Here is a 112,461-nt window from a genome sequence, read left to right on the forward strand (position 1 = left end):
GCTGCCCGGCACCGACCTGGAACCCGACCGCAAGCGCTTCCTGGACGCCCACCTGGTGGCCGCCGAGACGATCGCGCGCAAGCTCGCCGGGGTGCGCGTCGGCTTCGTGGAGGAGGTGCGGGCGTACTTCCAGGTCGACGTCCGCCCCGGCCACCCCGACACCTACCGCCGCGCGCACGCGGGCCTGGACGAGCTGCTGCCCGGCACCGGCACGCTGGCCGAGCGGCTCGCCGACCACCGCGCGGCCGACGAGGTGCCGCCGCGCCGCCTCAAGGCCACCGTGCACGCCCTGTCGAGCGCTCTGCGCGACCGCGTGCGGCAGCGGTTCGAGCTGCCCCCGAACGAGGTGGTGGAGTACGAGGTCGTCGTCGACAAGCCGTGGAGCGGCTTCAACTACTACATGGGCGGCTTCCGGTCGCGGGTGGCGATCAACGCCGACCTCGGCCACCGGATGTCCAACCTGCCGCACCTGGTCGCGCACGAGTCCTACCCCGGCCACCACACCGAGCACTGCCGCAAGGAGGTGGGCCTGGTCGGCAAGCGCGGGCACGCCGAGCAGGCGTTGTTCCTGATCAACACGCCGCAGTGCCTGATGGCCGAGGGCATGGCCGAGCTGGGCCTGCACGCCGCGGTCGGCCCCGGCTGGGGCCGCTGGGCCGAGGAGATCATGGCCGACCTGGGCCTGCGGATGGACGGCGAGCTGGCCGAGCGGGTGGAGAGCGCGCTGTCCGGACTGCTCACCGTGCGTCAGGACGCCGCCCTCATGCTGCACGACCGGCGTGCCCATCCGGATGACGTGGTGGACTTCCTGTGCCGGTGGCTGCTGGTCCCCGAACGCCGTGCCCGCCACATGCTGCGCTTCCTCGGTGACCCTCTGTGGCGGGCGTACACCACGACGTACGTGGAGGGCGTGCGCCTGGTCCGCGCCTGGCTCGACCTGCGTGCGCCCGCGGACACGTTGGGTGACCGGTATTTGAGACTTCTTGACGAACCACTGGTGCCGGCGGCGTTGGCGGAGGAGGTCGCGGCCGGGGTGCCCTGGCTCAACCGCGACCCTGGGTGACCGACCGCCCCACATCCGGCCGCACCGGCTCTGAGCTGCGTGGACGAGGTGGCGTTGCGCCGATGTGACGGCCGTGCGTCGCCCACCGGCACCCCATGTCGCCATCTTTCGCCCGTTTTGCGGCGAAGTGACGAATTGACGAATCACCTGTGTGGCTGCCTGCATAAGAGGGACCGGCGGAGGTAACTTCCGGTTGGCGGGACGCGTCCACTGCGGACCGCGCAGGGAGGCCCTGATCGTGGCTGTCGTCGTATCGCCGGTGCCGCCGGCGGTGATGAGCGCGAGGGGGCCGGCACCCGGCCCTCGTGGCCGGCACGCCTGAGCTAGCGAGGCGGTCCGGTCGATCGGGGTGGTGCCTGGCCCAGCGAGGAGCGGACGCGGGTGCCGCGTTCGTGAGGGAGTTGCCGTGAACGCACGACGACCCGCGAGCCGTTCCTCAGGCTCATCGCGCAGCACTTCCCGGCGCCGTGGCGCGCCGACGACCAACACGTACGTGGTGGACACGTCCGTGCTCCTCTCAGACCCCCTGGCCACCACGCGGTTCGCCGAGCACGAGGTCGTGCTGCCGCTCGTGGTGATCAGCGAGCTGGAGGGCAAGCGGCACCACCCGGAACTCGGTTGGTTCGCCCGGGAGGCGCTGCGCCTGCTCGACGACCTGCGACTGCGGCACGGCCGGCTGGACCACCCGGTCCCGACCGGCGCGGACGGCGGCACGCTGCGCGTGGAGCTCAACCACTCCGACCCGGAGGTGCTGCCCGCGGGTTTCCGCACGGACTCCAACGACGCCCGGATACTGGCCTGCGCGCTCAACCTCGCGGCCGAGGGCAACAACGTCACGCTGGTCACCAAGGACATGCCGCTGCGGGTCAAGGCGGGCGCCGTCGGCCTGGCCGCCGAGGAGTACCGGGCCCACGACGTCACGCTGTCGGGGTATTCCGGGATGTCCGACGTGGACGTCGACCAGTCCGTGGTGGACGCGCTGTACCGCGACACCGTGATCGACCCGGCGCTGTTCGACCTGCCGCACGTCGCCGAGCTGCCGTGCCACAGCGGGTTGCGGCTGCTGGCGGGCACGTCGAGCGCGCTGGGCCGGGTCACGGCGGACAAGCAGCTGCGGCTGGTGCGCGGCGACCGGGAGGCGTTCGGCCTGCACGGCCGGTCGGCCGAGCAGCGCGTGGCGCTGGACCTGCTGCTCGACACCGAGGTCGGCATCGTCTCGCTGGGCGGACGGGCCGGCACCGGCAAGTCGGCGCTCGCGCTGTGCGCGGGCCTGGAGGCGGTCATGGAACGCCGCCAGCACCGCAAGGTCGTCGTGTTCCGCCCGCTGTACGCGGTCGGCGGGCAGGAGCTGGGCTACCTGCCCGGCTCCGAGAGCGAGAAGATGCAGCCGTGGGCGCAGGCGGTGTTCGACACGCTCGGCGCGCTGGTCAGCCAGGACGTGGTCGAGGAGATCATGGACCGCGGCATGCTGGAGGTCATGCCGCTGACCCACATCCGCGGCCGGTCGCTGCACGACTCGTTCGTGATCGTGGACGAGGCGCAGTCGTTGGAGCGCAACGTGCTGCTCACCGTGCTGTCGCGGTTGGGTGCCAACTCGCGGGTGGTGCTCACGCACGACGTGGCGCAGCGTGACAACCTGCGCGTGGGGCGGCACGACGGGGTGGCGGCCGTCATCGAGAAGCTGAAGGGCCACCCGCTGTTCGCGCACGTGACGTTGACCCGGTCGGAGCGTTCGCCGATCGCCGCGCTGGTCACCGAGATGCTGGAGGACTACGCCTCCTGACGATCCGTCCTCGGAGGGGCCTGCCCGGTCGCGCTGGTCGGGCGGGCCCCTCCCGGGATTTTGTCTACGATCTGCATTATCCAGGCCAGGATCCCCGCGGCGACCAGCACGAACAGGGCGTTGCGCAGTGCGGTGCCGAAGCCGATGGCGGTCACGTCCAGGAACGGGTACGGGTACCAGCCCGTGAGCGCGCCGTGGACGAATGTATACAGGATCCAGAATACCGGCCAGATCAGCAGCGCCTTGGCGACCGTCGCCCGGTCGACGCGCGGCCGCGGGCCGAACAGCAGCCAGCCGAGCACGGCCAGCACCGGCGACAGCTGGTGGAAGCCCAGGTTCACCCACCAGGACACCCCGACGTGGTGCACGAGCGGGGCAAGTACGAGGGCGAACACGATGCCGGTGATCGTGATGCCGAGCAGCGCGTCCAGCCGCGCCACCCGCCAACCGCGGCCGTCCCGGGCCGGGTCCACCGCCAACGTGACGGCCACGAAGAGCACGAAAAGGTTGCTCTGGATCGTGAAGTAGCTGAACAACCGGATGAGCCGCACACCGAGCGTCACCTGAACCTCGGCGTGACCCGAGTTGACGTCCGCCCCACCGGCGAACAGCAGCACCAGTTGGGTGATCAGCGACGCGGCGATCACGGCCGCCAGCACGCCGTGCCACACCCGCGAGCCGGTGTGCCAGGCGGTGGACCGGAGTGCGGTGCTCATCGCCCGATCATCGGGCCGCCGCCCGGGTCCTGCTAGTCGAGCGCCCGCCGCAGGAAACCGCGCATGCCCAGCGCGCCGAACCCCAGCACCGACCCGACGAGCACCACGAAGCACACCCACAGCGGGATGTGCTCGACGTCCGGCACCAGCACGGCGCGCATGCCCTCGCTGACGTAGGTGAGCGGGTTCAGCGCGCACAGCACCTGGAACCACCGCAGGCCGTCCAACGCCGGCCACGGGAACTGCGCCGAGCCGGTGAACAGCAGCGGGGTCAGGATCACCGCGAACATCACGGTGATGTGCCGCGCCGACACCGACGTGCCGATGACCATGCCCACCGCCGCACCCGCCAGCGAACCCAGGACGATCACCACGAGCGCCGTCGGCAGCCCGGCCGCGGGCCAGCTCACGTCCAGCATGACGAACCCGATCGGGACCATCAGCAGCGCGGCGAGCAACCCGCGCAACGCGCCGAACACCATCTTCTCCACCGCGACCAGCGGGATCGGGATGGGCGCCAGCAGGCGGTCCTCGATCTCGCGCGTCCACGAGAAGTCCAGCACCAGCGGCAACGTGGTGTTCTGCAACGCGCCCAGGAACCCGTTCATCGCCACGATGCCGGGCAGCAGCACGGCGGCGAAGTCGTCCTGCACGAACCCGATGTCGCCGAGCACCTTGGCGAAGATGAACAGGATGAAGAACGGCTGGATGATCACCTGCGCGAGGAAGCTCGGCAGCTCGCGGCCGGTCACGAAGACGTCCCGCCACAGGATCGCGTTGAACGTGCGCAGCGACGTCATCGCAGCTCCCTGCCCGTCAGGTGGATGAACACGTCTTCCAGGCTCGGCGTGCCGATGGACAGGTCGGTGACCGGTGCGCCGAGCCGTTCGAGGGTCCGCAGCACCTCCGGCAGCGCCACGGCGGGCGCGACGTCGGTGTAGAGGCGGAACGTGCCCTGCACGTGCTCCACCCGTTGCACGCCGTCGACCTTGTTCAAGCTTTCGGTCACCGAGGCGGTCGACTCGGGTGCGGCGCCGTTCAGGCTGACGCTGACGCTGAGCGTGGTGCTGCCGGGCAGGGTCCTGGTGAGCTCGGTGGGCGTGTCGAGCGCGAGCAGCCGGCCGTGGTCGACGATGCCGACCCGGTCGCACAGCTTGTGCGCCTCGTCCATGTCGTGCGTGGTGAGCACGACCGTGACGCCGTCGGCGTGCAGGGCGGCGACGCGGTCGTGCACGAACAGCCGTGCCTGCGGGTCCAGGCCCGTCGACGGCTCGTCGAGGAACAGCACCTTCGGCCGGTGCATCAGGGCGCGGGCGATCATCAGCCGTTGCGCCTGGCCACCGGACAGCGTGTCCACCAGGGCCTTGGCGTGGTCCTCCAGGCCCATCCGCGCCAGGACCTCGTCGGCCGCCCGCTGCCGCTCGGCGCGGCCGACGCCGTGGTAGGCGGCGTGGAACAGCAGGTTCTGCCGCACGTTCAGCGCGCGGTCGAGGTTGTTGCGCTGGGGGACGACGGCGAGCAGCCGCCGTGCCCGCTGGGAGTCGGCGACCACGTCGACGCCTTCCACCAGGGCCGTGCCGGACGTCGGCCGGACCCTGGTGGTCAGCACACCAACGGTGGTCGTCTTGCCCGCGCCGTTCGGGCCGAGCAGGCCGAACACCTCACCTCGGCGGACCGTGAAGCCCAGCCCGTCAACGGCCGGTTTCCGGCCGCTCTTGTAGACCTTCACCAGGTCCGTCACCACTACGGCTTCGTCCACCCGTCGAGCCTAGTGACGGGTGGCGGTCACCAGCCCGACGGCAGCGGGCGGCCCTCGGCGAACCCGGCGGCGCTCTGGACGCCGACGGTGGCCTTGGCGTGGAACTCCTCCATGGTCTGCGCGCCCGCGTAGGTGCAGGCACTGCGGACGCCCGCGGTGATGGCGTCGATCAGGTCCTCGACGCCGGGGCTGCCGGGGTCCAGGCGCATGCGCGAGGTGGAGATGCCCTCCTCGAACAGGCCCTTCTTCGCCCGGTCGAAGGCGTTGTCGGTGCGGGTGCGCGCGGAGACGGCCCGCTTCGACGCCATGCCGAACGACTCCTTGTAGAGCCGGCCCTGCTCGTCGCGCTGGAGGTCGCCGGGCGACTCGTAGGTGCCGGCGAACCAGGAGCCGATCATCACGCTGGACGCGCCGGCGGCGAGGGCGAGGGCGACGTCGCGCGGGTGGCGGACGCCGCCGTCGGCCCAGACGTGCCTGCCGAGCCTGCGGGCCTCCGCGGCGCACTCGGCGACGGCGGAGAACTGCGGGCGGCCGACGCCGGTCATCATCCGGGTGGTGCACATCGCGCCCGGGCCGACGCCGACCTTGACGATGTCCGCGCCGGCTTCGACCAGGTCGCGGACGCCTTCGGCGGTGACCACGTTGCCGGCGACGACCGGGACGGTCGGGCGGGCCTCGCGGACGGCCTTGAGGGCGGCGAGCATCTTCTCCTGGTGGCCGTGGGCGGTGTCGACGACCAGGGTGTCGACGCCGGCTTGGAGGAGTTGCTCGGCCTTGGCGGTGACGTCGCCGTTCACGCCGATGGCGGCGGCGACGCGAAGCTTGTTCGCGTTGTCGAGGGCGGGTTGGTAGACGCCGGCACGCAGCGCGCCCAGGCTGGTCATGACGCCGCGCAGCCGGCCGTCGGCGTCGACGCCCAGCGCGACCCGCTGGGTGCCGCCGTGCAGCCGGTCGAAGACGTCACGCGGAAGGGTGTCCAACGGAAGGGTCACGATGCGCTCGTCGGCGACGTCGTGCAACCGGGTGAACCGGTCGACGCCGGCGCACGCCGCCTCGTCCACGACACCCGTCGGCCGACCGTCGTCGTCGATCACGACAACCGCCCCGTGCGCCCGCTTGTGCAGGAGGTTGACCGCGTCGGCGACCGAGTCGCCGGGGTGCAGCGTCAGCGGGGTGTCCCACACGGTGTGCCGTGCCTTCACCCACTGGACGATCTCCGCGACCGCTTCGGGCGCCACGTCCTGCGGGAGCACCACCAGCCCGCCGCGGCGCGCCACGGTTTCCGCCATCCGCCGTCCCGCCACCGCGGTCATGTTCGCGACCACGATCGGGATCGTCGCCCCCGTTCCGTCGGAGGTCGACAAGTCGACGCCGAACCTCGAATCGACGGCCGATCGGCCGGGCACGAGGAAGACGTCGTCGTAGGTCAGGTCGTAGCTGGGCCGATGCCCTTCGATGAACCGCACGAGACCTTGACGATACCCGCGTCGAGGCCGATTCGCCCTGGTTGTGCGCACCAAGGGGGTGGATCGGTACGGGTCTGTGGTTGTGGGTTCCTCCAAAGCCGCACTCGTGCGGCTCCAGCGCCCTCACCGGCTCCCGTGCAGGCGCCCCTCACGGTCCCGGGCGCATCGTGTCGTTGCCCCGCGTCGGCGTCCGCATCACCGCTCCGCTCGTGTCCGGTCCGGGCGGCTGGGTGGTTGGCGGCACGGGCCGGGTTGGTCGGGGTTCCTCTTCGTTTCAACCGAGGTGCGGTAACAGCGTTTCCGTACATTTTCCGGCGATGTTCACTCGATCGTGTCTCCCGAACCGCCCTCGTGCTTCGGGAGGAGGGCGCGGACGGCGTCGATCGTGTCCGCTTCGCCCGCGTCCTTGTCCGGTCGGTACCGGAGCACCCGGGCGAACCGGAGCGCCACGCCGCCCGGGTACCTGGGGCTCACCTGGACACCGTCCAACTCGATCTCGATCACCATCTCCGGTCTGACCATCACCGCCCAGTCCGTCTTCTCCGTCGCGATCGCCATCAACTCACGCGTCTGCCAAGCCAGCAACTCGTCGGTCAGCCCCTTGAACGTCTTGCCGACCATGATCGGCGGCCCGCCGTCCGGGTCCCGCGCACCCAGGTGCAGGTTCGACAGCAGCCCCTTCCTCCTCCCGCTGCCCCACTCGACACCCAGCACCACCAGGTCGAGCGTGTGCACCGGCTTCACCTTCTGCCACGCCCGCCCCCGCCGCCCGGCCGCGTACACCGATTCGAGCGACTTCACCATCACGCCCTCGTGCCCGGCGGCCAGCGCCTCGTCCAGCACCCGCGCCGCCTCGTCCTCCGCCGGCGACACCGCCCCCGGGATCACGTGCCGCCCCGCCACCCGGCGCAACGCCTCCAGCCGCGCCCGCAACGGCTCGTCCAGCAGGTCGACCCCGTCCAGGTGCAGGCAGTCGAAGAAGAACGGGCTGAGCAGCAGCTCCCGCACGTCCTGCGCCCCGAACCGGCTCATCGTCTCCTGGAACGGCCGGGGCTTGCCGTCGTCGGTCAACGCCAGCGTCTCGCCGTCCAGCACCACCGACGTGCACGGCAGCGCGCGCACCAGCTCCACCAGCTCCGGCACGGTGCCGGTGATCTCGCGCAACGTCCGCGTGAAGACCCGCACCGCGTCACCCGACCGGTGCACCTGGATCCGCGCACCGTCGAGCTTGTGCTCCACCACGCACGACCCCAGCTCGGCCAACGCCTCGGGCAACGACTCCGCCGGCGACGCGAGCATCGGCCGCACCGGCCGCCCGACCTCCAGCCGGAACGCCTCCAACGCCGCCGCACCGCTCATCGCGGCCACGGCCGTCTCCGGCAGCTTCCCCGACAGCATGAACGCCCGCCGCACCACCTCGCCGGGCACGTCGGCCGCCCGCGCGATCGCGTCCAACATCACCCCTTCGAGTGCACCTTGGCGCAGTTCACCGGTCAGCAGCCGGCGCAGGAAGTCCTGCTCGGCGGCCGTCGCCCGGCCGAACAGGTCGGTCAGCAACGCCGCCCGCCGCGCCGTCGAACCCTTGCCGCCGATCGTGGCGAACTCGCCCAGCGCCTCGTCCACATCGGACACGGTGAGCGAAGGGGCCGCGGCCGGCGTCACGGCCAGGTCGAACACGGTGCGCCAACCTGCCCCGATGCGCCCCTGGCTGGGCACGCCGACCAGGAACGACACCACCGCGGGCGTGCTCATCCGGCGGACCAGCTCGGCCAGGGCGGCGACCTTGGCCAGGCGGGACCGCGTCGCGCCCACGGCGGCGGACGTCTCGACGACTTCGGTGAACAACACGCGACCATGGTGCACCCCACCCCCGACAAAAACCGGCTCAGCCAAGAACCGGGCTCAGTCGAGAAGCGGCCCGAACCGGACCGGTCACGCCGCCGCGCGCAGCTCCCGGACCGCCTCCCGGAGCCGGTCGGGCGTCAACGCCGCGTACCCGAGGACCAGCCCGGGGAACGTCGGCGTGCGCGCGTACTGAGCCAACGCGGGTGCGTTGACGCCACGCCGGGCCAGCCGCTCCTGCAACGCCACGTCGTCCGTCCCGGCCGGCAGCCGCACGACCACGTGCAACCCGGCCGCCACCCCGATCGGCTCCCACGCCGGCAGCACGGCCCGCAGCTCGTCCAGCAGCGCGTCCCGCCGCGCCCGGTACAGCTGACGGGTGCGCCGCAGGTGCCGGTCGTACCCGCCGGTGCCGAGCAGCCGGGCGAACGCGGCCTGGTGCAACGTCCCGGTGCCCAGGTCGTCCAAGCGCTTGCGGTCCACCACGACGTCGCGCAGCGCGGGCGGCAGCACCAGCCACCCCAGCCGCAGTGCGGGCGCGAGCACCTTGCTCGCGCTGCCCTGGTACACCACGCGCGTCGGGTCCAGCGCCTGCATCGCGCCCAGTGCGGGCCGGTCGTAGCGGTGTTCGGCGTCGTAGTCGTCCTCCACGACCACGCCGTCGCACGCGCGCGCCCAGTCCAACAGGGCACGACGGCGTTCCGGGTGCAGCACGACGCCCAACGGGAACTGGTGCGCCGCCGTGACGAAGACCGCGCGGCAGTCCGTTGTGGACAGCAGGTCGACGCGGAGCCCGTTGTCGTCGACCGGGATCGGCCGGATCTCCAGCCCGTGCGACGCGAGCATCTCCGCGCCGCCGAAGTGGCTCGGCTCCTCCACCGCCACGCTGCGGTGCCCGGCCGCCTGCAACACCCGGCCCAGCAACGAGATCCCCTCCGCCGCGCCGTTGGTCACGACCACTTCGGACGGTCGTGCCGCCACCGCACGCACCCGGCCGAGGTAGTCGGCGAGCTCCCGGCGCAACGGGCCGAAACCGGCCGGGTCCGGGTAGCCGAGGTCGTCCGTGGACAGGTCCGCCAACGCCGACTTCTGCGCCTGCAACCACTCGTCGCGCGGGAAGGCGCTCAACGCGGGCACGCCGGGTTTCAGGTCGTACCGGAACCTCGGCGCGGGCTCCGGTTCGGCGGCGACCGCGCCCGGCCACGTGCAGGCGGCCGTGACTGTGGTGCCCGAGCCGCGCCGTGCGGTCAGGTAGCCCTCGCCGATGAGCTGCGCGTAGGCGGCGGTGACGGTGCCGCGGGCGACGCCGAGTTGGGTCGCCAGGTCGCGGCTGGACGGCAGGCGGGTGCCCGGCGCGAGCCGCCCGTCCCGCACCGCGCGGCGCAGTTCGGACTCCACCGCGCGCCGTCCGTTCGAGGTGGGGAGGAGGAGCTCCCGGTAAGTGGTCCAGTTGGTCGGCATCGAAGTGGAGCTTAATCCTGGACCACTCGTCGGCGAGGGTTCTGCACCATGAGAACCAGCAGAGCCGCCATCGCGGCGGGCGCGACGTCGTCGGTGATCGTGGGCGCGTCCGTGCCGGTGACGGGCATGCTCCAGGCGTACCCGCTGCTCACGGGGCAGGCGATGCGGTACGCGTTGGGCGGGGTGGCGTTGCTCGGGTGGGTGTTCCTGCGCGGTGGGCGGCTGCCGGTGCCGGGGCGGCGGGACTGGCCCGCGCTGCTGGCGCTGGTGGCGACCGGGATGCTCGGGTTCAACGCGTGCGTGCTGTACGCGCAGCGGTACGCCGAGCCGGGGTTCGTCGCGGCCGTGCTCGGGGCGAGCCCGCTGGTGTTGGCGCTGGTGGCGCCACTGTTGGCGGGGCGGAAGCCGGCCGTGGCGGCGGTGGTGGGCGCGGTGGCCGTGGTCGGCGGGGTGGTGGTGCTGTCCGGCGGTGGGTCGTGGCACGGGCCGGGGTTGCTGCTGGCGTTGCTGACGATGGCGGGGGAGGCGTCGTTCACGCTGTTCGCGGTGGGTGTGGTGCGGCGGTTGGGCGGGTTGGCGGTGGCGACGTGGTGCTGCCTGATCGCGGCCGCGGCCGGTGGGGTGTTGGGCACGGTGTTCGGCGGGTGGCAGGTGCCGACGGTGCGCGAGGGGGTGGCCCTGGTGGTGCTGGGGGTCGTGCTGACGGCGGTGGCGTTCGGGCTCTGGTACTTCGCGGTGGCGCAGCTGGGCGCCGATCGGGCCGGGGTGTTGATCGGGTTGATGCCGGTGGCGGGGCTCGTGGCTTCGGTGGCGCTGGGCGCGCAGGCGTTGACCGCGGTGGCGTTGGTGGGGGCGGCTGCGGTGGCCGTCGGGTGCGTGATCGGGCTGCGGGGGCGGACGGCCGACGACGTCGACCGCCCGCCCCGGCACGACCCGCCCCGGCACGACCCGAACGCCCAGCTCGCGCGTTCTGAGCGTTGAACTCGGGTGTTCTGAACGTAGGACACGCGTGACGCGAACGTAGGACACGCGCGGTCTGGAGGTAGGACTCTCGGTGGGGGAGGGGGTTAGTGGTTGCCGTTGGCCATGCGGAGGACGTCGAGGGCCTGGTCCAGGTCGGCTTCGGAGAGCTTGGTGGGGACGTGGCCGCGTTCCAGGACGACCTCGCGGATGGTCTTGCGCTCGCGGAGGGACTGCTTGGCGATGGAGGCGGCCTCCTCGTAACCCAGGTAGCGGTTGAGGGGGGTCACGATGGACGGCGACGACTCGGCGTACTCGCGCATCTGATCGACCTGCGGTTCGGCGCCGGTGAGGACCTTGTCGGCCAGCAGGCGGGCCACGGCGGCGAGCAGGCGCGCGGACTCCAGGACGTTGCGGGCGATCACCGGCAGCATCACGTTGAGCTGGAAGTTGCCCTGCGAGCCGGCGAACGCCACCGCCGCGTCGTTGCCGATGACCTGCGCGACCACCATCATCGTGGCCTCGGAGATCACCGGGTTCACCTTGCCCGGCATGATCGACGAGCCCGGCTGGAGGTCCGGCAGCGCCAGCTCGCCGAGCCCGGTCCGGGGGCCGGAACCCAGCCAGCGCAGGTCGTTCGCGATCTTGTAGAGGCCCACGGCGGTGGCGCGCAGCTGGCCGGAGATCTCCACCACGCCGTCCTGCGTGGCCTGCGCCTCGAAGTGGTCGCGGGCCTCGGTCAGCGGCAGGCCGGTGACCGAGGCGAGTTCGGCCGACACGGCCGCGCCGAAGCCCGCGGGCGCGTTCAGGCCGCTGCCCACGGCCGTGCCGCCGATCGGCAGCTCGGCCAAGCGGGGCAGCGACGAGGTCAGGCGCTCGATCCCGTAGCGGACCTGGGTGGCCCACGCGCCCGCTTCCTGGCCCAGGGTGATCGGCACGGCGTCCATCAGGTGCGTGCGGCCGGACTTCACCAGCGACGTCCAGTCGGCGGCCCGGGCGTCCAGCACCGAGGCCAGGTGCTCCAGGGCCGGGACGACGTCGCGCGCCACCGCCTCCGTCGCCGCGACCCGCAGCGTGGTCGGGAACGTGTCGTTGGACGACTGCGAGGCGTTGACGTGGTCGTTCGGGTGCACCTCGCGACCGAGCGCGCGGCTCGCCAGGGTGGCGATCACCTCGTTGGCGTTCATGTTCGACGACGTGCCGGACCCGGTCTGGAACACGTCCACCGGGAAGTGCTCGTCGTGCTCGCCCGCCGCGACGGCGTCGGCGGCCGCCGCGATGGCCGCGGCGACTTCGGGTTCCAGTACCCCCAGCCGCTCGTTCACCCGGGCGGTGGCGGCCTTGAGCAGGCCGAGCGCCCGGATCTGCGCGCGCTCCAGACCGCGTCCGGAGATCGGGAAGTTCTCCACCGCGCGCTGCGTCTGCGCACGCCACAGCGCGTCGACCGGGACCTTGACCTCGCCCATGGTGTCGTGTTCGACGCGGTACTCCTGTTCACCCATACCACCGAGTTTGGACCGCCTGCCCCGGGTCGGCCCGAGAAGGGTGGGAAGAGTGGGCTGGAACACCTATGGTCGGGGGTATGGAGCTTGAGGTCGACCTGCTGATCGTCGGTGCGGGCCCCACGGGTCTGTTCGCGGCGTACTACGCGGGCTTCCGGGACCTGTCCGTCGCGCTGGTCGACGCGCTGCCCGAGGCGGGTGGCCAGATCACCGCGATGTACCCGGAGAAGATGATCTTCGACGTGGCCGGGTTCCCGGCGGTCCGCGGTCGCGAGCTGGTGACCGCGCTCGTGCGGCAGGCGGACCAGTGGAAGCCGACGTACCTGCTCGGCAGGCAGGCCCGCACGATGTCCGATGTGGACGGTCGGCTGGAGGTCGGGCTCGCCGACGGCGGCGTGGTGCGGGCCGGCGCGGTGCTGATCACGGCGGGCATCGGCGAGTTCCGGCCCCGTCCGCTGCCCGCGGGCGACGGCTGGCTGGACCGCGGCGTGGTGCACTTCGTGCCCAAGCTCAACGTGCACACCGGCCAGGACGTGGTGGTCGTCGGCGGCGGCGACTCGGCGTTCGACTGGGCGCTCGCGCTGCACCCGATCGCGGCCAGCGTCACCGTGGTGCACCGCCGTGCGACGTTCCGCGCCCACCCGCCGACCGTGCGGCAGGTCCGCGAGCTCGGTGTGGAGATCATCACCGACGCGGAGGTGCTCGCCCTGCGCGGCGACCCGGACCTGGCCGAGGTGGAGCTGGGCCTGAAGGGCGGCGACCGCAAGGTGCTGCCCGCGCAGGCCGTGGTCGCGGCCCTGGGCTTCACCGCCGACCTCGGGCCGATCGAGTCGTGGGGCCTGGAGCTCGATCACCGGGCGGTGGTGGTGGACACCACCATGCGCACCGCCCGGGACCGCGTCTACGCCGCGGGTGACGTCGCCCAGTACCCCGGCAAGGTGAAGCTGATCGCCACCGGGTTCGGCGAGGCCGCCACCGCGGTGAACAACATCGCCGTGCTGCTCAACCCGGAGGCCCACCTGTTCCCGGGCCATTCGAGCAACGCGGGCTGAACGAAAACCCTCAAGGCACTACCTGGACCTGCTCGCCCGGGAACAGGTTGTCGTAGAACACCAGCGACTCCTGCGGGCCCAGGCGCACGCAGCCGTGCGACTGGGTGTTGGTGTCACCCTGGTGGAACGCGATGCCGTTCGTGGTGAAGTACACCGCGTTCGGCATCGGTCCGTTGTAGGGCACGCTCCAGTCGTCCTTCACCTTGCGCAGCACGGGGTACGTGCCGACCGGTGTCTGGTAGCCCGGCATCCCGTGGGACACCCGGACGGGGCCGTAGCTGGCGTTGCCGTTGTAGATGAGCCACGCCTGGTTGGTGGACAACTGCACGCACGCGCCGTTCTGCACGGAGCACGGCGTGCCGGTCGAAGCGGAGGCGGGGGTCGCGAGGCCGAAGGTCAGGGCCGCCGCGGCCAGTGCCGTCGTGCCGAGCATCTTCCTCATCGCTATCACTCCTCGGCACTTCGGTTACCCCGTCCGAGTCGTTCGAACACTTTCAGTTAAGCGGCGACCTGGACCTGGTCGCCCACCTGGAGGGTGTCGAAGTACCGCGACGCCGCTTCGGGTGACAGGTGGATGCAGCCGTGCGACTCCTCGGTGAGGCTGCCCTGGTGGAACGCGATGCCGTTGCTGACGAAGTACGTGGAGAACGGCATCGGCCCGTTGTAGGGGATGCTCCAGTCGTCCCGCACCTTCCACAGCACCGGGAAGTAACCGACGGGCGTCTCGTAGCCGGGCTGGCCGGACGTGATCGGCACCGGGCCGTAGCTGACCTTGCCGCCGCTGATCAGCCACGACTGGTTGGTGGACAGGCTGACGCACGCGCCGTCGGTGATGTCGCACGGCGTGCCGGGCACCGTCATCGGCGGGGGCGGTGGCGCGGGCTGCGGGTCCGGCGTCTTCGTGGTCTCCGTCGTCGGCGCGGGCGTCGGAGACGGTGCCGGTTCCGGAGATGGGGCCGGTGCCGACGGTTCCGACGACGGTGCGGCGGAGGAAGAAGACGGCGAGGAAGACGGAGGAGAAGAAGACGGGGACGTGGCCGGGCCGGAGGCCTCGGACGTCCCGCAAGCCGTTGCCAGGAAAGCGATTACCACCAGTGCTGCTCTGCGCATCGCGCACCCCCCAGGGATCGTGCTGTGTACTGATCCTGGAGACGCCGTCCCGAGCTCCTCGGTTGCCGGCCGGTTGATAACGAATGGGGAAGGGCCGCCCCTCCGGCAGGAGGGACGGCCCTTCGGACGCGAGGACGAGCGGTCTGGACCGGACGGGTCTAGACCGCGCCCGCGTACTGGCTGATCCACGAGCGGAACGCCGGCACGTCCATGTAGATCGACGGGCCGGTGGCGCAGGTGGAGCTGTTGTTGCCCGCGCGGCTCGTGGCGCCGACCAGCTGCCACACCCCGTTCACGGACTTGACCTGCGGGCCGCCCGAGTCGCCGTAGCAGGCGCCCGAGTTGCCGTTGGGGTTGTTCGTGCAGATCTCGACCGAGCCGTAGATGCCCAGGCAGCGGCTGTCCGCCACGATCGACGTGTTCAGCTCCTGCAGGGTGATCGGCGCGCCGCAGCCACCGCGCGGGGCGCAGGTCTGGCCCCAACCGATGATGCGGGTCGCCGTGCCGGCCGCACCGGACGTCGACGCCACCGCGATCGGCGTCTGGCCCACCGAGGTGGCCAGGCGCACCAGCGCGATGTCGTACGACGAGTGGGTGATCACCTGGGCGCCGGACGCGACCGTGCCGCCGCTGGTGCGGTTGGTCGTGCCGATGCGGGCCCGGATGGAGGACGCCGACCGGCCCTGCACGCAGTGCTTGGCCGTGACGACCCAGTTGGCCTTGATCAGCGAGCCGCCGCAGAAGTGGCTACCCGTGGTGCTCTGCAGGGAGACCATCCACGAGTAGGTCTGCGTGGCGTTGCCGCCGCCCACGATGAACGGGGTGACGCCGCCGTCGGTCGCCGGGGCCGCCGCCGCCCCGGCCGCCGAGGCGAGTGCCGCGCCGACCGCCACCGCGAACGCGGTGAACAGGGTACGAACCTTCATCGCTTCCTCTCCGTCCCCGGCGCAGGGTGCTCGGGGACGGATCGGAAACTAGGGATCGGCGCGGGGTGATCACCACAGCCGATCGGCCGGTAACGCTCGGTTCACAGTTGACAGCGTTCGGTAGGACTACGGCAGCGGCGGGAGCGCGTCCTCGCCCGTGACCGGGATGTCGAAGTCGACCGACGAGTACTCGCGCAGCTTGGTGAGCCGGTGGAAGCCGTCGATCATCCGCACCGTGCCTGACTTCGACCGCATCACGATCGACTGGGTGGTGCAGCCGCCAGCCCGGTAGTGCACGCCGCGCACCAGGTCGCCGTCGGTGACGCCGGTCGCGCAGAAGAACACGTTGTCGCCGCGCACCAGGTCGTCGGTCAGCAGCACCCGGTCCAGGTCGTGGCCCGCGTCCAGCGCCTTCCGCCGCTCGTCGTCGTCCTTGGGCCACAGCTTGGCCTGGATCGCGCCGCCCATGCACTTCAGCGCCGCCGCGGCGATGATGCCCTCGGGCGTGCCGCCGATGCCGACCAGCAGGTCGATGCCGGTGTTGGGCCGGGCCGCCGAGATCGCGCCCGCCACGTCGCCGTCGGAGATGAAGTGGATCCGGGCGCCTGCCGCGCGCACGTCGCGCACCAGCGACTCGTGCCGCGGCCGGTCCAGGATGCACACCGTCACGTCGGAGACGTCACTGTGCTTGGCCTTCGCGATCCGGCGGATGTTCTCCGCGATCGGCGCGGTGATGTCGATGACGTCGGCCGCCTCCGGCCCGGTGGCGAGCTTCTCCATGTAGAACACGGCGGACGGGTCGAACATCGCGCCCCGTTCGGCCACCGCGAGCACCGCCAGCGCGTTCGGCATGCCCTTGGCCATCAGCGTGGTGCCGTCGATCGGGTCGACCGCCACGTCGCACTCGGGGCCGTTGCCGTCACCGACCTCCTCGCCGTTGAACAGCATGGGCGCCTCGTCCTTCTCGCCCTCGCCGATCACCACCACGCCGCGCATGGACACGGTGCCGATCAGCTTGCGCATGGCGTCCACCGCCGCGCCGTCGCCGCCGTTCTTGTCGCCGCGGCCCACCCAGCGCCCGGCGGCCATCGCGGCCGCCTCGGTCACCCGGACGAGTTCCAGCGCGAGGTTCCGGTCGGGTGCCTCGCGACGGCGCTCGGACGGGCTGCTGCCTGTGACCATGACGTTTCCTCCTGCGAAGACTACCGGCCGGTAAAGGCAATCCTCGCACGTCGTCACGCCTCGGCCACGTCCTCCTCGGTCACACTGAGTGCTTGATCGATCCGTTCCCGGGCCCCCGCGAGCTGCCGTTCGCAGGTCTTCGCCAGGGCCTCGCCGCGTTCCCACAGCGCCAGCGACTCCTCCAGCGACAGGCCGCCCGCCTCCAGCCTGCGGACCACCTCCACCAGCTCGTCCCTGGCCTGCTCGTAGCCCGGCTCACTCACGTGGACAACTTCCCCAATCGGTTCTGGACGTGCACCACGACGGTCGCGACCGCCTGGTCGTAGCCGATGAACGCCTCGGCGAACTCCGCGCCGTCACCCTCGCGCACCGCGTCGTCGATGCGGTGCTCGGCGTCGGCGACCCGCCTGCGGTGCACCGACCCGTGGCCGAGCCACCACCGCGTCCCGGCGTACCCGCAGGTCGCCTCGGACAGGTCGTGCAGCCGGTTGATCAACGTCTGCCTGCCCGACGTGCAGCCGGCGACCAGTGACAGCCAGCAGTCGGCGGCGGCCCGGTCGGCCGACTCGGCGCGGTCGCGCACGGTGACGGCGCCCTCGTCGTCGGCCGCGCCCGCGGCGGCCACCGTCAAGGGCAGGAACGTGGGCTCACGTGCCGGGTTGGGCACCACCGCCTCCTCTCTCCGCCTCATCGCCGCCCTCGGCGGCGGTGGTGACGACCGCGTGCACGGCGCCGTCGGCCACGCGCACCCTCAGCTGGGTGCCCGCGGGAGCTTGGGAGGTCGACCGGAGGACCCCGTCGACCCCGTCGGGGGTGACGAGTTGGACCACCGCGTACCCCCGGGCCAGCGTGGCGGCAGGCCCGAGGGTCGTCAAGCGCGCCGTGGTCGCGACCAGTCCCGCGGTCTCCGAGTCGAGCCGGTTGCGCACCGCCCGCCGGGCGCGCTCGCGCAGCCGGTCCACGTCCTCCGCGCGCCGGTCCAGCGGACCGTGCGGGTCGGACAGCGCGGGTCGTGTCCGCAGCGCCGCGAGCAGCTTGCGCTCCCGGTCCACCCAGCCGTGCAGGGCGCGTCGACTGCGGTCGCGCAGCTGGCGGATCCGCTCGCCCTCCTCCGCGACGTCGGGGACCACCCGCTTGCCCGCGTCGGTGGGCGTGGAGCAGCGCAGGTCGGCCACGTGGTCCACCAGCGGGGTGTCCGGCTCGTGCCCGATCGCGGACAGCACCGGCGTGCGGCACTGGGACACCGCCCGGCACAGCGCCTCGTCGGAGAACGGCAGCAGGTCCTCCACGCTGCCGCCGCCGCGGGCCAGCACGATGACGTCCACCTCGGGGTCGCGGTCCAGGGTCGACAGTGCGGTGAGGATCTGCGGCACCGCCAACGCCCCTTGCACCGCGACGTTGACCACCCGGAACCGGGCGCCCGGCCAGCGGGCGTGCGCGTTGGTCAGCACGTCCCGCTCGGCGGCCGACGCGCGGCCCGTGATCAGGCCGATCTTGTTCGGCAGGAACGGCGGCTTGCGCTTGCGGCGCGGGTCGAATAGGCCCTCGGCGCCCAGCAGCTTGCGCAGCCGCTCGATCCGGGCCAGCAGCTCGCCGATGCCGACCTGGCGGATCTCGTCCACGCGCAGGCTCAGCGTGCCGCGGTTGGGGAAGAAGTTGGGCTTGCCGTGCACCACCACCCGGCTGCCCTCGGTCAGCTGGAGCTCGCGCACCAGGCCGACGGGCGCGGTCAGCTGCATCGACATGTCCACCGACGGGTCGCGCAGGGTGAGGAACGCCGTCGCCGTGCCCGGGCGCGCGCTGAGCTGGGTGACCTGGCCCTCGACCCACACGTCGCCGAGCCGGTTGATCCAGTCGAAGATCTTGCGCGCGACCGTCCGCACCGGCCACGGGTTCTCGGGGCTGGACTTCTCCTCTGTCACTGCGTCTTGAGGTTCGCGATGCGGCGGGTGAGCATGCCGGTGAACTCGGGCCGGTCCGCGTGCGTGCGCTCGTGCGCCAGCAATTGCTCCAGGTCCTGCGCCGTCAAAGTCCGCAGGCGGGCCCTCAGCTGCGCCAGCGACAGTTCGTCGTAGTTCGGCAGCACGGCGGGCGACGCGGCGGCCAGCGCCTGCTCCTCCTCCGCCCACGGGTCGTCGGCCGGCGAATCGTCGGCCGACGGGTCGTCGACCGTCGGTACCGCTGCCGTCGGGACCGCGGCCTCCGGCTCGTCCTCGTCGAACGTCGCCCACTCGGGTTCCTGCTCCACCGGGCGCAGCACGGACAGCACGTCGTCGCCCTTGATTGCGAGTTCCGTCACCCGCTGCTGGACCCGCATGGACAGCTGGAGGGCCTCACTGACCACGGTGACCGGGAGGCCCGCGAGTTGCCCCGGGAGCTTCCGGGCCTGCTCGACGGCGGTGGCCGCCAGTCCCGCGGCGAGGCGGACGGTCAGGGGCAGTGGCTTCATGCCCTACAGCCTGCCGCAGTCGGCGGTCGGATGCCTACATCCGGCACGCCGTACCCTGGAGGCCATGGACAAGCGAGTGCTCCTGGCCAAGCCGCGTGGCTACTGCGCCGGCGTGGACCGTGCCGTCGTGACCGTGGAGAAGGCGCTGGAGCAGTACGGCGCCCCGGTCTACGTGCGCAAGGAGATCGTCCACAACAAGCACGTCGTGGAGACGCTGTCCCGGCGCGGCGCGATCTTCGTGGACGAGACCGACGAGGTGCCCGAGGGCGCGCTCGTGGTCTTCTCGGCGCACGGCGTGTCGCCCGCGGTGCACGAGGAGGCGGCGTCGCGGCAGCTGCGCACGATCGACGCCACCTGCCCGCTGGTGACCAAGGTCCACAACGAGGCCAAGCGGTTCGCCCGCGAGGACTACGACATCCTCCTGATCGGCCACGAAGGACACGAGGAGGTCGAGGGCACGTACGGCGAGGCGCCCTCGCACATCCAGCTCGTGGACACCGCCGAGGACGTCGACAAGGTCGTGGTGCGCGATCCGTCCAAGGTGGTCTGGCTGTCGCAGACCACGCTGTCGGTGGACGAGACGATGGTGCGGGTGCGGCAGTTGCAGGACCGGTTCCCGGATCTCCAGGAGCCGCCGTCGGACGACATCTGCTACGCCACGTCCAACCGGCAGACCGCGGTGAAGACGATGGCGCCGGAGTGCGACCTGGTGCTGGTGGTCGGGTCGAAGAACTCGTCGAACTCGGTGCGGCTGGTCGAGGTGGCGTTGCAGGCGGGCGCGCGGGCGTCGTACCTGGTCGACTACGCCCGCGAGGTCGACCCGGCGTGGCTGGAGGGCGTGTCGACGGTCGGCGTGACCTCGGGCGCGTCGGTGCCGGACATCCTGGTGATGGAGCTGCTGGAGTTCCTGGCCGAGCACGGCTACGGCGACGTCGAGGAGATCACCACGGCGAACGAGAAGATCGCCTTCGCCCTGCCGCGCGAGCTGCGCAAGGACATGGTCCGCTGACCTGACCTGACCTGACCTGACCTGACCCGACCTGACCCGAGCCGCCACAGCGCCGGGTCGTGGGGTGCCCGTGCTGCCGAAGCGCCCACGCCCGTGCTCCGGGGCGTGGGCGCTTCGCCGTTCTCAGCCCAGGTCGTAGCGGTGGTCCGGCGGGCTCGGCGGCCACGCCACGGAGCTGTCCTTGTACCAGATCGGGGTGCACTCGCCCCGCTGCGCGCACGCCTTCGCCCGGTCACGCCACCCGGCCATGGCCAGCAGCCCCGCCTTGTCGCCGCGCCACAGCACGTCGTTCCAGCTGGAGACGTCGTCCACGGTCCGCTGGCCCATGAGCGCGTGCTCGCCCTGGTACTCCGAGTTGTAGTGGTTGAGCCCCAGCTGGTGGCCGAGCTCGTGCATGACCTTCATCCCGATCTGGTGTCGGGCCTCCCGGTCGCCGGCCACGCTGCGCTCGACGATGCGGTCCCACGTTGACAGGTGCGCGAAGCTGATGTTGCCGCCGGTGTAGACCAGGCCGCGCCGGTCGAGTCGCGTGCCGGGGTAGGCCATCCCGACCACGCCGGTCAGCTGGGTGTCGAACGTGATGCTGATCTGGTTCGCCGGGCGCGGCGTGGTCAGGTAGGGCTCCTGGTCGTAGTCGAGGTATTCCAGGCGCCCGCCGACCCACTTGTTGGTCTCCAGCACGATGGTCGACATGACGTCGTCGAAACCCTCCAACCAGCGTTCCTCCTGTTGCAGGCGCGGGTCGTTCTCGGGCAGGCCGCGGCGGTTCTTGTAGAGCTTGACCGTGTAGTGGTCCATCAGTTCGTAGTAGGCCGGGTTGGCCAGGCCGCGCATCCGGGTGAGGTTGAACCCGTACGGGTTCTCCAGGCCGCCCGAATCGCCGGGCTGCGGGTCGACCAGCATCATGGCCGGCTGGTAGGGCGTGCGCCCGAGGGCCGGGTCGTACGGGGGTGCGTCGGCCGAGGCGGGTGTGGCCACCACCGCCGTCGCCAGCGCCGCGACGACGGCGGCGACACCGGGACGTGCTCGACCGGGAAATGCGCGCATGGCTGTTCTCCACTCATGACAAGAATGGTCCGGGAATAGGCGGGGAAATGGTCCGGCCGGTGGGTTCCCGGTCGGGTCACTTCGACTTTCGGGACGAACCTTCCGGGTGTTAGCGCGCAATCCGGTCGGTTTTTATTCCATTTCATCGGGCCTGTCGTGGTCGCGGCGGAGGCCTCCGCCGCGATGGTGCCACGGCGGTATGACACTTCGGCTCCTGCGGGGCGCTGAGCTGCGCTGACGGCGTAAGCGGTTGGCGACCGGGTGAAGTTCGCGTTTGCTGGAACGATGAGCACCGTGCTGATCGGGGTGGAGAACGTGGCCACCCCCAAGTGGGCCCGTCGCCGCGGTGGGACCTCCGTGAGCCTCGGCAAGGCCCTCAAGAGCCTGCCGTCGGCGGTCTCGATGGTGGTCCGGCTCGCCTGGCGCACCTCACCCCGGCTCACCCTGCTGGCGGGCGTCGTGCACGTGCTGTCCGGCGCCGTCACCGCGTTCGGGCTGCTCGCCACCGCCGACGTGTTCGCCGCGTTGCTGCGGGACGGCCCCACGCCGCAGCGCGTGGTGGAAGCGCTGCCCGCGCTGGCGGTGGTGGTCGGCTCGCTGGTGGTGCGCGCGTTGCTCGACACGGCGGTCGCGGCGGTCGAGAGCTCGCTGCGGCCCCGCGTCACGCGTGAGGCCAACGACGAGGTGACGGCGGTGCTGGTGCGCGCCTCGCTGCTCGCGTTCGAGGACGCCGACTTCCGCGAGCTGGCCCGTCAGGGCGGCCGGCGCGGCGTCCGCTCCCTGGAGAGCAGCCTGCGGTACCTGGCGGACCTGGTGTCCGGCGGCATCTCGCTGATCGCGGCGGTGGTCACGGTCGGGCTGCTCAACCCGTGGCTGGCGCCCGCGCTGCTGCTGGCCGCGTTCGCGAACGCCTGGGCGTCGGCGCGGGCGTCCAAGCTGCGCTACGAGCACTTCCTAGACTCGGTCACCCGCAACACCCGCAAGGGCGTGGTCGAGGAGGTCGCGACCGACCGGGACTTCGCGCTGGAACGGCACGCGCTGACGTTGCAGGAACGCCTGCTCGCCGAGCACCGGCGCATCGCGGACAGCCTCGTGGCCGACGAGATCCGGATGGCGCACCGGACGAACCTGGTGCGGCTGACCGGGCGCGCGTTGGCCGGCGTCGGCACCGCGATCGCCTACGTCGTGCTGGGCGTGCTGCTGCACACCGGCGGCATGGAGCTGGCGTTGGCGGGCACGGCGGTGCTGGCCATGCGCACCGGGTTCTCGTCGCTGGCGAGCACCACCCGCGCGGTCAACTCGCTGTACGAGGACTCGTTCTACATCGACTTCTACCGCAAGCTGCTGGTCGAGGGCGCGGAACGGGCGCAGGGCAGCTCACCGGTGCTCGCTCCGGCCGACCCGTCGCGGATCACGCTGACCGACGTGTCGTTCACCTACCCCGGTGGGCAGACGCCCGCGTTGCGCGAGGTGAACCTGACCGTGGAGAAGGGCGAGGTCGTCGCGCTGGTGGGGGAGAACGGGTCGGGCAAGACGACCCTGGGCAAGGTGCTGACCGGCTTGTTCCCGGCGTCGTCGGGGACGGTCGCGTGGGACGACGTCGACCTGGCGACGGCCGACCCGCACTCGGTGCACTCGTCGATCGCGGTGATCGCGCAGGACCCGGCGCAGTGGCCGATGACCGCGCGGCACAACGTGACGGTCGGCCGGCTGGAGCGCGAGGACGAGCAGGCGTGGCGGGAGGCGGTGGCGAAGTCCGGCGCGGACGAGGTGCTGGCCACCCTCCCGGCCGGGCCGGACACCGTGCTGTCGCGGCAGTTCAACGACGGCCAGGACCTGTCCGGCGGGCAGTGGCAGCGGATGGGCATCGCGCGCGGCATGTACCGGGACGCGTCGGTGCTGGTGGCCGACGAGCCGACGGCCGCGCTGGACGCCAAGGCCGAGGCGCGCGTCTTCGAGGGCCTGCGGGAGGCGACCGCGCGGCGCACCACGATCCTGGTCACGCACCGGCTGGCGAACATCCGCAACGCCGACCGGATCGTCGTGCTCGACCAGGGCCGGATCATCGAGCAGGGCACGCACGAGGAGCTGATGGCGTTGCGCGGGCACTACTTCGAGCTGTTCGAGCTCCAGGCCGCCGCGTACCGGGGCGGGCTGCTCGCGTCCTAGCGCGGCGCGGTGATCATCACCGGGTTGCCGTCCGGGTCGGCCACGAACGCGATCCGCTCGCCCCACGGCGTGTCGTTCGGGCGCTGGAGCACGGGGTGGCCGCGGCGTTCCAGGTCGGCCACGGCCGCGTCCACGTCGTCGTGGTAGACGCACAGCTCGAACCGGTGGCCGGTGGCCGGGCGCTGGGGCGCGCCGTGCACGCCCCTGCCGTCCGGCGCGACCTGGCCGAGCCCGAGCTTCGACCCGTCACCCAGTTCGGCGGCCACGTACAGCGGGTCGCCGTCGGCGGGGAAGCGGTAGGTCACGGTGAAGCCGAGGCCGTCGCGGTAGAACTCCAGCGAACGCGCCAGGTCGTCGCAGACCAGCATGGGGAACGCGGACCGGTAAGCCATGTGGTGCATGGTAAAGCGCCGCGATCGCGCGAGGGTGGCGCCGGGAGCGAACGCTAGGCCGTCAGCTCCAACGAGGACCCCTCGCGGGCCTTGCGGACGCGCAACCTGGTGGGGATGCGCTGCCGCAGCTCCTCCACGTGCGAGACGAGGCCGACCACCCGGCCGCCGGCGCGCAGTTCGTCCAACGTGGTCATCACCAGTTCGAGGGTCTCGGCGTCGAGCGTGCCGAAGCCCTCGTCGATGAACAGCGTGTCCAGCACGGCGCCCGCGGCGACCACGTCGGCCAGCCCGAGCGCCAGCGCCAGCGACGCCAGGAACGACTCGCCGCCCGACAGCGTCTTCGCCGGCCGCTGCTGCCCCGAGTAGTCGTCCATGACGTCGAGGCCCAACCCGCCCCTGGTGCCCCGCGGCCCCGCCTCGATCGAGTGCACGAACCGGTAGCGGCCCTGGCTCATGCGTTCCAGCCGGGTGCTCGCGGCCACCGCGACCTCCTCCAGCCGGGCGGCCAGCACGTAGGTGCGCAGGGTCATGTTCTTGGCGTTCTGGCCCATGCCGTTGATCACGTCGGTCAACGCGTCGAGCTCGGCGTACTCGGCCTCCACCGGCTCCAGCCGCAGCCACGCGGCGCGCAGCTGCTCGGCTAGGTCGGCGGCGCGCGCGGCCCTCGTGCGGGCGTTCGTCACCGTCGTCGTGGCGTCGGTCGACCGGTCGCTCGCCACCCGGAACCGCTCCTCGGCGCCCGCCACGTCGACCTCGGCGTCCGGGTCGGTGTCGGGCAGCTCGGCCAGCGTGCTCTCGGCCGCGGTCCTGGTCTTCTCGACGTCGCGGATCCGGGTCTCCAGCTCGGCGACCGCGGTCGCCGGGCGTGCGGCGGCCAGGGCGTCCGCCACGTCGGCGAACCCGGCCAGCGACGCCAACCGCGACACCTCCAGCCGCTGGTCGGCCAGGCGCTCCTCGTGCTCGGTCACGGCGGCGCGGCGTGCCGCCAGCCCGGTCAGCGCGTCGGCCAGGTCGCCCAGGTGCGCCCGGCGCGTCACCACGTCCGGGAAGTCGCCGCGCGCCTCCTCCAGCCGCGCGCCGCGCTCCTCGACCGCGTCGGCCAACTCCTTGCGCTGCGCCCCGGCCTCGGCGAGGTGGCGTTCCAGCGCGCCACGCTCTTCGAGCGCGCGCTGCACCTTCGCCTCCAGCTCGGCCAACGCCGCCTGCGCGCGTTCCAGCTGCTCGGCCCGGGCCGCCACGGACCGGTGCTCGCGCGCCAGCTCGGCGGGCGGCCGGTCGCCCAACTGCTCACGCAGCAACGCCAGCTTCGCGTCCAGCTTCTGGGCCTCCTGCTCGGCCCGCTGCCGCACGTCGAGCGCGTGCTGGTCGGCCTCGGCGGCGCGTTCCTCGTCGGCGGCCGTCACCGAACCCAGCATCGGCTGCGCGGGCGCCGGGTGCTCGGCCGATCCGCACACCGGGCACGCGTGGCCCGCGGCCAGCTGCCCGGCCAGCTCGACGGCCATGCCGTCCAGCCGTTCCCGGCGGATCCGGAGCAGCCGCTCGCGGGCCTTCTGCTGCGCGTCCACCGCGACCCGCCGCGCTTCGTCGGCCTCCCGGAACGCCCGCTCGACCACCGGCAGCTCGGCGGCGGCGGCCGCCAGACCCGACACCTGAGGCAGCCGTGCCGCGGCCTCCGCCGACTCCTCGACCGCGGCCTTCGCGGCGGCCAGCCGCGGCGGCACCTCGTCCAGCTGCGTGACCAGCGCCGCCAGCTGTTGCGACGTGGCGGTCACGTCGCGGTCCAGCTGCGCGATCCGCCGCTGGTCGGCACGCTGCCGCTCGGCGTCGGCGGCCAGGCCGGTCAGCCCGCCCGCCTCCTCGCGCAGGCGTTCACCGTCGCCGCGCAGGTCCGTGCCCTGGTAGCCGAGGGCGGCCACGGCGGCCGCCGCCGCCCGTTCCTGGGCGAGCGCGGCGTCGAGCTCACGTTCCAGCTTCACCGCGCGGTCCTGCGCGGGCACCACGACCGCGGCCTGCCGGGCCGCGTCCCGTTCGGCGACCCACGCCCGCAGGCTCGGCTCGACCTCGGCGTACCGGTCGAGGTGGCGGCGCGCCTCCCGCACCCGGCGCACCCGTTCGTGCCGCGCCCGGGCCTCCTGCCAGTCCCGCTCGGCCGCGGCACGCCGGTCGGACGCCTCGGCCGCGAGCTGGTCGGCGTCGCGCTCGGCCTCGTCCAGCCGCTTGAGCAGGGAGCTGAGCCACTCCTGGTCCCCACCGCCCTCCGGCGGCTCCTCCAACGCCACCTCGGCGACCCGCTGCACCAGGTCGCGGTGCACCAGGCCGAGCTGGTCGACCTCGCGCTTGCGCTCCTTGCGCCGCTCGCGGAACCACTTCTCCACGTCCAGGAAGCGCTCCGTGCCGAACAGCTTCTCCAGCAACTTCTCCCGCTCGGCGGTCTCCGCGCGCAGGAACCGGGCGAACTCGCCCTGCGGCAGCAGCACCACCTGGAAGAACTGCTCCGCGGTCATCCCGAGCAGGCCCTCGACCTCGCGGGCCACGTCGTCGATGCGGCTGTGGCCCTCGCCGGTCCACCCGCTGACCCAGGTCAACGACACCTGCGCCTGCTGCCGGGTCGCACCGTCACCGCGCTTCTTCGGCCGCTCGTACTCGGGGCTGCGCTTGATCCGGAACCGCCGGCCGCGCACGGTCAGCTCCAGCTCCACGTAGGTCTGGGTGTCGCGGTCGGCGTAGTCGCACCGCAACCGCTTCACGTCACCGCGCGCACCGGGCACCTTGCCGAACAACGCGAACGCCACCGCGTCGAGCAACGTCGTCTTGCCCGCGCCCGTGTCGCCGTGCAGCAGGAACAGGCCGTCCGCGCCGAGCAGGTCGAAGTCGACCTCTTCGTGCGCCGCGTACGGGCCGAACCCGCTGACCGCCAACCGGTGCAGCTTCACGACGCCTCCTCGCGGTTCACGACTCTCTCGCGGTTCACGACTGGCCCGCGGTTCACGACTCGTCCGGGTTCACGACTCGCCCTCCCGCGCGGCGGCGGCGAAGGCCTCGCGCAGCAGGGCCAGTTCCCGCGTGCCCGGCTGGTCGCCGCGCACGTCCTCGATGAAGCAGCAGGCGATCTCCTCGTCGGTGCGGCCGCGCACCCGTTCGGCGAACCGCAGCTCGCCGGTCCGCCCGCCCTCCGGCCGCCACTCCACGTGCACCGCGTGCGCGAACCGGGTCTGCAAGCGCCGCAACGCGTCCAGCGGGCGCACCCGGTCGGTCAGCGTCACCGACAGGAAGTGGTCCTCGACCGGCTCGTGCGCCGGGTCCAGCAGCAGGTCGTCCAGCGCGCCGTGCAGCGTCGACAACGACCGCGGCACCGGCAGCGAACGGCGCTGGACCCCGGCCAACCCGCCCGCGCCCAACTCCACCAACCACACCGACTTGTGGTGCCGCGCCTCGGAGAACGAGTACGCCACCGGGCTGCCCGAGTACCGCAGGTGCTCGGCCAACGTCTGCTGCCCGTGCAGGTGGCCCAGCGCCACGTAGTCGACCCCGGCGAACACCGCGCCCGACACGTCCTGCACGCCGCCCACCGCGATCGTGCGCTCCGACTCGCACGGCTCGCCGCCGGTCACGAACGCGTGCGCCAGCACCACCGACCGCGTGCCCTCCCGGGCGGCCAGGTCCTGCTTGATCAGCCGCATCGCCTCGGTCAGCACCCCGCCGTGGCCCTTGGCCTCGACGCCCAGCGCGTGCCGCGCCGTCTCCGGCTCCAGGAACGGGATCCCGTACACCGCCACCGGCCCGTGCGCGTCGGCGAACAGCACCGGCTCGTGCAGCTCGGCCACGCGCGTGCGCAGGTGCAGCCCGCCCGCCTCGGCGAACGCGCCCAGGAAGCCCAGCCGGGCCGCCGAGTCGTGGTTGCCGGGCGTGATCACGATCTGCGCGCCCGCCGCCCGGATCCGCCTGAGCACCCGGGAGCACACCGCGACCGCCTCGGCGTTCGGCACCGCCCGGTCGAACAGGTCACCCGCCACCACGACCGCGTCCACCCGCTCGTCCGACACGGTGTCGGCGAGGCCGCCGAGCACCGATTCCTGCTCTTGCAGCAGGTCACGGCCGTGGAAGGTGCGCCCCACGTGCCAATCGGACGTGTGCAGGATCTTCACGCCGGCCACGCTAGGGCCGCCCGGCCCTCCGACCCGGAACCCCGCTCGGCGTGTCGCTCGAACGTGTGATCGGACACCGGTGCGCGATGATCGTGGCATGACAGCGGTCCTCAGCACGGCGGCGGTGGTCGTGGCGCTCCTGCTCGCGGGTGCGCTGCTGTTCCTGTGGCGGCTCTACCAGGACAGCGTGCGGCGCACGGACGCCGCGCTGGCCGCGGTGCAGGCCGAACGGGAACGCGGCGACGCCCAGTGGGCCGCCTTGCAGCGCTACGAGGTGGCGTTCTCCTCGGTCAGCGGTCGCGGTGAGCTCGGCGAGAAGGTGCTGGTGGAGACCGCGCGGGTGTTGGGCCTGCGCGAGGGCATCCACTTCGACCTGCAGGTGGACGTGGCGGGCGGTGGTTCGGTGCGGCCGGACCTGGTGCTCAACGTCGGCGGCGGCCGGCGGGTGCCGGTGGACGCCAAGATGAGCATGGCGACGTGGGCGGAGGCGGTGGAGACGGACAACGCGTCCGAGCGGGTCGACGCGTTGCGCGTGCACGTCCGCAACATCCGTGCGCGGGCCGCGGAGCTGGCGGGCAAGGGCTACCAGCGGTGGGCCGACGCGATCTACGGGACGATCATGTTCGTGCCGAACGACGGCGCGGTGGTCGCGGCCCTGGACACCGACCCCGAGCTGCTGCGGTGGCTGCTCGACCGGCGGGTGTTCCTGTGCGGGCCGACGGGGTTCGCGGTGGTCGCGTCGGCGGCGATGTTCGCGGTGACCGACCGGGCGTTGGCCGACGACGTGGAGCAGGTGAGGGCGGCCGCGTCACGTGCGCACCGGGCCGCCGACACGGCCGTCGACGCGGTGAACCTGTCGAGCACGCACCTGCAGCGGTTCCTGTCCGCGCGGCGGCGCGAGCTGGACGCGCTGGAGGGTTTCCGGGCGGCGGTGGAGCCGTTGAGCAACGCGTCGTCCGACGTCACACCGCTGCCGTTGGTGCGGCGGACGGACGATGCCGGCCTCGGTGCACCCCTCGGTGCACCCTTGGACGCCCGGGAGGCGTAATAGAGTGTGTCGGGACTGAGCCGAACGAGGAGTGTGCGTGACCGCTGCTATGCGTGACGACTCGCGCAGCGAGCCGGAGGACGAGGAGTTTTCCGCCGTCCGCTGGAACGACCGCGCCATGTTCGGCAGCTTCCGGGGTCTGCCCTGGTGGTCGGCCGTGCTCATCGCGTTCGTGTTGGCGATCGTCGGCGCGTTCGTCGACGTGGGTTCGCCCACGAAGACGGTGGGCTGGGTGTTCGCCATCACGTTCTTCGTGGGCTGCGTCGGGGCGGTGGTGTTCGTCGAGCGGCGCTCGATGTTCGGCCCGATCGTCCAGCCGCCGCTGGTCCTGGCGATCGTGGTGCCGTTGCTGGTGGTGTTCACGCAGGGGGTGCCCAGCGGCAAGCTGTCGTCGCTCGGGCTCACGCTGGGCAAGCCGTTGATCGACGGTTTCCCGGCGATGGCGATCACCACGGCGTGCACCGTGATCATCGGCATCGTCCGGGTGATGACGCAGAAGGACCCGAACCGGCTGACCAAGGACGAGATCCGCGAGGCCAAGCGCAAACCGGACAAACCCCGCCGCGCCGACCGTCCTGACCGCCCCGAGCGCGCCGACCGCGCCGAGCAGCCCCAGCCGGACGACCGCCCGAAGAAGCGCCCCCGCGCCGACCGGACCGACCGGGCCGACACCCCCCAGGACCGCCGCCGCCCCACCACCCCGGCCACCGACGAGGATCGCCCCAAGCGCCCCCGCCCCCCGGCCTCGGGCACCTCCGACCGCCCCCGCCGCCCAGCCCCACCACGCGAAGGCGGCCGCCCCCCACGCCGCCCCCGCCCACCACGCGACGAGGACTGACCCGGTCGCGCGGGGTCCCGGTCGCGCCGAGCCCCGACCGCCTCTGGGCCGTTCTCCGTTTGCCGTTCTCCGTTTTCGCCGCCTGTGGACAACTCCCGGCGGCCCCGCGGCCCGTCACGACTCGTGGGCCAGCAGCCAGCGCTTCACGTCCGCGCCCCAGCGGAAGTTGCCGGTGGCGCCGCCCGTGCGGATCACGCGGTGGCACGGGACGAACAAGGTGGTGGCGTTGCGGGCGCACGCGCTGGCAGCGGCGCGGACCGCGGTCGGGCGGCTGGCCAGCAGGGCGTAGTCGGCGTAGCTGATGGGCTTGCCCGCCGGGACGGTGCGCAGGACGTCCCACGCCCGCCCCATGAACTCGCCCCCGCGCTGCCGGACCCGGACGTCGGCGATCGCGTCCAGGTCACCCGCGTGGTACGCGCGGACGGCCCTGGTCACCTCGCCCAGGTCACGGCGGTGCGCCAGCGTCGACGGGCGCAACGACGGCGACACCTGGGGCAGCAGGTCGTCCGCGTTGGCGGTCCACCCGCTGGCCAGGACGGCGCCGTCCATGGCGACGATGGCGGTGAAAGGGCTGATCGGGGTGTCGATGGTCGACACGTGGCCGGTGCTCACGCAGTCCTCCTGAGGTGCATCGCGGCGTACGAGCGCCAAGGGCGCCACGCGATGTTGTCGCTGGTCAAAGGGATGTCCGGGGCGCCGAGAACCCGCATCACGACGTACGAGGCGACCTGCGGGCCGACTCCGGGGAACGCCGACAGCTCGGCGTGCAGCTCGTCCGGGTCACGACCGACGTCCACCTTCAACGTGCCGTCGGCCAACGCCCGCGCCACCGGCGAGTCGACCGCCGACGGCGCCGGGTACAGGTGCGTCACCGGCCCGTCGGGGTGGTCCAGCGGCTCGCCCGGCTGGTCGTGCCCCAGTGCCCTGAGCAGGGTTTCCGCGCCGTCGACGCTGCCCGGCAGCCGCACGCCCGGCCGGGCCAGGACCGACGGGCGCAACGCCGGGTCGGCGGCCAGGAAGTCGTCCACGGCCACCGGGTCGGCGTCCAGGTCGAGCAGCCGCCGCACCCGGCTCACCGCGCTGCCCAGGTCACGCAGGTCGGTCAAGCGCAACGAGCACGACACGTACCCCGCCGCCGGCTCCAGCCGCACGGTCGCCTGGCCGTGCGGCAACCGCAGCGAACGCGCGTAACAGCCGTCCGTCACGTCCTCCACGCCCGGGATCGCGTGCGCCCGGAAGTACGCCAGCAGACCCGCCGCGTCGAACGGCGGCCGGTACGGCAGGCGCAATGTGATGCGGCCGGCGGTGGACGAGACGGCACGGGTCGAGCGCATCGCCGACGGCGTGGTCGCGAACACCGTCCGGATGGTCTCGTTGAACTGCCGCACGCTGGCGAAACCGGCCGCGAACGCGATGTCGCCGAACGACAGGTCGGTCGTCTCGATCAGCAGCCTCGCCGAGTGCGCCCGGTGCGCGCGGGCCAGAGCCAGCGGTCCGGCGCCCAGTTCGGCGGTCAGCACGCGCGTCAGGTGGCGCTCCGAGTAGCCCAGGCGCGACGCGAGCCCCGGCACGCCCTCACGCTCCACCACGCCGTCGGAGATGAGGCGCATGGAGCGTGCCGCGAGGTCGGCCCGCAGGTTCCACTCCGGCGAGCCGGGCACGGCGTCGGGCAGGCACCGCCGGCACGCCCGGTAACCGGCCGACTGGGCGGCCGCGGCGGTCGGGTAGAACTCGGCGTTGCGGCGCTTCGGCGTCACGGCGGGGCAGGACGGTCGGCAGTAGATGCGGGTCGTGCGCACCGCGAGGATGAAGCACCCGTCGAAGCGGGCGTCGCGGGCGGCGACGGCCCGGTAGGCGCGTTCGTCGTCGAGGAGCATGCGGCCCACTCTGCCAGCGGCGGGACGTTGGGTCTCGCGGGAATCGGACACGGCGTCGGGGGCGCGTAGACTCACCCACCGTGAGTTTGACCCTCGGCATCGTCGGCCTGCCCAACGTCGGCAAGTCCACCCTGTTCAACGCCCTCACGCGCAACGACGTGCTGGCGGCGAACTACCCGTTCGCGACCATCGAGCCGAACGTCGGGGTGGTGCCGCTGCCGGACGAGCGCCTCGGCAAGCTCGCCGCGATCTTCGCCTCCGAGCGCGAGGTGCCCGCGGTGGTGTCGTTCGTCGACATCGCGGGCATCGTGAAGGGCGCGTCGGAGGGGGCGGGCCTCGGCAACAAGTTCCTCGCCAACATCCGCGAGGCCAACGCGATCTGCCAGGTCATCCGGGTGTTCGACGACTCCGACGTGGTGCACGTCGACGGCCGCGTCGACCCCGGCGCCGACATCGAGACGATCAACACCGAGCTGATCCTGGCCGACCTCCAGACGTTGGAGAAGGCCATCCCGAGGCTGGAGAAGGAAGCCCGCACGCAGAAGGACCGCCGTCCCGCGCTGGAGGCGGCGCAGCAGGCGCGCGACATCCTCGACGGCGGCCGCACGCTGTTCGCCGCACAGTCCGAAGTGGACGGTGAGCTGCTGCGCGAGCTGAGCCTGCTCACCGCGAAGCCGTTCCTGTACGTGTTCAACGCCGACGAGGCCGTGCTCACCGACGAGGCGAGGCTCAAGGAGCTGCGCGAGATGGTGGCGCCCGCGGACGCGGTGTTCCTCGACGCCAAGGTCGAGGCGGAGCTGCTGGAGCTGGACGAGGAGTCCGCCCGCGAGCTGCTGGAGTCGATCGGCCAGCACGAGCCGGGCCTGCACGCGTTGGCGCGCGCCGGTTTCCACACCCTCGGCCTGCAGACCTACCTGACGGCGGGTCCGAAGGAGTCGCGGGCGTGGACGATCCCGAAGGGCGCGACCGCGCCGCAGGCGGCGGGCGTCATCCACACGGACTTCGAGCGCGGCTTCATCAAGGCCGAGGTCGTCTCCTTCACCGACCTCGTGGAGGCGGGCTCCATGGCCGCCGCGAAGGCCGCCGGCAAGGTCCGCATGGAGGGCAAGGACTACGTGATGGCCGACGGCGACGTGGTGGAGTTCCGCTTCAACGTCTGATCGGGCGAGCTCCCGACGCTTCGGAGTGGTACGACATCTGGTACCAGAGCAGAGGGAGTTTCCGCCGTGTCCATCACCGCGAGTGAGGCCCGCAAGGACCTTTTCCCGCTGATCAAGAAGGTTGACGACGACCACGACGCGATCGAGATCGTCTCCAAGCACGGGAACGCCGTGCTCGTCTCCGCCGAGGACTACGCCGCCCTGCGTGAAGGCTCCTACCTCCTGCGCTCGCCCGCGAACGCCCGTCGGCTGCTCAAGGCGTACGAGAATGCGTTGAGCCGGATCAAGCTCTCCGAGCACGCGCTGATCGATCCCGATGAACCCGTGGGCAAGGACGGCGAGTGAGGCTCGTCTTCGAAGAGCACGGCTGGGAGGACTACACGTCCTGGTTCAAGAAGGACCGCAAGGTGCTCGCCCGGATCAACAAGCTCATCTAGGACGTGCTCCGCGACCCTTCACCGGGATCGGCAAGCCCGAGCCGCTCAAGCACCACCTCCCCGGGGCTTGGTCGCGGCGGATCGACGACGAGCACCGCCTCGTCTACCTGGTCACCGACGGTGAGATCATCGTGCTCGCCGCCCGGTACCACTACTGAGCCGGGTCACCGGCAGGTTCCGTCGTCCTCTATGCGCGCTTTCGGCGGCACACCGGATGAGGTTCGTCAGTCACCTGATCTTGCTACCACATTGGTAGCATCGTGGCATGGCGATGACGTTGAGGCTCACCGAGGGGCAGGAGCGCGCGCTCGCCCTGCTCGCGGAGGCCGACGGGGTGAGCAAACACGAGGCCGCCGTGCGCGCGATCACCGACGCCGCCGCGCGGCGGGTCAAGGAGGACCGGGTCCGCGCGCTCTCGCGTGACGGGCGGGAACGTTACGCGGCGCTGCTCGACCGGCTCGCGCGGTGAACCCCGAGTACCTGACGCTGGAAGACCTGCTGGCGCTGGCCGACGACCTCGGCGTGCCCAAGGTGCGTGACCTGGGTCTGCTGGACTCGGCCGCGCACCGGCCGCAGTCTTCGCTGATGGGGCAGGACGCGTACGGCAGCCTGGACGAGAAGGCCGGCGTGTTGATGGAGTCGATCCTGCGCAACCACCCGTTGGTCGACGGCAACAAGCGGCTGGGGTGGATGGCGGCGTTCGTCTTCTACGGCCTCAACGGCCTCGCCCTGGACGCGCCCGAGGACGACGCCTACGACCTCGTCATCGCGCTGGCCACCGGTGCGATCGGCTACGCGGAGGCGGCGGAGCGGCTCGGGAGCTGGACCCGCCCGGTGTGACGGACGGTCAGTGGCGAGCAGGGCTCCCATGGTGGCTGAACGCCAGGCCGGGAGCCGCCGCCCCGGTAGTCGCACGATGGCCTGCCCTCGACGCGACCCCGGACCGGTGGTACCTGATCACGGCCGTGGAGACGACTCGGGGCGGTGCGTTGGACGCACCGCCCCGAGGTACTGTGCTCTGACGTCAGCGCACCTGGTTGCGGCTGTGGCGGGCCAGGGCGAAGACGCCCCCCGCGGTGGCGAGCATGGCCAGGGCGGAGACGGTGAATACGACGATGTCGGTGGTCATGCGATTTACCCCTTGCGTTGATCTCCCACTCGTCTTGACGTCGGGGTACCCGGTTTCGTGGCCCGACAGTCGTGTAATTCACACGATCGTGGAGGTAGGGCAGTGAGTTCGCGCGCACTTGAAGGGCGAGTGCTCGCCTTCGCACCGTGGATCCTGGGCGTGTCCCTGCTCGGGCACCTGGCCATGGTGGCGTTCCAGACGAAGATGACCATGGTGGACCTGATGGTCTACCGGAACGCCTCGCCGGAGCTGTTCACCGGTCTGCTCTACGAGTGGCGGCTCAAGGAGTTCTCCGACCAGTTCGCCCTGCCGTTCACCTACCCGCCGTTCTCCGCGCTGGTCTTCGTGCCGCTGTCGTGGATCTCCTGGGACGCGGCCCGGTGGTCCTGGCAGCTGGTCAGCCTCGCCTGCCTGTGGTTCACCACCCGCAAGTCGCTCCAGCTCGTCGGCGCCAACGACCCGCGCCGCGCGATGCTGTGGACCGGCCTGTTCGTGTGGATCGAACCGGTGCGCACCACGCTGAACTACGGCCAGATCAACCTGGTCCTGGCGGCCCTCCTGCTCGGCACGATGGTCAGCGCGCGCGGCTGGGCGCAGGGTGCGGGCGTCGGGATCGCGGCCGGGTTGAAGCTCACGCCCGCCATCTCCGGCCTCTACTTCCTGGTCACCCGTCGCTACCGGGCGGCCGCGTGGTCGATCGCGGCGTTCTTCGGCACGGTCGGGCTCGGCTACCTGATCTCGCCGAGCCAGTCGAACGAGTACTGGTTCCACCTGCTGGGGGACGCCTCCCGGGTCGGCCCGGTCGGCTCGGCGATCAACCAGTCGCTGCGCGGGGCGCTGTCCCGCACGGTCGGGTACGACGTCGAGACCGGCCCGATCTTCCTGGGCGCGGTGGTCGTGGCGGCCGTGCTCGCCGGGTTCGCCCTGCACGCGTCGGTGCGGGCGAAGGACACGTTGGCGATGATCGTGTCGGTGCAGTTCCTCGGCCTGCTCGTGTCGCCGATCTCGTGGAGCCACCACTGGGTGTGGGCGGTGCCCGCCCTGATGTGGCTGGTCCACGCGGCCGGACACCGGCTGGCGAAGATCACCGCGGTCGCGTGGCTCCTGGCCGTCGGCAGCTACCTGATCTCGTTCCTGCTCAAGGCGCAGCCGTCGATCTGGATCATCCCCCGCCCCTGGTACTACTCGGCGCTGGGCTGGGTGTACCCGGCGGTGGGCCTGCTCACGCTCGTCACGGTCACCGTCGTGCTGCGGGAGCGGACCCGGAGGTCACAGGAAGACGTCGAGCACCCCGTCGATCTCCTCCGCGAGTGACACGTCCAGGGCGGTGATCCCGCCGCTGGAGTGCGTGCGGCACCGGAACGTCAGCGTGCGCCAGCGGATGTCGATGTCGGGGTGGTGGTTGTCGTTCTCCGCGATCTCGGCCACCCGGTTCACCACCTGGAGCGCCTGGGCGAAGCTCTCCAGCTCCACCGTGCGCACCAGTGCGGCGTCCTGGGTCTGCCACGAGGGCAGCGAGGTCAGCGCGGCGGTCACCTGGTCGTCGGTCAGCAGCTCGGCCATGGCCCTGATCGTCCCACCGCGCGGGGTAAGCTGCGCGTTCGCCACGGGAGTCCGGTGCTGCGCCGGGCTGAGAGGAAGGCGCGCGAGCCTTCGACCGTCCACACCTGATCCGGGTCATGCCGGTGTAGGGAGAGATGATGTTCCGACGAGTGCTGCCCGCCGTGACCGCGTTCGCGCTGCTCACGGCCTGTTCGGTGACCACGTCCAGCACACCTCCGCCGGGCGAGCGGGTCGTCACGCTGGTGACGCACGACTCGTTCGCGCTCAGCCCGGAGCTGCTGGAGCGGTTCAAGACCGACACCGGCATCACGATCAAGCCCCTGGCCAGCGGTGACGCCGGTGAGGTCACCAACAAGCTGGTGCTGACCAAGGACGCACCGATCGGTGACGTCGCCTTCGGCGTGGACTCCACGTTCGCCTCCCGCGCCCTCAAGGAGGGTGTGTTCGCCGAGTACGCGAGCCCCGAGGCGCAGCAGGGCGCGCAGCGCTACCAGCTCGACCCGCCGAACCGGCTGCACGCGGTCGACGTCGGCGACGTGTGCCTGAACATCGACGTCGCCGCGTTCAAGGACGTCGGCGAGCCGACGCAGTACGCCGACCTGGTCGACCCGAAGTACAAGGACATGCTGGTCGTCGAGGACCCGGCCACGTCGTCGCCGGGCCTGGCGTTCCTGCTCGGCACCATCGCGCGGTTCGGCGAGCAGAGCTGGACCGGCTACTGGGGTCAGCTCAAGGCCAACGGGGTGAAGGTCGTCAGCGGCTGGGAGGAGGCCTACACCCAGGACTTCTCCGGCTCCAGCGGCAAGGGGCCGCGGCCGATCGTGGTGTCCTACGCGTCGTCGCCGTCCGCGGAGATCGGTGACGACGGCACGCCGCGCACCAAGGCGCTGCTGGACACCTGCTACCGCCAGGTCGAGTACGCGGGCGTGCTCAACGGCGCGAAGAACCCCGAGGACGCCAAGAAGGTCGTGGACTTCCTGCTGGGCGAGCAGGTGCAGGCCGACGTGCCGGGCCAGATGTACGTCTACCCGTCACGGGAGGGCGTCGCGCTGCCCGAGGCGTGGACGAAGGCCGCGCCGCTGCCCGCCACCGCGCGGTCGCTGCCCGCCGCCGAGGTCGACGCGAACCGCGAGCGGTGGGTGCAGCAGTGGCGCACGTTGGTCCAGGGCTGAGCCCGAGGCTGACCTGGTCGCTCGCCGCCCTGCTGCCCCTGGCGTTCCTGGGGGTGTTCTTCGCCTGGCCGGTGCTGGCGATCGTCGGGCTCGGCCTGGGCGAGGGCGGCGTGCTGCCGGTGCTGGCCCGCGCCGACACGTGGGATCTGGTCGGGTTCACCCTCGGCCAGGCCGCCGCGGCGACGGCGTTGGCGCTGGTCACGGGCATGCCGGTGGCGTTCCTGCTGGCCCGCTGCCGGGTTCGGGGCACGGGGGTGGTGCGGGCGGCGGTGATGGTGCCGTTCGTGCTGCCGACCGTGGTCGTGGGCCTGGCGTTCCGGGCGTTGTGGCCCGACGGCGGTGTGCTGCCGATCGTGCTGGCCAACGCGTTCTTCAACGTCGCCGTGGTCGCCCGCACGGTCGGCGGCCTGTGGGCGCGGGTCGACCGGCGCGCGGAGGACGCGGCCCGGGCGCTGGGCGCGTCACGCGTCCGCGCGTTCACCTCCGTCGTGCTGCCGTCGTTGGCGCCGGCGATCGGGTCGGCGGCCTCGGTGGTGTTCCTGTTCTGCGCCACCAGCTTCGGTGTCGTGCTGGTGCTCGGCGGCGCGCGGCACCGCACGCTGGAGACCGAGATCTACCTGCGCACGGTGGAGCTGTTCGACCTGTCGGGTGCCGCCGCGCTGTCGTTGCTGCAGTTCGTCGCGGTGGTGGCGGTGCTGGTGGTCGGCGGCCTGGCGCGTCGCAGGCGGGAGAAGGCCCTGTCGCTGCGGGTCGAGCCACCCCGTCGGCCCACCGGCGGCGAGTGGGGCGTGGTCGTGGCGGCGTGGCTGGTGGTGGCCGCGCTGCTCGCGCCGGTGGTCGGCCTGCTGCTCAGGTCGCTGGCCACCGACGACGGCTGGAGCTTCGCCGGGTACGCGGCGCTCGCGGGCACGGGGGAGCGCGGCACGCTGGCGGTCTCCGGGCTGGACGCGGCGGTGAACTCGGTGCGCACGGCCACCGACGCCACGCTGGTGGCGCTGCTGGTCGGCGTCGTGTCGGCGGTGGTGCTGGTGGGCCTGCGGCGGCACGGGTCGTGGTTCGCGGAAACGCTGGACACCGCGTTGATGCTGCCGCTGGGCGTGTCCGCGGTGACGCTCGGCTTCGGCTACCTGATCACGATGGACGCCCTGCCGGGTGACTTCCGCACGTCACCGCTGCTGGTGCCGCTGGCGCAGGCGCTGGTGGTGACGCCGCTGATCGTGCGGATCGTGCTGCCCGTGCTGCGGGCCGTGGACGAGCGGCTGCGGCAGGCGGCGGCGACGTTGGGCGCGAGCCCGTGGCGGGTGTGGCGCGAGGTGGACCTGCCGTTGGCGTCGCGGTCGCTGCTGGCGGCGGCCGGGTTCGGGTTCGTGGTGGCGTTGGGTGAGTTCGGCGCGACCAGCTTCCTGGCCCGGCCGGACGCGCCGACGCTGCCGGTGGTGATCGCGCGGCTGATGTCGCGGCCGGGTGAGCTGAACAGCCAGATGGCTTACGCGGCGTGCGCGTTGCTGATGGTGGTGACCACGGTGGCGGTGCTGGTGATCGAGCGGTTGCGGGTGCCGAGCGGCGGGGAGTTCTGATGTCGTTGCGGGTCGACGGGGTGGGCGTGAGCTACGGCGGCGTGGCCGCGGTGTCCGGTGTGGACCTGTCGATCGCCGACGGCGAGGTGGTGGCGCTGCTCGGGCCGTCCGGGTGCGGCAAGTCGACGTTGCTGCGCGCGGTGGCCGGGTTGGAGCAGCCCGGTGCCGGGACCGTGTCGTGGGACGGCGTCGACCTGGCCGGGACGCCCGTGCACCGGCGTGGTTTCGGGTTGGTGTTCCAGGACGGCCAGCTGTTCCCGCACCGGGACGTGGCGGGCAACGTCGCGTTCGGCCTGCGGATGCGGCGGGTGGAGCGGGAGGCGCGGGAGAAGCGGGTGGCGTCGCTGCTGGAGCTCGTCGGCCTGGCCGGGTTCGGGTCGCGGCGGGTCACCTCGTTGTCCGGGGGTGAGCAGCAGCGGGTGGCGCTGGCCCGTGCGCTGGCGCCCCGGCCGAAGCTGCTGCTGCTCGACGAACCGCTGTCCGCGCTGGACCGGGCGTTGCGGGAGCAGTTGGCGGTGGACCTGGCGCGGCTGCTGCGGGAGACGGGCGCCACGGCGTTGGTGGTGACGCACGACCACGACGAGGCGTTCACGTTGGCCGACCGGGTGGCGGTGATGCGCGCGGGTCGGATCGTGCAGGTCGGCGTGCCGACCGAGGTGTGGCGGCGGCCGGTCGACGTGGAGACCGCGAGGTTCCTCGGTTGCGGCAAGGTCTTGTCCGCCGACGTGGCCCGGGATCTGGTGGGCGTGGACGCGCGGGTCGGTCTGCGCGCGACGGCGTTGCGGGTGGACCCGGACGGCCCGATCGGGGCGGAAGTGCTGGAACGCGTCCACCGCCGTGACCACGTCCGGCTGCTGGTGCGCCTGGAGGGGGAGGACTTCGAGGCGGTGGCGCCGGTGGCCGAGCCCCCGTCGCCCGGCGACCGGGTCACGCTGTCCGTGGACCACGACGGGGTGGCGATCATCGGTTGAGCGGTGCGCCGAGGGTTGTCCACAGCTCGCCGCGCTGTGCCGAAATCCGTCGTACCCGGCCGGTAGGGTCAAAGCAGGGGTCCCCTTGGCGGGGACCCCTGCGGAGCGTTGTCGGCGGGACTCAGCTGGAGCCGGAGATCTTCCAGTAGCCGACGGTGGGCAGGGTGTCCGGTCCGACCGGGCCCCTACCCCAGAAGTAGTCGTCGAAGTTCGCGATCCACGAGCTGCCGATCGGCCCCATGGTCGCCCACCGCACCCACGACGGCTGGGTGTCGATCGACGCCTGGGCCCACGCCACCCGCACCTTCATCGGCCGCAGGAAGCTCGGGAACGGCCTGCGCAGCAGGTAGTTGCCGTACCGGGAGCCGAACCCGCCGCTCTGCACCACCGCGGTCTCGAAGCTGTTGATCTGGTGCAGCCCCCGGAACGCCGGGCCCCACCGCTGCCACCACGGCTGCCCGCTCGCCGTGTTCTGCAGCAGGTTCGGCGTGTACAGGCTCATCCACTCGGCGTCCCGGTTGCCCCAGCGGGCCTCGGTGTTGCGCAGCGTGTTGTCCGTGACGGCGCTGCACCCCGCGAACGACAGCCCGAACGCGCCGCCCCGACCGTGGTAGTAGGTCATGTCGACGTCGTCGGCGTACACGTGGTCCTGGCCGCCCACGAACACCGGGTCCTTGAAGTCCTGCTCCCACGAGTTCGGGCCGGTCCAGCTGAACTGCACCGGGATCCCCGCGTTGGTGAACCGGGTGTTGAAGCCGGTGATGTCGGTCGGCACGCCGGACAGGGACTGGCACGTCCCGGTACCGGAGCTGCCGACGTCGACCCGCGTGGTCCACTGCGCGCCCACGTCGGCGCCCACGTCGGTGGTCGTGGCGGCGCGTGCTCGCGGCGGCACCGAGGGGTCCGGCGCCGGGGTGGAGCTGCCCTGCACGGCGGGCAGGTAGAACACCGGCGACGACTCGCCCGGGTCCACGCCCTGGCAGCGGAAGAACGGCTCCAGGTGCGTGATGCCCGCCCCGAGCAGACCGGACGGGTAGGCGTAGGTCACCGAGCCGAGCGGTGCCGGACCCATGACCTCGGCGCACTTCTGGTAGCCGTCATCGAGGGGCAGGACCGGCTTCAGGCCGGCGGCGGCGATGGTGCGGGCGGCGTAGGTGAGCTGCGTGACCGCGCCCGTGCCGTCCAGGGACACCCGGATCTTCGAGCCGGGGCCCTCCAGGGCGATGCCGCCGAGTTGGAACGCGAACGACACGGTGGTGTCCAGCGGTGCGCTGATCACCGGGTTGCCGTTGGCGTCGGCGATGTCGAGCGTCGTGTGCGACGCGCCGGCCGTGGCCTCGGCGGGCAGCAGCCCGACGCCGCGCAGGGTCTCGGTGACGCGCTTGGCGGCGTCGTCGAGGGGAACGGCCCTCAGCCCGCGGATGGCGGTGAGGTCGAGCTGGGTCTGGCTGGTGGCCTGCCCGCCCTCGTCGGGCGCGCCCGCGCCGCGGTCGATGCCGGGCACGCGCAGGTGGCGGTCCTCGTCGGTGAACGTGACGACACCCTCGGCGGTGCGTTCGACGGTCTTGAGGCCGAACGCCCGTTGCAGGGTCGCCGCCTGCTCCTGGGTCAACCCCTCGGAGCGGACGGCGTACACGGGTAGCTCGTCCGCGGCGGCCGCGGTGCCTGTGGTGGCACCGGTGAGCGCCGCGGCGCCCAGCAAACCGGACAGGGCGAGCACCGTTGCTCCCCGTCGTCTGGTGGTGGACATGCGCTTCCTCCTTCTGCGCCGCGGGGCAGGGCCCGCGGCACGTGGGGAGGACTCCGGCGGACGGGCCTTGATACCGGACCCGCCGGACATCCACTCGATCGGAGCCAATCTTGTAACGTCGTTGCCGCACAAGGGATTCTTAGGCGGAGAAGTCTGCCCGGGCAGCGCCCTGACCTGCATCGCTCCACAGTGGACCGAACGGCCGGACCGACGGTGCCCGCACATCGGCGGTCGGCGCGGTTCGGGGGTCCGCAGGGGCCGCGCCGCGCGTCACGGGCGGAGGTCGAGGGCGTATTCCACGTCGCCGTGTTCGGCGCCCTCGATGTACTCCGGCCACTGCTCGTGGAACGTCCGCACGTGCTTCAGCCCGACCTTCTCCAGCACCCGCCGCGACCCGGTGTTCACCGCCATCGCGTACGCCACGACCCGGCGCAACCCGGCCGCGGCGGCGTGCTCCACCAACGCCGACGCGCCCTCAGTGGCGTAACCGCGCCCCCAGAAGTCCGGGTGCAGCCGATAACCCAACTCCGCCACACCGTCGCTCACCGGGCTCAGCTCGAACCAGCCGATGAACGCCCCCGAAGCCTTCTCGTGCGCCGCCCACCAACCGCCGCCCAGCAGCTTCGGCAGCACGACCCGCTCCACGTCGGCCCGCGACACCGGCTTGCCGTCCTCGATGTACCGCATCACCCGCGGCTCGCCGAGCAACCACACCAACGAGTCCACATCGGACTCACCGAACCCGCGCAACGCCAGGCGTCCGGTCTCCAGCGGCAGTGGCAGCGACACGCGCCGATTATCGGCCACGAGGTGTTCCGCAACCGCACCGGGGCGAACCGGACCGCGCGGCGGCACGTCGCGACCAGCGACCCACCGCCGCACACCCCACCCTCACCCGGCGCGGGCTAGTTGTCCTTGGTCGCCAACCGCATCGCCGCCAACGACAGCCCGATCACGATGTAGCACCCGGCCAGCGCCGTGCCGCGCCACAGCTCCTCGGTCGGCAACGGGTCGCGCATCACGTCGATCAGCCCGTTCCACGCCGACGTGATGAGGTACGGGTGCAGCCAGTCCAACGCGCTGAACACGCCCAGCACCGCGAACACGATCACACCGGCCATCGTCGCGGCCATCACCACCAGCGGGTGCTCGGTGCACGCCGAGATCGCCATCGCGATCGCCGCCACACCCCACACCTGCACGGTGACCAGCAGGATCGTCAGCACGATCCGCCCGAGCGCCGCGCCGAACGACAGCGTGGAACCCGACAGCGTGAGCATCCCCTCGCCGCCGAACAGCACCGCACCGGTGATCGCGCCGACGAACGCGATCAACGTGACCGCGAGCAACGTCATCGTGGCCACGCCGAACGCCTTGATGCCCAGCAGCCGGAGCCGGCCCACCGGCGAGATCATCAACCCGCGCAACGTGCCGTGCTGAGCCTCGCCGGCCAGCCCGTCGGCCGCCCAGATCGCACCCACCAGCGGCAGCAGCAGGGGCAGCGCCAGGAACAGCGTGAACACCGGCAGCACCAGGCCGTTGCCCGCGATGATCGCGGCCAGCCCGGGCCCGGCGGGGCCGTCGCCGTCGGCGGCGAACCACAGCCCGATCCCGGCCAGGATCGGCACCAGGCACAGCGACGCGAGCCCGATCACCGTCCGCGGCCGGCGCACGATCCAGCGCAGCTCCGAGCGCAGTTGCCTGCCCAGCGGAGCACGCGTGGCGACCAGCGCGCTCATCGGACCCCCTCCTCGATCGTGTCCACCGCGGACAGGTTGTGCTCGGACTCCTCCGCCTCGGTGAGCCGGGCGAACAGCTCCTCCAGACCGGTGCGGTGCCGACGTGCCTCGTGCACCGCGACCCCCGCGCGCACCAGCGTCTCCACCACCACGGGCGCGGTCGTGCCGATCAGCTCGATCCGCACGCCCGTCGTGGCGTCGTCACCGGAGGTGCCGGCGGTCAACGGCCGCGCCGAGATCCGCCCGGCGCGCAACGCGTTCAGCGCGTCCTCCACGTCCGGCGTGACGACCAGCAGCGAACTGCTGTCCGCGTGCAGCAGCTCGGCCAGCTCACCCTGCGCGACCACGGTCCCGCGGTGCAGCACGGCCACGTGCGTGCACGTCGCCTCGATCTCGCTGAGCAGGTGCGACGACACGACGACCGTGCTGCCCGCCTCGTGCAGGTCCGCGATCACCTTGCGCACCTCGCGCGTGCCGGCCGGGTCGAGCCCGTTGGTCGGCTCGTCCAGCACGATCAGCTTCCGCCGCACCAGCAGCGCCGAGGCCAGGCCCAGCCGCTGCTTCATGCCCAGCGAGTACCCCCGGTAGCGCCGGTGCGCGGCGGCGGCCAGGCCGACCCGCTCCAACGCGTCCTCCACCGCCTGCCTGATGTCACCGGTGGCCAGCAGCGGCTCGAACGCCGCCGCCCGCCGCAGGTTCTCCCGACCGGACAGGAACGGGTGGAACCCCGGACCCTCGACCAGCGCGCCCACGTGCGGCAACGCCCGCGCGACGCCGTCGGGCAACGCCTGGCCCAGCAGCTCGACCTCCCCCTCGGTCGGCCGCACGAGCCCGAGCAGCATGCGGATCGTGGTGGTCTTGCCCGACCCGTTCGGGCCGAGCATCCCGAGCACCGCCCCCCGCGGCACGTCGAGGTCCACCCGGTCCACCGCGACGGTGCGCCCGTACACCTTGCGCAGTCCCCGCGTCCGGGCCGCGAGGACCGGGGTGGAGCCGGTGCTCACCGGCTCCACCCGCGCGCTGGTCGAGGTGGTCACTTGACCTGACCGATCGCGTCCACCAACACCTGCTCGGGCACCGCGCCCGCGGCCACCCGGCCGTCGTCGGCGATCAGCACGCCACCGACCCGCGTGGTGATGAGCGTGCCCGAACCCCAGTCGCCGCTGACCTGCTTGCCCAGCTGCTTGAGCAGGCCCTGCACGTCGATCTCCTGACCCTCGCCGTGCTCCTGCCAACGGCCCTCGCGCTCACCCTTCTCCTGCGCCTCGGCGAGACCGGCCAGGGCGTTCTGGGGCATCCGCGCGGCCAGCACGACGTCCCAGCCCTCGCCGACCACCTGCGGGTTCGCCTCGGTGAACGCCTGCTCGGCGGCGGCCTGGTGCTCCGCCGACGGCGCACCGACCTCCGGCTCGGTCACCTTCGCCCCGGGAGGCGGGGTGAACGCGAACAGCGACGCGTCCTGCGGCCCGACGTTCAGGTCGGCGAACCCGACCTGCACGGCGGGCGCGTCCGTGCCGTTGGTCAGCACGGCCACCCGCAGCGGCACCCGCAGCTCCGAGTCCACCGCCACGCGCACCTCGCGCAGCACCGTCTTCTCGGTCGGCTTCGGCGTCAGCACCAGCTCGTACACCGGCCGGTTGGCCACCCGCGCGGTGCCGTCGACGGTGACGTCGCTGAACTCCTGGATCGCCGCCACCACTTGCCGCGACAGCGTCACCGGGTCCGTCGGCGCGGCCTGCGCCTCACCGCTGAGGTCCGGCTTGCCCTCCTCGAAGGCGCCGTGCGGCATCTTGGTGACGGTCTGCTCGGCCGAGTCCCACATCCACGCGGTCTCGCCGTCGTCCACGAACGTGCGCTCGGAGTCGCCGCCGGGCAGCTGCGCCCGCAGCTTGCCCTGGCCGTCGGTCCAGATACGCAGCGAGCTCGCGCCGTCCGACAGCTGCGGCACACCGGCGATCGCCGGGATGCCCAGGTCGTTGTTCACCTCCACCGAACCGCCGAACGCGGTCGGCTGGGCGTTGAGCACGGACTCGACCAGCGCCTCGGCGGTCACGTCCGGCAGCACCGGTGCGGGTCCCGCGCCGGCGGGCATCGCGAGCAGCCCCAGTCCGGTCGCACCGGCGACCACGCCGACCGCCGCCGCCACGACCGTCACCCTTCTCCGGTTCATGTCCCCTCCTCCTACCGGGCAGCCCCTTGCGACCCGACAACCCAGACACTCCTCCGGCCGCCCTGAGATCGTGCTGAGAGCCGCCGCGAGGCTGAGAGCGGACTGAGACTCCCGCGCCGATTGTCCTCCTCACGGGGCATGCTGTGGGCGTGAGACCTCGGGTGCTGGTGGTGGACGACGAGATCGGCGTGCGGCGGGCGTTGGAACGCGGCCTGTCCGCGGAGGGCATGGAGGTGGTCACCGCCGCGGACGGCCCCAACGCCCTGCGGGTGGCGTTGACCGGCGCGTTCGACGTGGTGCTGCTGGACATCATGCTGCCCGGCCTGTCCGGCTACCGGGTGTTGCAGCGGATGCGCGCCGAGGGCGTGCGGACACCCGTGCTGATGGTGTCGGCCAAGGACGGCGAGGTGGACCAGGCCGACGGCCTCGACCTCGGCGCCGACGGCTACCTGGTGAAACCGTTCTCGTTCGTGGTGCTGGTGGCGCAGGTGCGGGCGTTGCTGCGGCGCAACTCGGTCGACCTGGCGCGGCGCAGGCTCAAGCTCGGCGAGCTGGTGGTGGACCGCGCGATGCGCGAGGTGAGCTGGGCGGGTGAGCCGGTGTCGCTCTCGCCGCGCGAGTACGCGGTGCTCGACGTGCTGGCCAGCCGGGCCGGGTCGGTCGTGACCAAGGACGAGCTGCTGCGCACGGTGTGGGGCGACGAGCAGGCGGCGACCCGCAACGCGGTCGAGGTGTACGTCGGCTACCTGCGGCGCAAGCTCGACGCGATGGGCGCGGGCGAGGTCGTGCGGACCGTGCGCGGCCACGGCTACCTGGCGTCCACGCCCGACCTCGACGCGGCGCTCGGTTCGGCGGGGACCAGGCGCAGGTGAGCCCGCGCCGGTGGTGGCTGCGGCGGACGCTGCGGTTCCGGATCACCGTCGTGGCGACCGGCGTGGCCCTGCTGTGCCTGCTCGCGTTCACCCTGCTGGCCCCGCAGCTCATCGGGTTGGTGCAGGTCAGCGCCGTGGACCGGGAGCTGGCCAAGGCGGAGAACGTGCGCGTCCTCGACACCGCGGGCAACCCGTTGGACGGCGGCCCGCGGCCGGACCTCACCCCGGCCGAGATCCGCAGGCTCAAGGCCGGCGAACCGGTGCTGCGCATCGACGGTCCCAGCGCGCACCGGTGGATCGGACGGGTGGAGTTCGCGCCCGACGGCACACCCCGGCTGCACGTCGCGGGCGACACGCTGGTCGGCTACCGCGAGGCCAACACGCTGGGCACGCGCTGGCTCGCGGTGGCCGCGGTGCTGGTCGCGGGGCTGGTGGGGATCGCGACGTGGCTGGCCGTGCGGTCGTCGTTGCGGCCGGTAGAACGGATGCGGGTGGCCGCCGCGGAGCTGCCGCGCGGTCAACGCCTGCCCGTGCCGGCCGCGCGGGACGAGCTGCAAGCGCTTGCGGAGGCGTTGAACGCCCTGCTCGCGCGGCGCGACGAGGCCACCGAACGGCTGCGCCGGTTCACCGGTGACGCCGCGCACGAGCTGCGCTCGCCCGTGACGTCCGTGCGGGCGCAGGCCGAGGTCGCGGTGGCGCACCCCGACCCGGACTTCTCCATCGAGGTGCTGGAATCGGTGGTGGAGGAGTCCGAACGGCTGTCCGCGCTGGTCGACGCGTTGCTGCTGCTGGCCCGTGCGGACACCGGCGAGCTGCCCCGCGCCGAGCCCGTCGACCTGGTGCTGCAGGCGCAGGCGGCGGTGGACCGGCTGGGTGAGACCGAGCTGCTGGTGCGGCTCGCGGCGCCGATGAGCGCGTGCCTGATCTCCGCCGCGGGCACCGAGGTGGAGCTCGTGCTGGACAACCTGCTGCGCAACGCGGCACGGCACGCGCGCACGTTCATCCGGATCTCGGTGCTGCCGGCCGTGCGCGAGGTGCGGTTGCTGGTGGACGACGACGGGCACGGCATCCCCGAGGAGCACCGGGAGAAGGTGTTCGACCGGTTCTACCGGGTCGAGTCCGACCGCGGGCGGGCCACCGGCGGGTTCGGCCTCGGGTTGGCGCTGGTGGCGCACCTGGTGCGACGTCGGCGGGGGACGATCCGGGCGGGCGAGTCGCCCGAGGGCGGTGCCCGGCTGGAGGTGCGCTGGCCGCTGTACCGGTGAGGACGCCGCCGGCGGGCCGCGCTCTGACAGGATGGGCGACCGTGCCCGAGTTGAGAACCACCACCCTGGTCGACGCGCCGCTGCGGACGGTCGCCGCCGCGTTGCTGGACGCCCGGCTGCTGGCACGCGCCGTGCGCGGCCTGGGCGTGCGGATCTCGGGTGGCGGGCCGGTGCTGTTCGTCGGGGCGACGCTGGCCGGGTCCGTGGGTCCGGTCAACGGGACGCTGGTCGTGACGCGGGCCGACACCACGGGCGTGTCCGCCGAGCTGGTCGGCGGGCCGTTGCCGCGGTTCACGCTGGTCACGGACCTGCTGCACACCGGTGGCGGCACGATGGTGGTCGACTCGGTGGAGTGGTCCAGCCCCGGCGGGCCGTTCGGGCGGCTGGCGGACGTCCTGGTGGGGCGTGGCCTGGCCCTGAAGGTCTTGGAAGCGCGTGCCGCCGCCGTGTCCGCGCGCAGCATGACCCTGTTGAACGCGCGTGTGGTGGTGGGTGCCGCCATCGTCCACAACGGCCGGCTGCTCGCCCAGCAACGCAGCTACCCACCCGAAGCGGCCGGCAAGTGGGAGCTCCCGGGCGGCCGCGTGGAACCGGACGAAACGGACCACGCCGCCGTGATCCGCGAGTGCGCCGAGGAGCTGGGCGTCACCGTCACCCCGGGCGCGCAGGTCGGCCCGGACGTCCCCCTGCGCCCCGACCTGATCCTCCGCGCCTACACCGCCACCCTCGCCTCGGGCACCCCGACCCCGACCGACCACCAGGCGATCCGCTGGCTGACCTCCGCCGACCTGGACACCGTCGACTGGCTCCCCGCCGACCGCGTCCTCCTCCCCTCCCTCCACCCCCTCCTCTAACCCCACCTCCCGCGAGAGTCCTACCTCCAGCACCCGAGAGTCCTACCTCCAGCCCGCGCGTGTCCTACGTTCAGAACGCGCGTGTCCTACGTTCGGAACACCCGAGTTCAACGCTCAGACGCGCGGCGGGGGCGTGAGCGTTGAATTCGGGGTGCGTGAACGTAGGACTCTCGCGACGTGGAGGTAGGACTCTCGCGGGGTGGAGGTAGGACTCTCGGGTGGGTGGGTGGTCAGCCCAGGCCGGACATGCGGAGGGCGGCGTCGAGGCGGTGGCCGCAGCGCTCACGGGAGCGTTCCGCGCCGTGCGCGCGCGCCCGGTCGAGCTCGGCCGGGTCGTTCAACAATCCCTGCGTCACCTCCCGCACGGACCGCAGCTCCTCGATCACCGCCTCCGCCGTGACCTCCTTCAACTCCGCGTAGTCGGTCAGCGAACCCGCCAACTCCTGCGGGTCCTTGCCCGTGCACGCGGCCAGGATCTCCAGCAGGTTCGCCACGCCCGGCTGCGCCTCCGGCGCGTAGCGCACCTCGCCGAGGTCGTCGGTCACCGCACGCCGGATCTTGCGGCGCACCAGGTCCGGCGGGTCCAGCACGAACACCGTGCCCGCCGCGTCCTTCGCGGTCTTGGCCATCTTCCGCGACGGATCGGCCAGGTCGCGGACCCTCGCCGCGGTCGGCGGCACCACGGACCGGGGCATCACGAACACCTCGCCGTACGTGCCGTTGAACCGCCGCGCCAGCACCCGCGCCAGCTCGACGTGCTGCCGCTGGTCGTCACCGACCGGCACCTCGTGCGCGCCCTGCAACAGGATGTCGGCCGCCATCAGCACCGGGTAGGTGAGCAGGCTCAACCTCACCGATGACCGGCCCGCCGACTTCTCCTTGAACTGGATCATCCGGGCGGCCTCGCCGTAGGTGCAGGTGCACTCCAGCACCCACGTCAACGCGCCGAGCTCGCGGACCAGGTCCGACTGCACGGCCACCGACCTCGGGTCGACGCCGGCGGCGATGAGCACCGCCAACTGCTCCCGGGTCAACGATCGCAGCCGTGACGGGTTGTGCGACGTCGTCATCGCGTGCAGGTCGCTGATGAAGTAGACGTCCTCCTCGGTGCCCTCGGCGGCCCACCGCCTGATGGCGCCGAGGTAGTTGCCCAGCTGGACGGGGCCGGACGGGGTGATCGCGGACAGCCTGATCATGGTGATCCCTTCGGGTGTGCCCGCTCGAAGTGACCCCGAACATGCCGAAGGCCGCCCCAGCGGGCGGCCTGCGTTCGTCTGACGCGCAGTTCTCAGGGCCGCCGGAAGGCGGACCACCAGAACGGGTAAAGAGTGCGCATAGCCGCGATTCTAGCGTGTTACGCCGGTGTGGCGGAGGTCTACATTTCTTCTATGTACGTCGTGCTGCTGGAGTACACCGCAACGCTGGACGAGGTCGACTACACCCTCCCGGACCACGTGGAGTGGCTGGCGAAGCAGTACGAGGCCGGGCACTTCCTGGCCTCGGGCCGTCAAGTGCCCCGCGTGGGTGGCGTGATCATCGCGCGGCCGATGCCACGCGGGAAGCTGGACGCGCTGCTGGCCACCGACCCGTTCGCGATCCGCAAGCTGGCGAAGTACCAGGTGGTGGAGTTCCAGGCCACCCGGACGGCGCCCGAACTGGCCAGGGTGAACGAAGCGGTGCTGGGCTAGCCGCCGTTCGACCCCCACCCCCACCCGGCGTCGGCCGGGCGGCAGGTGTCATGCGGCCGACTCGCGGGCCTTCTTGCCCTTCTTTCCGGTCTTCTTTCCCGCCTTGCGCTCCTGCTTGGCGGCCTTCCGCGCCGCCTTCTCCCTGGCCTTGAGCAGCACCACGACCGGACAGCTCTTGCAACGCGGCGTCGAACGGCAGCACTTCTTCTTCACCTTGACCTTGCCCACGCGGCGTGCTCCACTCATCCGGGTGTCCTCAGAGTAGGTGAGGCTGACCTCACCTGCTGTCCGTGTGTGGTAAGGGCACCGGGACCGGTAAGCTGTACTCAGGCTGCGCGCGATCCACGTCCGGCGCCTGGCTTCCTCGCAAAGACAGCTCTAGGAGTTCCGCGTGCCCACGGCCACCGCGTCGATCAAGGAAACGCTGGTCCGCAACGACCTGCGCAACGTCGCGATCGTCGCGCACGTTGACCACGGCAAGACGACCCTCGTCGACGCCATGCTCCGCCAGTCCGGCGCCTTCTCCGCACGAGCCGAGCTCGTCGACCGGGTCATGGACTCGGGCGAGCTGGAGCGCGAGAAGGGCATCACGATCCTGGCCAAGAACACCGCGGTCCGCCGCCACACGCCCGACGGCCCGGTGACCATCAACGTGGTGGACACCCCCGGCCACGCCGACTTCGGTGGCGAGGTCGAACGCGGCCTGGCGATGGTCGACGGCGTGGTGCTGCTGGTGGACGCCTCGGAGGGCCCGCTCCCGCAGACCCGGTTCGTGCTGCGCAAGACGCTGGCCGCCGGTCTGCCGGTGATCCTGGTGGTGAACAAGGTCGACCGCCCCGACGCCCGGATCTCCGAGGTCGTCGACGAGGCCCACGACCTGCTGCTCGACCTGGCCAGCGAGGTCGGCGCCGACGACTCGGTGCTCGACCTGCCCGTCGTCTACGCCTCGGCGCGCGCCGGCCGGGCGTCGCTCAACCAGCCCGAGGACGGCGGCCAGCCCGACGAGGAGAACCTCGACGTGCTGTTCGAGGTCCTGTTCAAGCACATCCCCGCCCCGATGGGTGACGCCGACGCGCCGCTGCGCGCGCTGGTGACCAACCTCGACGCGTCGTCGTTCCTCGGCCGCATCGCGCTGTGCCGCATCGAGGCCGGTCGCATCCGCAAGGGCGAGACCGTGGCGTGGTGCCGCGAGGACGGCTCCATCCACAAGGTCCGCATCACCGAGCTGCTGATCACCGAGGCGCTGGACCGCGTGCCCGCCGAGCAGGCGCGGGCGGGTGACCTGGTCGCCATCGCCGGCATCCCGGAGATCACCATCGGCGACACGCTCGCCGACGTGGACAACCCGGAGCCGCTGCCGCGGATCACCGTGGACGAGCCCGCGATCTCGATGACGATCGGCGTCAACACCTCGCCGCTGGCCGGCCGCAACGGCGGCACCAAGCTGACCGCGCGCGTGCTCAAGGCCCGGTTGGACTCGGAGCTGGTCGGCAACGTGTCGGTGCGCGTGCTGCCCACCGAGCGCCCGGACACCTGGGAGGTGCAGGGCCGCGGTGAGCTGGCGCTGGCCATCCTGGTCGAGCAGATGAAGCGCGAGGGCTTCGAGCTGACCGTCGGCAAGCCGCAGGTGGTCACCAAGACCGTCGACGGCAAGCTGCACGAGCCGTTCGAGCGGCTGACCATCGACGCGCCGGAGGACCACCTGGGCGCCATCACCCAGCTGCTGGCCAACCGCAAGGGCCGGATGGAGAACATGGCCGGCCACGGCACCGGCCGGATCAAGCTGGAGTACGTCGTGCCGTCGCGCGGCCTCATCGGCTTCCGCACCGAGTTCCTCACCGAGACGCGCGGCACCGGCATCGCGAACGCGGTGTCCGAGGGCTACGGCCCGTGGGCCGGCGAGATCCGGACCAGGCACAACGGTTCGCTGGTGGCCGACCGGTCTGGCCAGATCACCGCGTACGCGATGATCCAGCTCGCCGACCGCGGCACGTTCTTCGTCGAGCCGGGCGCCGACGCGTACGAGGGCATGGTCGTCGGGGAGAACCCGCGCGCCGAGGACCTGGACGTCAACGTCTGCCGTGAGAAGAAGCTGACGAACATGCGCACGTCGACCGCGGACGTGATGGAGACCCTGGCCCGGCCGCGGAAGCTGTCGTTGGAGGAGGCGCTGGAGTTCTGCGCCGCCGACGAGTGCGTCGAGGTCGCGCCGGACGTCGTGCGGGTGCGCAAGGTGACGCTGGACGCCAACCAGCGCGGCCGCGAGCGCAACCGCAACAAGCTGCGGGGCTGAGCGCCCGCTCCTTATATATAGGGTGTGCTGACGGGCACCCCGGGCTTCGGCCCGGGGTGCCCGTCGTTTCAGCGGTGTTTCCACCGGTCGCACCGACACCACGCCGGTGAGCTCGGACACGCGCCGCGGGTGTCGCGCGTCACGCCCCAGGCGCGGGGGTGGTGGAAGTCGCGGGGTTGGGCGTCACCTGTCGGCGCCGTCTGGCACGCTCGTACCCATGGGGAAGCGAACGGTTCTCGCGGTGTTGGCCGCGCTCGCGCTGGCGGGCTGCACGGCGACGCCCCCGCCGCCCCTGGTGCCCTCGACGCCGGGCATGACGGTCGTGCCGAAGGAGAAGCTGAACGAGATCGTCGTCGGGATGGACGACGTCAAGGGCGGCTACAACCCGCACACGTTGGCCGGCCAGAGCACGGTCACCACGGCGCTGGCCGCGCTGCTGCTGCCGTCGACCTTCCGGACCGCCGCCGACGGCAGCCCGCGGCTCGACCTGGACCTCGTGGTCAGCGCCGAGGTGACCAGCGCGGAGCCGTACACGGTTACGTACACGTTGCGCCGCGATGCCAGCTGGTCGGACTCGGCGCCCATCGCGGCGGAGGACTTCGTCTACCTCTGGCAGCGGATGCGGGAGGAGCCTGGTGTGGTCGACCCCGCCGGGTACCGGCTGATCGACGACATCGCCAGCCGTGAGGGCGGCAAGGTCGTCGAGGTGGTGTTCGGCAAGCCCTACCCCGGGTGGCGGAACCTGTTCCGCGACCTCCTGCCCGCCCACCTGCTCAAGGACGCCCCCGGCGGGTGGAGCGCGGCGTTGGCGGACAGCTTCCCGGCCACCGCCGGGCCGTTCGCGGTCCGCACGCTCGACCAGCCGCGCGGCGAGATCGTGCTGGAGCGCAGCGACCGGTTCTGGGAGGCGCCGCCCGCGCTCGACCGGCTGATCCTGCGCCGCGCGAGCCAGCACGACACGATCGAGGCGTTGAACACCGGTGACGACCAGGTCGCCCTCATCCGCGCGGACGCCATCGCGACCAAGGACGTCGAGGAACTGGCCAAGACCACCTCGCTCGCCTCCGTCGTCGTCCCCCGTCCGGAGGTCGTCCAACTGCTCCTCCGCCCCGCGTCGCCGCGGATGCAGGACGTCCGCGTCCGCACCGCCGTGATGAACGCGCTGGACCGCGAAGAGCTCATCGCCGTCGGCACCCGCAGCGGTCCCAGCGCGGGCCTGCGCGCCGACGCCCAGGTGATCCCGCCGAGCAAGCTCGGTTACACCCCGACGATGCCCGCCAAGGCCGGTGACCCGGTGCAACTGCTCACCGAGGCGGGTTACACCCGACCGGGGGGTGGGCAGTGGGGGCGGGACAACAAGCCGCTGGAGTTGACCATCGCCGCACCGGCCGGGATCGAGCCGTACGTGACCATCGCGAACCGCGTTCAGCGTCAACTGTCATTGTCCGGAATCGCCGCACGCGTCCTGACAACGCAGCCCAATCAGTTGTTCGGCCAAGATCTGTCGGATACCGCCGCGTCCAATGAGGCCATCGACATTGCCGTCGTGCCGCAGCTCGACACCGGCGATTCCGCGGCCGTTCTGGCTTCCACATTCGGCTGCCGGCCGTCGCCCGAGGACGGCGGTACACCCATTCCGGCGAATCTGTCCGGTTTCTGCGACCAAGCGGTCCAACCGGTGATCGAACAGGCCCTCAGCGGCGAGGTGCTGCTCGCCGACGCGCTGCGGACGGTCGAGCCGGTGCTCTGGCAGCAGGCCGTCGCGATGCCGTTGTTCCAGGTAGCGGACCTGTTGGTGATCCTGCCGCAGGCCGAGAAGGTCACCGCGGGCCCGCCGTTCGCCGGTCCGCTCAGCACCGCGCGCACCTGGCGGCGCGAAGATCGTTGACCGTTGACATCCACGAAACACTGGCTTCAAGATGCGTTCGCGGTGCAGTATTGACAGTATTCTCGTCGTCCGGTTAACGAACGCTCCCGCCCGGTAACGACGGAGTCGCGTGCTGCGACCAACGTGTCACCCTTTGGTCACGATCGGCCGAGGGGCAGTGACCGTGCCGCGCACTGGTTCTTATCGTGCTGCAACGGTGTGTCGGTTCGGGGCGCGTTTGGCACATCACGGTTATGGGTGGAAGTCGGCCCAAACGGTCGCTCCAACCCAGTGCTAGGAGGGCACGTGTCGATGAGGAGATCAAAGGCTGTCACGGCGTTCGCGCTGCTGACCTCAGCCACGCTCGTGTTGAGCGCGTGCGGCGGCGGCGGCACGAGCGGCGATCAGGGTGGTCAGCAGAACGCCGACCCCGGCAAGATCGGTTCACAGGACGAGGTGTTCCAGCGTCCCAAGGTTGACGACATCGGCGAGATCGCCATCGCCGTCGAAGAGGGCTTCGACGACTACCAGAACTTCATCGGTGCGTCGAACAGCTTCGCGAACACGATCGCGTTGACCAACGTGACGCCTTCGCCCTACTTCACCGACTTCGTCGACGGCAAGCTGGTCATCAAGGTCGACGGCGACCTGATGGAGTCGATCAAGGTCGTCTCCAGTGACCCGCAGGTCATCGAGTGGAAGGTGCGCAAGGAGGCCGTCTGGTCCGACGGCGAGCAGGTCGACTGCGACGACTTCTACCTGAAGTGGCTGGCGGCGACGAGCAAGGCGACCGTCAAGGGCGACGACGGCACCGAGGCGTCGATCTGGGACACCACGCCGACCGGGTACGAGAACATCGAGAAGATCGAGTGCTCGGACAACGACAAGACCGTCAAGACCTCGTTCTTCAAGGACAAGCCGTACGCCGACTACCGCGGCATCTTCTCCAGCCCCGGTAGCGACGCGCTCCTCCCGGCGCACGTCCTGGAGAAGCAGACCGGCATCGCCGACATCATGAAGGTCAAGCCGGAGCAGAACGACGACGAGGTCAAGAAGGCCGCGGAGTTCTTCACCAAGGGCTGGCGGGGCTTCGACAAGGCGCTGTCGCTGTCCGCTGGTCCCTACCTCATCGAGTCGTCGGACCTGAAGGACCAGACGGTCCTCGTCCGCAACCCGAAGTGGTGGGGCAACCCCGGCGGTCCGGCGCGGGTCATCCTCAAGACCAACACCGACTCGCAGTCGGCGACCCAGCAGCTGCAGAACAAGGAAGTCGCCGTGATCGCGCCGCAGGCCGACCCGGCGGTGGCGCTGCAGCTCCGCGGTGACAGCGCGTTCAACGTCTTCGCGGCCGGTGGCCAGACCTTCGAGCACGTCGACTTCAACATGTCGCTGCCCCTGTTCAAGCAGAACAAGGAACTGCGGCTGGCGATCGCCCAGTGCTTCGACAACCAGGGCCTGGTCGACAAGCTGATCAAGGACGTGGACCCGAGCGCCAAGCCGCTCGGCAGCCTGGTGATGATGCCCAACGAGGTCGGCTACGAGGACCACTACAGCGACGTCGGCAAGGGTGACGTGGCTGCGGCCAAGAAGACCCTCGAAGACGCGGGCTGGAAGCAGGGCGCCGACGGCATCTACGCCAAGGGCGAGTTCCGCGCGTCGTTCAAGCTGGGCCACAAGATCGTCCAGCGTCGTGCCGACACGGTCCGCATCCTGCAGGACAAGTGCAAGCAGGCCGGCATCGAGATCATCGACGACCAGGCGGACGACTTCAACTCCAAGCGGCTCACCGCGAGCGAGTTCGACGCGGCGCTGTTCGCGTGGGTCGGTCAGCCCCTGAAGGCCGGTGCCTACGGCAACTACGCGTCGAAGGACGCGGGTGGCTCGGGCAACTACAACCTGTACTCCAACCGGCAGGTCGACGAGAAGTGGAAGGCCGCCAACGGCGAGCTGGACTACGCCAAGCGCCTCACCATGATGAACGAGGTCGACAAGCTGATGCGGGACGACCTGCACAGCGTCCCGCTGTTCCAGCTGCCCGACTTCGCGGCGAGCGACGCGAACATCGGCCCGATCGCCTACGTCGGCGTCGGTGGCGGTGTCACGTGGAACCTCTTCGCGTGGCAGAAGAAGTAGCAAGCACGTTCAGCCGGTTCGCTTGAGCTGTAGAAGATGAGTCCGGCCCGGGGGGTCGGTGCCGACCGCACCGACCCCCCGGACGGTGTCCGCGTTCCGGTGGGTGGGATCGCCGGCCGTCGCAGGCGGCTGGCCTGCCTGGGAAGACAAGAGACTTGTCATGTTCCGTTACATAATCCGGCGGTTGCTGATCGCAATTCCGCTGCTGATCGCCGCGTCATTCCTCTGCTTCGGACTCACCGCCGCCATGGGCGACCCCCTGGACGAGTGGAAGCTCCAGAAGCCGCGGACCCAGGCGGAGATCTCGCTCGCCTACGAGCGCACCGGCTACAACAAGCCGTTCGTGGAGCGCTACGTCAACTGGGCGGGCAAGTTCGTCACCGGTGACTGGGGCGAGTCCGTCGTTCCCGGCAACGCCGGCAAGCCGGTCAAGGACGACCTGTTCAAGGCGTTCGTCGTCACGCTGCGGCTGATCGTCGGGGCCGAGTTGATCGCGCTGGTCCTCGGTATGGCGATCGGTGTCATCGGCGCGGTCAAACAGTACTCGATATTCGACTACACAGCGACCGGAATAGCGTTCGCCATGTTCTCGATGCCGCTGTTCTGCGTCGCCCTCATCCTGAAGGCGGGCGGCATCCAGCTCAACAACTGGCTGGAGTCGATAGGCGCGGACCGGTGGATCATCACCGCTGGTCCGCCGGGTGACGGCTTCAAGGGTTCCTTCGGCGAGCAGCTGTTCCAGTACAGCGGCGCCTACATCCTGCCGACCATCTGCCTGGTCGTGATCCAGTTCGCGCTGTACAGCCGGTTCCAGCGCGCCTCGATGCTGGAGACCCTCAACGCCGACTACGTGCGCACCGCGCAGGCGAAGGGCATCTCGCAGGGGCGGTCCATCTTCCGGCACGCGTTCCGCAACGCACTCATCCCGATCATCACCGTCTCGTCGCTGAACATCGGCGCCGGCTTCGGCGGCGCCGTGATCACCGAGACCGTGTTCGGCTGGTCCGGCATGGGCAAGTTCCTGATCGACGCGATCACCAAGAAAGAGCCTTACCAGGTGCTCGGCTTCATGATGGTGACCGCCGTGTTCATCATCGTGTTCAACCTGATCGCGGACATCCTTTACGCCTACCTGGACCCGAGGATTCGCCTTGACTGAGATCGGATCTCCTGTGGCGCAGGCTCCAACGCCCACCTCAGCCGAGGCAAGTCAGTTCGACTCCACCTCGGCCCGCAAGCAGTGGCAGGTCATCCTGCGCCGCTTCCTGCGACACCGCGCCGCCGTCGTCGGCCTCGCGCTGTTCGTCGTGCTCGTGCTGTTCGCCTTCCTGGGCGGCCTGATCTGGAAGTACTCCTACACCGACCTGGGCTTCACGCGGTACCTGCCGCCCAGCGGCGACCACCCGTTCGGCACCGACCGCCTCGGCGGGGACATGGTCGCGCTGATCATCCGCGGCTCCCAGTTCTCGTTGCAGATCGCGATCGTGGTCGCCCTGGTGTCCACCGTGATCGGCGTCGTGCTCGGCGCGCTCGCGGGCTACATGCGCGGCTGGGTCGACAGCCTGATCAGCCGGTTCATCGACCTGCTGCTGGTCATCCCCGCGTTCGTCATCGCGGCGGTGCTGGTCCGCAACAGCTTCGTGCTCTCCGTGGCCGGTGGCAGCGGCAGCAACTGGCTCATCGTGGCGCTGTACCTGGGCCTGATCGGCTGGCTGTCGATCGCCCGGGTGATCCGCGGCATGGTGCTGTCGTTGCGGGAGAAGGAGTTCGTGGAGGCGGCCCGCGCGCTCGGCGCGTCCACCTCCCGGATCATCTTCCGGCACATCCTGCCCAACACCATCGACGTGATCATCGTGAACGCCACGCTGGCGGTCGCGCAGGCGGTGCTGTTGGAGGCGGCGTTGTCGTTCATCGGCCTCGGCGTCCAGCCGCCGGACACCTCGCTGGGGTTGATGATCAGCCTGAACAAGAACGAGCTGACGCTGCACCCGTGGCTCTTCTTCATCCCGTTCACCTTCATCGTGCTCATCTCGCTGTCGGTGAACTTCATCGGTGACGGTCTCCGGGACGCCTTCGACCCGCGGCAGAAGAGGGTGAAGGCATGAGCGAAGTGGACGTGATGGACGCCCCGGACCCGATCTCCGACCGCGCGGGCGGCGAGAAGCTGCTGCGGGTCGAGAACCTGTCGGTCGACTTCCCGACCGACGACGGCACCGTGCACGCCGTGCGGGACGTGTCGTTCACCCTCGGCCCCGGCGAGGTGCTGGGCGTCGTGGGCGAGTCGGGCTCGGGCAAGTCGGTGTCGTCGATGGCGATCATGGGCCTGCTGCCCAAGACCGCGAAGGTCGGCGGGTCGATCAAGTTCAAGGGCCGCGAGCTGGTGGGCTTGAACTACAAGCAGATGCAGCCGGTGCGCGGCAACGGCGTCTCGATGATCTTCCAGGACCCGATGACGTCGCTGAACCCGGTGTACACGGTGGGCTGGCAGCTCGCCGAGGCCTACCAGGCGCACCACGACGTGTCGAAGAAGGCGGCCTGGGCCAAGGCCGTCGAGGTGCTGGAGCTGGTGGGCATCCCGCAGCCGGACCGCCGCGCCGCGCAGTACCCGCACGAGTTCTCCGGCGGCATGAGGCAGCGCGCGATGATCGCGATGTCGATCATCAACGACCCGGACGTGATCATCGCGGACGAGCCGACCACGGCGCTGGACGTGACCGTGCAGGCGCAGATCCTGGACACGCTGCTGCGCATCCGGGACGAGACGAACGCGGGCATCATGGTCATCACGCACGACCTGGGCGTGGTGGCGGGCATGGTGGACCGCGTGCAGGTGATGTACGGCGGCACGGTGGTCGAGCAGGGCACCGTGGACGAGGTGTTCGAGGCGCAGCGGATGCCGTACACCGTCGGCCTGCTGGGTTCGATCCCGAACCCGAACCTGCTGGGCAAGCGGCTCACGCCGATCAAGGGCGCGCCGCCGTCGTTGATGAACCTGCCGCAGGGCTGCTCGTTCTCGCCCCGGTGCCCGCTCGTGATCGACGAGTGCCGCGAGACCGAGCCGCTGTTGGCGGAGACCGACCGGGCAGGCCACTTCGCGCGGTGCCACCGCTCCGCGCACCTGGCCACCATCGAGAACCCGCAGCGGCTGTTCGCCCACGACGAGATCGGCGTGGTCGAGAACCCCGCGTCGCTGACCATGGCCAACCCGGACATGCCGGTGAGCGAGGACCTCGACGTGGTCGAAGCGCGGTTGCACGAAGAGGAGAAGCCGACCTCATGACCTCGACAGACGTGAACCCCCAGGCCGGGGGACTCGCCTCGGGCGGTCGTCCGGGCGAGACCCCGCTGTTGGAGGTCAAGGACCTGGTCAAGTCGTTCCCGGTGCGCGGCGGCGGCATCATCCCGCGCACCGTGGGGCAGGTCCAGGCGGTGTCCGGGGTGAGCTTCGACCTGTACCCGGGCGAGACGCTCGGCCTGGTCGGCGAGTCCGGCTGCGGCAAGTCCACCACCGGTCGCGCCATCCTGCAGCTGCACAAGCCCACGTCGGGCTCGGTGAAGTTCGAGGGCCGCGAGCTGACCACGTTGCGGGGCAAGGGCCTGCGGTCCGTGCGCCGGGACATGCAGATCGTGTTCCAGGACCCGTACGCGTCGCTGAACCCGCGCTGGCAGATCAACGAGCTGATCTCCGAGCCGTTCAAGATCCACGGCGTGCCGGACGACGGCGGCTCCGACGTGCAGCACCGGGTCAACGAGCTGATGGAGCTCGTCGGCCTGAACCCGGAGCACCGCAACCGGTACGCGCACGAGTTCTCCGGCGGCCAGCGCCAGCGCATCGGCATCGCCCGGGCGCTCGCGCTCAACCCGAAGCTCGTGGTGCTGGACGAGCCGGTGTCCGCGCTGGACGTGTCGGTCCAGGCGGGCGTGGTGAACCTGCTGGAGGAGCTGCAGGAACGGCTCGGCCTGGCGTACCTGTTCGTGGCGCACGACCTGTCGGTCGTGCGGCACATCTCCGACCGGGTCGCGGTGATGTACCTCGGCAAGATCATCGAGATCGGCGACCGGGAGGACATCTACGCCCGGCCGATGCACCCGTACACGCAGGCGTTGCTGTCCGCGGTGCCGGTGCCGAACCCGAAGGTGGAGCGCCGGCGCCAGCGGATCGTGCTCACCGGTGACGTCCCGTCGCCGGTGAACCCGCCGTCGGGCTGCCGCTTCCGCACCCGGTGCTGGAAGGCGCAGGACATCTGCGCGGTCGAGGAGCCCAAGCTGGAACGGCGCGGCGACGGCGCGGGCACGCTCTCCGCGTGCCACTTCGCCGAAGTGGTGCCTGCGCTGGTCGGGTAGTGCCGGTGTCGTCGGGGCCACCGCTAGTGCGGTGGCCCCGACGGCGTCCTGAGCCGGGCCGATTACCCTCATCCGGTGACGCTCACCGCTCCACCACGGTTGCTGCTGGTACACGCACACCCCGACGACGAAAGCCTGTGGACGGGGGGCACCATCGCCCACTACTCGGCGATGGGCGCGCACGTCACCGTGGTCACCTGCACCCTGGGCGAGGAGGGCGAGATCATCCCGCCGGCGCTCCAGGAGCTGACCGCGGACGCCGCCGACCAGCTCGGTGGGTACCGGGTCGCCGAACTCAGGTCGGCGTGCGCCGCGCTCGGCGTGACCGACCACCGGTTCCTCGGCGGCATCGGCCGCTGGCGGGACTCCGGGATGGCGGGCGTCGCGGCGAACGACCACCCGCGCGCGTTCGTCAACGGCTCGTTCGACGAGCAGGTCGCCGCCCTCTCGGAGATCATCGGCTCGGTGAGACCGCACGTCGTGGTCACCTACGACGCGTTCGGCGGGTACGGCCACCCCGACCACATCAGGGCGCACCAGATCACCACGGCGGCGGCGGTGGACGTGGACCGCGTGTTCCACGCCGTGACGTCGCGCGCGGCGACCGAGGCGGGCGCCGCCGCGCTGGCGGAGATCCCGGACCTGCCGTGGCGGCTGCCCGCCGAGGGCGAGCTGCCGGTCACCGACGACGCGGCCATCACCAGCACGATCGACATCTCCGAGCACCTGGTGGCGAAGCTGCGGGCGTTGCGCGCGCACTCCACGCAGATCAGCGTGTGGCAGGACGGCGCGGGCCGGGCCGCCTACGCGCTGTCCAACGGCATCGCGCAGCCCGTCGTGCAGGCCGAGTACTACGTGCTGGCCAAGGGCCCGGCGGAGGGCGCGGAAACGGACCTGTTCGGGGGGCTCGATTGACCGATCGCCTGGCTCTCGTCGGGATCGCGGTCGCGGCGTTCGTGCTCGCGGTGCTGGAGCTGTTCTTCCTGCCGATGCGGCTGGACGGCACGCTGCTGCCGCGGGTGGACGACCTGCCGTTCCCGATCACGGTGGTGCTCGCGATCGTGACCACGCCGCTGCTGGTGGTCGCCGCCTCGCGGCACGCCCACCGCACGATGGCCGCGGTGTCGCCGCTGCTGGTGTGGATCGGCACGTTGCTGCTGTTCGGCCTGTTCGGCCCGGGCGGCGACGTGGTACTCCTCAACGACTGGCGCACCCTGGTGCTGTTCGCCGGGGGCGCGTTGCCGGGCGCCATCGCGGTGGGCGCGCACATGGGGAGGACCGCCGGTGGCCGAGACGATCACTGACCGGGACGTGGTGCGGGCGCTGCGGCCGTTCGTGCGGGCGACCGGGCCGCTGCTGGACACCTTGCGCGACGCGAACCTGCTCGGCCTGCGCGACCGCGAGGTGGAGCGCGACGCCGACCGCAAGCTCGTGGACAAGCTGTGGGACCAGCTGGCCGCGGTGAAGGTGCCGGGCACGGCCGCGTGGGCGCGGCTGGACGTGCTCCAGCGCGACGAGTTCTGGCTCAACCGGGTCGGCCGGGTGGTGTCGCTGGTCGCGGCGCTGCCCGGCATCGGCGGCGTGCTGGCCGACCGGCTGCCGATCCAGTCCGCGCTCGGCGCGGCGGGGCAGGGGCTGCTGCTGTCGGCGATCGCGGGCGAGCACGGGTTCACCTCGACCGAGGACCGGGTGCGGCTGCTCGCGCACGTGCTGTTCCAGCGCGAGGTCGACGGGCTGCCGGTGGACCGCGACAAGGAGGACGAGCAGACCGCCGAGCTGACCGAGGAGCTGCGGGAGCGGTCCACGTTCCGGGCGATCGGCGCCACGATCTGGAAGCTCGCCAAGGTCCTCTGGAAGCTGGAGGACGAGCTGGACAAGCGCCCCCAGGGCCGGCTCTACCACCAGGCGCTGGGGATGCTGCCGGTCGTCGGCGTGGTGGGCGACTACTTCGGCGAGCGCTCGGCGTTGAAACGGGTCCGCAAGGCCGCCTACGCGTGGTTCGACACCCAGTAGCGGTAGCGGTGGTGCTCGACGCAGCCCAGCGACCCGTAGAGCGTGATCGCGGGCTTGTTGTGCTCGGCGACCTGCAACGCGCACGTCGTCGCGCCCCGGTCGAGGCCCCAGGCGGCCAGGCCGCCCATCAACCGGCGGGCCAGGCCCGACCCGCGTGCCCCGGGCCGCACGGCCAGCCGTGCCACGTGGAGCAGGTCGCCGACGACGGCGCCGCGCACGGCGGCCAGCACCTCGCCGTCGCGGACGACCGAGCCGAACCCGACCCGGGGTCCGGACGCCAGCACGTGCCGTTGCGCCGGGGTGGGGTCGTGCTGCGCGGCCAACTCCCACCATCCGGGATCGGGTTCGTCGGAAATGACCACGTCGGCGTCCTTCGGGGTGGCGAACCGATCCAGCCGACCGGTCATCACCAGCGACTCCGCGCCGCCCGGGTGATCCACGTCGACCCGCCAGCCCGCCGCTTCGACCCGGGCCTCGGCGGGTGCGCCGATCACCACGTGAGCGGCCGGTTTGATGCCGTTGGAGGTCGCGAAGTCGATCACTTCGGCGAGCGCGTCGTGCACCGGCATCCCCGGATCGCCCGTGGTCAGGGCACTATTGGCACGTCCGGTGAACCCTCCGGCGGCCCGCAGCCGCCACTGGCCGAGCGGCCGGTCGACCAGCGCCGGCCACGCGTCGGCACACCGCTGCTCCAGCTCCGTGACCGCCTCCACCCCCGCATCGTGCCCCGTGCGGGTGGGCGGCGGTCTGTGAGGTGGAGCACGGTGTCGATAAGGCAAGCCTGAGCAATGGACAATCGACTCCGCCGCGTACTCTCCGGCTTGCGCGGTGTGGACCAGAAAAGAGCAGGAGAGCGCAGTGACCTATGTGATCGCCCAGCCGTGCGTGGACGTGCTCGACAAGGCGTGCATCGAAGAGTGCCCCGTCGACTGCATCTACGAAGGCGACCGGATGCTCTACATCCACCCGGACGAGTGCGTCGACTGCGGTGCTTGCGAGCCGGTGTGTCCCGTGGAGGCCATCTACTACGAGGACGACGTGCCGGACGAGTGGAAGGAGTACACGAAGGCCAACGTGGACTTCTTCGACGAGTTGGGCTCGCCCGGTGGCGCCTCCAAGGTCGGCAAGGTCAGCGCGGACCCGGCGTTGGTCAAGGCTCTCCCCCCGCAGGCGTCGCACGAGTGACCTCCGGTACGTCGCGGAGGCTGCCGGACTTCCCCTGGGACTCGCTGGCCGACCACGCCGCCAAGGCGCGCGCGCACCCCGGCGGCGTGGTCGACCTGTCTATCGGCACGCCGGTGGACCCGGTCCCGGAGCTGATCCGGCACGCCCTCGGCACGGCCGCCCACCAGCCCGGGTACCCGACCACGCACGGCACCGCGGCGTTGCGCGAGGCGGTCGTCGGCGCGTTGGCGCGGCGGCACGGGATCGCGGGCCTGGACCCGGCGGCCGTGCTGCCGACCATCGGGTCGAAGGAGCTGGTGGCGTGGCTGCCGACGTTGCTGGGCCTGGGGCCGGGTGACGTGGTGGCCATCCCGGCGTTGGCGTACCCGACCTACGAGGTGGGCGCGCGGTTGGCCGGCGCCTCGGTGGTGCGGCTGGCCGATGGCGAGCCGCCGCCGTCCGGGACGTCGCTGGTGTGGCTGAACTCGCCGTCCAACCCGACGGGCCGGGTGCTGTCGGGGGCGCACCTGGCGCAGGCGGTGGCCGACGCGCGGGCCGTCGGCGCGGTCGTCGCGTCCGACGAGTGCTACCTGGCGCTGGCGTGGGACGCGCGGCCGGTGTCGGTGCTGGCGCCGTCGGTCAACGGTGGTTCGCTGGACGGGGTGCTGGCGGTGCACTCGCTGTCGAAGTCGTCCAGCCTGGCCGGGTACCGGGCGGGGTTCGTGACGGGCGACCCGGCGTTGGTGGCGTCGTTGCTGGCGGTGCGCAAGCACGCGGGGATGATCGTGCCCCGGCCCGTGCAGGCGGCGATGACGGCGGCGTTGAACGACGACGCGCACGTGGCCGAGCAGCGCGAGCGGTACCGGGTGCGGCGGGACGTGCTGCTGCCGGCGTTGACGGCGGCGGGTTTCACCGTCGACCACTCGGAAGCCGGCCTCTACCTGTGGTCGACCCGGGGCGGCGAGAACGCCTGGGACACCATCGCCTGGCTGGCGGACCGTGGCATCCTGGCCGCGCCGGGCACGTTCTACGGCCCGACCGGCGACCGGCACGTCCGCATCGCCCTGACCGCCACCGACCACCACATCACCACCGCCACCACCCGCCTAACCCCCTAGCCGCGCGAGAGTCCTACGTTCGCGCCGCGAGAGTCCTACGTTCGCGACCCCTGAGTTCAACACTCGGCCGACCAGCCGGTCTGTCGAGTGTTGAACTCAGGGCCGCTGAGTGTTGGACTCTCGCGTGCTGAGTGTTGGACTCTCGCGGGTTGAGTGTTGGACTCTCGCGGTTAGTCGTTGGTGTGGAGGGCGGTGTTCAGGGCGATGCCGCTGCCGGTGCGGGGGAGGACCTTGACGACGCCGGTGGTGGAGTCGCGGATGAACAGCAGGTTGGCGAGGCCGGACAGCCGGCCCGCCTTCACGACGGTGCCGTCGGCGCCGGTGACCTTGGTGCCCGCGGTGATGTAGAGGCCTGCCTCCACCACGCAGTCGTCGCCCAGCGAGATGCCCACGCCGCCGTTCGCGCCGATCAGGCACCGCTCGCCGACGGAGATGACCTGCTTGCCGCCGCCGGACAGGGTGCCCATGATCGACGCGCCGCCGCCGACGTCGGAGCCGTCGCCGACGACCACACCGGCCGAGATGCGACCCTCCACCATGGACGTGCCGAGCGTGCCCGCGTTGAAGTTCACGAAACCCTCGTGCATCACGGTCGTCCCGGACGCCAGGTGCGCGCCCAGCCGCACGCGGTCGGCATCGGCGATCCGGACCCCGGTCGGCACGACGTAGTCGACCATCCGCGGGAACTTGTCGATGCCGTACACGGTGACCGGCCCACGGGCGCGCAGCCGCAGCCGCGTCTGCTCGAACCCGTCCACCGCGCACGGACCGAAGTTCGTCCACACCACGTTGTTGAGCAGCCCGAACACGCCGTCCAGGTTCGCGCCGTGCGGCCGCACGAGCCGTGACGACAGCAGGTGCAGCCGCAGCCACACGTCGTAGGTCGAGCTCGGCGCGTCGGACAGCGAGCCGATGCCGACCCGGACGCCGACGACCTCGACGTCACGCTCGACGTCCGCGCCGAGCTGCTTGGCGGCGGCCTCACCGAGCGAGGCCGAGACCTCCGCGGACGACAGCAGCGCCACGCCGGGCTCCGCGGTCCCGAGGGACGGCGCCGGGAACCACGTGTCCAGCACGGCGCCGGTGGGGGTGACGGTGGCCAGTCCGACGCCGTACGCGCCGGTGGGATTTGCGGTGCTCACGGGTGCCAACGGTAACGTGCGCCAAGTGGCCGACACCTTGCACCTATCCGCCGATCCCGTCGAGCTGACCGCCGCGCTGGTGGACATCCCCAGCGTCTCCGGCGACGAGGACCGCATCGCCGACCTGGTGGAACGCGCGCTCAAGGAGCAGACCTCACTCGAAGTGGTGAGGTCCGGCAACACGGTCATGGCCCGCACGAACCTCGGCCGCCCGTCCCGGGTCGTGCTGGCGGGACACCTGGACACCGTGCCGATCAACGACAACCTGCCGTCCCGCCTGGAGGACGGCGTCCTGCACGGCTGCGGCACGGTCGACATGAAGGGCGGTGACGCGGTGATGCTGCACCTCGCCGCCACCGTCACCGACCCGCGCCACGACCTGACGTTCGTGTTCTACGACTGCGAGGAGGTCGAAGCGGTCCGCAACGGCCTCGGTCGCATCGAGCGCGAGCTGCCGGACTGGCTGCGGGGCGACCTGGCGATCGTGTGCGAGTCGTCCAACGCGGTGATCGAGGCAGGCTGCCAGGGCACGATGCGCATCGAGCTGCGCACCAAGGGCGTCCGCGCGCACACCGCCCGCGGCTGGATGGGCGTGAACGCCATCCACGCCATCGGCGAGGCGCTGAACCGGTTGCTGGCCTACGAGCCGCGCCAGGTCGAGATCGACGGCTGCACGTACCGCGAGGGCTTGCAGGCGGTGCGGATCAGCGGCGGCGTGGCGGGCAACGTCGTGCCGGACGAGGCCGTGCTCACGATCAACCACCGCTTCGCGCCCGACCGCGGCCCCGAGCAGGCCGAGCGGCACCTGCGCGAGCTGTTCGACGGCTACGACGTCACGGTCACCGACATGTCGCCGGGCGCCCTGCCCGGCCTGGACGCGCCGACCACCCGGGAACTCGTGGCGGCCGCCGGCGGCACCCCGGTCGCCAAGCTCGGCTGGACCGACGTGGCCCGCTTCGCCGCCCTGGGGATGCCCGCGGTCAACTTCGGTCCCGGCGACCCGACGCTCGCCCACACCCAGCACGAGCACGTCCCGGTCGAGGACATCGCCCGGTGCGTCGACGTCCTGCGTCGCTTCCTGGGCTGACGTGCGGCCGCCGCTAGACTCCACCCAATGACGGACAGCGTGGACGAGCACCCCAGGGAGAAGCAGCGCGGACCGGTCGTCCTGCGTCGTGAGCAGCGGGACGAGCTGACCACGACGGACCAGCGGTTGCTGGACTCGCGGGGACCGAGCGACTGGGTGCACACCGACCCGTGGCGGGTGCTGCGCATCCAGGCGGAGTTCGTCGAGGGGTTCGGCGCGCTGGCCGAGGTGCCGAGCGCGGTGACCGTGTTCGGCTCCGCCCGCACCGGCCGCGACCACCCGGAGTACGAGACCGGCCGCAAGCTGGGCGGCGCGCTGGCCGAGGCCGGGTTCGCGGTGATCACCGGCGGCGGCCCGGGCGCGATGGAGGCGGTCAACCGGGGCTGCTCGGAGGCCGGCGGGTTCTCCATCGGCCTGGGCATCGAGCTGCCGTTCGAGCAGGGCCTGAACCCGTGGGTCGACCTGGGCGTGAACTTCCGCTACTTCTTCGTGCGCAAGACCATGTTCATCAAGTACTCGCAGGCGTTCATCTGCCTGCCGGGCGGGTTCGGCACGCTGGACGAGCTGTTCGAGGCGCTGACCCTGGTGCAGACCAAGAAGGTCACCAAGTTCCCGGTCGTGCTGTTCGGCAAGGCCTACTGGCAGGGCCTGTACGACTGGGTGCGCGACTCGGTGCTGGCCAGCGGCAAGGTCAGCGAGAAGGACCTGGACCTGCTGTACCTGACCGACGACATCGACGACGCCGTGCGCGTGGTGAACGACGCCCACAAGGCGTGGGCGGACGCGCACTAGGCTCAGCTGATCGTGGCCCGGTCCAGACCCCTGGCGGCGGCCAGGCGGGTGGCTTCCTCGGCGAACATGCCCGGGTCGAGCGGCACGAACGGGGAGACCTTGACGTCCAGGCGGGAGCCGGTCGCCTTGGCCTGCCAGGTGCCCAGGACCTCGCCGTCGACCAGCAGCGCGCCGCGCCGGCCCAGGATGCGCCACACCTGCTTCTGGTGCGCCTTGTCCGGCACGAGCAGGTCGCGGTCGCGGGCGTTGAGGTAGGGGTCCAGCGGCGGCAGCAGGCGCACCACCTCGGGTTCCGGCGGGTTCTCGAACGCCTCGACGCGGTCGGCGGGCAGCCACGCCCGCTTGGAGATCGCGACCAGGTCGTCCGGCCACCGGTCCTTCACCTCGCGCACCGGCGCGCCGAAGTAGTTCGCCACCTCGGACGGCCCGGCGGGGCCGTGCAGCCGCAGGTAGTCGGCGATCAGGGCGCCGAAGCCGCGCGAGGCGTCCGGGACGTCCTGACGGCCCTCCAGCGGCACGAACGTGACGGTCCGGCCCGCCGGGTCGAACCGCAGCCCGGCGGGCAGCACGGCGATGCGGAAGATCGGGTCGAGCACGTGCGTGGCGTCGCAGCCGCGGCACCAGCCGGTCAGCTCGGGCCGCACCCGCGGCGTGAGCCGGGACGACGCCTCGCCCTTCGTCATCGGCCCGGTCACCACCTCCCGCAACGCCGACGCGACCTCGTGCAGCGCCGCGAGCCCGTCCGGCACCGGCGGCCGGTTCATCCGGGCCAGCGCGTCGGCGTCGCTCAACGGCCACAGCCGGGCCGCCAGCGCGGGCACCTCGTCGGCGCGGTGCCAGTGCGGCGCGCCACGCACGCTCCACGTGAGCGTGAACGCGTCGAGGTCGGGCACCCGGTCCAGCCGGGCGGCCAGCGCGGGCGCCGCCGACCGTTCCGAGTCCTGCACGCCGAGGTCGAACACCCGCAGGTCGGAGGCCTCGGCGACGGTGCGGTCGAACTGGTGGGCGGCGACCCGGTAGGCGATCACCCGTTCCCGGTCAGCCAAGGTCGTGGTCCAGGACGATCAGCTCGTGCTCCAGCCGGGCGGTGCCGGAGATGCCGGCCAGCTCACCGGTGCCCGACCCCGGCACGATGTGGCCCCAGAACTGCGCGTCCTCGCCGGACATGACCGCGCCGTGCTGGAGCACGAACGTCCCCGAACGGCCCTCCAGCGTGCCGACGAACCGCTCGGTGCCCACGTAGCCCGCCGAGCCGTCCGACGGTTGGCACATCGTCAGCTCGGCGGTGCTCGTGCCCTCCATCACCCCTCGGTAGGCCTTGTCCACGAGCGCCCGGCCCAGCTGCGGCTCCGCCTCGTCGTAGACGGTCTGGTCCCACCGGGTGATCTTGAACGTCGACTTGGATTCCATACCGGGGATCCTTACAGGAAATCCTGTCAGCCGCTGTCAGGTGCGCGGCACCGTCAGCCACGAGTCCGCCCCGAACGCGACCGTCGAGCCGAGCGCGCTGGAGCCCTTGTACCGGGCGTCCACGGTGTCCACGACGAGCACCAGCCGGTTGCCCGCCGCCACGTTCCACACCACCGGCTCCAGGTCCAGGTCGACCGCGCGGGTCGCGGTGCCGGTGATCGTCACCGGCTTGTGCGTGACCAGCGCGCCCAGGCCGAGCGCGTTCACCTCGTACAGGTAGGCGTAGAGGGTGGTCCTGGCGGCGCTCGGCGTCACGGTGAGGTGCACGCGCGGCGTGCCGCTGACCGAGGTGGCGGTCCACTGCACCGGTCCGCGCCACACCGCCGCCGCACCCCGGTCGATCAACGGCGTCGAGACGCCCACCGGGATGTTCAGGAAGCCCTGCAACGCGCCGGACACCAGGACCGTGCCGCTCTCGGCGATGGTCGGCCACCCCGCGCCGATCCGGTCCGCGGTCAACGGCACCGTGTCCGTGCGGGTGGTCGCCGCCGCCCAGGACGGGAACGAGCGCCAGCCGCCGCCGTTGTTCGGCTTGACCTGCACGGGTTGCTCGCGGTCGATGCCGTTGGCCACGCCCCTGAGGTGGTGGTCGAACCAGCGGCCGACCGACGTCCAGATCTCGTTGGGCAGCCCGGCCGCGCCGAACAGCTCGGCGGTGGCGTGGTCGCCGGGCGCGAGCATCAGCCGCTTCGGACCGGTCAGCGCGCCGAAGAAGTCGGTGACCTGGCCCGGTGCGAACAGCCCGTCGTTCCACGCGTTGCCGATTATCACCGCGGCCTTGATGGACGACACCTTCGACGCGGGGGAGCGGGGCGGCGAGATCGGCAGCACGTCGTGGAACCGGTTCTCCCGGTAGGCGGCCTCCGCCTCGCGCAGCACCGGCCCGGGCCGCCCGGTCAGGTGACCGGCGGCCAGCAGCAGCTCGACGGCCTGCGCGCTGACCGTCTCGTTGGGGTAGAGCGAGCGGGCCAGGTCGGTCCACGTGCTCAGCGCCGCCACGGCCTTGATCCGCGGGTCCGCGGCGGCGGCCAGCAGCGACTGGCCCGCGCCGTAGGAGATGCCGCCGACGCCGATCCGCGCCGGGTCGCCGTGGGCGTGCGCGAGGCCCCAGTCGACCACCCGGCTGACGTCGGCCACGGTGTCCGGTCCGGCCACGTCGATCTCGCCGGCCGAGTCGTGGAACCCGCGCGAGGTGTAGCTGATCACCGAGTACCCGGACTCGTAGGCGAGCTTGGCCGCCGCGCCGACGTACTCGATGTTGTTCACGCCCCAGCTCGACGGCAGCACGATCAGCGGGAACGGTCCGCCGCCGCGCCCGGTCGGCGTGACGACGAAGGCCTTGAGCGGGGTGCCGCCCTGGCCGGGGATGGTCTCGTAGGCCACCGCGAAGCCGGGCGCGGCCTGGGCGGGCGGTGCCAGGACGAGCGCCACGAGGGCGGCGAGCAGCAGGGGGAGTGATCGGCGCACGAGGTCCTCCTTGACCGTGACCGGGATCACGCAGGGTGTTACCGGCGAGTAAACACGAACTTTACTCGCCAGTAGGAGCACTCTGTGACGCGGCTCACTCGGCGGGTGACGTGGCACGATGCGCTCATGCGGTTCGGTTCACGGGAGGTCGCCGGAGATCGCGCGCTGGTGATGGCGATCGTCAACCGGACGCGCGACTCGTTCTACGACCGCGGCGCGACCTTCTCCGACGAGGCCGCCATGGCCGCGGTGGACCGGGCGGTCGCCGACGGCGCGGACATCGTCGACATCGGCGGGGTCAAGGCGGGTTCCCGGGGCGAGGTGGTGGACGCCGCCGAGGAGGCGCGGCGGGTCGTGCCGTTCGTCGCGGCGGTCCGCGAGCGGCACCCCGACCTGGTGATCAGCGTCGACACGTGGCGGCACGAGGTGGGCCGCGCGGTGTGCGGGGTGGGCGCCGACCTGATCAACGACACGTGGGCGGGCGCGGACCCGGCGCTGGCCGAGGTGGCCGCCGAGTTCGGCGTCGGCATCGTCTGCTCGCACACCGGCGGCCTCCCGCCGCGCACCGACCCGCACCGAGTCCGGTACGCCGACGTGGTGGCGTCCGTGGTGGCGGAGCTGGTCGGGCGGGCCGAGCGGATGGTGGCGCTGGGCGTGCCCGCGGCGGGCGTGCTGATCGACCCGACCCACGACTTCGGCAAGAACACCTGGCACGGCCTGGAACTGCTGCGGCGGCTGGACGAGCTGGTGGCCACCGGCTGGCCGGTGCTGATGGCGTTGTCGAACAAGGACTTCGTCGGCGAGACGCTGGGCGCGGAGCTGGAGGACCGGGTGGACGGCACGCTGGCCGCGACGTCGGTGGCGGCGTGGACCGGCGCGAAGGTGTTCCGGGCGCACCAGGTGCGGCAGACCAGGCGGGTGGTGGAGATGGTGGCGAGCATCGCGGGCACCCGTCCGCCGGCGCGGGTGTTGCGGGCGCTGGCCTGATGGCGGACTGGTTCGCGGCCAACACGTGGCAGAGTCCGCGGTGGACGATCCCGGAACTGGTGGCCGCCAAGGGGAATCGCACGGTCAGCGTCGTGCTGCCCGCGTTGGACGAGGAGGCGACGGTCGGCGACGTGGTCGGCGTGGTGCGGCCGCTGCTGGGCGACTTGGTGGACGAGCTGGTGGTGGTGGACTCGGGTTCCACCGACGACACGGTGGCGCGGGCGGCGGCGGCCGGGGCGCGGGTCGTGCACCGGACCGACGTGCTGCCGGAGTTCCCGCCCCGGCCCGGCAAGGGCGAGGTGCTGTGGCGGTCGTTGGCGGCGACGTCGGGTGACCTGGTGGTGTTCCTCGACTCCGACCTGGTCGACCCGGACCGCGAGTTCGTGCCCGCGCTGCTCGGCCCGCTGCTGACCCGCGACGTGCACCTGGTGAAGGGCTTCTACCGGCGGCCGTTGCGGCTGGAGAGCACCGGCGGCGGTCGGGTCACCGAGTTGGCGGCCCGGCCCCTGCTCAACGCCCTGCGGCCGGAGCTGGCCGGCGTGGTGCAGCCGTTGGGCGGCGAGTACGCGGGCACGCGGGAGTTCCTGGAGTCGGTGCCCTTCGCCCCCGGCTACGGCGTGGAGATCGGGTTGCTGCTCGACGCGCACACCCGGTACGGGCTGAACGGGATCGCGCAGGTCAACCTGGGCGTGCGCAAGCACCGCAACCGGGACCTGTTCCAGCTGGGGCCGATGGCCGCTCAGATCGCGGTGACGCTGCTGCGCCGGTGCGGTGTGCCGGTGGAGTCGTCCACGTTGACGCGGTTCGTGCCGTTCGACGGCGAGTGGTTGCCCTCGCCGGTGGACGTGCCGGCGGAGGACCGCCCCGCCATGCGCTCGGTGCTCCAGCGGTCGCGGTAGTAGCCGGGGACGTCGACCAGTTCGGCGTGCGTGCCCTGCTGGGTGATCCGGCCGTCCTCGAACACCACGACCCGGTCGAAGTCGACCAGCGGGGCGAGCCGGTGCGTGACCAGCACGACGGTGCCGCGGGCGTGGTCGAGCACGCGGCGCAGCACGGCGTCGCCGTGGTCGACGGCCAGGCCCTCGACGGGTTCGTCCAGCAGCAGCACGTCGGGGTCGGCCAGCAGCGCGCGGGCCAGGAGCAGGCGTTGGCGTTGGCCGCCGGACAGCGCGTCGCCGTCCTCGCCGACGACGGTGTCCCACGGGACGTCCAGGTCGACCAGCGCGGCCGCCCGGTCCAGCTCTTCCCTCGACGCGTCGGGGCGGGCGAGCCGGACGTTGGCCTCCGCGGTGGCGTGGAAGACGTGGGCGTCGTCCAACACGCCTTTGGCGACACCGGGGTGTGCGGCGGCCAAGGCCCTCAGGAACGTGCTCTTGCCCGCGCCGCTGGCACCGACGACGCCGACCCGGCCGACCGGGAGCTCGACGTGAGGTTCGGGGGTTCGGCCGGCCCGCAGTGCTTCCCGCACGCGGCCGACCGAGCCGCGCATCTCGGCCCACCGCTGGGCCGCCGTCGCCAACGGCAACGTCACCTCCAGCACCGCGACCGAGCCGAGCACGACGTGGGCGGGCGCTCCGGACCGCAGCAGCGCCAACGCCACCCCGAACTGCACGACGACGGCCACCGCCGCCAACACCGCCGCACCGGAGCCGCCCCGCCGTTCCCGTTCGGCCAGCGCGTCGACCACCCGGCCGGTCGCGGCCAGCTCGCGGTCCAGCGCGCCGAACGCGGTCAGCTCCGCCGCGCCGTCCAGCAGCACGACGGTCCGCTCGGTCAGCGCCGATCGCAACGGCGCCAGCTGGTAGAGGTGCCGAACGGCGAGTAGGTAGGCAGTAGACGGGATAATGCATACAGTCGTCAGAAGACCGACGACCAAGGGCCACGCGAAACCCGTTGCGATTAACGCGACCACGCCCACGGCGGACGTTACGGCGCCCGGCAGGAGGCAGCGGAGCAGTGCATCCTGTATACCGTCTACATCCGACACGAGCCGGGTGAGGGCGTCACCACCGCGCAGCGGACGGCGGGTCAGCGCCTCGTACACCCGGCCACGCAGCTCGGCCAGGTGCCGCAGCACCGCCGAGTGCCCGGCCAGCCGCTCGACGTACCGCATGCCGCCGCGGGCCACGGCCAGCGCCCGGACCGCCACGATCGCCACCGTCAACGCCGAGAGCGGTGGCTGTTGCGCGGCACGCATGACGAGCCACACGGCGGTGGTCATCAGCCCGATCCCGGCCAGCTCCGCGGCCACCCCGGCGGCCACCGCGAGCACCAGTCGCCTCATCCGAACGCCACCACCCGGTCGACCTCGCCGAGCATCACCGGCCGGTGCGCCACGACCAGCGCCGTCCGCCCGGACGCGAGCCGCCGCGTGGCCCGCAACACCGCCTCCTCCGTGCCGCTGTCCAACCGGGACGTCGGCTCGTCCAGCAGCAGCACCCGCGCGTCGTCCCGGACCAGCGCCCGCGCCAACGCGACCCGCTGCCGTTCACCGGAGGACAGCGGGTGCTCGGCGTCGACCAGGTGCGCCAACCCCATCTCCGCCGCGGCGGCGCGCACGTCGCCGGACGACCCGAGCGCGATGTTCGCGCCGACCGTGCCGGGGAACACCGTCGGCCGCTGCGGCACCCACGCGAGCTGCCGCAACCACGACTCCCGGTCGATCTCGCGCAGGTCCACCCCACCGACCAGGACCCGCCCGGACGCAGGCGTGACGAACCCCATCAGCACCGCGAGCAACGTGCTCTTCCCGACCCCGCTCGGCCCCACCAACGCCACCCGCTCACCGGGCGCGACCCGCAACGACATACCGCCCAACGCCTCCCGCCCCGGGTACCGGACCACGACCCGGTCGACCACGATCTCGGCGACGCGCAGGTCCGGCGCCCGCACCCCGCTCACCACCACGCCGGCCCGCTCGCCGAGTTGTCCACAGGCCGCGTCCGCGGGCGCCATTCCGTCGGTCCTCCCCGGCAGTATCGAAACCGGGGATCCCCCCGGCGGGGACGCCTGCGCAGCCACGGCGTCGAGCACGGCCAGCCCCTCGGCCGAGGCGTGGAACTGCGCCCCCGCCGCGCGCAGCGGCAGGTAGGCCTCCGGCGCGAGCAGCAGCACCAGCAGCGCCACCGACAACGTCACCCCGCCGTCCAGCAGCCGCAGCCCCACCGGCACCGCCACCAACGCCACCGACAGCGTCGCCACCAGCTCCAGCACCAACGCCGACAGGAACGCCACCCGCAGCGTCCGCATGGTCGCCGCCGCGTGCGCGTCCGCCATCGCCCGCACGGTCGCCGCCTGCGCCGCCGCCCGCCCGAACACCTTCAACGTGCCCAACCCGCGCACCACGTCCAGGAAGTGCCCGCCGACCGCGGCCAGCCCCTCCCACCGCGCCCGCGTCCGATCCCGGGTGTGCATGCCGACCAGCGCGGCGAACACCGGCACCAGCGGCAAAGTCACCAGCACCACCACCGCGGACGTCAGGTCGGCCAACGACAACCGCACCACCACCGCGGCCGGCACCACCGCCGCCACCACCAACTGCGGCAGGTACCCGGCGAAGTACGGCTCGACCGCGTCCAGCCCCTTCACCACGAGCGTCGCCACCGACCCGGCCTGCGCACCCGACCCCGCCCGCGCACCCGCCGGCCCACCCGACCCGCAAGAGTCGCGCAACACCCGCTTGCGCAACGACGCCTTCACCGAGGACGCCGCCCGCTGCGTCACCATCCGCCCGCCCCACACCACGAGCCCGCGCGCCACGACCACCGCCACCAGCCACCACGCCGACCACCCACCCGACAGCACCGACGCCAACACCTCGGCCTGCGCCAACACCACCGCCGCCGTCACCACCGCGAGCACGGACAGGACGACGACGTACCGCCGGTCAACGTGCCGCACGGGACATCCACCACGTCGCCCACTGGAACACCAGCACCAACGGCACCACCACGACCGCCGCCCACGTCAACACCCGCAACGTCGACTCATCCGCCATCACCGACACCGTCACCACCGACCGCGCGCCGAACACACCCACCACCGGCAACGCGCACAGCACGGCGCTGCACCCGAAAGCCACCCGGTGGCGCCCGCCGCGCAACGCCCACCACACCCCGCCCAACAACGCCAACGCACCCACCGCCGTCACCCCGAACGCGGGCGCGGGCACCGATCCGGCCGTGAGCACCGCCGCCACCACGAACGCGGCAGCGGGCAGCACCAGGGAAACCGCCGTGCGCACCGCCCGTTCCCGCAACTCACCGGACAGCCGCCAGGCGAGGAAAACCGCGCCGTGCAACGAGAACAACACCACCAAACCCGCACCCCACAGCACGGACGGCCCGCCGAGCACCCGGCCCAGCAGCACGCCCCAGCCCGCCGCGACCACCAGCGCACCGCCCACCAACAGGAAGTCCCACGCGGGCGACCGCAGCTGCACCGCGACCGTGAAGCACACCAACCCGGCCAACAGCACCGTGAACACCGTGTGCTGCGACGACAGCAGCTCACCCTCCAGCCGGGGGAACGCGCCGAACAACACACCCACCGCCGCGACCAGCCACACCTCGTTGCCGAGGAAGAACGGCGTCACCGCCCGCAGCACCGCCCGCCGCGACCGCTCGTCCCGCCCGACCAACCGCAACAACACCCCGACCCCGTAGTCGAACCCGGCCAACGCGAAGTAACCGCAGGTCAGGAACGCCAGCAGGGCAACCTGGACAGCTTGCACGACACACCCCTCACAGAGCCGGAACGAGCGGCGACACGGGCGCCTCGTCGGACGACACCGGTCCGCGCCGCGCCAACCGGGCGATCAGCACCCAGTCGGCGACCGCGAGCACCGCGAACACCGCCGTGAACGCGACGAACGACACGAGCACCTGGTCCCGGCCGACGTGCGACATGGCGTCCTGCGTGGTCAGCAGCCCCTGCACCAGCCACGGCTGCCGCCCGACCTCGCGGAACAGCCAGCCGCCGATCGCCGCCACGAACGGCAGCGGGATGCCGATCACCATCAGGTACAGCGGGAACCGCATCCGCACCACCCAGTCGCGGAACAGCAGCGGCACCGTCACCCAGCTCACCAGCAGCAGCACGAACCCGATCTGGATCATGAACCCGAGGCCCGTGCCGTCGAGCGCGCCGACCGTGTCCAGCTTGTCCGGCTGGTACCGCCGCACGATCGGGAACTGCCCGAACCCGAACCCCACCAGCATCGGCGCGGCCAACGCGGTCAGCACCACGCCCAGCCGCAGCGACCGGCGGAAGAAGTCGACCTCCGCGGTGCGCCGGATGAAGTGGTAGGCGCTCACCCCGGTCAGGAACACCCCGCCGACGGTCAGCGCCGCGAAGCACACGTGCAGGAACGCCGTGCCGAACGTGGGGTTGGCGAGCATCGCGGAGAAGTCGACCATCCGCAGCACGCCGTCGCGCACCTCGTGCCCGGCGGGGTGCTGGAGGAAGGCGTTCGCCATCATGATCCAGAACGCGGAGGCGTACGCGGTCAGCGCGACCAGCCAGATCAGGGCCAGGTGCACCCACTTGTTCAACCGGTCCCAGCCGAAGATCCACAGGCCGAGGAACGTCGACTCCAGGAAGAACGCCACCAGCGTCTCCATCGCCAGCGGCGCGCCGAACACGTCGCCCGCGTACGTCGACAGGCCCGACCAGTTCAACCCGAACTGGAACTCCATGACGATGCCGGTCGCGATGCCGAGCGCGTAGTTCACCACGTAGAGCCGACCCCAGAAGCGCGTCATCCGGGCGTGCACGGGATCGGCTGACAACGTGGCCCGGGTCTGCATCAGCGCCACCGCCGTCACCAGTCCGAGCGTCAGCAGCACGAACAGGAAGTGGAACGACGTCGTGGTGGCGAACTGGAGCCGGGCCAGTCCGAGAGCATCCATGAGTAGGGACCATATATGTAGGCAGACAACTTAACATCGGGGATGTCCCCGATTCCGACCCCGGCCCGCGATCCGTAGAGTCACTACCCATGAAGTCCGACGCGTTGCGGGGACATCTCGACGCGCTCCTGCTGGCCACGCTCGACGGCGGCCAGCTGCACGGCTACGCCATCATCGAGGCGTTGCAGCGGCGCAGCGGCGGTGCCCTCGACCTGCCCACCGGCACCGTCTACCCGGCCCTGCGCCGACTGGAGACCGCCGGCCTGGTGGCCAGCGAGTGGAGCACCGTGGGCGGCCGGCAGCGCCGCACCTACCGGCTCACGAAGGCGGGCCAACGCGCCCTGGCCGCCGAGCGGACCGCGTGGCGCGAGTTCACCACCGCGATCGAGGGCGTGCTCGGAGGTGGGCCGTGGCCGGCGCAGGCGTGATCGACGACTACGTGACCGCGCTGGACCGGCGGTTGCGCGGCCCCGACCCGGTCAAGGAGGACCTGCTCGCCGAGGCCAGGGACAGCCTCCACGACGCCGCCGACGCGCACCGCGGCGAAGGTCTCACCGAGGAGGCGGCCCAACGCCGCGCCGTCGCCGAGTTCGGCCCGGTCACCGCCGTCGCCCGCGAGTACCAGGGCCTGCTCGGCCTGGCCTACGGCGCGCGCACGCTGCGGTCGGTGATGCTGGTCGTCCCGCTCGCGTACGTGATGTGGGAGCTCAACCGCAAGTTCTGGATCGGCTCCTGGGACGCCTTCGACGCGCCACCGCCCGAGTGGTACCTGACGATCGCCCGGCTCAACGACACCTCGGCGTGGTTCGTGGCCGGCGCGGCGGTGCTCGCCCTGCTCGTCGGGCGACGCCTGGCCCGCACGACGGTCAGCACGATGACGCTGGCCAGGCTCGCGGGTGTGGTCGCCGTGGTCGCGGTCGGCGTGTCCCTGCTCGGCAACGTGGCGATCCTGGCCGCCACCGCCTACCTGGACGCGCCGAGGCTGCTCATGTCACCACCGGTGGCCGCCGCGACCGTCGTCTCGTTCGCCATCGCGCTGCGGCTCGCCGTCCTCGCCCGGCGGTGTGTGGTGTTCTCGTCGGTCTGACCGGTGGGCGATGTGTCACGATCGTCACGTGACTTCAGCGCTCCTCTACATCGTCATCATGGCGCTCGTGGCGGCGGTGGTGTTCCTGCTGGCCGCGTTGGTGTTCGGGCGCGGCGAGGAACTGGCGCCGCTGCCGCCCGGCGCGTCGCCGACCCGCCTGCCCGCCGATGACGTGACCCCCGAAGACGTGCGCGACCTGAAGTTCCAGCAGGTCCTGCGCGGTTACAAGATGACGGAGGTCGACTGGGCGCTGGACCGCCTGGCCGGCGAGGTCGAGCGGTTGCGCGCCCGGGTGGCCGAGTTGGAGGCCGACCTGGGCGTCGAACCGTCCCCCGAACCCACCCACGAGCCCGAACCCGCCCTGAGCCCGCCGGGGCCCGACCCGCGGTGACCGCACTCGACCTGCGGTGACCGCGCCGGCAGTTGTCCACAGCCGCCGCCACACGGCCCGCGATTGTCGGACCTCTCTGGCAGGATCAAGAACAGGGGTCCCCTGGGCGGGGACGCCTGCGAAGCAGCACCGTGGCCGGCGCGGACCGTCGGCCTGAGCCGGCCCGTCCGACCCCTGAACCCGAAGCCCTGAACCCGAACCCCTGAACCGCCCGAACCGTGAACCCGAACCCCGTGAACCGCCCGAACCCTCGACACGATCAGGAGGCCGCGCGTGGCCAGGCTTGACCTGCGCGTCGACGTCGAAGCGCCGGCCCCCACCACCTGGGCCGCGCTGACCGACTGGGCCAGGCAGGGTGAGTGGATGCTCGGCACCACCGTGCGCGTGACCAGCGGCGACGGGGCGAGTGAGGGCAGCGGGCTGGAGGCGTTCACCGGCATCGGACCGATCGGCTTCACCGACACCATGCGCATCACCGCGTGGGAGCCGCCGGTGCGCTGCGCGGTCGCGCACACCGGCCGGCTCGTGCGCGGCACCGGCGAGTTCGTCGTCGTGCCCCGCGGCACGCGCAGCGAGCTCGTCTGGTCCGAGGACATCGCGCTGCCGCTCAACCTGGCCTTCGCGCCGGGCGTGAAGTGGTCCCTGCGCCGGTTCGCCGCCTTCGCCCGGGAGTACCCCGCATGACCGACCTCGTCCGCTGCCCGTGGGGCGACAGCACCCCCGACTACGTCGACTACCACGACACCGAGTGGGGCGTCGAGCTGCACGGCGAGGCCGCGATGTTCGAGCGCATGTCGCTCGAGTCGTTCCAGTCCGGCCTGTCCTGGATCACCATCCTGCGCAAGCGGGAGAACTTCCGGACGGCGTTCGCGGGGTTCGAACCCGCCGCGGTCGCCGCGTTCGGGTCCGACGACTTCGACCGGCTGATGGCCGACGCGGGCATCGTCCGCAACCGGGCCAAGATCAACGCCACGATCAACAACGCCCGCGTGGTGGCCGAGCTCGACGTGCCGCTGGACGACCTGCTGTGGTCGTTCGCGCCCGAGCACCACGAACGCCCGGCCACGTTCGCCGACGTGCCCGCCGTCACACCCGAGTCGAAGGCGATGGCCAAGGAGCTCAAGCGCCGCGGCTTCGCGTTCCTCGGCCCCACCACCTGCTACGCGCTGATGCAGGCCACCGGCATGGTCGACGACCACATCGCGACCTGCTTCCGCGCCGAGCGCACCGCGCAGAGCTCGCAGACCGGGCGAGCCGGGAGAGCCGTCACCGGCCGGTGAACGTCGGCTTGCGCTTGGCCACGAACGCGGCCACCGCCTCCCGGTGGTCGGCCGTCGCGCCCGCCTCCGCCTGGGTGCGCGCCTCGACCTCCAGCGCCGCCGCCAGCGCACCGGAGAACGCCATCGCCTCCTTGATCTTGGCGTAGGCCGTGGTCGGACCGGCCGCCAGCTGACGGGCCAGCGCCTGCGCCGTCGACAGCACCTCGCCGTCGGGCACCACCTGTCCCACCATGCCGATCCGCAACGCCTCCTCCGCGTCCACCGGCTGCGCGAGCAGCATCATCTCCATCGCCCGCCCGTGCCCGATCAGCCGCGGCAACGTCCACGACGCGCCCGAGTCCGCGGTCAGGCCCACGTTCGCGAACGCCATCAGGAACTTCGCCCCCGCACCGGCGACCCGCAGGTCGCTCGCGAACGCCAGCGACGCACCGGCGCCCGCCGCCATGCCGTTCACCGCCGCGATGACCGGCTTCGGCATGCCGACGATCGCCTTGATCAACGGGTTGTAGTGCCGCTCCACCGTGTGCAACGGCGCCGGGTCGCCCGCCTCCAGCAGTGCGACGTGCTCCTTGAGGTCCTGACCGGCGCAGAACGCCTTCCCCGCGCCGGTGACGACCACCGCGCGCACGGCGTCGTCATCCGCCGCCTCGACCACGGCCGCCAGGAACCGCTCCTTCAACGCCAGCGTGAACGAGTTGAACGACTCGGGCCGGTTGAGCGTGAAGGTGCGAACGCCGTCAGCGTCGTCGATGAGGAGTTCGGACACGGGGGAACCTCCGGTTAGTGGTGGGCGAGGCAGTCGTCGACGAACTTGGCCACCGCGGGCGCGAGGCGGTTGGTGTGCCGGTCGAAGAACGCGGCCGCGTCCGCGCCCGGCCAGTCGGCGGGCAGCAACTCGCGCGGCAGGCCTGGGTCGCGGAACAGGAACTTCCGCCAAGCGTGCAGGAACCGCTGCGAAGCCGCGAACGCCGCCGGCGGCGACGTACCGTCCACAGCGGACGTCACGGGCTCCCACTCGGCCACGAACCGCGCGTAGTCCCGGCCCAACGTCGCCAGGTCCCACGCGCGCGCGGCCAGCTCCGCCGCGTCCCCCTCGTGCTCGCCGTGAAACGTGCTCCCGCGCACACCCTCGCCCGCCAGCACGTCCGCCAGCTCCGGCGAGGGCCGCGGCGCGATCCACGTCACGGGGCCCAGCGCGCCGTAGCCGAGCAGCTGCAGCGAGGACGCCAGCCGGTCACGGGCCTCGCGCGCGGGCAGCTCCTCCAGCACCACCACGTGCCACCGACCGTCCCACGTGGACGGCCGAGTGCGGTAGATGCGGGCCGCCGCCTCGTCCAGCCGCCGTTCCGCCCGAGGTGTCATCGCGTAGCCGGGGCCGTCCGCCAACCGGACGGGTTCCAGCCAACCCTGCCGCACCGTGCGCGACACGGCGGTGCGCACGGCGGGCGCGGCGAAGTCCAGCGGCTCCAGCAACCGGACGAGCGCGGCGATCGTCGCGGCGCCACCCCGCTCGCGGAGGTGGCCGCCGTAGACGTCGAAGAGCGCGGAACGGGCTCGCACGAGGTCCGAGTCTGTCAGGGCGACCCCGCGACACGCCACAGAGCCGTGATCGGTCACGACCAGGTGACGGTCGGCGGTCGGCGCGGAAGTCGTTGCGGCAGGGCGATCCTGGCCCTGATCTGCGGCTCGGTGAAGATCGCCAATCGGCCACCGGCCGGCCGGAAAGATCGGTTCGGTTTCGCTGCCGAGTCCGCATAGGGGAGAATGGCCGAGTATCCGGCCCTGGTCGGACGGGGAAGATGTTGACGGAGGGAGCACGCGATGGCGGCCATGAAGCCCCGGACCGGCGACGGTCCCCTCGAGGTGACCAAGGAGGGGCGCGGCATCGTGATGCGCGTTCCGCTCGAGGGTGGTGGGCGCCTCGTCGTCGAGATGTCGGCGGACGAGGCCAACGCCCTGGGCGACGCCCTCAAGGCAGCCGCCGGCTGACCGGCCGGACCGAGTAAGCGTCGACGCCCCGGTTTCCACAGTGGAACCGGGGCATCGCTACGTCACGCCGCGCCGGTGGCGTCCTCGTGCTGCGCACGACGTCAGGCCGGGCGCTCACCTGCGGCTTCACCCATCCCACCGCCTGTCGGCCCCTCGGAGGTCCCCCGTGCGAGCGCCCCTGCCCACCCCGCTGGTCACCGTCGAGGTGGCCGACACCCTCCGGCGGGGTGTGCCCGCGGTGCTCGTCGCGTTCCCCGGCGACCCGGTGCGGCTGGGACCCGGTGGCGAGCAGGTGGACGACCCGGGTGAGCTGAGCGGCAAGGCCGGGGCGACGTCCAGGCAGGGGCGGTCGTGGGTGGTCGGCGTGGGCGACGGCGGGCCGGGCGACTGGCGCACGGCCGGCGCGGCGCTGGTGCGGGCGCTCGACGCGGACGCGGAGAAGGCGGGCGGGACGACGTTCGACGTGCGGCTGCCGCGGGACGTGACCGCGGCCGCGGTGGCGGCGTTCACGCTGGGTGCGGCGGTCGGCGGGTACCGGTTCAAGGTGACCGGGGAGGAGCCGCCGAAGCGGGTGAGGTCGTTGCGCCTGGTCGCCGACGAGCCGGGGTTGGCGGAGGTCGTGCGCAAGGCGAACACGCTGGCGGCGGCGACGTCGTTGGGGCGGGACCTGGCGAACACCCCGTCGAACGTCAAGGACCCGTCCTGGCTCGCCGCGGCGGCGGTGAGGGCGGCTCGGGCCGTGCCCGGCCTGCGGGTCGACGTGCGGGACGAGAAGTGGCTGGCCGAGCAGGGGTTCGGCGGTGTGCTGGCGGTGGGCGGCGGCTCGTCGCGGCCGCCGAGGTTCATCGAGCTGACGTGGCCCGGCACCGGTGCGGGGCAGCCGCACCTCGTGCTGGTCGGCAAGGGCATCACGTTCGACACCGGTGGCATCTCGATCAAGCCCGCCGACGGGATGCACCTGATGCGCACGGACATGTCCGGTGGCGCGGCGGTGATCGCGGCGCTGGCCGGTATCGCCAAGCAGAGCCTGCCCGTCCGGGTGACGGGTCTGGTGCCGGCCGCGGAGAACCACGTGTCGGGCTCGGCGTACCGGCCGGGTGACGTGATCACCCAGTACGGGGGCACGACGACCGAGGTGACGAACACCGACGCCGAGGGCAGGCTGGTGCTGGCCGACGCGTTGGCCTACGCGGTGCGCAACCTCGGGCCGGACGTGCTGGTGGACGTCGCCACGCTGACCGGGGCGATGAAGGTCACGCTCGGCGTGCGCACCGGTGGTCTGTTCGCCACCGACGACGACCTGGCCGCGCGCGTCGCCGAGTCCGGTGCCCGCGTCGGCGAGTCGTGGTGGCGGATGCCGCTGTTGGAGGACTTGGTGGAGGACGTGCGCAGCGACATCGCCGACGTCCGCCAGTGCCCCCCGGGCCCGGGCGGCATCACCGCGGCGCTGTTCCTGAAGGAGTTCACGGGCGGTGTGCCGTGGGCCCACCTGGACATCGCCGGCCCCGCACGGGCCGACAAGGTCTACGACGAGGTGGTCGCGGGCGCGACCGGCTTCGCCGCCAGAACCCTGATCGAACTGGCCGAAACCTACGCCCCGACCCCGCCGTCCGACACGATCGGGTGATCATGGCCCGAAAATGTACGGAAACACTGTTACCCCACCTCGGTTGAATCGAGGAACCGCAACCGCCGCCAACCACCACCCCTCCAGCCACCCCGCCGACCACTCCGGCGCCTGCAGCGGCGGTCAGCGGACGAGCGCGTGATCGCGGAAGGCGCGGACGGCGGGCGGGAGTGGGGCCTCGGCGAGCCAGGCCAGGGCGATCTCGCGGGCCGCGCGAGGGATGAGGGGGATCTCCGGCAGCCCCGACGGCGAGTCGGCGTGCGGCAACAGGGCCACACCCAGACCCGCCGCGACCAGGCCCCGGACGGTCTCGGTCTCCTGGCCCTCGAACGCGAGCGCGGGCGCGAACCCGGCCGCCGCGCACAGGTCGTCGGTGATCTGGCGCAGGCCGTAGCCGGGTTCCAGCCCCACGAACTCCTCGCCCGCCAGCTCCGCGACCGCCACCGACGCGCGGCCGGCCAGGCGGTGGCCCGGCGGGACGACCAAGATCAACTCCTCCTCGCGCACGACCGCGTGGGCGAACGCGGGATCGGTCGGCGGCGGCGAGACCAGGGCCAGGTCGACCACGCCGTCGACCAGGTCGGCGAGGATGTCCTGGCGCGAGTTCTGCACCAGCCGGAATCGCACGGACGGGTGATCTTCGCGGAAGCTGCTGACCAGCGTCGGCACCAGTGACCTGCCCAAGAGGTGCAGGAAGCCGAGCGCGACCACCCCACGTTCGGGTGACACCTCTTCCGTTGCGGCGCGCTGGCCTGCTTCCAGGGCCGTGAGCGCCCGGTCGGCTGCCTCGCACAGCAGGCGTCCCGCCCTGGTCAGGCGGACCCGTCGGCCCGATCGGACGACCACCGGCGCGCCCAGCGACGTGCCGAGCGCGGCCAACCACCGGCTCACGGTCGGCTGCGGCACGCCCACCGCGTCGGCGGCGTGGGTCACGTGCTCGTCCGCGGCCAGCGCGCGGAGGACGGCCAGCCGGGGCACCAATTCATCCATCACGGCATCAATCTTGGCGAACGGCCGAATTGGACGCATGGATTAGCGTCGAAGACGTGCCGAGCCGCCTCACCACCTCCGTCGCAGCCACCGGCCTGGCCACGTTCGCCCTGCTCTACGCGCCACAGTCGGTCCTGCCGGACATCGCGAACGAATTCGGTCTCACGCCCGCCGAAGCGTCCCTCACCATCAGCTCCGCCACCGGCGCGCTCGCCCTCGCGGTCATCCCGATGGCCGCCCTCGCCGACCGCGTCGGCCGACGCCGGGTGATCGTCTGGTCCGTCCTCACCGCCGCCGCCCTCGGCCTGCTCCTCCCGCTCGCCCCGACCTACGAGACGCTCGTCGCCGCACGCGCACTGCAAGGCGTCGCCACCGCCGGCGTCCCGGCCACCGCCATGGCGTTCCTCGCCCAGCAGGCGAGCAGGTCGCACGTCGGCGCGGCGATCGGCGCCCTGGTCGCCGGCAACAGCGCCGGCGGCATGCTCGGCCGCCTCATCACCGGTCTGACCACCGACGGCACGTCCTGGCGCACCGCCCTGGCCCTGGCCGGCGCGTTCGGCGCGGCCTGCGCGATCACCGCCGCCTTCCTGCTGCCGAAGGGCCACCAAGCCGAACGCCGCCCGCGCGCGTTCAAGGACGCCCTCACCGATCGCGTGCTGCTCTGCCAGTACGCGATCGCGGTCCTCGCGGTGGCGGCGTTCATCTCGGTCTTCAACGTCACCGGCTTCCGCCTCACCACCGACCTCGGCCTGCCCACGGCCGTCGCGACCCTGGTCTACCTCGCCTACGCGGCGGGCGGTGGCACGTCCGCCGCCGCGGGCCGGCTCGCCGACCGCCACGGCCGCGCCCGAATCGCCCTCGCCGGTCTCGCGCTGACCGCCGTGGGTGTCGTGATCACGCTGCCCGACCACGTGGTCGCGATCGCAGTTGGGCTGATCCTGTTCACCGGCGGCTTCTTCGCCGTCCACGCGGTCGCCAGCGGCTGGGTCGGCGCCCGCGCGCCGGAGCACGTCCGTGGCCAGGCGTCGGGCGTGTACCTGTTCGCGTTCTACGTCGGCAGCAGCGTCGGAGGCACCACGGGCAGCGCCGCCTACCAGGCACACGGCTGGCCGGGCCTGACCGCCCTGGTCACCGCGTGGCTGGCGCTGGCGGCCGTTGCCGTCGTCCTCGCCCACCGCGTTCAGCAGGCGGGCGGTACCTCGACTCCGGGACGCTCACTGACCGCGCCCGCCGGATCGGGGTAGCGGGGGCGTTGCCGGCCGGGCGCAGGAATCGAGCGTCCCGTTGACGCCGGGACCCCAGCATGCCGGGACCGCCGCTGGCTGCGGCTAAGTCTGATCGCGGTACCGGTGCGGTCACCGCCGCCCGCCGGGTTCGGGAGTCGAGCGGTGGCTCAGCGCCTGGGGTCACCGCTCATCGCGGCCGCGGCCGGTCGCGGTAGCGGCTGGGGGCGGGGGTCCGGTTGGGTTAGAAGTCCAGGGGCACCTCCACCCCGGGGCCGCCGCTCACGGCGACGGCATCCGACTGCGGCACGGTTACCGTGCCCGAGGCCACCGAGAAGGTGGCCGCCCGCACGTCCTCCGGCACCTCGAACACGACCGCCGCCGGGAACGTGTCGCCGCCGTAGCGCGCGCCGACCTGCCGAGCAGGCTGTCCGCCCGCCGGGGTCAAGGTCAGCAGCGGCGCGGTTTGGCCTGCACCGAGAACGGTCGGCACACCGTGCGCGACCAGCCGCAGCTCCACCAGCGCCATCCCCGGCCCCGCCGTCGCCAGCTCGTACTGCTCGCCGGTCGACACCGGCCGCTGCCGGCCCAACCGCGCCCGCACCACCTCCAGCGACCCGGCCGGCTGCGCCGCGCCCGCCGAGACCGACACCGACACCGGCGTCGACACCGACGTCGTCTCCGGCCCGGGGCCACGCCGCAGCACCTTCGGCGCCTCGCCGATGACCTGCCCCGACGGCACCTCGACCCGCTGTTGCAGCGACTTCGCCCCCACGGTGTCGAGCACCAGCGCCTCCACCCCGCCGGCGGCGGGCACCGTGTAGACGATCAGCGCCGACCCGTTGACCGGCAGCCGGTCGGCGGGCAGCCGGTGCCGCCGCCCCGGCACGTCCAGCGACAGCTCCGGCGGCTGCAACCACCCGCGCCACGGCGTCTGCTCGAACGCCGAGTCGACCTCGTCGTGCCGCGTCACCCGGACCCGGAGCACCCGCAACGCCACCCCGTGCTCGGCCCGGAGGTCACCCTCCGCCGTTCGCCACACCGACGGCGACGCGTACCCCGTGACGTGCACCTCCAGCTGGTCGTCGCGCACCATCGCGGACGCCGCGTCGAGCACCTGGCCGTCGTCGGGCAGCACGGCCAGGAAGTCCGGCCCCGCCTCGCCGACGCCCTGCTCGGCGTCGGTCTCCCGCCCGTCCGTGCGCACCAGCTTCCCCACCGGCGTGCTCCGGGCGCCCTGCGCGGGCACCTGCGGCGGCTGGACCTCCAGCCGGATGCCGGAGTCGCTGCGCTCGACCTCCTTCAACGGCACCGGCACCCAGTCGGTGGCCGCGGCCGTGCCGGGCACCTGCACGGGACCGCACCACAGCCGGGTGTCGACCTCGAACGCCTCACCGGTGCGGGCGAACCAGCAGCTCACCGCCTCCTGACCGGTCCGGGCCACGTACCCGAACGACAACGTGTAGCTCAACTCCGCCTCGGCCCGCGCCTGCAGGCCGGGCGCGTCCACCACCGCCGCACCCTCGATGGTCAACCTGACCTGCTCGGCGCTGAACGCGGGCGTGGCGCACCCACCGGCCACCAGCGCGAGCAGGAGCACAAGCCACCGCATGACGCCCCCAGTAGTTGCTCCTACTGGTTAAAGGCGGTCGGCAGGCCGGACCGTTGCATCACGTTCGAGTGGCGGATGTCACACTGCGGGGTCGGTTGATCACTTAACGCTGGTCAGCGCCCCCTCGTACACGGCCACGGTCTGCTCGGCCACCGTCGCCCACGAGAACTCCTCGACCGCGCGCTGCCGCCCCGCCGCGCCGAACGCCGCCGCCCGCTCCGGATCGCCGAGCACCTCGTTCACCGCGTCGGCCAGCGACGCCCGGTAGGTCTCCACGTCCTTCTCGTCGTAGTGCACGAGCAGCCCGGTCCGCCCGTGGTCCACGACCTCCGGGATGCCGCCGACGTCGGACGCCACCACGGCCGTCCCGCACGCCATGGCTTCCAGGTTCACGATGCCGAGCGGCTCGTACACCGAAGGGCACACGAACACCGTCGAGTGGCTCAGGATCTGCCGCACCTCGGCCGGCTGGAGCATCTGCTGGATCCAGAACACGCCCGGCCGCGCCGCCGCCAGCTCCGCCACCGCCAGCCGCGTCTCCTCCGCGATCTCCGGCGTGTCCGGCGCACCCGCGCACAGCACGACCTGCGCGTCCGGCGAGATCCGGTGCGCCGCGGCGACCAGGTGCCCGACACCCTTCTGCCTGGTGATCCGCCCGACGAACGTCACGATCGGCCGCGCCGGGTCGATCCCGTGCCGGACCAGCGCGTCGGTCTCGGTCACGGGGTGGTAGGCCGCCGTGTCGATGCCGTTGCGGACCACGTGCACCCGCGCCGGGTCCAACGCCGGGTAGCAGTCCAGCACGTCGGCCCGCATGCCCTCGCTGACCGCGATCACCGCGTCCGCCGCCTCGTACGCGGTGCGCTCCACCCAGGAGGAGATCCGGTAGCCGCCGCCGAGCTGCTCGGCCTTCCACGGCCGGCGCGGCTCCAAGGAGTGCGCGGTCACCACGTGCGGGATGCCGTGCAGCAGTTTGGCCAGGTGACCGGCCATGTTGGCGTACCAGGTGTGCGAGTGCGCGAGCTGGACACCGCCCAGCGCGGCGGCCATCTCCAGGTCCACCGACAACGTGGCCAGCGCGGCGTTCGCCTGCTCCAGCCCGTGCGCCGGGTTGTGCGCCCTGGCGTCCGCGCGCGGCCCGCCGAAGGCGTGCACGTCCACGTCGACCAGTTCGCGCAACCTCGGCACCAGGAAGCCGACGTGCACCCCTGCGCCGCCGTAGACCTCCGGCGGGTACTCCCGTGTCACCAGTCCAATTCGCACGGCGCTCACCGTAACCCCGATGCGGGGGTCAGCCGGGTGAACGGGAGGAGTTCGCCTTACTTCGCCGTTGGTGGGCCGGTGCTCACCCGGTTAGGGTCGTTGCTGTGAAAGGGCAACCGCACGTTCTAGGAATTGTCCTCGCCGGTGGCGAAGGCAAACGGCTCTGGCCGTTGACCGCCGACCGGGCAAAGCCGGCGGTGCCCTTCGGCGGTAACTACCGGCTGGTGGACTTCGTCCTGTCCAACCTGGTGAACGCGGGTTTCGTCAAGCTCTGCGTGCTCACCCAGTACAAATCCCATTCCCTGGACCGGCACATCTCCACCACGTGGCGGCTGTCCAATGTGCTCGGCCAGTACGTCACGCCGGTGCCCGCGCAGCAGCGGCTGGGCCCGCGCTGGTACACCGGCAGCGCGGACGCGATCTTCCAGTCGCTGAACCTCGTCAACGACGAGAAACCCGAGCACGTGATCATCTTCGGCGCGGACCACGTCTACCGGATGGACCCCGGTCAGATGGTGCGGCAGCACGCCGAGACCGGTGCGGGCGTGACCGTGGCGGGCATCCGGGTGCCGCGCGCGGAGGCCAAGGCGTTCGGCTGCATCGACTCCGACGAGACCGGGCTGATCACCCGTTTCCTGGAGAAGCCCGCGGAGCCGCCGCACGTGCCGGGCGACCCCGAGGTCACGTTCGCGTCGATGGGCAACTACGTGTTCACCACCGAGGCGCTGATCGAGGCGTTGCGGGCGGACGCGGCCAACCCCGACTCCGACCACGACATGGGCGGCGACATCATCCCCATGCTGGTCGACCAGGGCCGGGCGCACGTCTACGACTTCGCCGACAACGAGGTGCCGGGGGAGACCGACCGCGACCGCGGCTACTGGCGCGACGTGGGGACCATCGACGCCTACTACGAGGCGCACATGGACCTGGTGTCGGTGCGGCCGGTGTTCAACCTCTACAACCAGGCGTGGCCGATCCGGACCGCCACCCCGCCGCTGCCGCCGGCGAAGTTCATCGCGGGCGGCAGCGCGGAGGACTCCATGGTGGGGCCGGGTTCGATCATCTCCGGCACCATCCACGGTTCGGTGATCAGCTCGGACGTGGTCGTGGAGACCGGGTCGGTGGTGCAGGGCAGCGTGCTGCTGCCGGGCGTGCGGATCGGGCGCGGCGCGGTGGTGCGGCGGGCGATCCTGGACAAGAACGTGGTGGTGCCCGACGGCGCGCTGATCGGCGTTGACCCGGCGACGGACCGGCAGCGCTACACCGTGTCGTCCGGCGGCGTGACGGTGCTCGGGAAGGGCGTCACGGCCCACTGACCAGGTCGCCGAGCGGGTGGCCGGTGGTGGCGTCGACGTGGTCGGGGACCTCCTCGTGGCGGTCCCCGACGGTCGACGTGCCGCTGGGCTCCAGCATCAGGATGCGGGCGCCGGCCGTCGACGACGGCTTGTGCCGCGCGCCCTTCGGGACCACGAACACATCTCCCTGCCCGAGGTGGACCGTGCGGTCGTCCAGGGCGATGTCGAGCTCGCCTTCGAGGACTAGGAAGAACTCGTCGGTGTCGTCGTGGGTGTGCCAGAGGTGCTCGCCGCGGACCTTGGCGACGCGGACGTCGTAGTCGTTGACCGTGGTGACGACGCGCGGGCTCCACAGCGCGTCGAAGCTCGCCAGCGCCGTCGACAGGTTGATCGGATCCATGGCCGCGATGCTGCGCGGCGGTGCGGTGCGGAGGCGAGTGCTAGGAATCGCACATGCCGCCAGGATCCTCGCACCGCGTCGTGATGATCGTCGACTCCGGCTCGAACCCGTTCGAGCTGGGGGTCGGGACCGAGCTGTTCGGCCTGCGCCGGCCCGAACTCGGTGATCGGCCGTGGTACTCGTTCACGTTGAGCGCGCTCGGGCCCGTGCGGATGAACCACGGCTTCTTCACCCTCACGGGTGTCCCCTCGTTGGAGGAGGTCGATGACGCGGACACCGTGATCGTGTCCAACCGGCCGGACAGCTGGGTCCGGCCGCCGCGACCGCTGCTCGACGCCGTCCGCCGGGCGCACGACCGGGGCGCCAGGCTGGTCAGCTTCTGCACCGGCGCGTTCACCCTGGCCCACGCCGGGCTGCTGGACGGGCGCCGCGTCACCACGCACTGGCAGTGGGCCGACCTGTTCCGGGAGATGTTTCCGCAGGTCGACCTGGTTCCGGAGGTCCTGTACACGCAGGACGACCGGATCTACACGGCGGCCGGGAGCGCGGCGGCGCTGGACCTGGGCCTGCACCTGATCCGGCAGGACCACGGGACGGAGGTGGTCAACGCGGTGTCCCGGCGGCTGGTGTTCGCCGGCCACCGCGACGGCGGTCAACGCCAGTTCGTCGCCCGTCCCGTGCCCGCGGTGCCGGACAACTCGCTGGCCGACGTCCTGACCTGGGCACGAGCCCGGTTGGACCAGCCGCTGACGGTCGCCGCGATGGCCGGTCGCGCGGCCGTCAGCCAGGCCACCCTGCACCGCCGGTTCCAGGCGGAACTGGGCACCACACCCCTCGCCTGGATGACCGCCGAACGAGTGGACCTCGCGCGGAGCCTCATCGAGCGCGGCGAGTCGCGCCTGGACGTGGTGGCGCGCCGCAGCGGCCTCGGCTCGGCGTCGAACCTGAGGGCCCACTTCCGCCGCCGCACCGGCCTGACCCCGAGCGCCTACCGCCGCCGTTTCGGGCCCGACGCCCCGCCGGTTGTCCACAGGCCGCCGGTTGTCCACAGCGAGCCCCTGACCACCTGAAATCGTCGTACCCGGCCGGCAAGATAAAAGCAGGGGTCCCTCTGCCGGGTACCCCTGCGAAGCACGACCGAGGAACCGCGCGGCACCGCGCAGAACCGCGGCGGTGGTCGGGCGTGTCGGCCCGCCGCGGATGGGTGAGTCGGTGGTGAGGCCGGTCGTGGGGTCGGTCGTGGGGTCGGTCGTGGGGCCGGTCTTGGGGCGGGCGCAGGCGCGGCTCAGCCGACCTTCGCGGCCACCAGCAGCCCGTCACCCAGCGGCAGGATCACCGGCACCAGGCGGTCGTCGTCACGCACCGCCCGCGCCACGTCCCGCATCGCCGTGGTGTCCGGGTCCCGGTGCGACGGGTCGACCACCCGCCCGTGCCACAGCACGTTGTCGAACGCCACCACCCCGCCCGGCCGCAGCAGCCGCACGGCCTCCGCCAGGTACTTCGGGTACTCCGCCTTCGCCGCGTCCACGAACACCAGGTCGTACGCGCCGTCGGTCAACCGCGGCAGCACCTCCAGCGCCCGGCCCATGATCAACCTGGTCCGGGACACCGCGATCCCCGCCTCGGCGAACGCCACCCGCGCGGCCCGCTGGTGCTCCGGCGCCACGTCGATCGAGGTCAGCACACCGGCCGCGGGCATGCCGCTGAGCAGGTACAACGCCCCGACCCCGGCACCGGTGCCGATCTCCACCACGGCCTTGGCCTGCAACGCCGCGGCGAGGAACCGCAACGCCGCCCCGCCGCCGGACCCGATCGGCACGCACCCCAACTCGGCGCCACGAGCCCTGGCGGCCGTGACCACGGCGTCCTCGGGCAGGTAGCGCTCCACGTACTCGCGCGTCGGCGCATCCACAGCACGAAGGCTAACGCCGCCGGCGGCGGTTCGGGTGAATCTCGGCGACAACCCGGATTCTCAGCGTGCTCTCAGCCGCCTCTCACGATGGTTATAAGGGAACACGTCACGCTGGTCCCAACGCATGACGAGCAGGACGAACGGGAACACGTCGGGGGAGCCGAGCGTTGACCCGTGCAGCAGGGCAGCCAGCCCAGTGGAGGTGCTTAACCGCCCGATGCCAAAGCAGCCGACCGCCGCACTGACGGCACCCGTCCCCGTCGAGGACGTGGAGTGGATCCCGCCCACGTGGGACGAAGTCGTGCGCGAACACGCCGACCGGGTGTACCGGCTGGCCTACCGCCTCACCGGCAACCAGCACGACGCCGAGGACCTGACCCAGGAGACGTTCATCCGGGTGTTCCGGTCGCTCGCCTCGTACAAGCCCGGCACGTTCGAGGGCTGGCTGCACCGCATCACCACGAACCTCTTCCTCGACATGGCCCGCCGCCGCTCGCGCGTGCGCATGGAGGCCCTGCCGGACGAGACCGACCGCATCCCGGGCGACGACCCGACGCCCGAGGAGGTCTACGCCGACACGCACCTGGACCCGGAGCTGCAGGCCGCGCTGGACGAGCTGCCGCCCGAGTTCCGCGCCGCCGTGGTGCTGTGTGACGTGGAAGGACTCTCCTACGAGGAGATCGGCGCCACCCTCGGCGTCAAACTGGGTACCGTGAGGAGCAGGATCCACCGGGGCCGCCAGGCCCTGAGGGTCGCACTGGAACGCCGTCGGGGTCTGGTTCAGGAGGACTCTGCATGACCGATCTGCGAGGTTGGCAACTGCCCGAGCAGCACCTGCTGCCCGACGCGGTCGTCGCCTTCGTCGACGGCGAGCTGACCGCCTCGGCGCACAGCCGGGCGTCCGCGCACCTGGCGCGCTGCCGGTTCTGCGCCGCCGAGGCGTACTCGCAGCAGCAGGCGCGGTCCGCGGTCCGCGCCGCCGACGCGCCCTGCGCGCCCGCGAGCCTGCTGGCCAGGCTCGGCGCGATCCCGCAGGAGGTTGAGCTGCCCAGCGCGCCGGACGGCCTCGCGGTCACCGAGGACGGCCAACTCGTCACGGTGCAGCGGCCCGACCGGGTCGCGTTCGGCAGTGGTCCTGTGCTGGGGTCCGGCCGCCCTTTCGGTACCGGCGGCGGTAGCCGCTTCGGTGCCGGTCTCTTCGGGGGCAGGCGCGCCCGCCAAGGCGCCGGCGTGGTCGTCTCCGGCCTCATGCTCGGCGCACTGGTCCTCGTCGCACCGAGCAGCGAGGACACCCCGCCACCGCCCGCGCAGGGCAACACCCCGCACCCCGCGCCCGTCGTCGCGCCGGCGTCCGCCGACGCCGAACGGGAGCCGGTCGGCGTGCTGCGGCCCGCGGCGAACACCGGCCTGCTGGGTCGCTGACCAGCCCGCTGACGGCAACTTCACCGGTCACCGGGCACGATTGCCCCGCGACAACCATGGTGTGACGACGTGCGGGGAGCGATGAGCGAGCCAGATCAGGGCAACGGGACGACCCCCAAGTCGGGCGTGGACGACGGGGCGCACCGCAGGCTCGCACCCCGCCCGCTGAACCGCCCGCCCGTCGACTCCGGCCAGCAGGCCGTGTTCGGCAGGCCGCAGGGCGTGGCGGGCGCGTTCTCCGCCGACCGGCCGAGCCTCAACGGCGCCACCGCCGTCCACTTCGCGCCGCCGCCGCCCGAAGCGCTGTCCACCGCGTTCGGCCGCCCGCAGGGCGACGCCGACACCCGCCTGCAACGCCCGCCGGTCGACGTCAACGGCGAGCCGGAGGTGGAGCCCGTCTTCTGGGAGGGCAAACCGGCGGGCGACTCGTGGCGCGACCCCGGCGCGTCGGCCGTCATCGGCCCACCCGCCGTCACCGAGCAACCCGACGCCGACCCCGAGCCGGAACCGGCGCCCGGTCCGCAGCTCAGCGTGCCCGAACTGCTGTTCGGGCGGCGGGTCAAGCCGCTGGGCCTGGTGCTGCTGATGGTGGCCGCGCTGGTGGTCGGCGCGGCGGGCGGCGCGGTCGGCTGGCTGCTGGGCCGCGTCGGCAACCCGCTGACCGACGGCGGCGTCACGCTGGCCGAGGTCAAGCCCGGCAAGGAACGCCCCGTGGGGTCGGTCGCCGACATCGCCAAGCGGGTCACGCCCAGCGTGGTGTCGATCGAGTTCAAGGGCGCGAACGTGGCGGGCGTCGGCTCGGGCGTGGTCATCGACGGCGCTGGGTACGTGCTCACCAACGACCACGTGGTCGCGCCGGCGGTGCAGGACACGTCGGCGAAGCTGACCGTCGTCTTCACCGACGGCAAGCGGGCCGTGGCGCAGATCGTCGGCCGCGACTCCAAGACCGACCTGGCGGTGATCAAGGTCGCGGTGGACAACCCGACCGTGCTGCAGTTCGGCAACTCCGACGAGCTGGCGGTCGGCGACACGGTGCTGGCCATCGGCTCGCCGCTGTCGCTGTCGAACACCGTGACCGAGGGCATCGTCAGCGCGCTGCACCGCCCCGTGACGGCGGCGGGCGAGAACGGCGGGCCGCAGATCACCTACGACGCCATCCAGACCGACGCGGCCATCAACCCGGGCAACTCCGGCGGCGCGCTGGTCGACTCGGCCGGGGCGCTGGTCGGCATCAACTCGTCGATCCGCACCGAGACCGGCGGCTCGGTCGGCCTCGGGTTCGCGATCTCCGGCAACTACGCGCGCAAGGTGTCGCAGGCGTTGATCCGCGACGGCGAGGTCAAGCATGCCGACATGAACATCAACGTGCGGTCCGCGTCGGCGGAGACGGCCGAGGGCGCGCAGGTGCAGAACGTCCCCGAGGGCGGTGCGGCCGACGCGGCCGGCATCGAGGAGGGCGACGTGATCACGCGGGTCGGCGAGCGGATGGTGCGCAACGCCGCGGAGCTGACCGTTGCGGTAAGGGACCATGAAATCGGCGAGACGGTGCCGGTCGTGCTGGCCAGGCAGGGCCGTGAGCTGACCGTGCAGGTGACTTTGAGGTCCGACTGACGGCTACGCTGGCGGTCAGGGCTGGGGCGCGGAAGGTGGGGCACGAGGGTGTTCGACAGCATCGGGTGGCTTGAGATCCTCGTCATCGTCGTGGCGGGCCTGTTCATCCTGGGTCCGGAACGACTGCCCGAGGCGGCGTCCTGGGTCGGCAAGACGGTCCGCCGGGTCCGCGACTACGCGACGGGCGCGCGGGAGCAGTTGAAGCAGGAGATGGGGCCCGAGTTCGAGCAGCTGCGCAAGCCGCTGGAGGACCTGCGGGAACTGCGCAACTTCGACCCCAAGCGCGCGATCACCAAGCACCTGTGGGACGACGACCCGGTGGAGAAGCCGAACGGCCACCCCGCCGTGCCGCCGGCCCGCGACACCGGCGGCCGCGACCGCCCGCTGGAGCGCGGCGAGCGCCCGCCGTACGACCCGGACGCCACCTGACGTCCCCCACGCGAGGGGGCGCGGTCATCCCGGTTTCCTCAGGGCGGCGACCAGGTTGACAGCCAGGCACGCGAGCACCGCGCCCGTCCCCAGCAGGTACATGTACCAGGGAACGTGCAGGTCCGCCGCGGGCCGGGGTTCGTACACCCCTTCGGGGTCGTAGGCGATCTCCAACCGCTGTCCCGGCTCACCGGCCCGCCGGTGGCTGTCCACGGCGGTGATCGGACCGCTGTCGCAGCGGAGGTCGTACCGGTGGTAGCCCACCAAGTCACCGGACCCGGTGACCGCCACGTCCAGCTCGACGGCGACGATGTCGCACGTGGTGCGCGAACCACGTGCTTCGATGATCACCTCGGTCGCCAGGTGCCCGGTCAGCAACGCCGCCGTCACCAGGCAGCCGGCCGAGATCAAGACCGCGTCCGGAGTCCTGTTCGCCCGCACCGGCAGGGCGAACGTCAGCACACCGACGAGCGCCACCGCCGTCCACAGCAGAACGACGAGGAAGCCGGGGGCGTGCGCGGCGGTCAAGTGGACCGCCGCCACCACGAGCCCCAGGACCGCGACCGGGTGGACTACGGCGGCGACGAGCGACCACACGAAGAACCGGCTCCACCGGCCGTTCGGCATTGCGCCCCCCGCACGTCGGCTGCCCCACCAGGATCACACGGCGCACCGCGGCGCGGGAGCCCGTCATCCGGGTGCCGCACCGGGGTCTGTCCGGGGGTGCGGGGAGTCGGCCTACCGCCCGGCGGGGGTGACGTTCAGCAGGCGACCGGCCAGTCCGCGCGACCGCGTGGACAGCTTGCCCGCCACGGCCGTCAGCACCTGGCCGGCGACCGACTCGGGGTGCGCCAGCACGATCGGCGTGCCCGAGTCGCCCTGCTCGCGCAGGCGCTGGTCGAGCGGCACCTGGCCCAGCAGCGGCACGTCGGCGCCCACGGCCTGGGTCAGCGAGTCGGCCACGGCCTGCCCGCCGCCCGAGCCGAACACGTCCATCCGGGTGCCGTCCGGCAGCTCCAGCCACGACATGTTCTCGATCACGCCGGCGATCCGCTGCCTGGTCTGCAACGCGATCGACCCCGCCCGCTCGGCCACCTCGGCCGCCGCCTGCTGCGGCGTCGTCACGACCAGGATCTCGGCGTTGGGCACCAGTTGCGCCACCGAGATGGCGATGTCGCCGGTGCCCGGCGGCAGGTCGAGCAGCAGCACGTCCAGGTCGCCCCAGAACACGTCGGCCAGGAACTGCTGCAACGCCCGGTGCAGCATCGGGCCGCGCCACACGACCGGGGTGTTGCCCGGCGTGAACATGCCGATCGAGATGAGCTTCACGCCGTGCGACTGCGGCGGCATAATCATCTTCTCGACCTGCGTCGGCGTGGCCTCGGTGCCCAGCATCCGCGGGATGGAGTGGCCGTAGATGTCGGCGTCCACCACGCCGACCGACAGCCCGCGCGCGGCCATCGCGACGGCCAGGTTCACCGTCACCGACGACTTGCCCACGCCGCCCTTGCCCGACGCCACGCAGTAGACCCGCGTCAACGACCCCGGCTGCGCGAACGGGATCACCGGCTCCTCGACACCGCCGCGCAGCGACTTGCGGAGCTCGGTGCGCTGGGTGTCGCTCATCACGTCCAGCTCGACGCGGACACCGGTCACGTCGTCGAGCGCGGCGACGGCGGCCGTCACGTCGGCGGTGATCCGGTCGCGCATCGGGCAGCCGGACACGGTGAGGTACACCGCCACGTCCACGACCCCGTCGTCACCGACTACGACGCCCTTGACCATGCCCAGGTCGGTGATCGGACGCCGGATCTCCGGGTCCTGCACACCGGCCAACGCCTTCTGCACGTCGTCAACGGTAGGAAGAGTCACGGGAACGCCTTCGCCAAGAGGTGGTGGGACCGCCATGCTACGGCGGACCGTGCACCCTCCAAGCTACCGGTCGGTCACCCCGGTTACGGGGGCAGCGCGCAGCCGGTTGCGTGCTTTCCGTAACATTGGTATCCGTGCCGGAAACCGGATCTGCCCGGTTGCCCACCCGTACCGAGTTGGGGGTGTGGCGATCCTTCCTCCGGGCGCACGCGAGGCTCACTCGGATCCTGGAAGCCGAGCTGATCGCCGAGCAACGCCTGTCGCTCGCCGCCTACGACGTCCTGGTGCAGCTCGCCGAGGCGCCGCAGCACCGACTGCGGATGACCGAGCTGGCCGACGCCGTGCTGCTGTCGCGTTCCGGCGTCACAAGACTCGTCGACCGCCTGGAACGCGCGGGCCTCGTGCTGCGGGAACGCGCCGACGGCGACGGTCGCGGCGTGGTGGCGGTGCTCACGTCCCAGGGCCTGGAACGGCTGCGCGTGGCGTCGGCCACGCACCTCACGGGCGTGGCGCGGCACTTCGCCGAGGCGTTCGACCACGCCGAGCTGGAGGCGTTCGGCCGCACGTGCGACCAGCTGGGCGCCGAGGAACCCTGAGGCGCTGCGGCGACCGATCCCTGAGGCGCTACGGCGACGACACGTCGTCCTTGACGGCGCGCTTGCGGTCGCGGAACACGCGTTCCAGCTCGCTGCGCAGGTAGTCGCGGGTCACCACCTCGCCGACGGCCAACCGCAGCGCCGCCAGCTCGCGGGCCAGGTACTCGGTGTCGGCCTTGGTCTGCGCGGCCCGCGCCCGGTCCTCCTCCAGCGACACCCGGTCGCGGTCGTCCTGCCGGTTCTGCGCGAGCAGGATCAGCGGCGCGGCGTACGCGGCCTGCGTGGAGAACGCCAGGTTGAGCAGGATGAACGGGTACGGGTCCCAGCGCAGCGAGACCGCGACCAGGTTCACCGTGATCCACACGATCACCAGCAGCGTCTGCCAGAACAGGAACTTGCCGGTGCCCAGGAACCGGGCGAGCCGCTCGGAGAACCGGCCGAACGCCTCCGGGTCGAGCGACAGCCGGAACCGGCCCTCGGTGCGCGGCTGGTCGAGCCGTCGACGTGGCAGCAGCTCAGGCATGGGACAGCCCCGTTTCGCGCCAGTTGTCGGGCAGCAGGTGGTCCAGCACGTCGTCCACGGTGACCGCGCCGAGCAGGTGGTCGCTCTCGTCCACCACCGGCCCGCACACCAGGTTGTAGGCGGCGAAGTAGCGGGTCACGTCGCTGAGCGACGCGGTCGGCGACATCGTCGCCAGGTCGGTGTCCAGCAGGCCCGCGACCAGGTCGGACGGCGGTTCGCGCAGCAGCCGCTGGATGTGCACGCAGCCCAGGTAGCGTCCGGTCGGCGTGGCCGTCGGCGGGCGGCACACGAACACCATGCTGGCCAGCGCGGGCGTGAGGTCGGGGTTGCGCACGTGCGCCAGCGCCTCGGCCACGGTCGCGTCCGGCGCGAGCACCACCGGTTCCGGCGTCATCAGCCCGCCCGCGGTGTCGAAGCTGTACTCCAGCAGCCGCTTCACCGGCGCCGACTCCTCGGGCTCCATCAGCTCCAGCAGCCGGTCCTTCTCCACCTCGGGCAGCTCCGACAGCAGGTCCGCGGCGTCGTCGGGGTCCATCGCCTCCAGGATGTCCGCGGCGCGCTCGTCGTCCAGGTGCGCGATCAGGTCCTTCTGGTCCTCCTCGGCCATCTCCTCGATCACGTCGGCGAGCCGTTCGTCGTCCAGCGCCTCGGCCACCTCGTAGCGCCGCTTGAACGGCAGGCTGTGCAGCGCCAGCGCCACGTCGGCCGCGCGCATCGTCTCGAAGATCGCCACCAGGTGCTGCGCGCCCTGCGGCTGACCGGCCAGCTCGGTCACCGACAACCCGGCCAGGTCCTCCCAGCGCAGCACCTGCACCGGTCCGCGCCGGGCCAGCCGCCCGGTGCGCTCCCGGACCGCGACCCGCGTCATCCGCCAGTCGCGGGTGCGGCTGGGTTCCATCGCGGCGTCGACCAGCACCGCGGTCGCGCCGGAGTCGAGCGTCACCCGCGCGTCGAGGAGTTCGCCGACGACCAGCACCTCGTTCGTGCGCTGGTGGAACTGGCGCAGGTTGACCGACCCGGTGGCGAGCGTCACCGCGTTCGGCTCGATCGAGGTGACCCGCAGCATCGGCACGAAGATGCGCCGCCGGGTCGCCAGTTCCAGCACCAGGCCGAGCACGCGGGGCGGCTGGCGGTCCACCCGCAGGCCGATGACCAGGTCGCGGACCTTGCCGATGGACTCGCCGTCGGGCCCGAACACGGGCAGACCGGCGAGCTGGGCGGCGAAGACGCGGTTCACGGCGACCACGTGATCAGGTTAGTCCGCCGGGTGCGCCGCCGCTGCGTTCCACTGTGGACCGTCCTAGGGGCGGAGGGCGAGCGAGATCGCCTCGGTGGCGGCGGCCATCCAGTCCAGATCCTCGGTCAAGCACCACAACCACGTCTCGACCGCGCGGCAGAACGTCCAGGCGCGGGCCCGGTCGGCGTCCAGCTCGCCGATGTCGCACAGCGCGGCGAGCCGGTCGCGCAGGCCTCGCTCGCCGTCCAGCTCCCCGAACCTGTTCCACAGCAACGGGATCACGCCCACCTCGGGGTCGCCCGACAGCGGCTTCGGGTCGATCATCAGCCACGGCTCGCGGTATCCGCGCAGCACGTTCTCGTAGTGCAGATCTTGGTTGACCAGCGTGGTCCCGGCCGTCCGACAGAGGTCGCGGCCGAGTTCGAGGGCCTGCTCGACCAGCGCGGACGGCAGCGGGTCGCCCAGCGCGGCGTTGCGCGCGACCACGTCGGAGAACGCGTAGCGGCGGTACCGCGGGCCGGCGGGGACGCGCAGCCGGCGCAGCAGGCCGCCGGTGACGGCCAGCGCCTCCTCGATCGGCGCGTCGGCCAGGGTCCGGGTGTGGTCGAGGCGTTCCAGGAGCAGCGCGCCGTGCTCGTCGTCGTGCCGCAGCAGTTCGACCACGCCGGGACCGGCCCACGCCGCCAGGGCCGCGAATTCGTCCCGGCTCTCCTCGTCCAGCCAGGTGAGCTTCAGCGCGGCCGGGTGGCCGTCCGCGAGGCGCACCGGCAGGACGACGGCGACGTGGCCGTGCAGCGGGTCGCCGTCGGGGGTGAGGCGCCAGCGCGCGCAGAACCTCGTGGCCAGGGCGGGCAGTGAGGCGACCCAGGACGACGCCTCCTCGCCCAGCAGCGAGCCGAAACCGGCGGGGACGGTGATCACGCGAACTCCAGTCGGTAGACCTCGTCCCACCGCGGCCGGCCGTTCAGCCTGGCCGTCCGCAACGCCGCCGCCGACTCGTCGTCCAGGGTGGTGAGCCGGGCGGTCGCGGGCGCGTCGACCAGGTGCGAGTGGGTGGTGGGCGAGCGGACCGTGACCGTGCAGGCGACGCCGTCGGCCAGTCCCGGCACCTGCTGTTCCGTGCCGCCGACGGCCACCAGCACCGCGCCGTCGCGCCACAGCGCCCACACCAGCCGCGGCTCGTGACCGGTCGGCGCCACCCAGATCGCGGCGGCCTTGCGCAGCGCGTTGTCCAGCACCTGCTCGATCTCCACCGGTTCAGCCTGCCACGGGTCTGTGAATCCGGACTCACGGAATAGCGGGTGGCACGGGTGCGTGCCACCCTTCGCACGACAGTAGTTACCGGCCGGTACGAGGAGGTACCCCACAGTGGTCGACCAGCAGCGTCCCCGTCGCTCGTGCCTGGCCGTGCCCGGGTCGAGCCAGAAGATGATCGACAAGGCCCGCACGCTGCCCGCGGACCAGGTGTTCCTCGACCTGGAGGACGCGTGCGCGCCGCTGGCCAAGCCGGACGCGCGCAAGACCATCGTGGCGTCGTTGAACGAGGGCGGCTGGGGCTCCCGCGCGCGGGTGGTGCGGGTGAACGACTGGACCACCGAGTGGACCTACCGCGACGTCACCGAGGTCGTCGAGGGCGCGGGCGCGAACCTGGACTGCATCATGCTGCCGAAGGTGCAGACCGCGGAGCAGGTGCACGCGCTGGACCTGCTGCTCACCCAGATCGAGAAGACCATGGGCTACGAGGTCGGCCGGATCGGCATCGAGGCGCAGATCGAGAACGCCCTGGGCCTGATCAACGTCAACGCGATCGCCACCGCCTCGCCGCGGGTGGAGACGATCATCTTCGGCCCGGCCGACTTCATGGCGTCGATCAACATGAAGTCGCTGGTCGTCGGCGAGCAGCCGCCCGGCTACGACGTGGGCGACGCGTACCACTACATCCTGATGCAGATCCTGATGGCGGCGCGTGCGCACGACAAGCAGGCCATCGACGGTCCGTACCTGCAGATCCGCGACGTCGAGGGTTTCAAGCGCGTGGCCGGCCGCTCGGCCGCCCTGGGGTTCGACGGCAAGTGGGTGCTGCACCCCGGCCAGATCGACGCGGCGAACGAGGTGTTCAGCCCCAAGCAGGAGGACTACGACCACGCCGAGAACATCCTCGACGCGTACGACTACTTCACGTCTGAGAAGGGCGGCCGGAAGGGCGCGGTGATGCTCGGCGACGAGATGATCGACGAGGCGTCGCGCAAGATGGCGCTGGTCATCTCGTCCAAGGGCCGTGCGGCGGGCATGTCGCGCACGAACGTGTGGTCGCCGCCGGAGGAGTGACTTCTCCCGGCTCCCCGTCGGCTCGTGGTCGTAGAGTGATCGCGTGGCCGACGGGGAGCTGAAGTCGATCGAGGTGGAGGGCTACGCCTCGATCCGCTCGGCGGCGGTGTCCCTGGGCCGGCTGAACGTGCTGATCGGCGCGAACGGGGCGGGCAAGAGCAATTTCGTGCGGGTGTTCGAGCTGCTCGGCCGCCTGGTCGAATCGGACCTGCCCTACTTCGTCGGCAAGAACGGCGGCGCCTCGGCGCTGCTCAACGCCGCTGCCGCGCGTCTGCGGGTCAAGCTCAACGCGTCCTCGGGGCAGTACGAAGCCGTGCTGGAGCCCGCGGGCGGCGACGAGTTCATCTTCGCCCACGAATCCGTCGGCCGGGCGGTGCCGGTCGAGGTCGGTCGGGGGAGCCGGCAGACGCGGCTGCACGAGACCGCGGACACCGGCGTAAACCAGGCGGCGTCGGACATGATCGACATGCTGCGCGGCTGCCGCGTCTACCACTTCCACGACACCAGTTCGGACGCGCGGGTCAAGCACCTCGTGCCCACCGCCGACAACCTGGCGTTGCACGATGACGCGGGCAACCTCGCGGCCGTCCTGCTCGCGCTCTCGGACAGCGACGACGGGGCCGACCGAGCGGCCTACCGGCGCATCGTCGGGGCCATCCGCCAAGTCGCGCCGTTCTTCCGGGACTTGGTGCTGCGTCCCGAGAAGAGCGATCGACTGAGGCTGCGGTGGCGGCAGCACGACTCGGACGCCGTGTTCTCGGCCGACCAGATGTCCGACGGCACGCTGCGGTTCATCTGCCTCGCGACGCTTCTCCTGCACCCACGACTGCCATCGCTGGTCGTGTTGGACGAACCGGAACTCGGGCTGCACCCCTACGCCGTCGTCCAGTTGGCCGGCCTGCTGCGGCACGCGTCCGTGCGCGGCCAAGTGCTCATCGCCACGCAGTCGGTCACCCTGATGAACCAGTTCGACCTGGACGACCTGATCGTGGTCGAGCGGGTCGACGGCGCGTCGACGTTCACCCGGCCGGATCGCGAGCGACTCGGCGCGTGGCTGAACGAGTACTCGCTGGGCGAGCTGTGGGAGAAGAACCTGATCGGGGGCAGGCCGGGCGGTAGCTCGTGACCAGTGCTTCCCGGCGGGTCCACCTGCTGGTCGAGGGGCAGACCGAGGAGGTCGTGGCCGACTCCGTCATCCGCCCCCACCTCGAAGCGCTGGGATGGGTGACCAGCCTGTCGCTCGTGAAGACCAAGAGGCCCGCGGCGGGGCCGTCGCACAAGGGCGGCGTCACCGGCTGGGGGCAGGTCCAGCGGGACATCAGGCTCCTGCTGAACGACACGAGCCTCGACGTGCTCACCACGCTGTTCGACTACTACGCGTTCCCGGCGGACTGCCCCGGCATGGGTGACCGGCCGCCGGGCGACGTCTACGAGCGGGTCGGACACGTCGAGCGTTGCCTGGTCGAAGCGGTCGGTGACCGGCGATTCCGGCCGAACCTCGTGGTCCATGAACTGGAGGCCTGGGTCTTCGCCGCCGCTGATGAGCTGGGGCAGTTCCTCGGTCCCGAGCTCGCCGAACGACTCAGCGAAGACGTCCGCGCCGCCGGCGGCCCGGAGTCGGTCAACGACGGGCCTGCCACCGCGCCTTCGAAGAGGCTGCTCGACTACTGCCCGGGCTACGTCAAAACGGTCGACGGGCCGCTCGCGATCCAAGACCTGGGACTCGCGCGCCTCCGGGCGGTGTGTCCGCACCTCGACGCCTGGCTCCGCACGTTCGAAGAGTGACGAAACGTTCACCCGCTGCTGGTCGCGGTGGTGAGCATGCCCACAAGAAGCGCTCCTGATTGGCGATCACGGGGTGAGGCGTGTGCATGGTGGTGGGCGTGTCCAGACACCGAACTCCCCGCCGGTGGTTCCAGCGCCGCCGTGACGACCTGTTGGAGCGCAGCTTCCGGGCCTGCCCGGCCTGCTCCACCGACGTGCACGTGTTCGCCGACGTCTGCCGGCACTGCGGTGGCGCGCTGGAGCAGCGCGCCTCCTGACCGCGCGACCCGACCTGGTCAGCGCGTGGGCACCGGCAGGTTCCCGGCCTCCTGGACCAGCCACACCACCAGCACGACCCACACCACGAGCGCCAGCAGCCAGAGCACGGTGAGCACGACGCCGATGATCAGGCCCGCCGTGGCCATGCCCCAGCCCTCCTCGCCGGTCCGCCGGATCTGCTTGCGCGCCACCACGCCCAGCACGATGCCCGCCGGGGAGAACAGGAACGCCGTGATCAGCGCCGCGATCGCCATCCCGTTGGTCTGCCTGGGCGGCGGGTAGTGGCCGGGCTGCGGGTAGTACGGCTGCGACATGTGATCCCCCTGCGGTCCTGCGGGCGTCCAGGCTAGCCCGCTGTTTCGGTTCAGCGCGTGGCGATGAGCACTCTCGTGCCGCGAACGTGCGTTAACCAGTCCATACTCGCCGGTAACCCGTGAGCTACGAAGGGAACCGCGATGGCGCGCCTGGCCCGGACCGCAGGACTGACCGACATCCAGGAGGAGATCCTGTCGACGGTCCGCACCTTCGTGGACAAGGAGATCATCCCGCACGCCCAGGCGCTGGAGCACGGCGACACCTACCCGGCCGACATCGTCGAGGGCATGAAGGAGATGGGCCTGTTCGGGCTCACCATCCCGGAGGAGTTCGGCGGGCTCGGCGAGTCGCTGCTGACCTACGCCCTGGTGGTGGAGCAGATCGCCCGCGGCTGGATGTCCGTCTCCGGTGTCATCAACACCCACTTCATCGTGGCGCACATGCTCAAGCAGCACGGCACGCCCGAGCAGCAGCAGAAGTACCTGCCGCGGATGGCCACCGGCGAGGTGCGCGGCTCGTTCTCCATGTCCGAACCGGAACTCGGGTCCGACGTGGCCGCGATCCGCACGCGCGCCGTGCGCGAGGGCGACGACTTCGTCATCAACGGCCAGAAGATGTGGCTGACCAACGGCGGCACGTCCAACCTCACCGCCGTGCTGGTGAAGACCGACGAGGGCGCGGAGAAGGCGCACCGGAACCTGACCACGTTCCTGGTGGAGAAGCCCGAGGGCTACGGCGAGGTCGTGCCCGGCCTCACCATCCCCGGCAAGATCGACAAGATGGGCTACAAGGGCGTCGACACCACCGAGATGGTGTTCGACGGCTTCCGGATCCCCGCCGAGCAGGTGCTGGGCGGCCAGACCGGCCGGGGCTTCCGGCACATGATGGACGGTGTCGAGGTCGGCCGGGTCAACGTGGCGGCCCGGGCGTGCGGCATCGCGTTGCGGTCCTTCGAGCTGGCCATCGAGTACGCGCAGCAGCGCAAGACCTTCGGCAAGCCGATCGTCGAGCACCAGGCCATCGCGTTCAAGCTGGCCGAGATGGCGACCAAGGTCGAGGCCGCCCACCTGATGATGGTCAACGCCGCCCGGCTGAAGGACTCCGGCGCGCGCAACGACGTCGAGGCCGGCATGGCCAAGCTCATCGCGTCCGAGTACTGCGCCGAGGTGACGCAGGAGGCGTTCCGCATCCACGGCGGCTACGGGTACTCCAAGGAGTACGAGATCGAGCGGCTGATGCGCGAGGCGCCGTTCCTGCTCATCGGCGAGGGCACCAGCGAGATCCAGAAGACGATCATCAGTCGGGGCCTGCTGCGCGACTACCAGTCCCGCGGTTGACTCCAGGGGCCGGCGGTGCGCCTTCCCTTGGACCTCAGGTGCGCCTTCCCCTCGCCCTCAAAAGATCCAAAAGCTTGAAAGCACGTCCTCGCCGGACGGGCAGATCAGCAGGATGACCCCGACTACCCGGTCCTGTACCGGGTCCGTCGTTGGCCCGGGCTCCGTGTCATCCCACCGACCTCCACAAGGGCTACCACACGTATCAAGGGGGGCGGCATCGGAAGCACTGGTCAGGCAGAGGTGGACAGCGCCCCCCTTGACACGCGCGGTAGGGCTGCGCCAGGTCGGCGGGATGACACGGAACCCTCGCTCTGAGGAAAGACCGCCGCTGGACGGATCCGGGGTCGCGGGTCGGGTCCGGCACCGCCGCCGTCTCGCGGTGCGGCCGCCAACTCTCCTCCTCCCACGGGGGAGGGCTTCGTGTCATCCCGCCGACCTGGCTTTGCCCTACCGCGCGTGTCAAGGGGGCACTGTTCAGCGCTTGCCCGGTGTGGATCTCTTGCCGCCCCCTTGATACGTGTGGTAGCCCGGAGGGAGGTCGGTGGGATGACACGAAACCCGGACTGACAACGGACCCGGCGCAGGACCGGGCAGTCGGGGTCATCCTGCTGATCTGCCCGTCCGGCGAGGACAGCTTTTCAAGCTTTTGATCTTGTCGAACTTCCGACTCGTCAAGTTCCGACAGCACCGCACCGCCCCCGCCGGACCACGATCGGGCCGCCCCCCGCCGGACCACGGTGGGGCCGCCCCCCGCCGGACCACGGTGGGGCTGCGGCCGACCGCTCAGCGGACGTCCCGCAGTCGGCCGCCCGGCCAGTTGTCCACAGGCCGGGGCCGACCGCCGTGCACCGTCGGTCCCGGCCGGCAGAATCAAGAACAGGGGTCCCCCGGTCGGGGACCCCCGCGCCGCGTCGCGGCCCGAGCCGCAGGTCACGTTTCGCACCCTTCCCGGCAACCTGTTTCGCGCCGCCCGCCCGGTGTTGGCAGGATGGGGAGATCAGCACCGCGAAGAGGTGGTCACCGTGACGAGTTCCTTCTCCGGCCAGAACCGACCCGGGGTGCCTCCCCGCCTGCCCACCCCGCCCACCGGCTGGCCCATCGGCTCGTACGGCACCTACGAGGAGGCGCAGCGCGCGGTCGACTTCCTGGCCGACGACAACTTCCCCGTCCAAGAGGTCACCATCGTGGGCGTCGACCTGATGCTCGTCGAACGGGTCACCGGCCGGCTCACCTGGGGCCGCGTGCTCGGCACCGGCGCGGCGTCGGGCGCGTGGTTCGGCCTGTTCGTCGGCGTCCTGCTCAGCCTGTTCAACACCAGCCCCGGCGCGAGCCTCGGCCCGATCGTGGCGGGCCTGGTCGTCGGCATCGCGTTCGGCCTGATCTTCGCCGCGGTCGGCTACGGCTCGGCGCGCGGCAAGCGCGACTTCCAGAGCGCGAGCCAGCTCGTCGCGGGCCGCTACGACGTCCTCTGCCAGCCACGTTCCGCCGAACGGGGACGTGACCTGCTGGCCAAGCTGGCCATGCGCCCCTCCGACGCGGGCAAAGACTGAGGTTTACTCCATCACTCCACCGGGTAACGCCGTTCCGGGCTCCGGTGGTTGCGGCACCTGATCATCGGGCCTACGTTCGTTCCACCGGTCGGCCCAGTCGACCGGTGGGGCACGACGAGGTGCCGGGCGCTGCGGTCTGGCTCCTCCGTTGTCGGGAAGGAGGCAGGACCGATGAGGGGCAAGGGTCATCGGTTGGCCGCCGCAGGGGGCGCCGCGCTGATCGCGACGTCCGTGCTGGCGGGCTGTGGTTCGGGTGACGGCGGGATCACCATCAACGTCTACAAGTACCCGCAGGAGAACTTCCAGAAGATCGTCGACAACTGCAACGCCCAGGCCGACGGCTACGAGATCGTCTACCACAAGCTGCCGCGCGAGGCGGACGGCCAGCGCGAGCAGATGGTCCGCAGGCTCGCCGCCGAGGACTCCGGCATGGACGTGCTGGCGCTCGACGTCACGTGGACCGCGGAGCTCGCCAAGGCGGGCTGGATCAAGGAGTTCACCGGCCAGGCCAAGGCGCTGGTCGAGGACGGCACGCTGGAGACACCGCTGGAGACCGCCCGGTACGAGGGCAAGCTCTACGGCGCCCCGGACAACACCAACGTCCAACTCCTCTGGTACCGCGCGGACCTGGTGCCGACGCCGCCGAAGACCTGGGACGAGATGATCGAGATCGGCTCCCGGCTCCAGGGTGACGGCAACGACGACACCCCCGGCCTGGTCGCCGCGCAGGGCAAGCAGTACGAGGGCCTCGTGGTGCTCTACAACACCCTGGTCAACACCGCCGGCGGGCAGATCATCGACGACAGCGGCACCAAGGCCGTGGTGGACGACGGCGCGGTCAAGGCCCTTGAGGTGCTCAAGAAGTTCGCCACCTCCGACGTGGTCGACCCGTCGTTCTCCAACGCCGCCGAGGACGACGCCCGGCTGGCCATGGAGGGCGGCAAGGCGGCGTTCATGCTGAACTGGCCGTACGTCTACGCCGCCGCGCAGTCCGTGCAGGACATCGCGAAGAACCTCAAGTGGGCGCCCTACCCGTCGATCGACGGCGAGCCCGCCGAGGTCACCGTGGGCGGCATCAACTACGCGGTCAGCGCCTTCACCGAGCACGAACGGGAGTCGTTCGACGCGGTGCAGTGCCTGCGCGGCGCGGAGAGCCAGAAGTTCGCCGCCATCAACGACGGCGTGCCGCCGACCATCGAGTCCGTCTACGACGACCCGGAGATGGCCGAGCCGTACCCGATGAAGGAAGCGATCCTGGAGACGTTGAAGAACGCGAGCGCGCGCCCGCGGACCCCCGCCTACCAGAACGTCTCGACCGTCATCTCCACGATCCTGTCGCCCCCGGCGGGCATCGACCCGCAGCGCACGGCCGACCGGCTGCGCACCGAACTGCAGGACGCGCTCGACTCGAAGGGGGTTCTGCCGTGAGCCACGCGCTGGACGCCGACGCGGACGCACCCGCCGAACCCGGGCTGTCGCCCAAGGCCAAGGCCGCGCTCAGCGAGGGCAAGAAGGCCGAACGCCGACTCGGCCTGCTGCTGTGCGCGCCCGCGATCCTCATCATGGCCGCGGTCGCGGGCTGGCCGATCATCTACTCCCTCTGGCTGTCCCTGCAGCGGTACGACCTGAAGTTCCCGGACCGCACCGAGTTCGTCGGCCTGGAGAACTACGTCACCGTGCTGTCCAACCCGTACTGGTGGAACGCCATGTGGGTGACGGTGGTCATCACGGTGGTGTCCGTGGCGATCGAGCTCGTGCTGGGCATGGCGCTGGCGCTGATCATGCACCGCACCCTGGTCGGCCGGGGCATCGTGCGCACGTCCACGCTCATCCCGTACGGCATCGTCACCGTCGTCGCCGCGTTCTCCTGGCGCTACGCCTGGACGCCCGGCACCGGCTACCTGGCCGAGACGGTCGCGGGCGGCGACCCGGTGCTCACCGAGAAGATCCCGGCGATCATGGTGGTGACGCTGGCCGAGATCTGGAAGACCACGCCGTTCATGGCGCTGCTGCTGATGGCGGGCCTGGCGCTGGTGCCGGACGACCTGCTCAAGGCCGCCGCGATGGACGGCGCGAGCGCGTGGCAGCGGTTCACCAAGGTGATGGTGCCGGTGATGAAGCCCGCGATCCTGGTGGCGCTGCTGTTCCGCACCCTCGACGCGTTCCGCATCTTCGACAACCTGTTCGTGCTCACGGCCGGTTCGCAGGGCACCTCGTCGGTGTCGATGCTGACCTACAACAACCTGATCAAAGGTCTGAACCTGGGCATCGGCTCCACCATGTCGGTGCTCATCTTCATCGCGGTGGCGATCATCGCGTTCGTGTTCGTGAAGCTGTTCGGCACCGCCGCACCCGGCGGCGACGGCGGGGGGAGGCGCTGATGGCCGGCATCGGCGGGGCCGTGACCACGGGGCGCAAGGCGCGCTGGACCGTGCTCAACGTGCTGGTGGTGGCGTACGCGCTGTTCCCGGTGCTGTGGATCGTGTCGCTGTCGTTCAAGACCAAGGAGACCCTGGGCGACGGCAACTTCATCCCGCGCGCGTGGACGCTCGACAACTACGCGGCGATCTTCTCCACCACCGAGTTCGTCCGGGCGCTGGTGAACTCGATCGGCATCGCGCTGATCGCCACGGCCGTCGCGGTGGTGTTCGGCACGATGGCCGCCTACGCGATCGCCCGGCTCGACTTCCCCGGCAAGCGGCTGCTGGTCGGGGTGTCGCTGCTGATCGCGATGTTCCCGCAGATCTCGCTGGTCTCGCCGCTGTTCGAGATCGAGCGGACGCTGGGGCTGTTCGACACCTGGCCCGGCCTGATCCTGCCCTACATCACCTTCGCGCTGCCGCTGGCGATCTACACGCTGTCGGCGTTTTTCCGCGAGATCCCGTGGGAGCTGGAGAAGGCGGCGAAGATGGACGGCGCGACGCCCGGCCAGGCGTTCCGCCGGGTCATCGCGCCGCTGGCCGCGCCCGGCGTGTTCACCACCGCCATCCTGGTGTTCATCTTCTGCTGGAACGACTTCCTGTTCGCGATCTCGCTGACCTCCACCGAGAGCTCCCGCACGGTGCCGGTCGCGCTGTCGTTCTTCACCGGCAGCTCGCAGTTCGAGGACCCGACCGGGTCGATCGCCGCCGCCGCCGTGGTGATCACCATCCCGATCATCCTGTTCGTGTTGTTCTTCCAGCGTCGGATCGTCGCCGGGTTGACCTCCGGCGCCGTCAAGGGGTGAAGCAATGGCCGAGATCGTTCTGGACAGCGTGACCAAGCAGTACCCCGACGGCGCGGTGGCCGTGCGGGACGTGGACATCGAGATCGCCGACGGCGAGTTCATCATCCTGGTCGGCCCGTCCGGCTGCGGGAAGTCCACGACCCTCAACATGATCGCCGGCCTGGAGGACATCACCTCCGGCGAGCTGCGCATCGGCGGCGAGCGGGTCAACGAACGCGCGCCCAAGGACCGCGACATCGCCATGGTGTTCCAGTCCTACGCGCTGTACCCGCACATGACGGTGAAGGAGAACATGGCCTTCCCGCTGCGGCTGGCCAAGGTGGACGACGCCACGGTGGAGAAGAAGGTCCGCGACGCGGCCGAGATCCTCGACCTCACCGGGCACCTGGACCGCAAGCCGTCGAACCTGTCCGGCGGGCAGCGGCAGCGGGTCGCGATGGGGCGGGCGATCGTGCGCAGCCCCAAGGCGTTCCTGATGGACGAGCCGCTGTCCAACCTCGACGCCAAGCTGCGCGTGCAGATGCGCACCTCGGTGTCGCGGCTGCAGAAGCAGCTCGGCACCACCACCGTGTACGTCACGCACGACCAGACCGAGGCGATGACCCTCGGCGACCGGGTGGTGGTGATGCGCGGCGGCGCCGTGCAGCAGGTCGGCGCGCCGCAGTTCCTCTACGACAACCCGGCCAACCTGTTCGTCGCCGGGTTCATCGGCTCGCCCGCGATGAACTTCGTGCCGGCCGCGTTGGAGGAGGGCGTGCTGCGCTCGGCGTTGGGCGACGTGCCGCTCACCGACCGGGTGCGCGGGCTGGTGGAGGGCGCCGGGGCGCCCCGTGAAGTGATCATGGGGTTGCGGCCCGAGCACTTCGAGGACGCCCGACTGGTGGACGAGGCCGTTCGCTCGAAGGGGGTCACGTTCACCAACCACGTCGACGTGCTGGAGTCGATGGGCTCGGACAAGTTCGCCTACTTCA

112 protein-coding genes and 2 pseudogenes (2 of these 114 cut by a window edge) are annotated in these 112,461 nt (G+C 71.7%); 62 read left to right on the top strand and 52 right to left on the bottom strand.

Annotated features, from left to right (window positions below; translation table 11 throughout):
* Positions 1-1,063, top strand: partial view of a DUF885 domain-containing protein gene (locus ACYVLT_RS24705; RefSeq protein WP_461122577.1) — the 3' portion only. The gene continues 197 nt to the left of window position 1, outside the view; 1,063 of the gene's 1,260 nt are visible here — the last part of the coding sequence; its start codon lies beyond the left edge, outside the window; its stop codon occupies positions 1,061-1,063.
* Positions 1,064-1,556: 493 nt separating this feature from the next.
* Positions 1,557-2,846 (top strand): PhoH family protein, encoded by a 1,290-nt coding sequence (locus ACYVLT_RS24710; RefSeq protein ID WP_461122578.1) that lies wholly within the window; start codon positions 1,557-1,559, stop codon positions 2,844-2,846.
* On the opposite strand, the gene ACYVLT_RS24715 is transcribed toward ACYVLT_RS24710, so the two are convergent.
* The 6 genes from ACYVLT_RS24715 to pdxR form a co-directional block, all read right to left on the bottom strand.
* Entirely contained in the window at positions 2,834-3,562 is a 729-nt protein-coding gene (locus tag ACYVLT_RS24715; RefSeq protein ID WP_461122579.1) for a Pr6Pr family membrane protein, read from the bottom strand. The genes ACYVLT_RS24710 and ACYVLT_RS24715 overlap by 13 nt on opposite strands.
* Positions 3,563-3,594: 32 nt before the next feature.
* Entirely contained in the window at positions 3,595-4,362 is a 768-nt protein-coding gene (locus ACYVLT_RS24720) for an ABC transporter permease (protein ID WP_461122580.1), read from the bottom strand.
* Positions 4,359-5,321 carry an ABC transporter ATP-binding protein gene (locus ACYVLT_RS24725; RefSeq protein ID WP_461122581.1) on the bottom strand — a complete coding sequence of 321 codons (963 nt, stop codon included), beginning with the start codon at positions 5,319-5,321 and terminating at the stop codon, positions 4,359-4,361. The genes ACYVLT_RS24720 and ACYVLT_RS24725 overlap by 4 nt, the downstream gene beginning before the upstream one ends.
* Positions 5,322-5,347: 26 nt before the next feature.
* On the bottom strand, positions 5,348-6,787 hold the full coding sequence (locus tag ACYVLT_RS24730) for a GuaB1 family IMP dehydrogenase-related protein (protein WP_461122582.1): 1,440 nt from the start codon (positions 6,785-6,787) through the stop codon (positions 5,348-5,350).
* A 321-nt stretch (positions 6,788-7,108) separates the two neighbouring features.
* The gene (locus tag ACYVLT_RS24735; protein ID WP_461122583.1) at positions 7,109-8,635 is read right to left on the bottom strand and encodes an ATP-dependent DNA ligase; all 1,527 of its coding nucleotides are present in this window, start codon (positions 8,633-8,635) and stop codon (positions 7,109-7,111) included.
* An 84-nt stretch (positions 8,636-8,719) separates the two neighbouring features.
* On the bottom strand, positions 8,720-10,090 hold the full coding sequence (gene pdxR, locus ACYVLT_RS24740; protein ID WP_461122584.1) for a MocR-like pyridoxine biosynthesis transcription factor PdxR: 1,371 nt from the start codon (positions 10,088-10,090) through the stop codon (positions 8,720-8,722).
* A 48-nt stretch (positions 10,091-10,138) separates the two neighbouring features.
* Here pdxR and ACYVLT_RS24745 point away from each other — a divergent pair, with 48 nt between their 5' ends.
* Positions 10,139-11,071: a DMT family transporter gene (locus tag ACYVLT_RS24745; RefSeq protein WP_461122585.1), complete on the top strand. Its 933-nt coding sequence runs from the start codon at positions 10,139-10,141 to the stop codon at positions 11,069-11,071.
* Positions 11,072-11,157: 86 nt separating this feature from the next.
* Here ACYVLT_RS24745 and ACYVLT_RS24750 read toward each other — a convergent pair whose 3' ends face one another.
* Positions 11,158-12,552 (bottom strand): class II fumarate hydratase, encoded by a 1,395-nt coding sequence (locus ACYVLT_RS24750; RefSeq protein WP_461122586.1) that lies wholly within the window; start codon positions 12,550-12,552, stop codon positions 11,158-11,160.
* A gap of 80 nt (positions 12,553-12,632) precedes the next feature.
* On the opposite strand from ACYVLT_RS24750, the gene ACYVLT_RS24755 reads away from it, so the two are divergent.
* Entirely contained in the window at positions 12,633-13,604 is a 972-nt protein-coding gene (locus ACYVLT_RS24755; protein WP_461122587.1) for an NAD(P)/FAD-dependent oxidoreductase, read from the top strand.
* A gap of 10 nt (positions 13,605-13,614) precedes the next feature.
* On the opposite strand, the gene ACYVLT_RS24760 is transcribed toward ACYVLT_RS24755, so the two are convergent.
* The 8 genes from ACYVLT_RS24760 to ACYVLT_RS24795 all read right to left on the bottom strand — a co-directional run bounded on the left by ACYVLT_RS24760 (position 13,615) and on the right by ACYVLT_RS24795 (position 19,271).
* A complete protein-coding gene (locus ACYVLT_RS24760; protein WP_461122588.1) occupies positions 13,615-14,046 on the bottom strand; it encodes a L,D-transpeptidase in 432 nt (143 codons plus the stop codon).
* A gap of 56 nt (positions 14,047-14,102) precedes the next feature.
* Positions 14,103-14,465: a L,D-transpeptidase gene (locus ACYVLT_RS24765; protein WP_461122589.1), complete on the bottom strand. Its 363-nt coding sequence runs from the start codon at positions 14,463-14,465 to the stop codon at positions 14,103-14,105.
* A 407-nt stretch (positions 14,466-14,872) separates the two neighbouring features.
* On the bottom strand, positions 14,873-15,640 hold the full coding sequence (locus tag ACYVLT_RS24770) for a S1 family peptidase (protein WP_461122590.1): 768 nt from the start codon (positions 15,638-15,640) through the stop codon (positions 14,873-14,875).
* A gap of 126 nt (positions 15,641-15,766) precedes the next feature.
* On the bottom strand, positions 15,767-16,822 hold the full coding sequence (gene glpX / locus ACYVLT_RS24775) for a class II fructose-bisphosphatase (protein ID WP_461122591.1): 1,056 nt from the start codon (positions 16,820-16,822) through the stop codon (positions 15,767-15,769).
* 53 nt (positions 16,823-16,875) lie between these two features.
* Positions 16,876-17,085, bottom strand: coding sequence for an exodeoxyribonuclease VII small subunit (locus ACYVLT_RS24780; RefSeq protein ID WP_053719410.1), 210 nt, complete (start codon positions 17,083-17,085; stop codon positions 16,876-16,878).
* Positions 17,082-17,489 carry a sugar ABC transporter substrate-binding protein gene (locus tag ACYVLT_RS24785; RefSeq protein WP_461122592.1) on the bottom strand — a complete coding sequence of 136 codons (408 nt, stop codon included), beginning with the start codon at positions 17,487-17,489 and terminating at the stop codon, positions 17,082-17,084. The genes ACYVLT_RS24780 and ACYVLT_RS24785 overlap by 4 nt, the downstream gene beginning before the upstream one ends.
* Positions 17,470-18,744: an exodeoxyribonuclease VII large subunit gene (xseA, locus tag ACYVLT_RS24790; RefSeq protein ID WP_461122593.1), complete on the bottom strand. Its 1,275-nt coding sequence runs from the start codon at positions 18,742-18,744 to the stop codon at positions 17,470-17,472. Before xseA ends, ACYVLT_RS24785 begins: the two co-directional genes overlap by 20 nt.
* On the bottom strand, positions 18,741-19,271 hold the full coding sequence (locus ACYVLT_RS24795) for a lipid droplet-associated protein (protein WP_461122594.1): 531 nt from the start codon (positions 19,269-19,271) through the stop codon (positions 18,741-18,743). The genes xseA and ACYVLT_RS24795 overlap by 4 nt, the downstream gene beginning before the upstream one ends.
* 64 nt (positions 19,272-19,335) lie before the next feature.
* Between ACYVLT_RS24795 and ACYVLT_RS24800 the strand changes: the two genes are divergently transcribed.
* The gene (locus ACYVLT_RS24800) at positions 19,336-20,280 is read left to right on the top strand and encodes a 4-hydroxy-3-methylbut-2-enyl diphosphate reductase (protein WP_461122595.1); all 945 of its coding nucleotides are present in this window, start codon (positions 19,336-19,338) and stop codon (positions 20,278-20,280) included.
* Between the two features lie 123 nt (positions 20,281-20,403).
* On the opposite strand, the gene ACYVLT_RS24805 is transcribed toward ACYVLT_RS24800, so the two are convergent.
* A complete protein-coding gene (locus ACYVLT_RS24805; protein WP_461122596.1) occupies positions 20,404-21,327 on the bottom strand; it encodes a hypothetical protein in 924 nt (307 codons plus the stop codon).
* A gap of 285 nt (positions 21,328-21,612) precedes the next feature.
* Here ACYVLT_RS24805 and ACYVLT_RS24810 point away from each other — a divergent pair, with 285 nt between their 5' ends.
* The gene (locus tag ACYVLT_RS24810) at positions 21,613-23,496 is read left to right on the top strand and encodes an ABC transporter ATP-binding protein (RefSeq protein ID WP_461122597.1); all 1,884 of its coding nucleotides are present in this window, start codon (positions 21,613-21,615) and stop codon (positions 23,494-23,496) included.
* On the opposite strand, the gene ACYVLT_RS24815 is transcribed toward ACYVLT_RS24810, so the two are convergent.
* From ACYVLT_RS24815 to ACYVLT_RS24825, 3 genes are all read right to left on the bottom strand, one after another.
* Entirely contained in the window at positions 23,493-23,888 is a 396-nt protein-coding gene (locus ACYVLT_RS24815) for a VOC family protein (RefSeq protein WP_461122598.1), read from the bottom strand. The two genes, ACYVLT_RS24810 and ACYVLT_RS24815, sit on opposite strands and share 4 nt — an antisense overlap.
* Positions 23,889-23,941: 53 nt before the next feature.
* Entirely contained in the window at positions 23,942-26,821 is a 2,880-nt protein-coding gene (locus tag ACYVLT_RS24820) for an AAA family ATPase (RefSeq protein WP_461122599.1), read from the bottom strand.
* A gap of 69 nt (positions 26,822-26,890) precedes the next feature.
* A complete protein-coding gene (locus tag ACYVLT_RS24825; RefSeq protein ID WP_461122600.1) occupies positions 26,891-28,033 on the bottom strand; it encodes an exonuclease SbcCD subunit D in 1,143 nt (380 codons plus the stop codon).
* Between the two features lie 97 nt (positions 28,034-28,130).
* Here ACYVLT_RS24825 and ACYVLT_RS24830 point away from each other — a divergent pair, with 97 nt between their 5' ends.
* Both ACYVLT_RS24830 and ACYVLT_RS24835 read left to right on the top strand, forming a co-directional pair.
* Positions 28,131-29,081, top strand: coding sequence for a DNA recombination protein RmuC (locus ACYVLT_RS24830; RefSeq protein ID WP_461122601.1), 951 nt, complete (start codon positions 28,131-28,133; stop codon positions 29,079-29,081).
* Positions 29,082-29,118: 37 nt separating this feature from the next.
* Positions 29,119-29,919, top strand: a complete 801-nt coding sequence (locus ACYVLT_RS24835; protein ID WP_461122602.1) for a DUF6542 domain-containing protein — start codon at positions 29,119-29,121, stop codon at positions 29,917-29,919.
* Positions 29,920-30,033: 114 nt separating this feature from the next.
* Here ACYVLT_RS24835 and ACYVLT_RS24840 read toward each other — a convergent pair whose 3' ends face one another.
* Positions 30,034-30,531: a methylated-DNA--[protein]-cysteine S-methyltransferase gene (locus ACYVLT_RS24840; protein ID WP_461122603.1), complete on the bottom strand. Its 498-nt coding sequence runs from the start codon at positions 30,529-30,531 to the stop codon at positions 30,034-30,036.
* Positions 30,528-31,796, bottom strand: coding sequence for a bifunctional transcriptional activator/DNA repair enzyme AdaA (locus tag ACYVLT_RS24845; RefSeq protein WP_461122604.1), 1,269 nt, complete (start codon positions 31,794-31,796; stop codon positions 30,528-30,530). Before ACYVLT_RS24845 ends, ACYVLT_RS24840 begins: the two co-directional genes overlap by 4 nt.
* Before the next feature lie 80 nt (positions 31,797-31,876).
* Here ACYVLT_RS24845 and ychF point away from each other — a divergent pair, with 80 nt between their 5' ends.
* From ychF to ACYVLT_RS24875, 6 genes and pseudogenes are all read left to right on the top strand, one after another.
* Positions 31,877-32,956 carry a redox-regulated ATPase YchF gene (gene ychF / locus ACYVLT_RS24850; RefSeq protein WP_461122605.1) on the top strand — a complete coding sequence of 360 codons (1,080 nt, stop codon included), beginning with the start codon at positions 31,877-31,879 and terminating at the stop codon, positions 32,954-32,956.
* Between the two features lie 66 nt (positions 32,957-33,022).
* The gene (locus ACYVLT_RS24855) at positions 33,023-33,301 is read left to right on the top strand and encodes a type II toxin-antitoxin system Phd/YefM family antitoxin (protein ID WP_461122606.1); all 279 of its coding nucleotides are present in this window, start codon (positions 33,023-33,025) and stop codon (positions 33,299-33,301) included.
* Positions 33,298-33,551, top strand: a pseudogene (locus tag ACYVLT_RS24860) (Txe/YoeB family addiction module toxin). Before ACYVLT_RS24855 ends, ACYVLT_RS24860 begins: the two are co-directional and overlap by 4 nt.
* Positions 33,552-33,658: 107 nt before the next feature.
* Positions 33,659-33,862 (top strand): CopG family transcriptional regulator, encoded by a 204-nt coding sequence (locus ACYVLT_RS24865; RefSeq protein ID WP_461122607.1) that lies wholly within the window; start codon positions 33,659-33,661, stop codon positions 33,860-33,862.
* Positions 33,859-34,233, top strand: a complete 375-nt coding sequence (locus tag ACYVLT_RS24870) for a type II toxin-antitoxin system death-on-curing family toxin (RefSeq protein WP_461122608.1) — start codon at positions 33,859-33,861, stop codon at positions 34,231-34,233. The genes ACYVLT_RS24865 and ACYVLT_RS24870 overlap by 4 nt, the downstream gene beginning before the upstream one ends.
* A 418-nt stretch (positions 34,234-34,651) precedes the next feature.
* Complete coding sequence (locus ACYVLT_RS24875) at positions 34,652-35,836, top strand: mannosyltransferase (protein WP_461122609.1); 1,185 nt, start codon at positions 34,652-34,654, stop codon at positions 35,834-35,836.
* Here the strand turns inward: ACYVLT_RS24875 and ACYVLT_RS24880 are convergent.
* Complete coding sequence (locus ACYVLT_RS24880; protein WP_461122610.1) at positions 35,792-36,085, bottom strand: 4a-hydroxytetrahydrobiopterin dehydratase; 294 nt, start codon at positions 36,083-36,085, stop codon at positions 35,792-35,794. The genes ACYVLT_RS24875 and ACYVLT_RS24880 overlap by 45 nt on opposite strands.
* Before the next feature lie 137 nt (positions 36,086-36,222).
* Between ACYVLT_RS24880 and ACYVLT_RS24885 the strand changes: the two genes are divergently transcribed.
* Genes ACYVLT_RS24885 through ACYVLT_RS24895 form a run of 3 tightly spaced genes read left to right on the top strand, consistent with a single transcriptional unit; the run spans position 36,223 to position 39,805 of the window.
* Positions 36,223-37,257 (top strand): thiamine ABC transporter substrate-binding protein, encoded by a 1,035-nt coding sequence (locus tag ACYVLT_RS24885; RefSeq protein WP_461122790.1) that lies wholly within the window; start codon positions 36,223-36,225, stop codon positions 37,255-37,257.
* Complete coding sequence (locus ACYVLT_RS24890) at positions 37,233-38,834, top strand: ABC transporter permease (protein ID WP_461122611.1); 1,602 nt, start codon at positions 37,233-37,235, stop codon at positions 38,832-38,834. Before ACYVLT_RS24885 ends, ACYVLT_RS24890 begins: the two co-directional genes overlap by 25 nt.
* Entirely contained in the window at positions 38,834-39,805 is a 972-nt protein-coding gene (locus ACYVLT_RS24895) for an ABC transporter ATP-binding protein (RefSeq protein WP_461122612.1), read from the top strand. Before ACYVLT_RS24890 ends, ACYVLT_RS24895 begins: the two co-directional genes overlap by 1 nt.
* Positions 39,806-39,926: 121 nt before the next feature.
* Here ACYVLT_RS24895 and ACYVLT_RS24900 read toward each other — a convergent pair whose 3' ends face one another.
* From ACYVLT_RS24900 to ACYVLT_RS24920, 5 genes are all read right to left on the bottom strand, one after another.
* On the bottom strand, positions 39,927-41,555 hold the full coding sequence (locus ACYVLT_RS24900; RefSeq protein WP_461122613.1) for a DUF6345 domain-containing protein: 1,629 nt from the start codon (positions 41,553-41,555) through the stop codon (positions 39,927-39,929).
* A gap of 270 nt (positions 41,556-41,825) precedes the next feature.
* Positions 41,826-42,344: a GNAT family N-acetyltransferase gene (locus ACYVLT_RS24905; RefSeq protein ID WP_461122614.1), complete on the bottom strand. Its 519-nt coding sequence runs from the start codon at positions 42,342-42,344 to the stop codon at positions 41,826-41,828.
* Positions 42,345-42,460: 116 nt separating this feature from the next.
* Entirely contained in the window at positions 42,461-43,294 is an 834-nt protein-coding gene (locus tag ACYVLT_RS24910) for an ABC transporter permease (protein ID WP_461122615.1), read from the bottom strand.
* A complete protein-coding gene (locus ACYVLT_RS24915) occupies positions 43,291-44,331 on the bottom strand; it encodes an ABC transporter ATP-binding protein (RefSeq protein ID WP_461122616.1) in 1,041 nt (346 codons plus the stop codon). The genes ACYVLT_RS24910 and ACYVLT_RS24915 overlap by 4 nt, the downstream gene beginning before the upstream one ends.
* On the bottom strand, positions 44,328-45,464 hold the full coding sequence (locus tag ACYVLT_RS24920) for a LolA family protein (RefSeq protein ID WP_461122617.1): 1,137 nt from the start codon (positions 45,462-45,464) through the stop codon (positions 44,328-44,330). Before ACYVLT_RS24920 ends, ACYVLT_RS24915 begins: the two co-directional genes overlap by 4 nt.
* 149 nt (positions 45,465-45,613) lie before the next feature.
* Between ACYVLT_RS24920 and ACYVLT_RS24925 the strand changes: the two genes are divergently transcribed.
* The 3 genes from ACYVLT_RS24925 to ACYVLT_RS24935 are packed head-to-tail and all read left to right on the top strand — an operon-like array spanning position 45,614 to position 48,455.
* A complete protein-coding gene (locus ACYVLT_RS24925) occupies positions 45,614-46,336 on the top strand; it encodes a response regulator transcription factor (RefSeq protein ID WP_461122618.1) in 723 nt (240 codons plus the stop codon).
* Positions 46,333-47,601: a sensor histidine kinase gene (locus ACYVLT_RS24930; RefSeq protein ID WP_461122619.1), complete on the top strand. Its 1,269-nt coding sequence runs from the start codon at positions 46,333-46,335 to the stop codon at positions 47,599-47,601. The genes ACYVLT_RS24925 and ACYVLT_RS24930 overlap by 4 nt, the downstream gene beginning before the upstream one ends.
* A 41-nt stretch (positions 47,602-47,642) precedes the next feature.
* Entirely contained in the window at positions 47,643-48,455 is an 813-nt protein-coding gene (locus tag ACYVLT_RS24935) for a (deoxy)nucleoside triphosphate pyrophosphohydrolase (RefSeq protein WP_461122620.1), read from the top strand.
* A gap of 230 nt (positions 48,456-48,685) precedes the next feature.
* On the opposite strand, the gene trpS is transcribed toward ACYVLT_RS24935, so the two are convergent.
* On the bottom strand, positions 48,686-49,651 hold the full coding sequence (gene trpS / locus ACYVLT_RS24940) for a tryptophan--tRNA ligase (RefSeq protein WP_461122621.1): 966 nt from the start codon (positions 49,649-49,651) through the stop codon (positions 48,686-48,688).
* A gap of 192 nt (positions 49,652-49,843) precedes the next feature.
* Between trpS and ACYVLT_RS24945 the strand changes: the two genes are divergently transcribed.
* Positions 49,844-50,143, top strand: a complete 300-nt coding sequence (locus ACYVLT_RS24945) for a YciI family protein (RefSeq protein ID WP_461122622.1) — start codon at positions 49,844-49,846, stop codon at positions 50,141-50,143.
* A gap of 48 nt (positions 50,144-50,191) precedes the next feature.
* Here ACYVLT_RS24945 and ACYVLT_RS24950 read toward each other — a convergent pair whose 3' ends face one another.
* The gene (locus ACYVLT_RS24950) at positions 50,192-50,389 is read right to left on the bottom strand and encodes a hypothetical protein (protein WP_461122623.1); all 198 of its coding nucleotides are present in this window, start codon (positions 50,387-50,389) and stop codon (positions 50,192-50,194) included.
* Between the two features lie 145 nt (positions 50,390-50,534).
* Between ACYVLT_RS24950 and typA the strand changes: the two genes are divergently transcribed.
* The 10 genes from typA to ACYVLT_RS25000 all read left to right on the top strand — a co-directional run bounded on the left by typA (position 50,535) and on the right by ACYVLT_RS25000 (position 62,793).
* On the top strand, positions 50,535-52,436 hold the full coding sequence (gene typA / locus ACYVLT_RS24955; RefSeq protein WP_461122624.1) for a translational GTPase TypA: 1,902 nt from the start codon (positions 50,535-50,537) through the stop codon (positions 52,434-52,436).
* Between the two features lie 217 nt (positions 52,437-52,653).
* Positions 52,654-54,324, top strand: a complete 1,671-nt coding sequence (locus ACYVLT_RS24960; RefSeq protein WP_461122625.1) for an ABC transporter family substrate-binding protein — start codon at positions 52,654-52,656, stop codon at positions 54,322-54,324.
* 291 nt (positions 54,325-54,615) lie between these two features.
* Positions 54,616-56,436, top strand: coding sequence for an ABC transporter family substrate-binding protein (locus ACYVLT_RS24965; RefSeq protein ID WP_461122626.1), 1,821 nt, complete (start codon positions 54,616-54,618; stop codon positions 56,434-56,436).
* A gap of 160 nt (positions 56,437-56,596) precedes the next feature.
* Positions 56,597-57,595 (top strand): ABC transporter permease, encoded by a 999-nt coding sequence (locus tag ACYVLT_RS24970; protein ID WP_461122791.1) that lies wholly within the window; start codon positions 56,597-56,599, stop codon positions 57,593-57,595.
* Positions 57,588-58,541: an ABC transporter permease gene (locus ACYVLT_RS24975; protein ID WP_461122627.1), complete on the top strand. Its 954-nt coding sequence runs from the start codon at positions 57,588-57,590 to the stop codon at positions 58,539-58,541. Before ACYVLT_RS24970 ends, ACYVLT_RS24975 begins: the two co-directional genes overlap by 8 nt.
* Positions 58,538-59,716, top strand: a complete 1,179-nt coding sequence (locus tag ACYVLT_RS24980) for an ABC transporter ATP-binding protein (protein WP_461122628.1) — start codon at positions 58,538-58,540, stop codon at positions 59,714-59,716. Before ACYVLT_RS24975 ends, ACYVLT_RS24980 begins: the two co-directional genes overlap by 4 nt.
* Entirely contained in the window at positions 59,713-60,780 is a 1,068-nt protein-coding gene (locus tag ACYVLT_RS24985) for an ABC transporter ATP-binding protein (protein ID WP_461122629.1), read from the top strand. The genes ACYVLT_RS24980 and ACYVLT_RS24985 overlap by 4 nt, the downstream gene beginning before the upstream one ends.
* Positions 60,781-60,855: 75 nt before the next feature.
* Positions 60,856-61,695, top strand: a complete 840-nt coding sequence (gene mshB / locus ACYVLT_RS24990) for an N-acetyl-1-D-myo-inositol-2-amino-2-deoxy-alpha-D-glucopyranoside deacetylase (RefSeq protein WP_461122630.1) — start codon at positions 60,856-60,858, stop codon at positions 61,693-61,695.
* Positions 61,692-62,084, top strand: a complete 393-nt coding sequence (locus tag ACYVLT_RS24995; RefSeq protein ID WP_461122631.1) for a hypothetical protein — start codon at positions 61,692-61,694, stop codon at positions 62,082-62,084. The genes mshB and ACYVLT_RS24995 overlap by 4 nt, the downstream gene beginning before the upstream one ends.
* Positions 62,065-62,793 carry a hypothetical protein gene (locus ACYVLT_RS25000; protein WP_461122632.1) on the top strand — a complete coding sequence of 243 codons (729 nt, stop codon included), beginning with the start codon at positions 62,065-62,067 and terminating at the stop codon, positions 62,791-62,793. Before ACYVLT_RS24995 ends, ACYVLT_RS25000 begins: the two co-directional genes overlap by 20 nt.
* On the opposite strand, the gene ACYVLT_RS25005 is transcribed toward ACYVLT_RS25000, so the two are convergent.
* Positions 62,769-63,506, bottom strand: coding sequence for a GNAT family N-acetyltransferase (locus ACYVLT_RS25005; protein ID WP_461122633.1), 738 nt, complete (start codon positions 63,504-63,506; stop codon positions 62,769-62,771). The two genes, ACYVLT_RS25000 and ACYVLT_RS25005, sit on opposite strands and share 25 nt — an antisense overlap.
* Before the next feature lie 145 nt (positions 63,507-63,651).
* Between ACYVLT_RS25005 and fdxA the strand changes: the two genes are divergently transcribed.
* Together fdxA and dapC are read left to right on the top strand one after the other, a co-directional pair.
* Positions 63,652-63,978 carry a ferredoxin gene (gene fdxA, locus ACYVLT_RS25010; RefSeq protein ID WP_461122634.1) on the top strand — a complete coding sequence of 109 codons (327 nt, stop codon included), beginning with the start codon at positions 63,652-63,654 and terminating at the stop codon, positions 63,976-63,978.
* Positions 63,975-65,075, top strand: a complete 1,101-nt coding sequence (dapC, locus tag ACYVLT_RS25015) for a succinyldiaminopimelate transaminase (protein ID WP_461122635.1) — start codon at positions 63,975-63,977, stop codon at positions 65,073-65,075. The genes fdxA and dapC overlap by 4 nt, the downstream gene beginning before the upstream one ends.
* A gap of 170 nt (positions 65,076-65,245) precedes the next feature.
* Here dapC and dapD read toward each other — a convergent pair whose 3' ends face one another.
* Positions 65,246-66,217, bottom strand: a complete 972-nt coding sequence (gene dapD / locus ACYVLT_RS25020; RefSeq protein ID WP_461122636.1) for a 2,3,4,5-tetrahydropyridine-2,6-dicarboxylate N-succinyltransferase — start codon at positions 66,215-66,217, stop codon at positions 65,246-65,248.
* 25 nt (positions 66,218-66,242) lie between these two features.
* On the opposite strand from dapD, the gene dapE reads away from it, so the two are divergent.
* The gene (gene dapE, locus ACYVLT_RS25025) at positions 66,243-67,304 is read left to right on the top strand and encodes a succinyl-diaminopimelate desuccinylase (protein WP_461122637.1); all 1,062 of its coding nucleotides are present in this window, start codon (positions 66,243-66,245) and stop codon (positions 67,302-67,304) included.
* Between the two features lie 27 nt (positions 67,305-67,331).
* Positions 67,332-68,096: an LOG family protein gene (locus ACYVLT_RS25030; protein WP_461122638.1), complete on the top strand. Its 765-nt coding sequence runs from the start codon at positions 67,332-67,334 to the stop codon at positions 68,094-68,096.
* 2 nt (positions 68,097-68,098) lie between these two features.
* On the opposite strand, the gene ACYVLT_RS25035 is transcribed toward ACYVLT_RS25030, so the two are convergent.
* From ACYVLT_RS25035 to ACYVLT_RS25045, 3 genes are read right to left on the bottom strand one after another with little or no spacing between them, the layout of a single operon-like run.
* A complete protein-coding gene (locus tag ACYVLT_RS25035) occupies positions 68,099-69,142 on the bottom strand; it encodes a DNA glycosylase AlkZ-like family protein (protein ID WP_461122639.1) in 1,044 nt (347 codons plus the stop codon).
* Complete coding sequence (locus ACYVLT_RS25040) at positions 69,135-69,506, bottom strand: DUF3224 domain-containing protein (protein WP_461122640.1); 372 nt, start codon at positions 69,504-69,506, stop codon at positions 69,135-69,137. Before ACYVLT_RS25040 ends, ACYVLT_RS25035 begins: the two co-directional genes overlap by 8 nt.
* Before the next feature lie 36 nt (positions 69,507-69,542).
* Positions 69,543-71,033 (bottom strand): CocE/NonD family hydrolase, encoded by a 1,491-nt coding sequence (locus ACYVLT_RS25045; RefSeq protein WP_461122641.1) that lies wholly within the window; start codon positions 71,031-71,033, stop codon positions 69,543-69,545.
* 126 nt (positions 71,034-71,159) lie between these two features.
* Between ACYVLT_RS25045 and folP the strand changes: the two genes are divergently transcribed.
* Together folP and ACYVLT_RS25055 are read left to right on the top strand one after the other, a co-directional pair.
* Positions 71,160-72,020, top strand: coding sequence for a dihydropteroate synthase (gene folP, locus ACYVLT_RS25050; protein WP_461122642.1), 861 nt, complete (start codon positions 71,160-71,162; stop codon positions 72,018-72,020).
* Positions 72,020-72,919: a glucosyl-3-phosphoglycerate synthase gene (locus ACYVLT_RS25055; RefSeq protein ID WP_461122643.1), complete on the top strand. Its 900-nt coding sequence runs from the start codon at positions 72,020-72,022 to the stop codon at positions 72,917-72,919. Before folP ends, ACYVLT_RS25055 begins: the two co-directional genes overlap by 1 nt.
* Before the next feature lie 197 nt (positions 72,920-73,116).
* On the opposite strand, the pseudogene ACYVLT_RS25060 reads toward ACYVLT_RS25055, so the two are convergent.
* From ACYVLT_RS25060 to ACYVLT_RS25075, 4 genes and pseudogenes are all read right to left on the bottom strand, one after another.
* Positions 73,117-74,304 (bottom strand): annotated as a pseudogene (locus ACYVLT_RS25060) (ATP-binding cassette domain-containing protein); the annotation flags it as partial.
* Entirely contained in the window at positions 74,301-75,920 is a 1,620-nt protein-coding gene (gene cydD, locus ACYVLT_RS25065) for a thiol reductant ABC exporter subunit CydD (protein WP_461122644.1), read from the bottom strand. The gene cydD and the pseudogene ACYVLT_RS25060, both read right to left, overlap by 4 nt.
* Positions 75,907-76,752 carry a cytochrome d ubiquinol oxidase subunit II gene (locus ACYVLT_RS25070; protein ID WP_461122645.1) on the bottom strand — a complete coding sequence of 282 codons (846 nt, stop codon included), beginning with the start codon at positions 76,750-76,752 and terminating at the stop codon, positions 75,907-75,909. Before ACYVLT_RS25070 ends, cydD begins: the two co-directional genes overlap by 14 nt.
* 10 nt (positions 76,753-76,762) lie before the next feature.
* Positions 76,763-77,929: a cytochrome ubiquinol oxidase subunit I gene (locus ACYVLT_RS25075; protein WP_461122646.1), complete on the bottom strand. Its 1,167-nt coding sequence runs from the start codon at positions 77,927-77,929 to the stop codon at positions 76,763-76,765.
* Positions 77,930-78,018: 89 nt separating this feature from the next.
* Here ACYVLT_RS25075 and ACYVLT_RS25080 point away from each other — a divergent pair, with 89 nt between their 5' ends.
* The 5 genes from ACYVLT_RS25080 to ACYVLT_RS25100 all read left to right on the top strand — a co-directional run bounded on the left by ACYVLT_RS25080 (position 78,019) and on the right by ACYVLT_RS25100 (position 80,687).
* Positions 78,019-78,357: a PadR family transcriptional regulator gene (locus ACYVLT_RS25080; protein WP_201438570.1), complete on the top strand. Its 339-nt coding sequence runs from the start codon at positions 78,019-78,021 to the stop codon at positions 78,355-78,357.
* The gene (locus ACYVLT_RS25085) at positions 78,339-79,016 is read left to right on the top strand and encodes a permease prefix domain 1-containing protein (RefSeq protein WP_461122647.1); all 678 of its coding nucleotides are present in this window, start codon (positions 78,339-78,341) and stop codon (positions 79,014-79,016) included. Before ACYVLT_RS25080 ends, ACYVLT_RS25085 begins: the two co-directional genes overlap by 19 nt.
* 28 nt (positions 79,017-79,044) lie before the next feature.
* Complete coding sequence (locus ACYVLT_RS25090) at positions 79,045-79,407, top strand: DivIVA domain-containing protein (protein ID WP_461122648.1); 363 nt, start codon at positions 79,045-79,047, stop codon at positions 79,405-79,407.
* A 273-nt stretch (positions 79,408-79,680) separates the two neighbouring features.
* Positions 79,681-80,091: an SRPBCC family protein gene (locus tag ACYVLT_RS25095; protein WP_461122649.1), complete on the top strand. Its 411-nt coding sequence runs from the start codon at positions 79,681-79,683 to the stop codon at positions 80,089-80,091.
* On the top strand, positions 80,088-80,687 hold the full coding sequence (locus ACYVLT_RS25100; protein ID WP_461122650.1) for a DNA-3-methyladenine glycosylase I: 600 nt from the start codon (positions 80,088-80,090) through the stop codon (positions 80,685-80,687). The genes ACYVLT_RS25095 and ACYVLT_RS25100 overlap by 4 nt, the downstream gene beginning before the upstream one ends.
* Here ACYVLT_RS25100 and ACYVLT_RS25105 read toward each other — a convergent pair.
* A complete protein-coding gene (locus tag ACYVLT_RS25105) occupies positions 80,674-81,453 on the bottom strand; it encodes an enoyl-CoA hydratase-related protein (protein ID WP_461122651.1) in 780 nt (259 codons plus the stop codon). The genes ACYVLT_RS25100 and ACYVLT_RS25105 overlap by 14 nt on opposite strands.
* Before the next feature lie 14 nt (positions 81,454-81,467).
* Positions 81,468-82,247, bottom strand: a complete 780-nt coding sequence (locus ACYVLT_RS25110; protein ID WP_461122652.1) for a PaaX family transcriptional regulator — start codon at positions 82,245-82,247, stop codon at positions 81,468-81,470.
* Positions 82,248-82,508: 261 nt separating this feature from the next.
* Here ACYVLT_RS25110 and ACYVLT_RS25115 point away from each other — a divergent pair, with 261 nt between their 5' ends.
* Together ACYVLT_RS25115 and ACYVLT_RS25120 are read left to right on the top strand one after the other, a co-directional pair.
* The gene (locus ACYVLT_RS25115; RefSeq protein WP_012783412.1) at positions 82,509-82,676 is read left to right on the top strand and encodes a DUF3117 domain-containing protein; all 168 of its coding nucleotides are present in this window, start codon (positions 82,509-82,511) and stop codon (positions 82,674-82,676) included.
* A gap of 166 nt (positions 82,677-82,842) precedes the next feature.
* Complete coding sequence (locus tag ACYVLT_RS25120; protein WP_461122653.1) at positions 82,843-84,303, top strand: leucyl aminopeptidase family protein; 1,461 nt, start codon at positions 82,843-82,845, stop codon at positions 84,301-84,303.
* Between the two features lie 123 nt (positions 84,304-84,426).
* Here the strand turns inward: ACYVLT_RS25120 and ACYVLT_RS25125 are convergent, their stop codons facing one another.
* Entirely contained in the window at positions 84,427-85,293 is an 867-nt protein-coding gene (locus ACYVLT_RS25125; RefSeq protein WP_461122792.1) for a LysR family transcriptional regulator, read from the bottom strand.
* A gap of 56 nt (positions 85,294-85,349) precedes the next feature.
* On the opposite strand from ACYVLT_RS25125, the gene ACYVLT_RS25130 reads away from it, so the two are divergent.
* On the top strand, positions 85,350-86,537 hold the full coding sequence (locus tag ACYVLT_RS25130) for an MFS transporter (RefSeq protein ID WP_461122654.1): 1,188 nt from the start codon (positions 85,350-85,352) through the stop codon (positions 86,535-86,537).
* Between the two features lie 223 nt (positions 86,538-86,760).
* Here ACYVLT_RS25130 and ACYVLT_RS25135 read toward each other — a convergent pair whose 3' ends face one another.
* On the bottom strand, positions 86,761-88,128 hold the full coding sequence (locus ACYVLT_RS25135; RefSeq protein WP_461122655.1) for a hypothetical protein: 1,368 nt from the start codon (positions 88,126-88,128) through the stop codon (positions 86,761-86,763).
* A 99-nt stretch (positions 88,129-88,227) separates the two neighbouring features.
* Complete coding sequence (gene glgA, locus ACYVLT_RS25140; protein ID WP_461122656.1) at positions 88,228-89,391, bottom strand: glycogen synthase; 1,164 nt, start codon at positions 89,389-89,391, stop codon at positions 88,228-88,230.
* Between the two features lie 104 nt (positions 89,392-89,495).
* On the opposite strand from glgA, the gene glgC reads away from it, so the two are divergent.
* Positions 89,496-90,710 carry a glucose-1-phosphate adenylyltransferase gene (gene glgC, locus ACYVLT_RS25145; RefSeq protein WP_461122657.1) on the top strand — a complete coding sequence of 405 codons (1,215 nt, stop codon included), beginning with the start codon at positions 89,496-89,498 and terminating at the stop codon, positions 90,708-90,710.
* Here the strand turns inward: glgC and ACYVLT_RS25150 are convergent.
* Entirely contained in the window at positions 90,697-91,089 is a 393-nt protein-coding gene (locus ACYVLT_RS25150) for a cupin domain-containing protein (RefSeq protein WP_461122658.1), read from the bottom strand. The two genes, glgC and ACYVLT_RS25150, sit on opposite strands and share 14 nt — an antisense overlap.
* A gap of 53 nt (positions 91,090-91,142) precedes the next feature.
* Between ACYVLT_RS25150 and ACYVLT_RS25155 the strand changes: the two genes are divergently transcribed.
* Positions 91,143-92,159 carry a helix-turn-helix domain-containing protein gene (locus ACYVLT_RS25155; protein WP_461122659.1) on the top strand — a complete coding sequence of 339 codons (1,017 nt, stop codon included), beginning with the start codon at positions 91,143-91,145 and terminating at the stop codon, positions 92,157-92,159.
* Positions 92,160-92,374: 215 nt separating this feature from the next.
* Here the strand turns inward: ACYVLT_RS25155 and ACYVLT_RS25160 are convergent, their stop codons facing one another.
* Positions 92,375-93,001 (bottom strand): O-methyltransferase, encoded by a 627-nt coding sequence (locus tag ACYVLT_RS25160; protein WP_461122660.1) that lies wholly within the window; start codon positions 92,999-93,001, stop codon positions 92,375-92,377.
* A 217-nt stretch (positions 93,002-93,218) separates the two neighbouring features.
* Between ACYVLT_RS25160 and sigE the strand changes: the two genes are divergently transcribed.
* From sigE to tatB, 4 genes are all read left to right on the top strand, one after another.
* The gene (sigE, locus tag ACYVLT_RS25165; protein ID WP_461122661.1) at positions 93,219-93,800 is read left to right on the top strand and encodes an RNA polymerase sigma factor SigE; all 582 of its coding nucleotides are present in this window, start codon (positions 93,219-93,221) and stop codon (positions 93,798-93,800) included.
* Complete coding sequence (locus ACYVLT_RS25170; protein ID WP_461122662.1) at positions 93,797-94,423, top strand: anti-sigma factor family protein; 627 nt, start codon at positions 93,797-93,799, stop codon at positions 94,421-94,423. Before sigE ends, ACYVLT_RS25170 begins: the two co-directional genes overlap by 4 nt.
* 81 nt (positions 94,424-94,504) lie before the next feature.
* Positions 94,505-96,034, top strand: coding sequence for a S1C family serine protease (locus tag ACYVLT_RS25175; RefSeq protein ID WP_461122663.1), 1,530 nt, complete (start codon positions 94,505-94,507; stop codon positions 96,032-96,034).
* Between the two features lie 48 nt (positions 96,035-96,082).
* On the top strand, positions 96,083-96,463 hold the full coding sequence (gene tatB, locus ACYVLT_RS25180) for a Sec-independent protein translocase protein TatB (RefSeq protein WP_461122664.1): 381 nt from the start codon (positions 96,083-96,085) through the stop codon (positions 96,461-96,463).
* 24 nt (positions 96,464-96,487) lie between these two features.
* Here the strand turns inward: tatB and ACYVLT_RS25185 are convergent, their stop codons facing one another.
* A complete protein-coding gene (locus ACYVLT_RS25185) occupies positions 96,488-97,090 on the bottom strand; it encodes a hypothetical protein (protein WP_461122665.1) in 603 nt (200 codons plus the stop codon).
* A 111-nt stretch (positions 97,091-97,201) separates the two neighbouring features.
* Positions 97,202-98,371, bottom strand: coding sequence for an Mrp/NBP35 family ATP-binding protein (locus ACYVLT_RS25190; RefSeq protein WP_461122666.1), 1,170 nt, complete (start codon positions 98,369-98,371; stop codon positions 97,202-97,204).
* Positions 98,372-98,469: 98 nt separating this feature from the next.
* Between ACYVLT_RS25190 and ACYVLT_RS25195 the strand changes: the two genes are divergently transcribed.
* Entirely contained in the window at positions 98,470-98,931 is a 462-nt protein-coding gene (locus tag ACYVLT_RS25195; RefSeq protein WP_461122667.1) for a MarR family winged helix-turn-helix transcriptional regulator, read from the top strand.
* A gap of 28 nt (positions 98,932-98,959) precedes the next feature.
* Here ACYVLT_RS25195 and ACYVLT_RS25200 read toward each other — a convergent pair whose 3' ends face one another.
* Genes ACYVLT_RS25200 through ACYVLT_RS25215 form a run of 4 tightly spaced genes read right to left on the bottom strand, consistent with a single transcriptional unit; the run spans position 98,960 to position 101,944 of the window.
* Positions 98,960-99,454, bottom strand: a complete 495-nt coding sequence (locus ACYVLT_RS25200) for a DUF1003 domain-containing protein (protein ID WP_461122668.1) — start codon at positions 99,452-99,454, stop codon at positions 98,960-98,962.
* Positions 99,447-100,700: a magnesium transporter MgtE N-terminal domain-containing protein gene (locus ACYVLT_RS25205; RefSeq protein WP_461122669.1), complete on the bottom strand. Its 1,254-nt coding sequence runs from the start codon at positions 100,698-100,700 to the stop codon at positions 99,447-99,449. The genes ACYVLT_RS25200 and ACYVLT_RS25205 overlap by 8 nt, the downstream gene beginning before the upstream one ends.
* A gap of 54 nt (positions 100,701-100,754) precedes the next feature.
* Positions 100,755-101,612, bottom strand: coding sequence for an aminoglycoside phosphotransferase family protein (locus ACYVLT_RS25210; protein WP_461122670.1), 858 nt, complete (start codon positions 101,610-101,612; stop codon positions 100,755-100,757).
* A complete protein-coding gene (locus ACYVLT_RS25215) occupies positions 101,609-101,944 on the bottom strand; it encodes a hypothetical protein (RefSeq protein ID WP_461122671.1) in 336 nt (111 codons plus the stop codon). The genes ACYVLT_RS25210 and ACYVLT_RS25215 overlap by 4 nt, the downstream gene beginning before the upstream one ends.
* 115 nt (positions 101,945-102,059) lie before the next feature.
* Between ACYVLT_RS25215 and ACYVLT_RS25220 the strand changes: the two genes are divergently transcribed.
* From ACYVLT_RS25220 to ACYVLT_RS25235, 4 genes are all read left to right on the top strand, one after another.
* Positions 102,060-103,019: an HpcH/HpaI aldolase/citrate lyase family protein gene (locus ACYVLT_RS25220; protein ID WP_461122672.1), complete on the top strand. Its 960-nt coding sequence runs from the start codon at positions 102,060-102,062 to the stop codon at positions 103,017-103,019.
* A 43-nt stretch (positions 103,020-103,062) separates the two neighbouring features.
* The gene (locus ACYVLT_RS25225) at positions 103,063-104,145 is read left to right on the top strand and encodes an AAA family ATPase (protein ID WP_461122673.1); all 1,083 of its coding nucleotides are present in this window, start codon (positions 103,063-103,065) and stop codon (positions 104,143-104,145) included.
* Positions 104,142-104,804, top strand: coding sequence for a DUF4276 family protein (locus ACYVLT_RS25230; protein WP_461122674.1), 663 nt, complete (start codon positions 104,142-104,144; stop codon positions 104,802-104,804). The genes ACYVLT_RS25225 and ACYVLT_RS25230 overlap by 4 nt, the downstream gene beginning before the upstream one ends.
* Positions 104,805-104,902: 98 nt before the next feature.
* Entirely contained in the window at positions 104,903-105,061 is a 159-nt protein-coding gene (locus ACYVLT_RS25235; RefSeq protein WP_461122675.1) for a hypothetical protein, read from the top strand.
* A gap of 18 nt (positions 105,062-105,079) precedes the next feature.
* Here ACYVLT_RS25235 and ACYVLT_RS25240 read toward each other — a convergent pair whose 3' ends face one another.
* Positions 105,080-105,376: a DUF4190 domain-containing protein gene (locus ACYVLT_RS25240; RefSeq protein WP_461122676.1), complete on the bottom strand. Its 297-nt coding sequence runs from the start codon at positions 105,374-105,376 to the stop codon at positions 105,080-105,082.
* Between the two features lie 141 nt (positions 105,377-105,517).
* Between ACYVLT_RS25240 and ACYVLT_RS25245 the strand changes: the two genes are divergently transcribed.
* From ACYVLT_RS25245 to ACYVLT_RS25270, 6 genes are all read left to right on the top strand, one after another.
* Positions 105,518-106,714 (top strand): acyl-CoA dehydrogenase family protein, encoded by a 1,197-nt coding sequence (locus ACYVLT_RS25245; RefSeq protein WP_461122677.1) that lies wholly within the window; start codon positions 105,518-105,520, stop codon positions 106,712-106,714.
* A 1,022-nt stretch (positions 106,715-107,736) separates the two neighbouring features.
* Positions 107,737-108,264, top strand: a complete 528-nt coding sequence (locus ACYVLT_RS25250; RefSeq protein WP_461122678.1) for a YflT domain-containing protein — start codon at positions 107,737-107,739, stop codon at positions 108,262-108,264.
* A 171-nt stretch (positions 108,265-108,435) separates the two neighbouring features.
* Entirely contained in the window at positions 108,436-109,692 is a 1,257-nt protein-coding gene (locus ACYVLT_RS25255) for an ABC transporter substrate-binding protein (protein ID WP_461122679.1), read from the top strand.
* Positions 109,693-109,700: 8 nt separating this feature from the next.
* The gene (locus ACYVLT_RS25260; protein ID WP_461122793.1) at positions 109,701-110,645 is read left to right on the top strand and encodes a carbohydrate ABC transporter permease; all 945 of its coding nucleotides are present in this window, start codon (positions 109,701-109,703) and stop codon (positions 110,643-110,645) included.
* A complete protein-coding gene (locus ACYVLT_RS25265; protein WP_360453782.1) occupies positions 110,645-111,490 on the top strand; it encodes a carbohydrate ABC transporter permease in 846 nt (281 codons plus the stop codon). The genes ACYVLT_RS25260 and ACYVLT_RS25265 overlap by 1 nt, the downstream gene beginning before the upstream one ends.
* Positions 111,491-111,494: 4 nt before the next feature.
* Positions 111,495-112,461 carry the 5' portion of an ABC transporter ATP-binding protein gene (locus tag ACYVLT_RS25270; protein WP_461122680.1) on the top strand. 215 nt of this gene lie beyond the right edge of the window, so only the first 967 of its 1,182 coding nucleotides appear in the window; its start codon is at positions 111,495-111,497; its stop codon lies off the right edge, out of view.

The organism is Saccharothrix stipae (genome assembly GCF_054781895.1).

Excerpts from the sequence above, each read along its gene's own strand:
- ACYVLT_RS25100 (WP_461122650.1), top strand. The coding sequence starts at position 80,088 with ATGACCGACCTCGTCCGCTGCCCGTGGGGCGACAGCACCCCCGACTAC.
- ACYVLT_RS25200 (WP_461122668.1), bottom strand. The coding sequence starts at position 99,454 with ATGCCTGAGCTGCTGCCACGTCGACGGCTCGACCAGCCGCGCACCGAG.
- folP (WP_461122642.1), top strand. The coding sequence starts at position 71,160 with ATGCGGTTCGGTTCACGGGAGGTCGCCGGAGATCGCGCGCTGGTGATG.
- ACYVLT_RS25175 (WP_461122663.1), top strand. The coding sequence starts at position 94,505 with ATGAGCGAGCCAGATCAGGGCAACGGGACGACCCCCAAGTCGGGCGTG.
- ACYVLT_RS24895 (WP_461122612.1), top strand. The coding sequence starts at position 38,834 with ATGTCGTTGCGGGTCGACGGGGTGGGCGTGAGCTACGGCGGCGTGGCC.
- ACYVLT_RS24770 (WP_461122590.1), bottom strand. The coding sequence starts at position 15,640 with ATGAAGGTTCGTACCCTGTTCACCGCGTTCGCGGTGGCGGTCGGCGCG.
- ACYVLT_RS24950 (WP_461122623.1), bottom strand. The coding sequence starts at position 50,389 with ATGAGTGGAGCACGCCGCGTGGGCAAGGTCAAGGTGAAGAAGAAGTGC.
- ACYVLT_RS24980 (WP_461122628.1), top strand. The coding sequence starts at position 58,538 with ATGAGCGAAGTGGACGTGATGGACGCCCCGGACCCGATCTCCGACCGC.
- ACYVLT_RS25040 (WP_461122640.1), bottom strand. The coding sequence starts at position 69,506 with ATGGAATCCAAGTCGACGTTCAAGATCACCCGGTGGGACCAGACCGTC.
- ACYVLT_RS24830 (WP_461122601.1), top strand. The coding sequence starts at position 28,131 with ATGACAGCGGTCCTCAGCACGGCGGCGGTGGTCGTGGCGCTCCTGCTC.
- ACYVLT_RS25080 (WP_201438570.1), top strand. The coding sequence starts at position 78,019 with ATGAAGTCCGACGCGTTGCGGGGACATCTCGACGCGCTCCTGCTGGCC.
- ACYVLT_RS24750 (WP_461122586.1), bottom strand. The coding sequence starts at position 12,552 with ATGGGTGAACAGGAGTACCGCGTCGAACACGACACCATGGGCGAGGTC.
- ACYVLT_RS25125 (WP_461122792.1), bottom strand. The coding sequence starts at position 85,293 with ATGGATGAATTGGTGCCCCGGCTGGCCGTCCTCCGCGCGCTGGCCGCG.
- ACYVLT_RS24885 (WP_461122790.1), top strand. The coding sequence starts at position 36,223 with ATGTTCCGACGAGTGCTGCCCGCCGTGACCGCGTTCGCGCTGCTCACG.
- ACYVLT_RS25240 (WP_461122676.1), bottom strand. The coding sequence starts at position 105,376 with ATGTCGCAGCCGTACTACCCGCAGCCCGGCCACTACCCGCCGCCCAGG.
- ACYVLT_RS24815 (WP_461122598.1), bottom strand. The coding sequence starts at position 23,888 with ATGGCTTACCGGTCCGCGTTCCCCATGCTGGTCTGCGACGACCTGGCG.
- ACYVLT_RS24920 (WP_461122617.1), bottom strand. The coding sequence starts at position 45,464 with ATGAACCGGAGAAGGGTGACGGTCGTGGCGGCGGCGGTCGGCGTGGTC.
- ACYVLT_RS24945 (WP_461122622.1), top strand. The coding sequence starts at position 49,844 with ATGTACGTCGTGCTGCTGGAGTACACCGCAACGCTGGACGAGGTCGAC.
- ACYVLT_RS25190 (WP_461122666.1), bottom strand. The coding sequence starts at position 98,371 with ATGGCGGTCCCACCACCTCTTGGCGAAGGCGTTCCCGTGACTCTTCCT.
- glpX (WP_461122591.1), bottom strand. The coding sequence starts at position 16,822 with ATGGTCACAGGCAGCAGCCCGTCCGAGCGCCGTCGCGAGGCACCCGAC.
- ACYVLT_RS25115 (WP_012783412.1), top strand. The coding sequence starts at position 82,509 with ATGGCGGCCATGAAGCCCCGGACCGGCGACGGTCCCCTCGAGGTGACC.
- ACYVLT_RS24985 (WP_461122629.1), top strand. The coding sequence starts at position 59,713 with ATGACCTCGACAGACGTGAACCCCCAGGCCGGGGGACTCGCCTCGGGC.
- ACYVLT_RS25135 (WP_461122655.1), bottom strand. The coding sequence starts at position 88,128 with ATGCGGTGGCTTGTGCTCCTGCTCGCGCTGGTGGCCGGTGGGTGCGCC.
- ACYVLT_RS24865 (WP_461122607.1), top strand. The coding sequence starts at position 33,659 with ATGGCGATGACGTTGAGGCTCACCGAGGGGCAGGAGCGCGCGCTCGCC.
- ACYVLT_RS25255 (WP_461122679.1), top strand. The coding sequence starts at position 108,436 with ATGAGGGGCAAGGGTCATCGGTTGGCCGCCGCAGGGGGCGCCGCGCTG.
- ACYVLT_RS24900 (WP_461122613.1), bottom strand. The coding sequence starts at position 41,555 with ATGTCCACCACCAGACGACGGGGAGCAACGGTGCTCGCCCTGTCCGGT.
- ACYVLT_RS25245 (WP_461122677.1), top strand. The coding sequence starts at position 105,518 with ATGGCGCGCCTGGCCCGGACCGCAGGACTGACCGACATCCAGGAGGAG.
- ACYVLT_RS24970 (WP_461122791.1), top strand. The coding sequence starts at position 56,597 with ATGTTCCGTTACATAATCCGGCGGTTGCTGATCGCAATTCCGCTGCTG.
- ACYVLT_RS25185 (WP_461122665.1), bottom strand. The coding sequence starts at position 97,090 with ATGCCGAACGGCCGGTGGAGCCGGTTCTTCGTGTGGTCGCTCGTCGCC.
- trpS (WP_461122621.1), bottom strand. The coding sequence starts at position 49,651 with ATGATCAGGCTGTCCGCGATCACCCCGTCCGGCCCCGTCCAGCTGGGC.
- ACYVLT_RS24965 (WP_461122626.1), top strand. The coding sequence starts at position 54,616 with ATGAGGAGATCAAAGGCTGTCACGGCGTTCGCGCTGCTGACCTCAGCC.
- ACYVLT_RS24845 (WP_461122604.1), bottom strand. The coding sequence starts at position 31,796 with ATGCTCCTCGACGACGAACGCGCCTACCGGGCCGTCGCCGCCCGCGAC.
- ACYVLT_RS24805 (WP_461122596.1), bottom strand. The coding sequence starts at position 21,327 with ATGCGCGCATTTCCCGGTCGAGCACGTCCCGGTGTCGCCGCCGTCGTC.
- pdxR (WP_461122584.1), bottom strand. The coding sequence starts at position 10,090 with ATGCCGACCAACTGGACCACTTACCGGGAGCTCCTCCTCCCCACCTCG.
- ACYVLT_RS24765 (WP_461122589.1), bottom strand. The coding sequence starts at position 14,465 with ATGACGGTGCCCGGCACGCCGTGCGACATCACCGACGGCGCGTGCGTC.
- ACYVLT_RS25055 (WP_461122643.1), top strand. The coding sequence starts at position 72,020 with ATGGCGGACTGGTTCGCGGCCAACACGTGGCAGAGTCCGCGGTGGACG.
- ACYVLT_RS25030 (WP_461122638.1), top strand. The coding sequence starts at position 67,332 with ATGACGGACAGCGTGGACGAGCACCCCAGGGAGAAGCAGCGCGGACCG.
- ACYVLT_RS25075 (WP_461122646.1), bottom strand. The coding sequence starts at position 77,929 with ATGGATGCTCTCGGACTGGCCCGGCTCCAGTTCGCCACCACGACGTCG.
- ACYVLT_RS24795 (WP_461122594.1), bottom strand. The coding sequence starts at position 19,271 with ATGAAGCCACTGCCCCTGACCGTCCGCCTCGCCGCGGGACTGGCGGCC.
- ACYVLT_RS25265 (WP_360453782.1), top strand. The coding sequence starts at position 110,645 with ATGGCCGGCATCGGCGGGGCCGTGACCACGGGGCGCAAGGCGCGCTGG.
- ACYVLT_RS24760 (WP_461122588.1), bottom strand. The coding sequence starts at position 14,046 with ATGAGGAAGATGCTCGGCACGACGGCACTGGCCGCGGCGGCCCTGACC.
- ACYVLT_RS24755 (WP_461122587.1), top strand. The coding sequence starts at position 12,633 with ATGGAGCTTGAGGTCGACCTGCTGATCGTCGGTGCGGGCCCCACGGGT.
- ACYVLT_RS25170 (WP_461122662.1), top strand. The coding sequence starts at position 93,797 with ATGACCGATCTGCGAGGTTGGCAACTGCCCGAGCAGCACCTGCTGCCC.
- ACYVLT_RS25150 (WP_461122658.1), bottom strand. The coding sequence starts at position 91,089 with ATGGATCCGATCAACCTGTCGACGGCGCTGGCGAGCTTCGACGCGCTG.
- ACYVLT_RS24910 (WP_461122615.1), bottom strand. The coding sequence starts at position 43,294 with ATGAGCGCGCTGGTCGCCACGCGTGCTCCGCTGGGCAGGCAACTGCGC.
- sigE (WP_461122661.1), top strand. The coding sequence starts at position 93,219 with ATGCCAAAGCAGCCGACCGCCGCACTGACGGCACCCGTCCCCGTCGAG.
- ACYVLT_RS24960 (WP_461122625.1), top strand. The coding sequence starts at position 52,654 with ATGGGGAAGCGAACGGTTCTCGCGGTGTTGGCCGCGCTCGCGCTGGCG.
- ACYVLT_RS24715 (WP_461122579.1), bottom strand. The coding sequence starts at position 3,562 with ATGAGCACCGCACTCCGGTCCACCGCCTGGCACACCGGCTCGCGGGTG.
- ACYVLT_RS24745 (WP_461122585.1), top strand. The coding sequence starts at position 10,139 with ATGAGAACCAGCAGAGCCGCCATCGCGGCGGGCGCGACGTCGTCGGTG.
- ACYVLT_RS25155 (WP_461122659.1), top strand. The coding sequence starts at position 91,143 with ATGCCGCCAGGATCCTCGCACCGCGTCGTGATGATCGTCGACTCCGGC.
- ACYVLT_RS24810 (WP_461122597.1), top strand. The coding sequence starts at position 21,613 with ATGAGCACCGTGCTGATCGGGGTGGAGAACGTGGCCACCCCCAAGTGG.
- ACYVLT_RS24880 (WP_461122610.1), bottom strand. The coding sequence starts at position 36,085 with ATGGCCGAGCTGCTGACCGACGACCAGGTGACCGCCGCGCTGACCTCG.
- ACYVLT_RS24800 (WP_461122595.1), top strand. The coding sequence starts at position 19,336 with ATGGACAAGCGAGTGCTCCTGGCCAAGCCGCGTGGCTACTGCGCCGGC.
- ACYVLT_RS24720 (WP_461122580.1), bottom strand. The coding sequence starts at position 4,362 with ATGACGTCGCTGCGCACGTTCAACGCGATCCTGTGGCGGGACGTCTTC.